This is a genomic window from Akkermansia sp. 54_46 (assembly GCF_001917295.1).
Lineage (GTDB): Bacteria > Verrucomicrobiota > Verrucomicrobiia > Verrucomicrobiales > Akkermansiaceae > Akkermansia > Akkermansia muciniphila.
Genome location: NZ_MNUD01000035.1, coordinates 228,055 through 342,803, shown reverse-complemented (window position 1 = coordinate 342,803; position 114,749 = coordinate 228,055). Strand labels below are relative to the sequence as shown.

Sequence of the window (114,749 nt, the reverse complement as noted above, 5' to 3'; positions counted from 1 at the left end):
GCTAAATTGGGAATGGATTACAAAACCATGAGCGATTTGCAGCAGTTTGCCGTAGTGGTGCGCCATGAGATTGACTATGTGCGTCCGGCCGTTCTGGGAGACACCATTTTGACGACGGGATGGCTTCAATCCGTGGACCGGGCCCGCTTCTGGTGCGATTTTGAAATGAGGCGCGCTTCCAATAATGATCTTCTGGTCAGGGCTCATCAGCAGCTAGCCCTGGTCCAGATGCCGCAGGGGCGTCCTGTGCGTATTCCTGCCGAATGGCGTGCGAGATGGCTGGAATGCATGGAATCCTGATCTTTTTTTGTCCATCTTCCATTTTACGCTTGCCATGAAAGGGGGGGTGGTGTTTACTGCTTGCGCCCTTCCAGCAAGGGTAAGTGCTTGGGTAGCTCAGTTGGTAGAGCAGTAGACTTTTAATCTATTGGTCCCGGGTTCGAGTCCCGGTCCAAGTACCATTCCTTTTTTGAAACCCTGTGGACTCAATAGTTTACAGGGTTTTCTCTTTCTTGTTTCAGATGCAGAAAATGGCCCAAGTGCTATCTGTTTCACTTACAGGTTAATAGCATTATATGGCGGTAACCGTTCTGGTTAAAAAGATGGAAGTAGTTGATTGTAAATAGGCTGGAATATATATATCCCAGGAAATTTTTAAGGGATATGGCGTTGGGCGTAGCAGGCTATTCTGTCCGTACTGCCGTCATGGGAATCCATCCCGGACGGCGCGTTCTATTTCATGAAACAACAGGAAATGGTCCTTTAAATGGTACAACCATGATTTAACGTCGGCCAATTCATGGGCTTCCAGCATGGTGACGGGCGAAATGAACGGATTTTTTTTAACGGCGATTTCGATAAGCCCGATGATTTCATTTCTCTTGCTCAGGACGGGAATGGCCAGATACTGCATGTATTTTTCCTCCGGAGGCTGGTTGCGCTTCCGGAAAAAGCTGCGCTGCACTTCTTCCGGGCTGGAAAGAACCAGGGGGCTGAGGTGGCGTTCCGCGAATAATTGTTCATCCAGCATGGCGGGTGTTTTCGTTACGGGCCGCGGAGGCTGTGCCAGCAGGGAAGGGGTGTCGTTATTGTGTTCTCCCTGTGCGTAGCCTGTAACGTGCAGCAAGGTTTGGTCTTTCCTCCGCTCTGCCTGAATATAAAGCACTTCAAAGACAAGGGAGTTTTTATATTCAGCCAGCGCAGCGGCAATGGTGGAGCACAGGAACAGGCAGGCTCCGTTGAAGCTTTCCGTCGTCCCCCTTGAACCGTCCGTTTTTGCCTCCCGGCAACTTTCTCCATTCAGTTTATTGGCGAAGTTTTCGTATTCTCCGCTCAGGGCGGCGTAAGTTTTTTTGTAAGGAGCCGCACTGCGGTTTTTCAGGGCGCAGGCATGTTCCCTGGTTTCCCGGTTTCTGTTGAGCAGTCTCTGGTATTCCACATGCCATACAATGAAAGCGGCGCCCAGAATGATCAAAAGGACTATTTTCCCCGTATTGGCTCCTTCCATGGGAGTTCCCCCGATGATGGAGATCACGACAACCAGAATAGGCTGGAACAGATTTGCTTTTTTGAGGAAAGAGGGCTCTTTGAACATAAAAAGACGCTGTGCAAGTTTTGTTAAAGGTGTGTTATGAATTGATTATCAAAAATATTCCATATCTGGTGTGACGGCAGTACAGAACGGAGGTAAGGTGCAGAAAGGTTTTTTCTTATGGCATTTTAAATTAAGTTTATTTACAATCAATGAGTTTTTTGCTAATTTAGAAGTATTCTAATACGGTATTTCTTTGAATGATAAGGATTCTTTTATTCCAATAATTGTTAGGAAAAAAGAAGAATTTTCCTTTTGGGAAATGATTTGGTAAACAGCGGTGTTTTGTCTAGTTTTAACCTTATAAAGGAATTATTTTTGATTACAGGGCAAAAAATAGGGCATAGGAAAAATCCGAATGAAGAAGCGGATTTTTATGCAATTCCCCTTCATGGGAAAGGATGGCAAGGAGTGTGAAAATAATGAATGGTTCCCGGAATGCCCGGGAGGCAGGAATGTTGCCGCGGACGGGAATAACTGTTATTCCCTGCTTTTTCTTTCCCGGTGAATCACGTGCCGTTTTCCGTTACTTGAGGAAACGGAAATCAGAATTTTCTTCCGGAAGGGGATTCCCATAGAAACGTTTAGGGCGCGTATGCCCATTTTCCTGCCGTGCCGTGTCATTCGGCATGGTTTTCCGCCGCCCATTTCCTGTACTGCGCGGACAATTGTTCTACAAGCGTCTGGTGCCTGGATGCCAGATTTTTCTGTTCCGTCCTGTCCCTGATGTCGTACACCTGCCAGGGGCCTCGGTTGGGGGCCACCAGCTTGAATTGACTTGTCAGGGCCGCCCGGTTTCTCTGATGTTCCCAGAAGATAGTGCGGGGAGGGCAGGTATTGGGAATGAAGTCCCACACCTTGGACGGAGGAAGTTTCGGAGGATTATTCCAGTAGGTGTTGAGCGGCTTGCTGTCCATATGGGCCGGAATTGGGAGAGCGGCCCACGCAAGGCAGGTTGGGGCGATGTCCTGGAGCAGGAAAGGCGAGTGGTAGCGCGATTCCGGACGTATTTTGGAAGGGTAGCGAATGATGAAGGGGGCGGACAGCCCTCCGTCAAAGGTTTCTATTTTATACTGGCGGTAAGGGGTATTGGACACAGCCGCCCACATGGGGCCGTATCCGTCCTTGCATCCGACTTCTCCCAGCGGGCCTGTGGGGAGGGTAGTCTTCTTGTTTTTATTGTTCTGGGGCATTTCCGCTGTTGCGCCATTGTCTGATAAAAACATGACGATGGTATTGTCACTGAGGCGGTGACGTTCCAGGGACGCGAGAATGCGGCCTATGCCGCGGTCCATGATAACGATTTGGGCGGCGTAGGTGGCCATGCATTCGGCAATATAATCCTTCCGCTTTGCGGAAGTTTTTTCATAGCCTTCTGGATTGAATTTACCGGCCATGCCCAGTTTGGCGGCAGGAGGGACGATTCCCAGCAGCTTTTGTTTTTCCAGTCTTTTGGAAGCAATGGCATGGGGGGATTTGCCGTTGTAGAACGGGAGCATTTTTTCTATTTCCCTCCGGGGGGCCTGGAGGGGTGTATGCGGAGCCGTATAAGCCACGTAAAGGAAGAAGGGCTGCCTGCTTTTGACGGCATCGTCAATATAGGCCAGAGCCGTTTTGGTGATATCGTCCGTCATGTAGAAATCCTCCGGCAGATCCTCCGGACGGAGCAGTTTCCCGTTTTCACCGAAGGGTCTGTCCGGCATGGGCCTGTAGTAATCTGCCGCTCCACCCAGCAAACCGCGGGAACGGTCAAAGCCGCGGTCCCATGGGTAGGATCCCCGAACTTTTCCAAGATGCCATTTCCCGGAAAGATAGGTACGGTATCCCGCTTTTTTCAGAAGTTCCGGCAGGGTGGGGATACCCGGGTTCAGGCGTCCGCGGTAGCCGGGGCGCCCGCTGTCGTCATCCAGGAGCCCTACGTCCACCTTGTGAGGTTCGCCGCCGGTCATGATGGAGGCCCGGGAGGGTGAACAGCGGGAAGCGGTGTAGAGCCGGGTTGCCAGCATCCCCTGTCTGGCCAGGGTATCCAGGGCAGGAGTGGGTATTTCCGAACCGTAGCAGCCCGGGTCGGACCATCCCATGTCATCAGCCAGGATAAGGACGATATTAGGCCTGTCCGCCAGTGAAGGGACAAGGGTAAGCAACCAGAAGGCTATGCTGGACATGATGGAGGAACGCAGGGTAGAGCACATGAAAGGAATATGGAATATCATATATAATAAGCGGAACCGCTATTGATTCTTGCAGCAGGAGGAAAAAACAGGCCGTTCCGGAAAGATCCGTCCTGCGTATGCCTGTTTTTGCCGGAGGCCTTCTCCTGCGGCTGAATGTCTTTTCTGCGTGATGAAGCGGTGCCGGAAGAGGCGGCCTCCCTACCACCATAGGATGGCGCAAAGCAGAATGGCGGCTCCATAGGCCATTCCTCCCAGGCAAAGAGGCGTCCACCAAGCAGGTTTGGAGCATATTTTATTGACCATGTCGCGGTACAGGTAGGGCTTGCCTATCCAGAGAATCGAAAGGAAAATGACGATGTAACACCAGATGGGAATAAGGAGCCTGGTCACTGGCTCCTGAAGGAAGGCGGCACTGAGCAGGGGAGCTGCCACCATCAGGCCGAAGATGCCCAGCGCCCGTGGAAAGAGCAGGTTTTTCACCTGCGTGACCATCAGCACCAGAAAGACGGGGCATGCCAGCTGGAGCAGCCAGCGGATACCTTCAAATTCCGCCAGCCCCACCCGAAAGCGGCTCAGCACGCCCAATCCTTCGGGAGCCACCAGCAGAAAGAACCAGAACAGGCCGCCGGCCAGCAGAATCTGAGCCAGCAGGTGGTTGCGCGGAGACGCCAGCAGAAAAGCCTGCACCTGCTGCCTTTTTACCAGCGCATACAGGTGGACCAGCAACAGAACGGTTCCCAGGATATACCCCGCCACAGACAGTGGTATCATTCCATCGTACGGATGCAGGAAGGGAGCATGCTGGTTCATCTGGACGCTAACCTTAATGATTATCCCGGTTTCGTAAAGGCGAATCAGTGGGAGTAGGAAGAAAATTCCACTGGATTGCCGGCAATGGTCCGGCAGCTTCCCGCCCGCGCCGGGCGGAGAAACAAGGGGTTCAGGAACCTTGGGTGACTTTGTTAAGCGTAGGGTCCTCAACGGGGGATATTTTCCCGTCCGCATAAAGCACCATGATTCCTCCCTGGTGGCGTTCAAGGGCCGGGACTACGATTTCCTCAAAATCCTGTTCCGTGATGACGCTGCGCCCGTCAATCGGGATGCCGTCGCTGATCCAGGGTTTGCCCCGCAGGGCCTGGCCGCGCGCCACATTCATAGGACGCCCCTTCCGGTTGTCCAGCCAGCTGGTGTAGGAAATGGTGTCCGGCCCGGCGGGAAGGTTGGCATCCTCCGCTCCGAGGATTTCCGGACGCTTGTCGTTTTTGCAGCGGAACGTGTCCGGGAGCATGTTGGGTTCCTTGGCGTTCCGGGCGATCAGGTCGGGTTGTTCCGCATTAACGATGGGCGCCAGGGCGTCCCACCAGTTCCGGCATTCCCTGGCGCTCAGGAGGCTGTCTTTCATGCCGCTGGAGGGCAGTTTTCCGCCGTTCTGGCCTGCGAATTCCTTGCCCCAGTCGCTAATGCGGCGCAGGTTGTCCGTACAGCGCGTTCTGGCTGCCGTTTCCGTGGCATGGGAATAAATGCTGTAGGAGACGCCTGCCAGCAGGGCAATGATGGCGATGACTACGAGAACTTCAATGAGTGTGAAACCTTTGCTGCGTGGGGTAAGTAAGCGGGTTTTCATGATTTCCCGCCATTATGCACGATTTAGGCTGCTTGAAAAGGCAGAAACTGCGCTCTTGGGTGAAAAGAGCGAGGCCGGTGCTCCGGAGATGAAAAAGGCCGGTCCCGTGAAGGACCGGCCTGTAGAAAGGGTGGAGCCGGATTCCACTTATTTGGCGGAAGTTACCAGAGCAGCGAAGGATTCCGGCTTCAGGGAAGCGCCGCCAACCAGAGCCCCGTCAATGTCCGGCTGGGCCATGAGTTCCTCCACGTTTTCCGGTTTTACGGAGCCGCCGTACTGGATGCGCACCTTGGCGGCGGCGTCTGCTCCGAAGACGTCGGAAATAACCTTGCGGATAAAGGAATGGGCTTCCTGGGCTTCCTTGGAAGTTGCGGTCAGGCCGGTGCCAATGGCCCAGACGGGTTCATAGGCGATGACCAGGTTGGATACCTCCTCCGGGGTGAGATCCTTGAGGCCGCCCTTGAGCTGGATTTCCAGCACGGGTTCCAAAATGCCCCCCAGGCGTTCGTCCTTCGTTTCTCCGATGCAGAAAATGGGGGTGATGCCTGCGGCGATGGCCTTCTTGATTTTGGAGTTGATAATGGCATCCGTTTCTCCGAAATATTGGCGGCGTTCGCTGTGGCCGAGCACCACATACTTGAGGTTCAGTTCATTCAGCATGCTGGTGGAGATTTCACCGGTATAAGCTCCGTTGTCGTACTGGGAGACGTTCTGGGCTCCGGCGGTGATGCAGGAGCAACCGCCCAGAGCGTTCTGCACGGAGGGAATGGTGGTGAAGGGAGGGATGATGACCACGTCACACGCGACGTCTTTCCCCTTAATGAGGTTTTTGAAGCTTTCGATGAACTGGGCGCCTTCGGCGGGGCCGATGTTCATCTTCCAGTTGGCGGCAATGATGGGTTTGCGGGACATAATGGAATGATATTAATCAGGAACACGCATTGTTGACAAATTGAAGCTGAGGTCAAGCACAGATCAAAAGGGCCGCATACGCGCCGTCCGATTTTTCCTCGTGGGGAAGGATAAGTTTTTCTTCTTTCAGCGTCCATTCCGGATGGTTCTGCAAAAAGTCCCTGACCAGCAGTCCGTCTTCCTCCGCGTCAATGGAACAGGTGGAATAAACCAGTCTGCCGCCCGGTTTGACGGCGCGGGAGGCATTTTCCAGGATGGTCTTCTGGAGTGCGGCCAGGCGACGGATTTCCTCCGGAGTCAGGCGCCAGCGCACGTCCACGCGGCGTTGGATGACTCCGGTGTTGGAACAGGGAACGTCCAGAAGCACGGCGTCAAAGCGGCCCTTCCATTCCGTGCGGCAGGGAAGGGACCAGTCCGCCTGCGCCGTCCTGACGAAGGGGGATCCCTGCCTGTCCAGGTTTTCCTTCAGGATGGGCAGCCGGTGTTTGTGGAGATCCGTGGCGGTCAGGCGGGCTTTGCCTCCGGTAGCGGCGATGATGGCTGCGGATTTGCCGCCGGGGGCGGCGCAGGCGTCCAGAATCTCCTCTCCGGGCTGGGGGGCTAGCAAATCAATGGAATAACGGGTGGAAGGGTCCGCCACGTAAAGGGAGCCTGTTTTAATTTCCTCCAGCGGCAGAAGGCCTTCCACGGAGAACCAGCCGGGCGCGCGGTCCAGCGGTGCGAGGGAGGCCGGAATATTTTTCATGGGTATCAAAGGATTGGCGCGCACATACAGGCGCGGTGTGGTATTGTTCCAGCGGAGCAGGTCGCGGGTCATTTGCGGCCCCATTTGTTCCGTCCATCTCTGTACCAGCCATGCGGGGGTGGAATAATGAATGGAAAGCGGAAGTTTTTCCCGGTCCTCCAGAATGGTTTTCTCCCGCCGCAAAGCGTTGCGCAGGATAGCGTTTACCAGTCCTCTCAGGCGTACGGACGCGAGATTCACGGTTTCATACACAGCGGCGTGGTCCGCCATGCCCAGCAGGAAAAGCTGGCTCAACCCCAGTTGGAGAATAAGACGCGCTTCCACGTCCAGCTTGCCTTTCCGGAGGGTTCCGATGACGTGGTCAAGCCAGGTCTGGTTGCGCAATACGCTGAAGACCAAAGCCTGCACCAGATGCCTGTCTGCCGGTGGAAGCGCAGCTCGTGAACATTCCCGGTCCACGAGGGTTTCCGCAAAGGAGCGGCCTGCATGCCAGCTCCTCAGGCAATTCAGTGCTGTCTGGCGGGGGGAGGGGGGATTGTTCTTCACCGGGGAACTCTACATGCGGAACGTTCAGGTTTCAACCTGCAAAAACGCCCGGCGGAAAAAGGGGGACGCCGGATCGGTTCCGGTTTTCACCTGTCTTTTCTGGGGCTGCCCACTTCCTTCCTGTAAATGGCCCGGAGTTTTTCCAGCTGGTCTTTCCTTGTTCCCGCAAGATTATTCCTTTCTTCAGGATCCCTGCCTATGTGAAAGAGGAACGGTTTATTTTGTTTTTGCGTAAGCTTCCAGCCGTCTCCCGTGATGACGGTGTGATCCACGACTACATAATCGCGCTGCCTGGAGGAGTTGCCGGACAGTATATCCATATAGGAAACGGCATCTTTGCCTTCCGGCATGCGGATCCCCGCAAGATCGGCGAAAGAGGCCATATGGTCGTAATTGGCCACCAGGCTGTGGCAGACCTTTCCATGGGGCAGCGTGCCGGGCCAGGAAATGATAAGGGGAACGCGGATGCCCCCTTCATGGCTGGTCCATTTCAGGCCGGCCAGATTGGCCATGGCGTTGTTTGGCCCAACGCGGCCGCGGCTGCCGCGGAAAACATCCAGCAGTTCCCCGGTGCCGTCTAGGACGCCTCCGTGGCAGTCGGGCCCGCGGCCGCGGCCTTTATCCGTACGGTAGTAAAGTTCATGCCCGTTGTCGGAACTGAAAATGATAATGGTGCGCTTGTCCAGGCCCAGCTTGCGCACCTGGTCCACGATGGCTCCGACCTGCCTGTCCAGCTTGTCCACCATGGAAGCGTATTCTTCTGCCGCTCCGGAGCATTCCCTGTTGGTTCCGCTGGCATTGCCATAGGCCTGGCGGATGGCAGGGGAGCCCGCGTACGTGTTTTCTTCCGGAGGAATATCTACCGGGCCGTGGGGAAGGTTGGTGGAAAAAAAGATAAACATGGGCCTGTTCCGGTTTTCCTCCATGAAACGAAGGGTTTCCGCCAGCATCACGTCCGGAGCGTAGGTGACTTTGCCTTCCCTGTTGCCTCTTCGTTTTTCTGTGGCTCCCGGACTGTAGTCTTCCGGAGTTTTGCCTCCGTCGGCATGGGTGTTGCCTTTCAGGGGGAGGCGTTCGCCGTCTTTCCAGAGGAAGGAGGGATAAAAGCCATGGGCCCTCTGATGGTCCATGTACCCTACATAGCGGTCCCAGCCGTGTCTTTTCAATTCTCCGTGCCATGTGGTGAATCCCCATTCCAGCTTGCCGAACTGTCCCGTGACGTATCCGGCCTTTTTCAGCAATTCCGGGAGGAACACTTCTCCCTCGGCGGCCTTGATGCGTACTGCCCGTGCCGCTTTCTCTTCCAGTTGCTCATTGGACCAGCCTTCCCGTTCCGCCGTGATGACCAGGGCTCCCGCTGTCTGGGTGTAGGAATGGGAGTGGCTGTCGTGCACGCCCATAAGCAGGGAAGCGCGCGCCGGGCAGCAATATTGGCTGCTGTAGCACCGGGTGAACATGATGCCCTGGCTGGCCAGGCGGTCGATATTGGGTGTTTTCACGATTTCCTGGCCATAGCAGCCCAGCATGCCCATGCCCAGGTCATCCGCATAAATAAAAATGATATTGGGTTTGAAGGCCGCGGCGGATGCCAAAAACGGAGAGAGCGAAAATGCAGCCGCCAGAAATGCGTGTGAAAGAAATCCCATAACGGTCACTACGCAGGAAAAGAAAAGGTTATTGCAAAGAAAAAACCGTCCGGAATACCTTTTCCGGACGGTTTGATAAAGAGTGGTACCGTTACGGGCGCTTAATTGCCGTAGGGTTTGTTGACACGGCTGAATTGCTTCAGGCGCAATCCGTTGAGGTGGATGAACCCTTCCGCGTCGTTCTGGTTGTACAGTTCCTCGTGGCCGCCTTCCATCGTGGCGATTTCTTCGGAATACAGGGACTGCGGGGAACGGCGTCCGGCGTACATGACGTTGCCCTTGTAAAGCTTCAGGCGTACTTCCCCGTTGACGGTTTCCTGGGATTTGGTTACCAGGGCCTGGATGGCCTCGCGTTCCGGTGCAAACCAGAAGCCGTTGTAAACCAGCGTAGCGTATTCCGGGATGAGGGAGTCGCGCACCTTTTGCACTTCCCGGTCAATTGTAATTGTTTCAATATCGCGGTGGGCCGCCAGCAGGATGGTGCCGCCGGGAGTTTCATAAATGCCGCGGCTCTTCATGCCCACAAAGCGGTTTTCTACGATATCCACGCGGCCGATGCCATGCTTGCCGCCCAGGGCGTTCAGCACGTACATGACGCCCAGGGGGCTGAGCAGGGTATACCCGTCGCGTTCTCCTTTCGGGGTGACGCCCAGTTCTTTCAGCAGAACGTCGAGACCATCGTACTGGATGCCGATGACATTGCCCTTTTCATACAGGAGCTGGATGTATTCGGCCTGGTCCGGAGCGTCTTCCGGGGAAACGGAAAGCTTGTACATTTCACGGTCGGCGGGGGTGGTGCCGTCGTACCAGGTATCTTCCAGCATCCCGGCTTCAAAGGAAATGTGAAGCAGGTTGCGGTCCATGGAATAAGGCTTTTTCAGAGACTGCCGGATCGGGATGCCGTGGGATTCCGCGTAGGCGATCATTTCCGTGCGGCCCGGGAACTGCTGGCGGAATTCGGGATCGCGCCACGGGGCGATGACCTTGATGTTCGGGGCCAGGGCATTGACGGCCAGTTCAAAGCGTACCTGGTCGTTCCCCTTGCCGGTGGCGCCGTGGGCGATGGCGTCCGCGCCTTCCCGGATGGCCAGATCCACCATGTCTTTGGAAATGCAGGGGCGGGCGATGGAGGTTCCCAGCAGGTAGCGGCCTTCGTAAAGGGCATTGGCCTGCATCATCGGGAAGATGTAGTTGGTGGCGAAGTCTTCCTTGAGGTCGCCGATGAAGCACTTGGAGGCGCCCGTCGCCAGGGCTTTGGCTTCCAGTCCGTCCAGTTCTTCCGCCTGGCCTACGTCTGCGCAGTAGGCGATGATTTCGGCATTATATTTTTCCTTGAGCCACTTCAGAAGAACGGAGGTGTCAAGGCCGCCAGAGTATGCAACTACGATTTTCATGTACGTCAATGATTAGTGTGCGGCGGCATGATGCCCCATTCCCCCCCCGGAGGAAAGGACAAAATCATGTTTCGCCGCGGGCTTTTTCCCGGAACCGCCGGAGACTGCTTTGATGAAACGGTTCCAAGCGGAGATGAACCGGCCTTACCGGGGAAAGCAACGCTCATTTCTTCCACAGCTTTTTCCGGAATTTACTCGGGATTTTTACTGGAACCCATTGGAAAACGGCACTCCGTACAAAATGCTGAAAATGTCGGCCCTTTCCGGTTTCCGTTCATGAATCCGGCAATCTTCGGCCATCATCCGGAACAGGAGTGAAACAGCCGCTTTCCTATATAAAGATAGCCATATCTTGCGTTCTTTTTGCATACTCTCACGGAAATTCCCAGCTGAAGCCTGTCCGGTGAACGGTTCCGCCGCCAGTCTGCGTAAATGGTGCAGTTCCCGGTCCTGTCCTCCCTGATGATGAATTTGATTGCGCAATGGATCTGAAACAGGCGGTGCGTGTAGGCAGAACTCCCCATGTCTTTTTTCTTCAATATTTACTGCAGGGACGGAGATAAGGGCCGTTTTTTACGACGGAGCTTCCCTGCCCGATCGCCGTTTTCATGCCGGAATATTTCTAGAAAAATTTTCAGAAAATGTCCTCCGAGCCCTGGGAGCGGGGTATTTTGCATGAACTTCTTTCAAATATGTTTCCTGGGGTGTTGGAGATAATGGTTAGGAAGAGTTAAATAAATTAGCTTCTTCCATCCTGTTGCGAATGTTCCGGATGCCTCCTCACGCGATATGTTTGTGAAAGAAACAGGTATTCAATTCCATGCGCAAAGACCGCCGGAAAGGTCGGATGACATTGAAAACGGCTTGAATTTGATAAAATCGAAAAAAAGCGCTTGATTTTTCATCCCCGTCCCTCTACTTATTCCGCCGAACTTATGGCTAAGAAGAGCTGGATCGCAAGAGACAAGAAAAAGGCTGAAACCGTCAAGCGCTATGCAGAACTGCGTGCGCAATTGAAGGCTGAGAAGGATTATATCGGTTTAACCATGCTGCCCCGCAATGCAAGCCCGACCCGTACGGTCAACCGCTGCCTTGTTTCCGGCCGCCGCCGTGCATTTATCCGCCGTTTCAAGCTTTCCCGTATTTCCTTCCGTGAACTGGCCAATGCCGGCATGATTCCCGGTGTGACCAAGTCCAGCTGGTAAGGACAGGAAAAGGTTGCAGCCTTATAAAGATTTTGACGCTAGGCTGATTTTTATTTAGCCTAGCGTTTTGCTATGCCCATATACGAGTATATTTCTGAAAACCCTGACGACCCCGGACAGTCCTGTCCGGTGTGCCGCCGCGGTTTTGAGTTGAGGCGTCCCGTGGACCGTGCTCCGCTTGAAAAATGCCTGGTGTGCAAGCATCCCGTGCGTAAGGTCATCAGCCGCATTAATGTGCCGGAGGTGACCAAGCCTCTTTCCGTTTCAGACGCCAAGGCTGCCGGATTCACCGTGCTGGAGCGCCGGGACAAGGGCGTTTATGAAAAACTGTGATGACAAAGTGCCGGGCAATATCTCTGCCTTCTTCTCCGAATATATTATTTGAATCAGAATGAATGATCCGGATCCTCTGAGTATTCTTGCGGCCTTCGGGGCCGCTGAAGCGCCCGGTGCAGGCCCGGCGCTGGGTGGGATGATGCTGGCAGTTGCCGGCTTTATCCTTTTTTTGTTGTTGAATGCGTTTTTTGCGGCAGGCGAGTTCGCCTTGATGAAGGTTCGTGAAAGCCAGCTGCACGCCGGGGAAGGTGTTCCGGCCCGAACCCGGAAAAAACTGGCCCGGGCGCGGAAGGCTGCCAAGCATCCTGATCTTTATTTGGCCGCCTGCCAGGCGGGCATTACGCTTTCTTCCCTGGCGTTGGGATTCCTGGGAACGTTTTTTGTATCGGAACTGACAGCTCCCTTTCTGGTCTCCCTGGGATTGGGAGGCATGGTTTCCGTTTACGGAATCGCTCTGGCCGTTACATTTATTTTCTTTGCCTGCTGCCAGGTGGTATTTGGGGAGTTTATCCCCAAGGCTATGGCGATGCGCCAGCCGGACAAGGCCGCCCTGGCGACGGTTCCCCTGCTGTATTTCTTTTATACGGTGTTCAGATATACGGGTATTCTTGGCCTGACGGGCGGAATGGCGCGGTTTGTGCTGAAATACCTGCTGGGCATAGACCCCCGTTCCACGGCGTGCACAGTGCACAGCACGGATGAATTGATGTATCTGGTGGAAGAAAGCGAACGTTCCCGCGAGCTGACGAAGCAGGAGGCTGAAATTTCCAAAAATGCCCTTGAACTGAACGATATGTGCGTCAAGGACGTAATGACCCCGCGCTCTGAAGTGGATGTGATGGATTTGACGGCTCCCTTTGAGGAAAACTGGGAGCTTGCCCGGAAATCCCGCCACACCCGGTTTCCGCTGGTGGAGGGAGACCACCTGGATGAAGTGAAAGGCTGGGTGCATGTCAAAGATCTGCTCAAACTGGTAGGACGGGAAAATCCGGATCTGAGGAGCGTGCGGCGTGAATTGCGCGTGGTGCCGGATACGATGCCCCTGGACAGCCTTCTCACGTTCTTTCTGAAAGAACATGCCCACTTTGCCCTGGTAGTGGATGAATTCGGTGATTCTATCGGCCTGGTATTCCTGGATGATGTGCTGGAACAGATTGTGGGGGATGACATTCAGGACGAGTTTGACCAGGAGGAAATGCGGGAGTTTGTGAAAACCGGCAAGGATACATATGCCGTCAATGGGGCTATTACCCTGTTTGACCTGGCAGATTACCTGCCTGAAATGGATTTGGATTGTCCGGGCGTTACTACGCTGGGCGGTTACGTAATCAGCCGGATGGGTTATATTCCGGAAGAAGGGGAGGAATTGCGGATTGGCCGCTACCGGGCTGTGGTGACGGGGTCTGACGGCAGGAGAATCACGCAGATTCTGCTGGCCCGCCTTCCGGAGGAACAGGAGGAGGAATAGCGCCATGAAGGAAAAACCGCATCCGGATATGAGTTTTGAGATGGAGGCCCGGGCCTCCGGTTTTCTTTGCGTGGCTGGAGTGGATGAGGCCGGGCGCGGGCCGTTGGCCGGTCCCGTGGTAGCCGGCGCCGTTATTTTGCCTGTTCTGGCGGAGGAGTTAACCGGTTTGAACGATTCCAAGCAGTTGACCGCAGCAAAAAGGGAACGCCTGTTTCTGGCTCTTTTGGAGTGTGAACAGGCGGTGTGTTCCGTAGGAGTGGCTTCCGTGGAAGAAATAGACCGGTTCAACATTTTGAGGGCCACTCATCTGGCGATGGCGCGTGCGGTGGAAGGTCTGGCCCTGCGTGCAGATTTCTGCCTGGTGGATGGATTGCCTGTCAAGGGGCTTCCTGTGCCGCACCGCGCCATTGTAAAGGGGGACGGCAGGAGCCTTTCCATAGCCGCCGCCAGCGTTCTGGCCAAGGTGACGAGGGACCGCATGATGATGGAAGCGGACGCCTCCTACCCGCAGTATGGTTTTGCAAAACACAAAGGATATGGCACAAAAGCCCACATGGAAGCTCTGCGGCGGCATGGGCCCTGTCCGCTCCATCGCCGCTCGTTTGCGCCGGTTTCACAAATGGAACTGTCCATCCCTGAGCAGGGGTAAGCGGGATACGGCATGGCTGGGAATGTACGGGGAACTGGCTGCGGCCTCCTTCCTGCGTGCGGAAGGGTGCGTTATCCTGAGGAGAAACTGGCGTCCCGTCAGAGGCGGAGAGCTGGACATTGTGTGCCGGGAAGGGGAGTGTCTGGTTTTTGTGGAGGTGAAAACCCGTACGGGGAATGGTTATGGAGGTGCCCGCCGCGCTGTGAATGCCCGTAAAAGGGCGCTGATACGCCGGGGAGCGGCGGAATGGCTTCGCCTGCTTCCGGAACCGGTGAATTCCCGTTACGATGTTGTGGAAGTCCTGTACAGGGAAGGGATGCCTCCGGAATTCAGGCATATCCGCGGAGCATTCGGGGCGAAGGATTTGCCCGCTTCATGAAAAGACGGCAGGGAAAGGCGGGAAGGAAACGCGGCGGATACGGAGCTCAGGTCGCGAAGCCCTGCCGCAGCGGACGGGACAATCTCTTTAGCCCCGCATTTCCCCATGCGGATGCAGATGTTTTTCTATTATAATATAGCGGGAGTGGAAACTCAGTCCGCCCGGAGAGCCAGAATGGCCTCCATGAAATCCTGGGGAATATCCATGCGGGCAAGTTCGTCTTGGAGAAGGACGCCATTGGCTCCTGCGTCCAGCATGCGGCGCGCGTCTTCCACGGTGCAGATGCCCCCTGCGGACAGGACAGTGACAGAGGCGGGTATTTCTTCAATGAGTTTCTCCGTGACTGCAGGATTGGCTTGGAGAGTGTGCGGGTCTGCATTGTTGATGCAGATGAATTCCGCTTCCAGGTCCATGACGGTTTCAAGCTCCTTCAGGGTATGGACCTCCATCATCACGTCCAATCCCAGCCCGGAAGCCATGCGGTACAGCTCCGACAAATCCTTTGCCGGCAGGGCGGCCGTCACCAGATTGACGGCATCCGCCCCCGAGACGATGGCCTGGCAGATCATGGCGGGATGAATGAACACGTCGCGCGCCATGACGGGAATGGAACTGATTCTGGAAACAGTGGAAACCATGTCCCATGACCCGCCGTATACTTCCGGTTCCACAGCGATGGAAATGCCCTGCGCTCCGCCCTGGAGGAACATGCCGTACATGTGCCGGATATCCTGGGCTGCTTCCCGGAGGCGGAGGGCGGGATGTACCCTGGATATCTCCGGAATTACGGAGAGGCGGGTTTCCCCAAGGTCCGCCGCGGTGCGGAATCCCGCGTAATCATTCCGCTGGATGGCGGAGGCCCGTAATTTTCCTTCCAGAGGAAGAAGTTTTTTCAAATCGGCGCGTTTGCGCTCCAGAATACTGTTTAAATAATCCATATATTACTTTTTGGGCAGGAAGTAGGAACGTTGTTTTTCGGAGATGGGCAGACCTGCCTGTTCCATGACACACAGCATATCCTCCCAAACCTTTCGCTTTTCTGAAATATCTTCCGTGCGGAGAAGATAACTGGGATTATAAGTAACGCGCACGGGCGTGTTGAAAGCTGTGTGGAAGGTGCCTCTCAGGGCGGAAAGAGGCGTCTCTCCTGACTGGAGGATGCCTCGGGCGGAGATTGCTCCCAGGGCTACCACTACTTTCGGGCGCACCAGCATAATTTCCTCCCGGAGAATGGGCAGGGAAATTTCTATCTCCCGGTCTGTAGGCGGGCGGTTATTGGTAAGCTGCCGGGGGAGGGCCGGGCGGTATTTGACCAGATGGGTCAGATAAATATCGGAACGGGAAAGCCCCATGGCTTTCAGCATGGCGTCCAGCTTTTGTCCGGAAGGCCCGGCCAGGGGAACCCCCTGTTTTTCTTCATACAGGCCGGGGGCGTCCGTTACCATCATGATGTCCGCCTTGGGATTGCCGGAGGAAAACACGGGCGTTTCCCTCAAGGAATCCATGTTCCGGAGCGGCGGCCAGTTAACGACCAGCTCCCGCAGGGAGGACAGTTTTTCTTCCTCCGTTTCACCTTCCAGATCAAAGGAAATATGGCGGGGTACCGGAGCATCCTCCTCCGTTCTGTGCGGCTGTACTCCGTTGAGGATATCCCGGAGTTCATTGCCGAAGGATGCTTCATCCACGGAATCTGGAGGCGTCTGCTCCGGGGTGGGCTGTTTCGGCCGTGTTTCATTTGCGGCAGGCTTGGCGGAAACGGAAGCGGGGAGGGGGCTTCCGGATATCCGGCGCGCGTCCATGACCCATTTTCTCAGGACCATTCTGGCTTCCTCCGTGACGGTGGTTTTCTCCACGCCCCGGGATAGCAGGGCGCGCAGATAATCCAGCGTGAGGTGTTGGGGAAGGCCGGCGGACATGTTCGTTCCGGAGTGTAATCTATTTCCGGATGGATGCAACAGTCCATTCGGTATGTGCCTGTCTGCCGGGTGAAACGCCGGGGACTCTTATGGAGGGCCGCCCGGAAGGGAAGGGGAAAGAAGAAAATTCCATAAGAGCTCCCTTCCCGCGTTAGATGCCGTTAAACGGAGGGGAAAGTTTTTTTCCCGGCTGGATACGCTTTTCTGGTATGAGCGTTATCCAGAATTTAGAAGACAGCGGCAAGGGGAAGGTTTTTTTCAACCGGGCTGGAGCGTCTTTTCCCGTGGCCGTTTTTGCTGCGGGAATATTACCTGATAACATCCGTCCTTTCCCGCTCTCCCTTACAAAGGAAGCTTCTCCGGTCTTTTCTTGACCCCTTCATTCTGCTGTATGGGAAGGCTGTGAAAATGCAGATATGGCAAGGGGGCGATTAGGATTCGCGTGGAACCTTGAACGGCAGAGGGAAATCCGTTCAACGGGAGACGCGTTTTTCTTGCTCATGACGCCTTTGCGGAGTACAGCCCCTGACACTTTTTTCAGGGAATATTTTTGAGGGATTGTGTATTTTTCATGCGTGTAAATTTTTTATTATAAATGAAATATGATAAAAATAAAAAAGTGTGTCGTGTTATGATAGAAAAAAGTATTTCGGGAAGTATATTATTTGTCATGATATGACAAAAATGCGGCATGTTTTATATATTGTTTATTTTTAGTAATTTATCTTAATAGGTTTTCCTTGTTTGGGAGGGGGTGGGCGGAAAAAAAGGATTGCCAAGGCAGGGATTATTTCGTACCCAAGAGCCGCCGTTGCCGATTTTCCGGCTTTCGCACATGGCCTGAAGGTTTTGCCGGAGTGACTGCCATGTGTATGGCGCCTAACCTCGTACCGCATGAATTTAAGAATAATTGCCACCCTGTCTTGTGCCGTCGCGGCCATGTTTGTCAGCAGCTGTTCGACAAACGGCGCTGTAACCGGCATGGGGAAATCCAGTAGTGACGCTCTTGTTTTGGCCCGTGTAGGTGAAACTGCCCAGGGATTCGTCCAGCCCCTGGCGCCCAGTCGTTCGGCAGCGCCTTCTTCCAAACTTCCCAAGTTGGGGCGCGACAAGCACAAGATGCCGTTTTATCATCCCGCCCAGCGTACCCGCGTAGTGCGCACCACGGCTTATACCCATTCCGAGCGCGACCATTTGGCCTACGGTCCCCGGAATGCCGTCGGTACGGCGCTGAAATACACGTCTTCCGTCCGCAGCGCCGCTGCAGACTGGTCCGTTTATCCTTTGGGGACTACTTTCCGCATCAAGGGCCAGCCCTACCTTTACGTTGTTGATGATTACGGAAGCGCCCTGGTCGGCACCGGAACCATTGATATTTACCAGCCCAACAAAAAGCTGATGAAGGAATGGGGCCGCCGTTATGTGGAACTGACTATCGTCCGCTGGGGAGATCCCGCCAACAGTCTGGAGGTGCTCGGCAGCCGTCGCGGCTACAGGCACTGCCGCGCCATGTATGCGGCCCTGCAGCACCGCGTTTCCAAGGGGTTTTATGCCAAGGCCGACTGACCCATGTTTTCCATCCCGGCGCCGCCATCGCTGCATGGCGGCGCTTTTTTATTTTCCGCCGTGCGGGCGGAGTGGTAATCTGGCGGCATGAATACGGAAAAACGGGCTTCCATTGTCCAGGAGGAACTCATGTCCCTGTACGGGGCTCCTCCCATTCCCCTGGTGCACCGCGACGCTTACACGCTGCTGGTGGCGGTTCTCTTGTCTGCCCAGTGTACGGACAAGCGGGTGAATCTGGTGACCCCTGCTCTGTTTGCCCTGGCCTCCACCCCGGAGGAAATGGCCCGGCAGGATGTGGAAGCGGTCCGGGAAATTGTGAGGCCCTGCGGCCTCTCGGAAAGGAAGGCATCCGCCATCGTGAACCTCAGCCGCATCCTGGTGGAAAAATATGAGGGAAAGGTTCCTTGCGACTTTGCTGCTCTGGAGTCTCTTCCGGGGGTGGGGCATAAAACGGCTTCCGTCGTCATGGTTCAGGCCTTTGGCGTTCCCGCCTTTCCGGTGGATACCCACATTTTCCGCCTTTCACGGCTGTGGGGGCTGAGCACGGGAAAAACGGTGGAAACCGTGGAACGCGATTTGAAAAGCCTTTTCCCTGAAAAATCATGGGGAGATCTTCATCTGCGTATTGTCTTGTACGGCCGTGAATATTGTCCTGCGCGGGGATGCGGGGGGCGCTGCCCCATCTGCAGCCGGCTGGCCCGGGAGAGCGGCTGCGAAGGCGTCTGAATTTTTTACAGGGTCTAAAATGATGCTTGCAAGTCTGAATTTGCATGCTTTAATACACCAGTATCTTTTCGAACAACCATATAACTTAAATTATGAAGAACCTTTTTAGACTGGGTTTCCGTTTCGTTGCATTTGCTTCCGTCCTGATGGCTGCGTTTTCTACATCCGCTTTCGCTCAGGAAGCCGCCGAAGCCGTTGCCCCGCAGGAACAGACCATGCTTGACAAATGGATCATCGCCGGTGGTTGGACCATGATTCCGATTATGCTGGTGGAAGCTTTCATCATTTTCCTGGTGATTTACAACATGGTAGCCCTGAAAAAGGAAAAATTCTGCCCGGAAGATCTCAAGGTCACTCTGTTGCAGCTGATGGCCGAATGCCGCATCCGGTCCGCCATTGAAGTTGCGGCCGGCAGTCCCACCTATTTGGGCCGTCTGGTTGCCTACGCCCTGCCGAATGTGGACGCTACCCGTCCGGAAGACCTCGGCAAAGATGCTATTGAAGACGCCGTGGCCGACTTTACGGCCAATGAAAGCCGTTCCGTGTTCAAATGGATCAACATGCTGGCCCTTTGCGCGCAGATTTCTCCCATGCTCGGCCTGTTCGGGACGGTGCAGGGGATGGTGGGCGCGTTCGGGACGCTGGCTACCGCCGGCCAGGCGGACCCCACCCAGCTGGCCGGTGACATTTCCGTGGCTCTTCTGACAACGTTCTGGGGATTGATCAACGCCATTATCGCCACTCCGTTCTTCTTCTTCCAGAAGGGCATTGCCAACGCCCAGATTGCCGAATGTGTGGGCACTGTGCAGGAAATGGTGAACACCTCCATCAACGTGGTGAATGCCGAAGCCCAGCTTGCCCGCATCCCCGAAGGCCTGGCCTGATTGCCGGAACAGGCGGTCCGGCCCAGAAGCGTCCGCTCAGTCGGAACCGGGCCGGAGAACCTCAACAAAATGTAGCTTATGGGTAAGAAAAAAGCTAATGTAGCGCCTGAAGAAGAAAATGGGGAAATGGATATGTCCCCCATGATCGACATGGTTTTCCTCCTGTTGATTTTCTTTGTGGTGAACGCTACGGCCATTACCGTTAAAAAGGATAAGAACATCCAGATGCCTACGGCCAGCAGTTCCGGTGAAGTGAAATCCGCCAACGGCTGCATTGTGGTGAATGTTTATGGGGAAGGCGCGGGCAAGCGGCCGCCTGGCGTAGATCCCAGCGTTCTCTGGTCCTCCGACGTAGGCACCCCGCTCAATTCCTCCGACGAACTCAAGGAATATATCAAGAACCTTGTGGAACGCTTCAAGGACAGGCAGGATTTTGAAACGCGCCTTTATCTGCGCGGCGACCAGCAGGCCCTCTTCAAAGGGTCCCGGGAGGTAATCCGCGTGGCTGCGGAATGCGGTGTCATCAAAGTGATTTTTGCCGTTCTGCCTGCCAAGAATTCCTCTCCTGCAACCAAGGCTGAATAACATTACGCGCTATGGCAAGACATAAAAAACTAGAGGCAGTCGAGGATGAAGATCCCAAGCTGGATATTTCTTCCCTTATCGACGTATGTTTCCTTCTGTTGATTTACTTCATTGTGGCGACTTCCCTGATTCAGGAACGCAAGCTGGATATGTCCATGCCGGGCCAAGCCATGGGCGAAAACGCCTCCCAGATTGAGCCGGCGCTGATCCGCATCATCAAGGACGGTACCATTTACTGGGGTAAGGACAACAGCCTGATGATCGACAATGACATGAACAACCACAACCTGGCGACGCTCGTGCAGCAGCTGGAAGCCAAAAAACAGGAGGCCAGCGCTGTAGGCACCAAGCCGGTAGTGCAGTTGTGGGTGGAAGGGGATGTTCCCCACCAGCGCGTTATTGACGTCATGAACGCGTTGACGGAGGCCGGGATTACAACGGTGGCTCTGACCGACCTTAAGAACGACTAAAAATAAATTACCCTTATTTTTTTCATTGACTCTCAGCTTCCGCTCCCCAAGAGGAGCGGAAGCTTTTTGTTATTGACGGGAGAAACGGACGCCCGCATACGGCAGCATTTTGCGGCAAGGAGGGGAAGCCCTGTGGAGAAATCCGGAGCCGGACCATGCCCTTTTTATTGTACGGTAAATGTTCTGGTTGGGATATGCGGTTTTGGCTGGAGCAATACTCCTTTCATAGCCCGGTTCTGAATCCGTTTTTCCCTTTTGTGAAACCGCAGGTGGCGGGCGGATAGCCGTGAATTCTGTCCGGGAACGGAGCTTCAGGAGAAATGTTGCCGTTTTTTTCCAGTATTGCATTCCGTGTCTGGCTGGGAGGAGGAGAGGCAGTCAGGAGATTCGGATTCAGGAGAGTATTGGAAGGGCTGGCTTCAGAAAACCAGTTCATTCACGGGAGAGATGGAAAGAGTATATTGGAAGGAGGGTGCAGCAGAGCAGAGAGAAAGGCGGCTCGAAGCCTTTATCTTATTTGTGCAGTAACAGGAAAATCCTTGTTGATGATTTTCGGGAAGTGATGTTGTTATTAGGAAGTACGGGGAGGAAGTGTATTTTCCCGTACCTCCCGTGGGGAAGAATAGCTGTTTTTTCATGATATTTCCTTTCAACTCGCGAATGGGATTTCATGTTGAAAAAGGAGAACTGAGAGGGGAGGGGTAGCTGTTGCCGGGGAGAAGGCCGGTATGGCTGCGGATGCCGGAAAAATGGAATTCCGGTTGGGCGGACGATATGTTTGCGCCATGTTAAATATGCCTCTGGCATCTTGACAGACGGGATTCGAGGCTCCTTAAGGGCATGATGGAGCAGTAGGCTGTATTCCACCGAAAAACTTTTGAAGGCGGAAAGCGTGCATTCCTTTGGCCGCAGAGTGTGTAGCAGGGTATTGAAAAAGCAGTATTTTCCCGGCCGGGCGGCGCCGACCTGTTCCAACTCCCGATAAACGCGGGATGGAAGAACTTTCTTGCAAGGATGACTAAAAAGATAAAACTTTCTTCTTTAGAGTTTGACACATCTTGTTAAAATGACGCAATCCATTACAGATAGGTGTATTCCGTGTATTTGCACGGATATTGCGCCTGTTTTATTATCTCTTCTGTTTCAACGAATTTTAAACACATGATCAAATCAAACTATACTACTGCACTGGCTGCAGGCCTGGTTTCCGTGCTGAGTATCGGGGCGGTTCTTCCATCCGGCGCCCAGCATGGCCCGCGCGATTACCAGCGCACGGCCCTGACGGCCATTAAGGAAGGGAAGTGGCAGGAGGCCCTGGATGCCGTGGATCGCTGCATCCGCGTTTATGAACCCCGTATCAAGATGCTGGGGCTGGATGACGGCTTCGGCTGGTTCTATTACCAGAAGGGCGTCTGTCTGGCCCAGCTGAAGAATTACAAGGAAGCTGTGGAAGCGTTCAAGGCTTGTTACACCAAGTTCCCGAGCGCTAAAAACCAGCTCGTGAAAATGGCCCTGTTCCGGGAAGGGGAAAACTACTGCCGTCTTGGGGATTTTGCCAAGGGCGCGGAGCTGCTGGAAAAATTCTTGAAAGAATACCGCAGCGATCCTGTCGCCAGAAACGTCAATGCCGGTGAAGTGCAGGGGCTTCTGGCCCAATGCTATTTCAAGATGTCCCCGCCTGCTTTTGAAAAAGGAATGGAAAACCTTACCTCTTGCGTTACGTCACGCTACAAGGGCCGCCGCATTACGGATGCCGTTATTACCAATGGCTTCCTGGCGATGGTGGATGCCGCTATTAAGACCGGCAAATGCAGTGAGACGGTGAAGTTTGTGGAAAACTACCCTTCCGTGATGAATATCAGTCCCACGCGTGTGGCTTTGTACACTCCGCGGCTGGTGAGCTACGTTGCGGAAGTGCTGGAGAAATCCCGTTCCCTGCTTCAGGATGGAAAACAGAAAGAGTCTGAAGATTATGCTTCCCTGGCGATGGTGCTGATGGGCCTTCTTCCCGATCAGTCCGGAGTAATGGCGGATGCCAATTATTCCCTGGATCGTCTGGGCCGTGCCAACGGGGCCGTGCCTGGCGTGACGGATTTTTCCCATACGCTGGACAGAGCGAAGGTGACAGCCCTGATCGACCAGTTCAACAAGATGAAGGAGGAAGGAAAGGTCATGGACGCTTTTACGTTCAGCTTCATGGGCAACCAGGCCTTGGTGCATGGTTCCCAAAGGGTTGCCCGCGCCGCCTACCAGCTTATCAATGAATCCTACCCGGATGCTCCGGGCAGGGAGGATAACCTGTATTATCTGGCAATGACCACCTGGCAGCTGGGAGAAGCGGACAAGGGAGGCGAGCTTGTGGCGCAGCACCTGAAGGAATTCCCCAATTCCAAGTATGCTCCCATGCTTAATACGCTGTCTTTGGAAGGGCTTCTGAAGGAAAAGAAATTCGATCTCTGCGTTCAGCAGGCGGACAAGGTCATGGAGCTGCATAAGGATGACCCCACCCATAAGTTCTATGAACTGGCCCTGTACTGCAAAGGAGCCTCCCTGTTCAACCTGGGGGCTGCCGACGCCTCCCGTTATAAGGAAGCGGTGCCGGTGCTGGAACGCTTCGTGAAGGAATACCGTGACAGCACTTATCTGAAAACGGCCATGTACCTTCTTGGTGAAACCTACACGAACCTGGGCAATACGGATGAAGCCATCCGGTCCTTTACCAATTACATTGCCCGTTTCCCGGACAAAGGTGAGGCCAATATGGCCGCCGTATTGTATGACCGGGCCTTCAACTACCTAAACCGCAAGAACCCCGGAGACGAAGAACTCGCCGCGAAAGATGCGAAGGAAATTGTGGACAATTTCAAAGACCACCGCCTGTTCCCGTATGCCAACAATCTGCTGGCTAATCTGTATGCCGGCAGCAAGGAACATGAGCAGGAAGCGGAAGGCTATTTCCTGGCCGCTCTGGAGTCCGCCAAGAAGCTGGGCGACAAGCGTCCCGCTGCGGAGGCCGTGTACAACCTGTTTATTAACGCTACCAAGAAGCCTCTTCCGGTAGAACCGAAGGAAGCCGTGGAAACGGCCAGGACGGCGCGCCGGGACGAGGTCAAGAAATGGTATGACGAGTACTGGAAAGACAGCGACCAGCCCGGCAGCCGCTACAGCCTCCAGCTGGCCGCCGCCGCCATGGAATTCTTCAAGGATGACAAGGAGATGTTTGACCCGGCATCCGTCAAGATGCAGGAAATTATTGTGAGGGAAGGCAAGAAGGACGATCCCAAGATGACCGTTCTTCTGGAAGAAGCCGTCAATTCCTATACCAAGACGTACATGGCCGGCAATCAGGCCCTGGGCCGCAATCTGGATGCCAATGCCATGCGCAACCACTTCTACCGGTTCCCCGGCGTGGACAATGATAAAGACAAGACGCTGAGCGCCATGCTTCGCATGGCCGTTATTGCCCAAACTCAGGAACGGTATGAAAAGGCTCCTGTGGAGACGGACGAACAGCGTGCCGAGAAAGCCGCCTTGGAAGGTCTGGTCAAGCAGCTCTTCGTGGAGCTGAAGCGCGACTTCAAACCTTCCGATCTGCCCCCGTACACGCTTGTGAAGCTTGGCATGCACCTGGCCGGCACTTCCCAGCCTGAAGAAAGCATCGCTTACTTTGATGAAATCCTGGACCCGTCGGAACCTGATCCGGTGCGTAAGAAGGCTCGCATCAACGGCATGTCCAAGTACCGCAAGAATGCGGTCTTCGGGAAAGCCGTAGCTCTGGGGCGCAGCAAGGATAACGCCAAGGTGGACACCGCCATCAAGATGATGAGGGATGAACTGAGCAAGGAAGAATCCAGCTCCAACCCGGACCGCAAAGCCATGGAAGACGCCCAGTACAATCTGGTCAAGTTCACTTCCGCCCGCCAGGACTGGCCGGCCGTCATTGCCGCTGCCGACAAGTACCGCGAAAACAAGACCTATAAGAAGAATCTGCCGGAAGTCCTCTATTTGCAGGGTGAAGCCTACCTGAAGCAGAATGAACTGGACAAGGCGTTGATTAACTTCATGAACATCACGGGTACGTACAAGGGACTCGTGAAGTGGTCCGCCCCCGCCGTGCTGGCGCAGATGGATACGCTGTGGAAGAGGAATACGATGTCCCAGGGTGCGGGCAAGCAGCCTTCCGACAGGTACGTTGCTTGGAAGGCCGGCAGCCAGTACGTGCAGTTGCTGGATACTCCCGCCAACCGCAAGAAGATGACGGCGGAGGACAGCGCCCTGGTCAATGAGGTGAAGGATAAGACGGCTAAGTTCGGTTCCGATCCTGCCGTCAGCCAGGAACGGGCGGACATTGCCGCCTATGAAGCAGCCGTACGCGCCGCCAAGGGCCAGAAATAATAACAAGAGGTTTAGTAATCAATCATATGAAAGCACTTTCAGTAATAATGGTATTGGCCGGACTGTCCTCCCTGGTTCCGTCCATGGCCCAGAATGCCCAGAATCCCCAGCGCCTGCGCGCCAGAGTTGCCGCACCGACCATCAAGAATGGCCGTCCGACGGATATCTACATTCTTTCCGCCAATGGACCCACGGTCCAGTTTGTGGAGAGCAGGGAATCCCAGGAAGTCCTTCAGCAGATGGACAGCGCCTTCAAGACGCTGTATATTTTTGAAACGGCCGACTTTGTGGATGCCAAGGTGGCTATGGAAAACCGGAAGTACCAGGAAGCCCGCAACAAATTCCACGCTCTGGTGAATAAGTATGCCTCAACGCTTTCCATCAAGGACAGCCTGTCCGCCCGGGCGGCCGTCTATGAACTGGAGTGCGCCATGCGCATGATGGATTGGGCCGGAGTCAAAGGGTTGGCGGCCAAGTTTCCCGTCAGAGGGGCCAATCTGTCCCCTTCCGCCCAGAATGACCTGGAGGTGGCAAAAATCATGGCCTTGATTCCGGATAAGGACTGGAACGGCGTGAAAAGCCGTGCCGGTTCTTTCCTGGCAACCAAAAAGAATGCCACCCGCCTCCAGCAGGCGCGGATGAAATATGCCCTGGGTGCGGCCGCCATGGTGGCCCAGGATTGGAACAAGGCTCTGGATTATTTTGCGGAAGCTCTGGTTTTGCTGCATGGTTCCGATGAAGAACTGGCGTCTGCCTGCGTGGCCCGCTCCCTGGATGCCTACCTGTGCATGCCGGATGTTGTCAAATTCTTTGAGAATCCCGTCGTCTCATCTGCCGTGGAATCCAGGAAGAATAATCCCGAAGCTGTGATTCCGGATTCACGGATGAAGTCCCGTCCCGCTCCTGTTAAGGAAGCGGCCGCCCTGTACCGTTTGCATGAACTGATGTTCCCGGACAGGAAGCTGCCGGCCAAGTATGACGGTTTTGCGGTTTCCTACAAGCATCCGGCCGCTGTTGCTCCCGCCAAGGCTCCTGACCAGGCTCCCGCACAGCCGCAGAAAAAGCAGTGATAAAGCTTCGCGGCAGGTTGTTCGCCGGCCGATATTTCTTTAATAAGGGACGCCTCCCCGTAAGGGGGAGGCGTCCCTTATGTTGCCTTCTTCTTGTTTCTGCAGGCAGAAGCCTCTCCCGGTGTATCCGGAAAGGAAACAGCGTCGTAGCAAAGGAGAACATGAATAGCTCATCAGATTGGGACGTGCGTCTCCCTGAAGGCTTGAAATGGATTTCTTCAGTCCCGTTTCCTGAATTGACAGGAAGATGTATCAAAGATCCTGGAACGTCCGGAAAAACGGTATTAAGCCGCTGTAGGCCGGGAACAGGGAACTAAGCGGTACAGCAGGACGGAGGGAGGGGAAACAGCCGGCATCTCAGTTGCAGCATTAAAAATGCTTGTGGCTTCGTGACGGCATTCGCGGGAGTTCGGAGGGAAAAGCTGTTCGACCGGGGGAAGACCGCCGGAGGCGGGCGTGGAGAAGGGAGTTACTGCAGAACGGGAGCTTTTTTTACTTCTTCCATCCATTTCCTATACAGTTCCGGAGAAATTTCGGAAGGCTTGATTTCCGAACGTTCGCCCCAGAAAACAGCCGTGTGGAGGATGGGAATGCCGGAGGCCTCCAGATGACGGTCAATCGCCGCCTTGTGTTCCAAAACGGCATCTTTTTCCAATCCGTGCACCACACCCATGATTTGCGCTCCTCCAAAAACATCTCCGCCCGTTCTCCAATAACAATGGGTCATGCAGATGTGGCGCCCGCATTCCGCTCCTGCCCGGATTTCCATGCCGGAGGGAACCGTCCAATGGAACAGTCCGTTGTATTTGGTAACAGGGCCGTCGTCCGTTTTGGCTCTCACATGTTCCAGAAAAGTGGCGAAACGGCCGATGACCTGCTTCCGATCCAGTTCTTCTGCCGTGCGGCAGTATTCTTCCGTTCCCAGCCCTTCCCGTGCGGCACGGAGGGACCAGGGATCTTCCACCATTTCCTCAGGCCTGAGCTGTTCCTTGACGGAGAGGAGCACCTTCCATTCCAGTTCGGAGAGAGAAACGGTTTTCGTTTCCTGCATGGGAGCCGGTTCCGGGGTTTTTTCTCCGGGCCTGAGTCCCCTGCGGCGCATGTGTCCCACTCCCAGCGCAAAGACGCCGCGCGCCGGCAGCAGAACATAGCCGTCCGCTCCGATATGGCGTTTCAGGATGCCGCAGTGTTCTTCCGGCGTACCGCATCCCACGGGCACCTTGACCGTGGTCCAGAGCCTGTAGTTGGCGCCGGGGTTGGCCGCATCCGTATTGCGGAGCACCACATGGCCCGTAAAAGGGTCCTGCTCCTTCATCCAGTCAAAAGCGGCATCCAGTTTTTCCTCCGGCAGGGACCAGGCCACCAGGGCTCCCTGGGCCAGCTTGGTCGCCAGCAGCGTCTGGCGCACGCGGCGCACTACTCCGGCCTCCATCATGGCTTTCAGCCGCTGGATAACTACCGGAACAGGATGTCCGCATTGTTCGGAAATGGCGTGGAAGGGCAGGCGGCGGAACCCTTTGATGCGGTCTTCCGCCACCAGCAGAATGTCCGTGTTGACGGGGTCGTTGGGGGAAGTGGGGATATTGTTCATGGCGGCGTAAAAAAGGCCGGGCGAGGGTATCGCCCGGCCCGGAAAGCCGGATTTGATTTTCAGGCTATTGCCCGGACTGGTAGAGGGGCTTGTTGTCGTACCGGGCGTCGTAAATGGCGAAGGATTCGCGGTGCTGGTTGTGGTCGCCCCGGAAGATCAGCCTTCCGCTGTGCTGGCGTTCCAGTTCCATGAGCAGACTGGCGTCTTCATTCTTGAAGCGGGAGAGCACTTCCGAGTTGACGACGATGACCATGTCCCCGATGGTGTCCCGGTATTTCTGAATGCAGGCGTAAATTTGCCGCTGGATTTCCACGCTCATGGTCATCACGGATTTGACGCGTCCCCTGCCTCCGCAGTACGGGCACGGATCATGAACGGATTCCCGGAGGCTCTCGTTGAGCCGCTGGCGCGTCATTTCCATCAGGCCGATGGGGGTGATCTGCAGTACCTGGGTTTTTGCCTTGTCCCGTTTCAGGCGGTCCTTCATGGCCTTATAAACGGCCTGCTGGTCCTTCCTGTGGCGCATGTCGATAAAGTCCACCACTACCAGACCGCCGATGTTGCGCAGACGGAGCTGGCGCGCGATTTCATAGGCGGCTTCCAGATTGGTATCCAGAATGGTCTTGTCCAGGTCCTTGGTGCCCTTGTTACGCCCGGTGTTGACGTCAATGGCGATCAGCGCCTCCGTTTCGTCAATCACCAGGTAACCTCCGCAGGGCAGGAGCACCTGGCGCTGGAAAGCTTCATTGATTTGTTTTTCAATTCCCAGTTCTTCAAAGATGGGCGTGCGTACGGGGAAGTGCTGTATGTGGCGCTTGGCGCGTCGGGAGATTTTACCGGCAATGGCGCGCATGTGTTCCGTGGTTTCCGCGTTGTCGCAGATGATGTTGTCCACGGTGTCCGTGAGGAAATCCCGTGCCGTGCGTTCAATCAGGTCCGGTTCCTTGTACACGCAGACAGGGGCCGGGTTGGCCTCCTTTTTTTCTTCCACGCTGTACCATTGTTCCAGCAGCATGGCAAGGTCACGGACAAAGTGGCGGTAGCGCTGGCCCTGGGCCACCGTGCGCATGATGATGCCCATTCCGTCCGGAACATTCAGTTTCTGCATGATCTGGCGCAGGCGCAGGCGCTCTTTGGGGTCTTCAATTTTACGGGAGATGCCGAACTGATCCGTAAAGGGCATCAGGACCAGATAACGGCCCGCCAGGGAGACGTTCGTCGTGACGCGGGGACCCTTGGTGCCAATGGGCCCCTTGGTGACCTGCACCATGATTTCAGAGCCGATGGGGTAGATGTCCGGGATGTCTTTGGACGTGATTTTACGCTGCTGTTTTTTCGGACGTCCTTCACGTTCAATTTCTTCTAGGCTGGAGTCCAGTGCGGCGGGAAGAGCGTCCCAGAAATGCAGAAAGGCGTTTTTTTCCTGGCCGATGTCCACGAACATGGCTTTGAGGCCAGGCTCAATGTTTTTGACGCGGCCTTTAAAGATGCCGCCTACGATGTTGTCTTCGCCTTCGCGCTCGATGGTGTATTCTTCCAATACGCCGTTTTCCAGAAGGGCCACGCGGCGTTCGAGCTTTTCGGCATTAATGATGATAGTGGAGCCTTCCATGGGATCACAGGATCCAAAGCCGAAGGCCCGTTTGATTTTTTTAAGCATTTTTGTAAACACGGGGTGAGAATAAGCTAGGGTGTGCTATTGCCCGTAATGTTCCCGGTGGACCGTCTCCCGTCAGGAGAGGCTGGAGTGGAAGCTGTAGAGATGGCCGGAAAGGAATCATGCAGGCAGTTGCGTTGATGTGATGCGGCAGTACGGCAGACGCAAAGCCGGAGCGCTTGCTCCGGAGATTCCGCCTTTAGTCTTCTGCATCAGTAACATTGGTGAAGAAGTCCAGTTCCTGGAGGGCTTTCCCGGTACCTTCCGCAACGGCGCTCAGAGGGTCTTCCGCGATGTGGATGGGCAGGCCTGTCTGTTCGTGCAGGAGCTGGTCCAGCCCGCGCAGCAGGGCTCCTCCTCCAGCCAGAACGATCCCCCGGTCCACAAGGTCGGCAGCCAGTTCAGGGGGGCAACGTTCCAAAGTCGTCCGCACGGCGTCAACAATCGTGTTGAGTTGTTCCGTGAGCGCTTCACGCACTTCTTCTGATCGAATCGTCACTGTCTTGGGCAGGCCCGCGACCAGGTCACGGCCCTTGACCTCGATAGAGAGTTCCTGAGGCAGGGGATAGGCGGAGCCGATGCGGATTTTGATGTCCTCGGCGGTGCGTTCCCCGACCATGAGATTGTAAGTTCTCCTCATGTAGGAGATGATGGCGTCGTCCAGTTCATCCCCGGCGCAACGGACGGAACGGCTGTAAACGATACCGGAAAGGGAAATAAGCGCTACTTCCGTGGTGCCGCCGCCAATGTCCACGATCATGTTGCCCGCGGCTTCCTGAACCGGGAGGCCTACGCCGATGGCGGCGGCCATGGGTTCTTCAATCAGATGTACGCGGCGGGCTCCGGCCGCTTCCGCGGATTCCTTGACGGCCCTGCGTTCCACTTCCGTAATGCCGGAGGGAATGGCAATGAGCACGCGCGGCTTGATCAGGTAATACCTGGCCGTGGCTTTTTTAATAAAGTAGCGGAGCATTTCCTCCGTGATGTAGAAGTCGGCGATGACGCCGTCCTTCAACGGCCGGATGGCCGTGACGGAACCGGGGGTGCGGCCCAGCATGCGCTTGGCTTCGTCTCCCACGGCCAGAACCTTGTCCCCCTTGACGGCGACGACCGAAGGCTCGCGCAGAACGATGCCCTGATCCTTGACATTGACCAGGGTGTTGGCGGTTCCCAAGTCAATGCCAATATCATAGGAGAAAAGTTTGACAATTTTCTGAAAGAAAGATGACATAAAAAACTAGTGGATAAAGGCGTAGCCCTGAAACAGCCGGTGGAGGAACGCCTTGCTTTTTCCTTTTCACGGGACTGAAAGCCTGGCACTCGGACCGGGGCTGCGGGATGATCCCGTACAGGGCAAATCGACTATGAAAAAACATACCTTCCAGGTCAAGCGGAAGATGCCGGATGACATATGTATTTGTATTATCTGCAAGGATGTATTATATGAATGAAAGGTGGCGCCGGGGGGCTCCGTATATCAAAATCGCATTCCCCTATTCCATTATGAAAGTCACTACTATCCGAATAACGGCGGCATGCCTGGCCGGCTCTTTTTCTCTTTATGCCGATACGGTTTCCGACCAGGAAGAGGCCGTCTCATCTACGGGAACCTATTCCGTGGCTGGCGCTCTTCGCCTGCCGGAAAACGTAACGAAGAGGGATGTCTACGGCATGAATGTGGGCTGGAAGCTGTTCAAGGGTGGAAAGGCGCCGGAGGAAGCGGCCGGCCCGGATGTCGACGATTCCTCCTGGGAGTCCGTCAATCTTCCCAACGGCATTGAGCTTCTTCCGGAAGAGGCCAGCGGCTGTTCCAACTACCAGGGGCCGGTATGGTACCGGAAAACATTCATTCCTCCCGCCCGGCTGGAGGGGAGGAGGAACACCCTGTATTTTGAGGGCATCATGGGAAAGAGCGAGGTTTGGGTAAATGGAGAGAAGGCCGCGGAGCATTTCGGCGGATATCTTCCCGTGATCGTTAATCTGGACAAGTGGCTGAAACCGGGAGAAAAGAACGTCATCGCCGTGAAGGCTGACAATTCCAACGACGTTTCCTATCCCCCCGGCAAATCTCAGGAGGGCCTGGATTTTTCCTATTTCGGCGGCATTTACCGGGATGTGTACCTCATTTCCACCGGCCCCGTGTATATTACGGATCCGAACGAGGCCAATACCGTAGCCGGCGGGGGCGTTTTTTTCCGGACGGAATCTCTTGATCCCTTCACCCGCAAGGGCAAAGTGGGCGTGAAGGTTCAGGTGGCCAACCAGACGGACAAGGAACAGAAGGTGCGCGTGCAGGCGGTGATGACAGACCCCAAGGGGGTGGATCCTGCCGGGGAGACGGTTCCGCTGGTCATTCCTCCCCGTTCCACAGGAGAAGTGGATATTCCTCTTGTGCTTTCCAACGTGAAACCGTGGTCTCCGGACAATCCCGATTTGTACACGTTGAGCGTGGAAGTGTGGGACGCCGCCGGAGGGGATCAGGCCAAAGATTCGGCCCATCTGCTGGACAACCGTTCCATGAGGGTAGGCGTCCGGACGGTGGAAATGACGGAAAAGGGATTGGTGCTCAATGGGTCTCTGTTTTCTGAAAAACTGATTGGCGGTAACAGGCACCAGGATTTTGCCCGGCTTGGGAATGCGGTGCCCAACAACCTGCAATGGCAGGATGCCGTGAAATTGAGGAAGGCAGGCATGCGCGTAATCCGGAGCGCCCATTATCCGCAGGATCCGGCCTTTATGGACGCCTGCGACCGCCTGGGCCTTTTCGTCATCGTCGCCACACCGGGCTGGCAATTCTGGGGCAGCGGCCCTTTTGCAGACCGGGTGTATGACGATATCCGCCAGATGGTGCGCCGGGACAGGAACCATCCCTCCGTGATGATGTGGGAGCCTATTTTGAATGAAACTCACTACCCGGCGGATTTTGCCAAAAAGGCCCGCGACCTGGTGCATGAAGAATACCCGTACAAAGGGTGTTATACTGCTTGCGACGCGGTGTCTCAGGGCAACCAGCATTATGAGGTTCTGTATGCCCACCCGGCTACGGGGGACAAACACTGGTCTATCAAGGAGCGGAAGAACAACAAACCTTACTTCACCCGCGAATTCGGTGATAACGTGGATACCTGGTCCGCCCACAATTCCACCTCCCGCGTGGCCCGGCACTGGGGAGAAGCTCCCATGATGGTGCAGGCTCTTCATTATCTCAAAACCTCGTTCCCATACACCACGTACGATACGCTGAACGCCGCTCCGGCCTACCATTTCGGCGGCTGTCTGTGGCATCCCTTCGACCATCAGCGCGGCTACCATCCGGATCCCTTCTACGGAGGCATTATGGATGCTTTCCGGCAGCCCAAGACTTCCTATTTCGCGTTTATGTCCCAGCGTCCCCGGAAGACGCACAATAGGCTGGGTTCCGGCCCTATGGTGCACATTGCCAACGAATGCACTCCCTTTTCTCCGGAAGACGTGACGGTGTTTTCCAATTGTGATTCCGTTCGCCTGAGTGTCAACGGAGGGCCTCCGGTGGAAAAGAAGGTGGCATCCTGTCCCGGCGGCCTCAAGCACGTTCCCGTCGTGTTCCCGAAAGCCTGGGATTTCATGGAAAACAAGAAGCTTGCCTCGTCAGGCAAGGAGGGGGCGGTGAAATTGGTGGCGGAAGGCCTGATAGGCGGCAAGGTGGTGACCAGGCATGAAGTCCGCCCGGCCCGGAGAGCGGAAAAAATCCGTTTGACTCTGGATCGGGAAGATGGAGTGGATTTTTACGCCAACGGTTCCGACGTGTTTGCCGTGGTGGCGGAGGTTACGGATGGCCGCGGAACGGTGAAGCGACTGAATGATGAGGAGATTGTTTTTTCCGTGGAAGGTCCCGCCGAACTTCTGACAGATTCCCCGGACGGTACGCTGACCCAGTCCGTTAAATGGGGGTCCGCTCCGGCTCTGGTGCGTCTGGGAACCAGGCCCGGCACGGTGACGGTGAGGGCTTCCGTGAAGCATCCCGGTTCCCAAAAGCCTGTTTCCGGCATTATAAAGTTTGACACGAAGGCTTCCGGGTTGAAAATGCTCTTTACGGAAGACGCCGCAGACTGCGAAAAGAAAGCTGCCGGTACGCCGTCTTCCTCCGCGGCTCCTGCCTCCGAACGGGAGAAGTCCCTTCAGATGGAGCTGGAAAAGGTGCGCCATGAACTGAACAGTTTGCGCAATGAAAAAGTGAGCGCCCAGCAGACTCACTTTGAATAAACGGAATATGCCAATGATGCTAAGGGAAAAAATTATCCGTTTCTGCCTGCTCCTGCTGCGGCTGGGGATGGGGGGCTTTTTCCTTTTTGTTGCGGTGCGCAAGCTGCTTCATCTGGACCAGCTTCAGGAGACGATCGACCGTTTCTCCATTTTCCCGGAGGCCTGGGGGCATCCCCTGGCCTGCTTGGGAGTGTCGTGTGAGATTGCGGTGGGTTTGGGACTCCTGTTCCGCAGAACCTGCGCCGGGGCAGCGCTGCTGGGCAGCGCGCTGACATTCACATTCGTGGCGTTATTCGTCCAGGGCTGGGCCAGGGGGCTTTCCCTCTCCTGCAACTGCATCGGCGTGGAGAGGGCGGTAACCAGTTATCCCTTTGAAGTGGCCTGGAGGCTGGTCCTCTTTTTCCTCATGCTGATTCTCCTGTGGGATTCCTGCCGGAAGGGAAAAACGTATTTTAATGTGACCCGGCTGGATTTTAGTGAAATGTGACCGGAAGGAAAGACTCCTGCCGTTTTCCGGTTCGGGATAATTTCCGGGAAAATGTTCCGGGAGAGGAGGCCGGGAACCATCGAGCGGGTAGTGACGGCGGCCATGGTAATACCGAATGAAGCCGCAGGACGCCTGCAAGGCCAATGGTTACGCCCTGCTCCATATAAGGGGGCTTCCATGCAGCCGCATGGAAGCAGGCCGGGGAAATGGCCGTTTTTGCGCGCCTTTCCCCGGCAGGACGGTTCATGTCCTTATGTTGTCAACGATGCCGCCGTATACTCCGTATTAAAGCCTGTGGCCGAAAGAGTCTTCCGGCGTCAGGGATTTGACCAGTTCCAGCAGCAGCTTGATTGTATTTTCCACATCTGTCAGAGAGGCCGTTTCCACCGGGGAATGCATATAGCGCAGGGGGACGGACACCAGCGCGGAGGCTACGCCGTCGCGGGAGATGTAGATACTGTCCGTATCCGTTCCGGTGCGGCGTCCGGCGGCTTCATGCTGGAGCGGTATTTTGTTCTTGTCCGCCACGATTTCCAGACGGGCCACCAGGTTGGGATGGTTGGCCGTGCCGTGGATGACCGCAGGGCCGCCGCCAAGCCTGATATCGCCAAATTTGCCCTTGTCCAGTCCGGGCGAGTCCGTGGCATGAGTCACGTCAATGCAGATGGCCGCGTCCGGGCGCAGGCGGTGGGTAATCATTCCCGCGCCAATGCAGCCCACTTCTTCCTGCACGGCGTTGACGAGCACCACGTTCCAGGCGACGGGCTTTTTCAGCTTGCACAGCTTGCGGGCTATTTCCGACAGGATGAAGCCGCTCAGACGGTTGTCCAGAGCCCGGCATACCAGCTTGTTTTCATTCATCAGCATGGGGCCGTCGCAGTAAACGCCCACATGTCCCACGCGCAGGCCGAGTTCCGCTACTTCCTTGTCGGAGGAGGCGCCTACGTCAACGTAAATTTCCCAAATCTTGGGTTCCTTTTCTCCGGGTTCCCGCAAGTGGATGGCCGTGTTTCCGGTTACTCCCATCACTTCTCCCTGGGAACCCAGGAAGCGCACGCGGCGCCCCCGCGCGATGGCCGTATCCGTGCCGCCTACGCGTTCCACATACAGGAAGCCGTCCTTGGTGATATGACGGATCATGAAGCCGATTTCATCCGCGTGGGCTTCAATCATCAATGTGGGGGCTTCTTCCGCGTCCGCGTGGAAGACGGCCCAGGTATTTCCGTAAGTGTCGCACTGGACGTATTCCGTATATTTGCGCAGTTCGTCCGCCCAGATGCGCTGAGCGTCTATTTCAAAGCCGGAAGGGCTGGGGGTTTCCAGAAGTTCCGTTAAGAATTCAAGGCTGTCGTCGCTGATCTTCATGGCTTTTGTATAGCACCGTTCCGGCATGCGCTCAACAGGAAAGCACGGCTCCTGCAGTGGAGCTCTTTTTGAGGGCGGGGAATAAAAAGCCCCGACTGCGCAGGAAGCAGACGGGGCCTGGAAAAAGTTTTTTTGACCGGGGGCTAGGACTGTTTGTCCGGGGAAAGCCCCGCCAGGACGTCCTGCTTGTCCATGATATAACCGGTGTCCGGATCGTGGTATTGAGTGGAGTAAACGGATGTTCTGGCGCTTCCGTACGGGTCCGTTTCCTTCGCGACGGGGAGGCGGTTGACCAGGGCAGGGAAGCACTGCTCCACCAGTTCAAAGGCAGTGACGGGTTCCGGCACCAGATTCACGGAAAAGATGCCGCATTCCCAGGCTTTTTCCACGTCCCTGACCAGGCGGTGCATGGGATAAAGCTGATGGCGCTCCAGCAGAGCCACGTCCAGCTCTTCCGTTCCCTCCGGAACCTCCGCCAGCAGATCCGCCACACTCATGCCGGCTCCCGTTCCGGTGACTTCCGGAAGGTAAACGTTCAGCACGCGGCCGAACCGGAGGTTGATGAAGTCTTTCAGCTCCACCAGAGCCGCCAGCCATTCGTCTTCCGGTTCACGGAGCAAGGGAGAAAGTTCATTTCCCGTTTCCGGCTGGGTATCAATGCTGGTGATGTAGGTCACCCGTTCCGCCTTCACCTCATGCAGGAGATCAATCAGGGTTTTAACCTGAGCCAGAAAGGGAGCCGTATTCCGCCGAATAGCCGTGCTCCCTTCCCGGAGGGAGGGGCAGATAATGACGGCCTGCCCGAATTCCTTGCCGCGCAGCAGGGACAGGTTGGTTTCATCAATCAGGTAGTCAAAGTACCGTTTTGAGGACCAGAAAACGCCGAGGGCACAGGAAGAACCGATGAGAGCCGTATCTGTCATGGAATGAATGCGGGGGAGCGGTTGATGGGGAATGAACCTTTATTTCAGGGCGTCAAAAGCGGATTTGAAGAGGAAGTACCCCCAGCCCCAGTCTTCATTGCCGGCCCAGTCCTTGTCATAGTGGTGGCGGGGCAGCAGAAAGCGTTCCGGATGGGGCATCAGACCCATGGCGCGCCCGGTGGAATCCTGGAGGCCGGCGATGCTGCATTCACAGCCGTCGCGGTTGTCTACGTACTGGAGAGCCACATTTCCGGCAGCCAGGTATTTTTCCGCATCTCCGGGGCGGGTGACCAGGCGCCCTTCCGCATGGGCGGAGGGCAGTTCGAATTCATCCGGCAGGCCTTGAAGGAAGGGAGAGTTTTTGGCTACTTTCACCAGTTTGGCCCAGACGCATTCAAAACGTTCCTTTTTATTGTCAATCAGGCTGGAGTCAGGAAGAATGCCCAGTTTGGTGAGAATCTGGAACCCGTTGCAGATGCCCAGGAGCATGCCTCCTCCGGCATGATGCCGCTGCAGGGCATCCCCCAGGAAGCGTTCCGTTTCCAGCTGGGCCAGGCGGCCGCTGGTGACGTAGTCCCCGTAGCTGAACCCGCCGCCCAGGACGACAAGCTGGGATTTTGCGACGTGTTCCGGCGTAGCCGTGGCGATGGGCTGGATCTGGGTGGAGAACCCTGCCGCGCGCAGGGCGCGTTCCGTTTCCACGTCGCAGTTGGTGCCGGGGTATTTCAATAAAAGTGCGTGAGGCATATTGGTAGAAATGAATCGTTGGTTTGGTAAGATGCCGGTTTCAGGGGATCAATAATAGGGGGTAAGTCCGTCCTTCCAGAGCTTTTTGAGGTTGGCTATGTCGCAATCCAGCACCTTTTCCCCGCCGCAGCAGGTGGCCGTGAGGCGCTTTTCTTCCGTAACGCCGCCGATGCAGGCGCAGGGGAAGCCGTCCATAGCCGTTTCAAAATCCGCGGCGAATTCCGGATCCACCTCCACAAGGATACGGCCCGTGCTTTCGCTGAACAGAGGCACTGCCGGGGATTTCCAGCCATTGGCAGTCGGTACCTTCGTGAGATCCAGCCGAACGCCACCCTTGCCGGAAAAGGCCATTTCTGCAGCCGTGACGGCCAGGCCGCCTTCGGAAACGTCATGGGCGGAGAGCACCAGACCGGAAGTCAGGGCGCTGTAGTAGGCTTTGTACAGCTCCATGTTCGCGGCGCAGTCCGTCTGGGGAACCTTGCCGTCTTCCACACCGTGGGTGCGGGCGAAGACGGAGCCTCCCATCTCATCTTCCGTATGGCCGATGAGGTACAGCAGGCTATTGTTCCGCCTCAGGGAAGAACCGATGACGTGGTCCGGGTTTTCCACCACGCCGAAGCCGGAACAGAGGAAAGTGACAGGCACGTTGATGGGGCCGTTTTCCGTTTCAAAATAGTTGTAGAAGGAGTCCTTGCCGGAAATGAAGGGGGCATTGTACGCGTCCGCCGCCTTGGCGATGGCCTTCACGCATTCCACCAGGCGTCCGAGTTCCGCCGGATCTTCCGGATTCCCCATGCAGAAGTTGTCCAGAAGGCCGATTTTGTCCGGATTGGAGCCTACCAGGATGAGTTGGCGCACGCATTCGTCCACGGTACCGGTACCCATGGCGTAGGGATCCGTTTTACCCCATTCCGGAAGAATGGCGCAAGCCATGGCCATGCATTTGTCCGAGCCGTCGATGTCCACCACGGAGCCGTCCTGCGGAGCGTCCGCCTGCGCGCCCGCCAGGGGCTTCAGGATGGTGTTGCCCTGCACCTCATGGTCGTACTCGCGGATGATGGGTTCCCGGGAAACGATGGCGAAGTCTCCCATCACGGTTTCCAGGGATTTGTTCAGGTCCTTGTCCGGGAGGAGCTGGCCCGTGAGCGCCTTGCCGGGGGTGAATACGGATTTCAGCTTCTTGATGGGGGCGTCATGCAGCTTGGAGTTGTCCAGGCAGCAGACGAGTTCCCCCTTGTGCCAGACCTTCAGGATTCCCGTGTCGTCGGAATGGCCCAGGACGGTCAGTTCCGTCTGGAAGGTGTCTGCCAGCTTCCGGAGTTCCGGAAGGTCTTTTTCCTCCACGGCCATGACCATGCGTTCCTGGGATTCCGACAGGAAGATTTCCCAGGAGATGAGTCCGGGTTCCTTGAGAGGGGCGTTGTCCAGGAAAATTTCACCGCCTGTGACGGAGAGCATTTCTCCGGCGGCGGAAGAGAAGCCGCCGGCGCCGCAGTCCGTAATGAAGACGATGAGGCCGCGTTCACGCGCTTCCAGAATGAAGTCCAGCGTTTTCTTCTCTTCAATCGGGTTGCCGATTTGCACGGCGGTGAAGTCTTCCTCATGGGAGGCTTCATCCAGAGCGGCGGAGGAGAACGTGGCTCCCTTGAGACCGTCCCGACCCGTGCGCCCGCCAATGACGATTACCTTGAGGCCGGGGCGCATTTCCTTCAGGATGTCGCCGCGCGGAATTACGCCGGCGGTGCCGCAGAAGACTAGGGGGTTGTAAATGTACGTGGGGTCAAACTGGATGGCGCCGTTGACGGTGGGAATGCCCATGCGGTTGCCGTAGTCGCGCACGCCGCGCACCACGCCGCGCATGATGCCCAGGGGGTGGATGACGTCCGGGGCGGTGATGTCTGCCGGATTCGTGTCCGGAGCGCCGAAGCAGAAGACGTCCAGGGAGGCGATGGGCTTGGCTCCCTTGCCTGCGCCCAGGATGTCGCGGATAACGCCGCCCAGCCCGGTGTTGGCCCCGGCGTACGGTTCAATGGCGGAGGGGTGGTTGTGCGTTTCCGCCTTCAGGCAGACGGCCAGGTTGTCATCCAGGGCGATGAAGCCGGCATTGTCGTCAAACGCGCTGAGCACGAAGCCCGGCTTGCGTTCCATGATCTTCTCGGAAGGCTTTTTGATGTAGGTTTTGAACAGGCTGTTTACCGTCTCCGGCGCGCCTCCGTTGACGCTGTGGCGGATGGAGGCGGAAAAGATGCGGTGCTTGCAGTGTTCCGACCACGTCTGGGCGATTACTTCCAGTTCCACGTCAGTGGGGTCGCGGTCGATTTCCCGGAAAATCTGCTGGACGACTTCCATGTCTTCACGGGACAGGGAAAGCTTCTGCTTTTTGCTGAGTTCAAGCAGTTCGTCGCTGCTCAGGTTCCTCACGGGAACGGTTCGGTAGGTTTTGGCGGACATGTGGATGGAAAAGAAAAAGGGTTAGGCGATGGTCCAGTTGTGAATGGCGGGGTTGCAGACGTCCTTGGCAAAGCGCGCCGCCAGGGTTTCCTTGTCTCCCTGGCCGAAGACGTACACGCGCTGGGTGATTTTCAGGCCGTCCATAGTAAAGCCCATATTCCGGCGCCCGCGGTAGTTTTGCAGGATGGCTTCTTTTTCCAGATCCAGGGCGCCGGCTTTCATGCCGTAGTCAATCGTGAACAGGGCGCCTTCCAGGATGGGCGCGTTCTGTTCCGTGCATTCCTGGGAAATGGGGTCCACCAGTACACTCAGGAGGTATTCGCGGGCTTTTTGTCCGTCCCCGGTGATTTCTACGGTGTAAACGCGGCTGCGGCGGAAAGTGAGGCCGGCGTTCAGGGGGGTATAGAGCAGGGCGTCCGCACTGGCGGCGGCCTGGAACCGGTTGATAACTTCAAAGTGGAGGGTCATATTGCTCAAGAGTGTGGTAAAATGAAAAATGGGGGCCGGCGGAAAGACCGGCTCCCATGGGAGGGGGGAAAGAGGCTCAAGCCTTGTTCTGGAGCCGGGAAAGGACTTCTTCGTAGGCTTCCATCACGTTGCCGAGGTCCTGGCGGAAGCGGTCCTTGTCCATCTTCTCGCCGGTCTTGATGTCCCACAGGCGGCAGGTATCCGGAGAAATTTCGTCTGCCAGCACGATTTGGGAGGGATCTTCCGCCAAGCGGCCGAACTCAATTTTGAAGTCCACCAGAGTAAGTCCGGCCTGTTTGAAAAAGTCAATCAGCACATCATTCACGATGCGGGCCTGATTTTTCAGGAAGGCGCATTCCTCTTCCGTAGCGGCGTTCATTTCACGGGCGTAGTCGTCATTAATGAAGGGGTCGCCCAGGCTGTCATCCTTGTAGGAGAATTCCACAATCGGCTTCTTGAAAGGGGTTCCTTCCTTGACGCCCATGCGGCGGCTGAAGGAGCCGGCGGCGATGTTGCGCACGATCACTTCCAGAGGAAGGATGGAAACCTTTTTTACGTCAATGTTGATGTCGTCCACGTCCGCAACCAGGTGGGTTTTCACGCCCTTGCTTTCCAGCATGCGGTAGATGACCAGGGTGATGGCCTTGTTCATCCTGCCCTTGTTTTCAAACTGGGCCTTCTTGGCTCCGTTTCCGGCAGTGGCGTCGTCCTTGTATTCCATGCGGAGGACGTTGGGATTATCAGTCGTATAAAGGCGTTTGGCCTTCCCTTCGTAAATAGGTTCCATGATACGTGTTGCGCAGGGGTTGAATGCGTGCGGAGATGTTACGCCAGACGCTCCGCACGGTCAAGCCGCAACTGGATGAAGGAGGGGAGGGAAAAAGAAGCGAAACCCGAATGCGAAGTCGGAGCATGACGCAGACGGCCGCAGTCTCCGGGGCAACCTTGAAAAGCCGCACGGAGGGAGTCCGGACGGAAGAGGGAAATTAGTCTTGATACCGGTAGGGGGGGGCGTATCATGTGCTTTAGTATGCACGCCGACTTGGAGAAATTATTGTCTCTGGGGAAAATTACCCCCTCTCTCGCCGAAAAACTTGATCGCATCGCACCTGGCCGTTACTGCTTCCATGCTTCCTGGGGCGCCGGAAAAGTCATTTCCTGGAATCTCCCCGCCAAAAAGCTGGTCATTGATTTTGAGGAAAATCCGGAACACGAAGTTGCCCTGGAATTCGCTCCCAGAATTTTGGAGTTCATCAGTGACGACCATTTCCTGGCCAAGCGGTATGAAGATACCGAATCCCTGATCAACCTGTCCGTGGATGACCCGGTGGAACTGGTGCGCGTTACCTTGCAGGGCTACGGTAATTCCCTTACTCCGGAGAAGCTGGAAGCCGCGCTGAAAGGCACCGTAATTGCGGCGGACAAGTGGAAAAACTGGTGGGACAAGGTGCGCGCCATGCTCCGTTCCAATGTCCAGTTCATGATGCCCACCCGCAAGGGCGAACGCATCACGCTTCGCGCGAATATCCTTTCCCGCGCGCAGGCGGCTCTGGAAGATTACAATAAGGCCGCCGACCTGAAAGCCAAGGTGCGCGTGCTGGACGGCATCAAAATGGAAGCGGTCATGGCAGAGCCGGATGCCGTCAATGCCCTGATTCGTGCCGTGGATGCTGATGTGCGCAACGGCGGCAGCCTGGCTCTCCAGCAGGTGCTGGAGCTGGCCGTGCTCAGGGATGACCTGATTGCCTCCCTTAAAAATACGGAGGCGGCCAAGGAAGCTTATCCCCTTCGTTCCATCGTGGAAGCCAATATCGGCGATGTGGGCCGCTTCGCGGAAGTGCTCAATTCCATGCCTGCCGTGCGGCAGAAGCGCGTGTATGCCACGCTGCCCGCCATCTTTGGGGAGGATTGGCCGCAGAAGGCGCTGGAGCTTTTTGATGCAGGCGGCGCCCGCGCCGTGGGGGAAATCGCCAAATTCCTGATAGAAGAAGGGCAGGACAAGGTGCTGGTCAAGCATTTGAAGCATGAATTGCTGCGCCAGACCCTTCCGGCGGAGTCCCTCATCTGGATATGCCGCCAGCGGCATGACGCTTCCAAGCCTCTTTTTGGCCTCCCTGTGGGCATTGCGATGCTTTCCCTGATTGAACAGGACCACATGGACGGCGGCCCCAATCGCATGCTGCGCCTGAAGAACCTGTTCATGGAGGATAAGAGCATCATCCAGGAAATGATCAAGGGGCAGGATGTGGCGGAAGTCCGCCAGTTTGCCAAGATGCTGTACAACACCTCCGCTTTCTCCGAACAGGACCGCGGCGCGCTGATGGCCCGCATCATCAGCGTATTCCCAGACCTGCACGCCATTGTGCTGGACGCCCTGGTGGACAACTCCGACAAACCGGAACCGATTTTCGTTTCCTGGGAAAGCCTGGAGGCCCGCAAGAAGGAGCTGGAAGAACTGGTAAACGTGAAAATTCCGGAAAACCTGCATAACAAGAAGATTTCCCGTGCGGAGGGGGATCTCCGCGAAAACGGCGGCTACCAGGATGCCAAGGAAGTGGAGAAGGTGCTCAACCGCCGCCGGGCGGAACTGGAACATGCGCTGGCCCTGGCCCGCGGCACGGACTTTGCCGTGACGGATACCTCCCGCGCCGCCATGGGAACGAAGGTGACTCTTCAGCCGTTGAATGGCGGGGAGCCCGTGGTGTACACCATTCTGGGCGCGTGGGACACAAATCCGGAAAAGCATATCGTCTCCTATCTTTCCCAGGTCGGCAAGGAGCTGACGGGCAAAAGTGTAGGGGACCAGGTGAAGATTGTCCCGATGGACGGCGACAAGAAAAAGGTGTATACCATTACGAAGATTGAAGCCGCGTTCTAAAGGAGCCGCTTCCCTTGTCGCCAAGGTCTTTAAAACCGCCCCTTTTTTCGGAAAGGGGCGGTTTTTCATTGTTGATGGGCCGGAACCTCGTTATTTTGCGGGTTTAGGGTTCATCGCATCGTCGATAGAGGCGGCGCTTGATCATGGCCGCCCCGCATATTTATCGGCGCCATGAAGGAAACCTGAAATTATCCGTTCCGGCAGCTGAGATGAAAACGGGCTGCTTGCAACCGGGGCTTTTGCGGCCTGAGTCCCATCCGGGTCCGGTTCGGACAATGGAGCTGATGTGCGGAGGTCTTGTATTTAGAGAAATCCGGACGGGAAACGAACGGAATTTTCACAGGAAAGGATATAGTTCCTGCGTTACGGATACTGGTGTTTCGTGAAAACGGCCTTGCCTTTTTCCTGGCAACCGGGGAGACATGAAAAAGGGGCTGTTCCGGCGGATGCGGAACAGCCCTTGGAAAGAGATGAAGGGGAAAATTCCCTGTTTATCTGGCAAGCACTTTGTGAACGGCGGCAACGACGTTGTCCACATTCATGCCGAGTTCTTCCAGCACCTGTGTTCCGGGAGCGGAGAAGCCGAAACGGTTGATGCCCACGGCTTCCCCCTGGCAGCCCAGATATTTCCACCAGAGGTCCGTGACTCCGGCTTCTACGGAAACTCTCCTCATGCAGGAGGAGGGAAGCACGCTTTCCCGGTATTCGGCAGGCTGCGCGTCAAAGCGGCAGAAGCTTGGCATGGAGACGACCCGGATTCCTTCCCCTATTTTTTCCGCCGCTTTCAGAGCCAGTTCCAGTTCGGAACCGCTGGCAAGAATAATGGCTTTCAAGGCTCCCTGTTCTTTCCGGGCGATGTAGGCGCCTTTCAGCACGCCTTCCCGGCGCGTTTCAACGGGGATTCCGTTCAGCGTAGCCACTTTCTGACGGGTCAGGATGAGGGCGGTAGGGCCGTCGGCACGCTGCATGGCGGCCATCCAGGCTCCTGCGGTTTCTTCCGGGTCCGCCGGGCGGATGACATCCAGGTTCGGAATGACACGGAGGCCTGAAATTGTTTCCACCGGCTGGTGGGTGGGGCCGTCTTCTCCCACGGCTACGGAGTCATGCGTCAGAATATAGGTGACGGGGAGTCCGCTGAGGGCGGCTACACGGATGGAGGCGCGCATGTAGTCTACGAAGACGCAGAAAGTGGCGGCGCTTACGCGGAACAGGCCGTCGTAGGCAATGCCGTTGCAGATGGCGGCCATGGCGTGTTCGCGGATGCCGAACCAGAAGTTGCGCCCTTCCGGGGTTTCCGCAGAGAAGTCTCCTGCGCCGGAAAGGTAGTTTTTATTGGAGCTGTAAAGGTCTGCGCTGGTGGTCAGGAAGCAGGGATTCGCTTTAGCGATAGCGTTGATGGCAACGGCTCCGGCCGAACGGGTAGCATCGCCATAGTCCTGCGGGAAGGGCGGGATTGCCTTGTCCGAGTCTGCCGGATTGACGCCGCAGGAGCAGGCGTTGATGCCTGCGTCCAGTTCCTCTGCCAGTTCCGGATAAGCCCGGCGCCATTGTTCGTACATGGCGTTCCAGGCATTGAAATCTTTTTCCCGTTGGGCTTTCAGGTCTGCGAAAGCGGTACGGACGTCTTCGGAGACGTAATAACGTTCTCCGGCAGGAATTTCCCAGTTGGCGTGCGCTTCTTCCTGAAGCTTGGCCCCGCCTTCCCCATGGCCTTTTGTGGTGCCTTCAATGCCGGGAATGCCCTTGCCGATGACCGTTTTGGCAATGATGAGCTGGGGTTTCCCGTTTTTGGCGTTTTTGGCGGCTTCAACCGCTGACTTAATGGCCTTGATGTCGTGCCCGTCAATCTGGCGCACATCCCAGCCCAGGGCTTCGTATACGGCGCGCGGATCCGTAAGCTGGGTACGTTCCGCGGGAGCGTCCAGCGTGATGTCGTTGGAATCGTAAATGAGAATAAGGTTATCCAGCTTGAGCACGGCGGCCAGGGCGAGGGATTCCCGGGCGACGCCTTCCTGCAGGCAGCCGTCTCCCGTGAGGCAGAAGACGTGCTGGGTGAAGATATCCATGCCGGGCCTGTTGAACCGGGCAGCCGCGCGCCTGGCGGAGAGGGCGAAGCCTACGGCGTTCGCAATACCCTGGCCCAGCGGTCCCGTGGTGCATTCTACGCCTTCCGTATCCCGGAATTCGGGGTGGCCGGGCGTGATGGAACCTTTGTGACGGAAGTTTTTGATATCTTCAATGCCGATGTTGAATCCTGACAGGTGGAGCCAGCCGTAAAGAAACATGGAGCCGTGGCCGGCGGAGAGAATGAAGCGGTCACGGTTGAGCCAGCGGGGCTGTGAAGGGCAGATGTTGAGCAAATCGCCGAACAGGACGGCCCCGATTTCGGCGCACCCCAGCGGCAGGCCCAGGTGGCCGGATGCACAGTCGTGAACGGCATCCATGGCGAGTCCCCGCGCCTGGTTGGCGGCTTTTTGGAGAAGGTCAAGATTCATGCCCGGGCAATATGAGCGGATCAGCTTCATATTGGAAGCCTAAAATGCGTCTCCGGCGCCAGTTCCGGACCGGGGAAAAGCATTGAAGATGGAAGCGCCGCGCATGCCGCTCCCGGTTTTGCGGCACGCTCACCGGAATGTATGGCGCTTTAGGGAATAAAGCCGGGGGAAACATGTCGGACGGCATGCTCCAGTCCTTTTCTCCGGTGTTGTCCGCCCCTGGTTTTCATGGATGTCCAGATATTGGCCGGGATGGCGGATTTCATCCGCGCCGGAGCCGGTCAGTCGGAGGGAATGATCCTTTTTATCTTTATGGAAGAAGAAGGGGGAATTCCTTCCGTTTTTGCGTCCGGCGCTTTCACGGGTTAGCGCGGAAAAGACGCGTTTTCCGCTTTTTGCGGAAAAAGGGATTGTTGTATCATAAGCGGCGGAAATACATGAAAATCGTAATTAAAGTAGGTACGGGCGTGTTGACCCGAGAGAATGGGACGTTGGACGGTTCTTCCATCGTGCATCTGGTGAGCGCCCTGGCGGGGCTGATGCAGCAGGGCCATCAGGTGGTTCTGGTCAGCTCCGGCGCTGTAGGGGCCGGCGTGTCCGTCCTGGGTCTTCCGTCCTATCCTCAGGAACTGTCCTTGAAACAGGCGTGCGCGGCCGTGGGGCAGACGCGGCTGATGCAGGCGTATGAGAATCTTTTCAACCACTTTAACGTGGATGTGGCCCAGCTCCTGCTGACAGCGGAGGATTTGAAACTCCGCCGCCGCAACGTGCAGGCCACGGTGTTGCGCCTGTTTGAGCACGGAGGCATTATCCCGATTGTCAATGAAAATGATACCGTATCCGTGGAGGAGTTGAAGTTTGGGGACAACGATATCCTGTCCGTGCATATCGCGCGTCTGGTGGAGGCTGACGCTCTGTTTATCCTGACGAGCGTGGACGGCCTGTATCCCCCCGGAGGAAGGCGGGAGGCCATCATTTCCCGGGTGGAGGACGTGGATGCCGTGCTGGCGTTCGCGGAGGAGGACCAGGGGCGCTTTTCCATGGGCGGCATGAGCGCCAAGCTTCAGGCTATCCGGGAGGCCGTGAATGCGGGGACGGGCGTTTACATGCTGCATGGCCGCCATCCGGAACGCATCGCGCTGCTGCTGGAGGGGAAAGCGGAAGGAATCGGAACATATTTTGTACCGAAGGGATGAAGTTATGAAAATGAAGAATCCTCTTGAACCGGCGGGACGGACCGCTCTGGAGGCCTCACGGGAGTTGCTTGCCCTGGAGCCGGAAGAGAAGGCTCTGGCCCTGCGCCTGATGGCCGCAGGCGTTCGGAGCGCTGCGGAAAAGATTGTCCGGGAGAACGGCCTTGATATGGAAGAGGCCCGGAAAGGCGGCCGCAATGCCGCGTTTCTGGACAGGCTGCTTCTGACGCCGGAGCGTGTGGAGCACATGGCCCGCGGCATGGAACAGGTGGCGGCTCTCCCTGATCCCGTGGGCGAATGCATCCGGGAATGGACGCGCCCCAACGGGTTGCATATCCGCCAGGTGCGCGTTCCCTTGGGGGTCATCGGTTTTATTTACGAGAGCCGCGGCACCGTCACCTGCGATGCCGCCGCCCTGTGCCTGAAGTCCGGGAATGCCGTTATTCTGCGCGGCGGAAGCGAGTCTCTGCGGACCAACCGGGCGCTGGCGGAGGTTCTGCGCGCCGCGCTGAAGGAGTCCGCCGTTTCCGCGGACGCCGTGCAGCTTCTGGATTCCGGCAGCCGTGATGAGGTGCGGCAGTTGTGCGGGCTGGATTCTTTCCTGAACGTGATTATTCCCAGGGGGGGAAAGGGACTGATCCGCGCCGTGACGGAGTACGCCAGGGTTCCCGTGCTGAAGCATCTGGACGGCGTTTGCCATGTGTATGTGGATGCGGCGGCGGATTTAGAGATGGCCGTGAACGTGCTGGATGACGCCAAAACGCAGAGGCCCGGCGTATGCAATGCGGCGGAAACCCTGCTGGTGGACGCTGCCGCGGCAGAACGGTTCCTGCCGATGGCGGCGGAACGCATGCGCCTGCGCGGCGTGGAATGCCGCGTGTGTGAGCGAAGCCGCCCGTTTTTTGGTCCGGAAGCCATTCCGGCGGAAGAAGAGGATTGGTCCACGGAATATGAAGACCTGATTCTTTCCGTGAAAGTGGTGGACGGCGTCCGTGATGCCGTGGAGCACATTAACCATTACGGCTCCCACCACAGTGATTCCATCATTACGGAGGATGAACGGGCGCGCGATTATTTTATGAACCGGGTGGACAGCGCGTGCGTTTACCATAATTGTTCCACGCGGTTCAGCGACGGGGAGGAATTCGGCTTCGGGGCGGAAATAGGCATCGGTACGGACAAATTTCATGCCCGGGGGCCAATGGCTTTGCGGGAACTTACTTCCTACAAGTATGTTATTGAAGGAGACGGGCAGATGAAGGACCCGTCCCGAGTTCCGCGGAAAGGCCGTGCCTGAGCAGGAGGCCCGCCGTAAACAAGAAAGCACCGCGGCATGGCCGCGATGCTTCCGTTGATATATACTCCTGAAGAAGTCGGTCAGAAGGTCAGCCTGTAGCCGATGCTTCCGTTGAAGCTGTTGGCGCGGCTGCGAAAGTCCGCATTGACGTCTGCAAAGACGGAGCCGGTATAACCCACCGGAATGGTGATTCCGGCTCCGACCTGCACGCCGGTGGCTCCTTCCCTGGCTCCGTTTACGCGGAACCCTGCGCCGGGTATGCCGGCGGGCGCCAGGACGGCTGCGGTGTCCCGGTCGCCCAGAAGCTGGACAACCTGCACCCGCAGTTCACCCAGGGAGGCGCGGCCCGTCAGGTTGGCGGACAGTTCTCCGCGGAGCCTTGCGCCCAGTCCCACGGTTCCGAAGGTGGAGTCCATGTCATCCACGTTCATGCCCAGGCCGCCGGATTCCGTAAAGCCGTCCATCCGGCTCCTGTACACGGAGGCATTCACTAGAGGCTGGAGCGCGGAAGTGTTGTTCTCATTCAGGTACAGGTCATACGTGCCTTCATAGAAGGCGCCGTAGCTGCTGCCGCTGGTGCTGCCGTGCATGGTGTACATGCCGGCTCCGGGGATTCCCGCGGTGCGGTCCAGGGAAGCGTCGTTCCATCCGCAGGTGAGGATGATGTTGTGCGCCCAGCGGCCCGACTGGATGCGGAAGAACAGATTGCCGTAATAGGAGTCCAGGTCTCCGTTCGCCATGTAGGCGTCCAGGTCGCCGTAGCTGGCGGAGAAGGCCGCCCCCCATACGAAGCTGTCGCTGCACGTTACGTCAAAGCCGAAGGTGCCGCCCCAGGTGCTGAGCTTATAGCCTGATTCGTCCGTCCGGTCATCCAGCCTGCGGTAGCCGCCTTCCCCTTCAATCCAGGCGTTGAAGCCGGGCAGGTCATCGTGAATGTACTGCGGGGAGACTCCCATCTGGGAGAGGCGGTTGCGCAGGTGAAGCACCTGGTCCCGGAGGGCTCCCTTCTGGGCGGAATGCAGGGCGGTAATGCCGCTGCCCGCATAGGAGGAAAGGGCTGACCGGATAGCTTCCGCATTCCCCATGGCCTGGGCGTTGCCCATGGCGTTAAGGAATTCCATCATGTCCGGAGTGATGTTTTCCGGTGAGGAGGTGACGGCCCACAGACTGTCCGCCGCGCCCTGCTGGTTGCCCGTGGAGGCGAAGTCTTTCAGCGGGCTGTCTCCCTGCTTGGTGAAGTGGACCTGGAACAGCTTGCCGTCGTCGGAGAGTTTCTTGCTGATGTCATAGACAAGGTTGGCGAAGCCGGCATAGGTCAGGTTCACCATGTCCTCCGTCCAGGTTTCCCCGTCCGACGTGACCAGTCCGTTTTCCGCATAGAAGGCGTTAACGGTGAATTCCGGCAGGATGGCCCAGTCTCCGGCGGCGCCCAGGCCGTAAATGTTGACGTTAATGGATGGATCCGTTCCGTTGATGCGGATGGAGCCGTTTTCCGCCTTCAAGGCGGCCCAGGCGTTGTCCGCGCTATTGGTCAGCGTTTCCGTATTGACGGTGAGATCCAGGGAAGCTCCGGAGGCCAGAGTGGCCGCCACGCCGCCGTTGTTGCCGGTCAACACGAGCTGAACGGCCCTCTGGTTGGGATTACCGCCCAGGTACAGTTTGCCGTTGGAGGCGATGGAAAGTGAGTTGGCCGTGGTATTATTCATCAGGGAGAGGTCTGCCGTGGCGTCCAGGTCAGAGGCGTCCCGGGTGTTGCTGCCGATGAAAATATCCCTGTAGGTCATGAGGCCGTTTGCTGCCAGATCCTTGTCTCCCAGAACGAGATGACCGCCGGTCCGGGTATGGCTGACGTCCACGCCTGCGTTGCCGGAGGAAAGGATGATCTGCGTGCCTTCGCCCCGGTGGGTAATGGCTCCCGTGCCGGTGATATCCCCTTTGAAGGAGTAGGTTTTCCCGTCGTTGGAGGCCAGTTCCAGACGTCCGTCAGCCCCCAGGTGGAGCGCGCCGTTCTCCTGCTCCTGGTGGAGCCCTTCCAGTGCGATCGCGGAGCCGTCCTGCAGACGCAGGCTGCCGCCCCCCAGATGGAGCAGCACGTCTTCGCCCAGATTATTGTCCGTACCCAGAATCAGGTTGCAGTTGTCCAGTTTCAGGGTGCCGGAGCCGGTGACGCTTGCGTGGAGCGTCAGGTCTGAAAGAGTGTCCCTGGCGATGGAGAGCAGGGCGCCCCCGTTCAGGGTGATGGAGCCGGAGCCCGCCAGATCCCCGGCGGCCAGGGAGGCAGCGTTCAGCGTCAGCGCGGCATCCTGTTCCACGTTCAGGGCGCCGGAGATGATGGAACTTTCCTTCGTGTTCTGGAGCGCGAGTTCTCCCTGTTGCACGTCCAGAGCGGAGGCGGTTACCCTGCCGTCAACGGTCAGCCTCTGTTCCCCGTCCTTGACGAGCTGCGCCGCTCCTTCAATGGAACCCGCGTAAGCGGTGTTGCCCGGTTTGTCCGGATCTGCGGAGGTTTCATTCAGAAGCGTGATGATCACGTCGCTGTCCGTCCCCGTATTCACGACGGCATCGGCTTCCGTGCCGGCCAGGTAGCGGATGGTGGTTGTTTTGTTTTCCGGCGCGGTGGCCGCGGACAGGTCAATGTTCAGCGTTCCGTTGTTGGTGACGCTGGGAGTTGCCGCCAGAGTGTTGGCGGAGGTGACGTTTTTGGAAGCTCCCTTGTCAATGACCATGGCGTCCAGCAACTGGCCGAAGGAGATGATTACCTGGCCGCCTTCCGTCCGGGTAATGTCCCACGCCATGCCGTTGTATTCGCTCAGCGTAATGTGGTTGGTATCCGCGTGCAGGGCGGCGTTGGTGACGTGGAAAGAGTAGTCCCCCGGAGCGGCGAGGAGCGCCACGGCATCCGCCGTCAGCGTCAGGGTCAGGTTGCCCAGCGTCAAGCTGGCATTGTCCGCGTCATTGAACTGGATGATTCCCGTGCCGTCCGCGCCCATGTTGGCGGCGGAAAGCCTCAATTGCGTGTCGGAACCGGACAGGTCTGCATGGCCCGTCAGACCGGAAATGATTCCTGTACCGCTGCCCATGTTAATGGAGCTCAGCTTGCTGCCGTCCAGTCCGCCCAGGTTGACGTTCCCGGTGATGCCGGAGACGGAAACGCTCCCGGCTCCCAGTCCCGCCGTATTGGAGAGCGCCCCCGCGGAGAGGGATATTTTCCCGGAGACGGCCTGCCCGGCCAGGTCCAGCGTTCCTCCTTCCACCTGATAGGTCCCGGTTCCGGTGTCTGCGGATTTGAGGGTCAGGTTGTGCGAGGTGCGGATTGTGCCGTTGTTAGTGATGTCCAGCGTGGCGTCCTGGTCCCGGTTGAACCGGAGGGTGGAACCTGCGTTCACGGACAGGGAGGTGACGGTATTTCCCAGGGATTTGTCCAGCGAGAGATCCGAATTCCCGGTAATTTGTACTTTGTCAAAATTCTGGAGCGTTCCCAGGAAGCTGGCGGCGTAGTTGTCAAAGACGAGCTTCTTCTCCCCGTTCACCGTCCCGGCTCCCTTGCCGTCGATGATGCCGGCGTATTTGTCGAACTGATGTTCGGTTCCGGCTCCGGTAGTGGCGGCGATATCTTTCAGGGTGATCGTGGTGCCTCCGTTGATGGTGCCGCTGGTTTTATTGCCTCCGCACAGAAGTGTCCACGTCCAGTTATCCCCGTCAGCCTTGCCCAGAATGGCGTCCGTGCCCGTGACGGTCAGGCTGGTTCCCCGGGAAATGGTGCCGTCCGTCTTGTTCCCGGCGTAAATTTCATTCATGAACGTTCCGCCATTGATGAAAAGGGAGGCGGAGCCGGAGATGGTTTTATTTCCCGTGTAAAAGCCGCCGAAAATGCGGTGGGAGAATACGCCGTCATTGAACACCATGGTGATGTCCCCGTTCACGGCGGAGGCATAGGATCCCGCCACGGAGGTGCGGTCCGCTTCTCCGGTGGTGAAGGAAGTATCGTAAACCCCGGTGGATGAGGAGAATTCCAGGTAAATGTCCCCGTGAACGGTTCCGGCGTTCACAACGCCGAATACCGTGGATTTGCCGATGGCCCCTTCCGCCAGGCGCAGGTGGATGTCACCGTACAGGTCTCCCGTTGTATGGCCGCCTATCCAGCCGTTGGCGCTGCTGGTTCCCGCTCCCAGCGTCACCCACAGGTCCTGACGGTTACCCGCGCTGCCGTAAGCGCCGTTATTGGCGTAAATGAATTTGGTGCTTCCCGTTCCCGTAATGCTGGCAATGTTGGAATTGGTTGTGTTACGGACATTATACGTGGCATTGGTTCCGGCAGTGGCTACGGCGGTGGCGGCGGTTCCCGCAGTCCATTCAATCATGCCCGGTTTGAGAGTGGAGGGAGACGCGCCATTTGCCAGATAAAGAGATTCTGGGCCAGTGATGCCGGTGGTAGAGGGGGCGTAGGAAAGGGAACCGTCCAAAGCCAGATTGGACAGGATGGCGTCCAGCGTGCCGGAATAGCTGAACGTGAGGCCGGAAGAACTTCCCCCCGCTGCCGTCTGCGCTTCCCCGATGAGAACATCCCCCAGCCAGATGTAATAGCCCGCGTCCAGGCCGTTGGCGCTGTCTCCCGCCACGTAGGCTATGCGGATGGCGTCCGCATTGGCGGACATGTCTTTGGAATAAAGGATGGTGCTGCCCCATTGGATATACGCTTCATTAATGTTCAGCGTTCCGTTTCCCAGATTCAGGGAGAAGTTGTTTGTGGTGTCCCAGCCGTCCGTGGCCCCGTTGCCCAGGCGCAGGGTGAAATCTACCGTGTAGCCCTTGTTCTGTCCCTGGGCGGCTCCCCAGTTATAGGTCAGGGTGCTGCTGCCGGATTTGTTGAAGTTGACTGTATTGTTGGAGATGGAAACATTATTGGCGGTGAAGCCGTTGGCCTCCAGCGTCTGCTGGGTGATGGACGGATTTTGTCCGAAGTTAACCTCCAGCTCATGGGTGGCTTTCCTTTCTTGCCCGGCTGACCGCCCGGCATAGCCCATGCCTTTGGCCAGGTTGCCTGCCATCAGGAGATCGCCTTGGGCATTCGGGTGCAGGCCGTCCGCCGTAGGGTTGTTGAACATGGAGCGAACCCCGTAGAACGGCGTGGAGGAGGCGGCATCGATGATGCCCGCGTTGATGTCGATGACCTTGACGCCATTGGCGGCGTTATTCGTCCCCCATTCCTTCAGGGATTCGTTGTAGGAGGCTACGGCCTGGTGCGTTTCAGCCAGGTTCCCGTTGGAATGTTGCGTCCAGCAGGGAATGGTCATCACTAAAATGCTTGCTTGGCTGTTGGCGGTACGGATGGAAGAGACGATGGAATCCATGTCTCCCAGCAAAAGGGAGGTAACTCCATCCAGACGATAGAACAGTGAATTATTATCGCCGTCGGAAAGGAGATCGTTGGTCCCGGAGAGCAGGAAAAACGTGTCCGGTTTATTGGCTCCGGTAAAAGTCTGTCCTGCATAGGACCCTCCCTTGGTCTTTTCCGTGCTCAGGCCCAGCCAGTTTTTGATGTTGGATCCGTCAAATCGTCCGTAGTTGCTGCCGTTCGCTCTCCCGGCGATTTCATAAGTTCTCGCGGAAGCCGCAGAGGAATGGATATTCTGGAAAATCTTACCACCGTAAGAGGTTCCGGCGGCCACGCCTCCGCTGAAATTACCGGTCATAATGCCTTTTTCAGTATAGCTGACGCCGTTATCCGTGAAAATTTTATGCATGGCCCAGCGCCACGAGCCGCTGTTGACGCCATGGGTGATGGAGTCCCCTATGTACATGACGTTGCCGAGGTTTCCGTCTGAAACGGAGGCGGATGCCACGGTTGTAAACAGGACACTGCACGCAAGCAAAGCAGACCTTAGAGAGAGGGGTAATCTTAAACGCATATCCCATATAGTATGCAGATTGGGAATTCATTATCAACTCAAAATGTTCAAAATAAGCGCATTGAGAATTTCAATGCATTGAGGTTGAAACTATTATATTATGTCCGGTCTTTTCAGAATTTACCTTTCCCGCTGATGTTTGCGGAGTTGCGTATTTAATTCGTTTTCTGCTGTAAGTGACGTATTTCTAATCTGTTATCTATCAGTTGCAAAGGCGCTGGTTCATGTCCAGCGCGGGATTGTCCGGAATGGAATCGTTGACGATAACGGCGGGTACGCCCGCTACCGTGGTATGGGGGGGGACATTTTCCAGAACGACGGAGCTGGCTGCGATTTTGGCGCAGGCGCCAATGGTGACGCGCCCCAGTATTTTAGCCCCCGCGCCGATAAGAACTCCGGATTCCACGATGGGATGGCGGTCCCCTTCTTCCTTGCCCGTGCCGCCCAGCGTGACTTCATGCAGGATGGAGACGTTGTCCCGGATGATGGCGGTTTCCCCTACCACGAAACTGGTGGCGTGGTCCAGCAGGATGCCGCAGCCGATGGTGGCCGCCGGATGGATGTCCACCGCAAATACTTCACTGGCCAGGCTCTGGAACTGAAGGGCCATGATTGTCCGGTCATGCTGCCACAGCCAGTGGGAGATGCGGTACGTGGTGATGGCGTGGAATCCCTTGTAAAAAAGCAGGGGTTCCAGCGGCGTACGGCAGGCGGGATCCCTGTCCACGATGGCGATCAGGTCCTGGGCGATTTGGCTGAGGATGTTCTGGTCTTCCGACAGCGCTTCCCGGATAAGGGGCTCAATCAGCTCCCGCGGCATGTCCCGGCGGGAGAGCTTGCGGGCCAGCCGCGCCGAGATGGAAGTGGCCAGGGAATTGCGGGACAGGCAGACGTCATCCAGAATACCGCGCATGGCGGGTTCTTCCGCCGCTGCGCCGCGGGCGCATTCCTCCACCCATTCCCATACTCCGTTAATGACGCATTCGCAGTTGGTGCACTGCCGGAGTTTTAAGCGTTTATGGCTGGTCATGGCGGAAAGGGTTAACGAGGCAAAAGAAAGCCTTTCCATAAATACCAGAATACGGCGGGTTTGAGAACCGGAAAGTATGTTCTATGCCCTTCCGTGTGCTGTCTGCCTCCGTCAGCCGAAGATGACGTGCACGATGTCCATGCACCAGGCGTCCACGGACCATGGGCCGGGACCGGTCAGCAGCAGCGCCAGGGCGGAGCCGGCATAAAGCAGGTGGAATTCCACGCCTTCCCCGGTTTTTTTGCCGGACCAGTTGGAGAAGTAGCCGTTTTTGACGTGTTTGGTCATGGCTACGGCCATGAGGATGATAACGCTGAGAGCCGCTATTCTGGTGAATACGCCCAGCGCCAGACAGATAGGGGCGAAAAATTCCGTCAGCATGGCCACCTTGGTCAGGAAGGGGGGAATGCCCATTTTTTCCGTGAAGGCCCGGTAGGTGTCCTCCCAGCCCGCGCCCCCAAACCAGCCCAGCACTTTCTGGGTCCCGTGCGGCCACAGGATAAAAGCCAGCGTCAGCCGGAGAACCAGCAGGCCCCATGCCGCTGCAATCATGGTAATGGAATCAATGGTGTCCATGAATTTGAAGTATTGAAGAAAAGACCCTTCTATTTCATGGGGCGTTCATTTCCGGGTACGGAAAAGGCCGGAAAAGGAGGTCATTGCCTCCCCTTCCGGCCCGGGAAATCAGCATGGCAGTCCGTTATCGGGGAATGGAGTGGTAGAGCTGTTCCAGCGCCAGCACGCAGTAGGAGGTCACCAGGACGGGATCCGCCTCCCACCAGCGGTTGTTAGTGTTCACCCAGGAACCGTCGCTCTTCTGGATGGAAATGAGCTTGTTGGCCAGTTCATCCCGCCAGTCCACCTTGCGGCCGTTTTCCAGCGTCAGGGTATCTATTCCCATGGCGCTGAGCGCCTTGGACATAGCCTGATAGTAGTAGTAAAGCCCCTGGACGCCCATGCCGGGGTTTTCGTCCAGGCTGTAGCTGTTTTCCAGCCACTTGAGGGCCAGCTTGACGCGGGGATCGTTTTTATCCACATTGGCGTAAATAAGGGACTGCATGCCCGCATACGTCATGCTGCCGTAAGCTTTGGGAGGCTCCGCTTTGTCAAAGGCGGCGGCTTTTTTGTCCCTGGCGCTGGAGACGCCGGGACGGTACACGAAGCCGCCGAGCTGGGATTTGTCATTGGAAACCCAGGGTTCCTTGTTTACGGCAGGGTTTTGCTGGCAACGGTTGATGAATTCCGTGGCGGCGTTCCAGTCCAGATCCGGCTGTTCACCGTACTTGCCGTCTTTGGCGAGTTTCTGGGAGTAGTAAATGGCTTCCAGCGCCAGGGAGGTGTTGGAAAGGTCTGCAATGGGAGGAGCCTGCTTGTCGCCATAGCCGATGCCTCCGTTATAAGGGTTGTCCGGGGCAAAGTGGTTCTGCTGCTTGATGAGGTAGGCGCGGCCCTTGAGAATGGCGGGGGCATATTCCTCCTTGTTGGCGGCCAGCAGGGCCATCATGCACACGGCAGTATTGTAGGAGGACATGCCGCGGTTGAAAATGGAGCCGTCTTCCTTCTGGGATTTCAGGATGAAGTCATACCCCTTCCGGATGTATTCCGGGACGGTTTTCCCCTGGTTGGCGGGGTCCCGCATGTAGGCGGTGACCGCCAGGGCTGTCAGGGCAGGGTAGGACGGCTGGGCCCAGTAACCTTCCGGATTTTGTTTGCTTTTCAGGTATTCGTTCCCTTTTTCAATGGCACGCAGGATTTCCTGGCTAATGGAGGCGTATTTGGCGGCTGCCGCTTCTCCGGGAATGGCCGTCAGGGTGGTCTGTCCGAAGGAGGCTGTGCCCAGTGCGGCGGCCAGCGTTAGTGAAAGTACGGATTTGAACATAGGATGCTATTGCTTGGGTTGAACCGGTTTCTGGGAAATGGTGACAGTGACGTTTGTGCCAAGAGGCAGGTTTTTTTTGGGGTTGACGATCCAGCCTGTATCGTTGACGCCGTCATGGAAGTCTCCGATGTAATTGATGGGGGAGGTTCGGCTGGCGAAGATGGAGATTACTTCTCCGCTCAGGCTGGCCTGGTAGGCGCCCTCGTAAAAGAAGGAATTGGTGTAAAGCCAGTCGCTGGGATTCAGTCCCTTCCGCGTTTGTGAGTTCACGACGATGTCGGAAAAATCGCTCTTCTGTTCCCTGCCGTTTTCCGTATAGGTCATGACAATCTGCACGTAGGAGTCTGCGTAGTCCTCCGGCTTGGGTTCCGTGAAGGGAAGCCATTCAAAATTTTCATCCCGCACCGGGAAGAATTTTTCAAAACGGTGGAATTTGAGCAGCGTCATTCCCAGGCTGATGTGCAGGGGATCCGCCTCCGTCACCAGCAGGGATTCATGCAGCTTGCCGTTGGGCATGCAGCAGACGTATTCCAGAATTCCTTCCTTCATGTTGACCTGGGCCTGAAAACTGACGGTGCGCTCTTTATGGTTGACAATCACATGGCCGATTTTGATGCGGTACTCATCCAGGGGTTCGAATTTGGGAACCGTTTTCCCGTCCGGAAGAGGGACTTCCCGCGGGGCTTCCTCCACAGCGGGGACATTGGTATCTTCCTCCGGGCCGGAGATGTCCTGTGCGCAGGAAAAGCCCCAGGTGCAGGCAAGCAGGGCGATGGTAAATTTCAGGAACATGTTTATGGAAATAAGATTGTGGAAACGGAAGCTTCCGTTCAATGAAAAAGGCATCCGTGATTGATTTGTTACTTTTGAATCACGGATGCCTGAAAAGAATGGGAAAGGGAGGGCTTAAACCAGTTTCAGCCTGGCGAGGTCCTGGAGGTCAATGATGCCCACGGGGGCCATTTCCGCGTTGAGCACCACCAGGTCGTCAATATGGCGGTTGCTCACGGCCTTCGCCGCTTCAGCAGCCAGGTCGTCTTCCATGACATAAATGGGATTGCGGGTCATGAATCCGCTGACGGGCTGTTCTCCGATGAGAGGGTTCGCCCCGTATGCCCGGACAAAGTCTCCGTGGGTGAAGATGCCGGCCAGCTTGCGGTCCTCCGTCAGCAGGACGCAGGCGCCGGCATGGGCTGTGGTCATCGCCTTCAGGCAGTCGTTCACGGAGGCGGTTTCCGGAAGCATGGCCATTTCTTCTCCACGGCGCATGATATCGCTCACCCGGGTGAGCAGGGCACGCCCCAGCGAACCGCCGGGGTGGCGTTTGGCGAAGTCCCGCGCGGTGAAGTGGCGCGCTTCCACCAGGGCCATGGCGAGGGCGTCTCCCATGACGAGCATGGCCGTGGTGCTGGAAGTAGGGGCCAGGTTCAGCGGGCAGGCTTCCCGGGAAACGCCTGTGTCCAGAACGATATCCGAGTATTTGGCCAGGGATGAGCCCGTGTTGCCCGTCATGGAAATGATGGGCAATTCAAAACGTTTGATGAAGGGGAGCAGGGTCAGCAGCTCCGAGGTTTCTCCGGAGAAAGACATGGCAATGCAGACATCCCCGTCCTGGACGATGCCCAGATCCCCGTGCAGGGCGTTCAGGGAATCCAGCAAAACGGTGGGCGTTCCCGTAGAGTTCAGGGTAGCGACGATTTTGGCCCCGATGTTGCCGGATTTGCCTACGCCTACAATGACGATCTTGTTGCCGCGGTCCAGAGCCTGGGACATGAGGTCCACAGCCTTGTTGAAATTGTCGTCCAGCCGGGACAGGACGCCGCGCAGTTCTTCAATCTCCATTTCAAAAACGGATTTGGCGCGTGTTAAATGATTCATACCTGCCGGAGATGATGCCAGATGCCGCCGACGCCGTCAATTTTTCATTGCGGCTCCGCACCCCGCGTTAGTCCGGCATCTGCACGCGGGATTAGGCGCCAGAGGGATGGTGGTGAAGCGCATGCGCCGCGTGTCCGCAGAGAGCATGGCGCCCACCAGCGGAGAGGGAATGCCCGCAAGATATTTCAGGGCTTCCATGGCCTGGATGCAACCGATGATGCCCGCATGCGCACCCAGAATGCCTGCGGCGGAGGCGGTGTCTTTTTCCTGCATGGGCGTATCTGCCGGGAAGAGGCAGCGGTAACAGGCGGTTCCCTGATGGGGGGCGAAAACGGCCACCTGCCCGATAAAGCCCTTCACGGCGCCGTACACCAGCGGAATGCGCAGGGTGCAGGCGGCATCCGCCATGGCGAAGCGTGCCGCGTAATTGTCTGAAGCGTCCAGGACCAGGTCGCACCCTTCCAGCAGGGAAACGGCATTTTCCGGCGTAAGGCGCCTGTGGACCGTGTTGATGCGTACGGAGGGGTTCAGGGCGTACAGGCGTCTGGCGGCGCTGGCGGTTTTAGCCGTGCCCGCCGCATCCGTGGCGTGCAGGATTTGCCGCTGGAGGTTGGAAAGACACACCTCGTCCGGGTCAATCAGGGTCAGGCGCCCCACGCCTGCGGCAGCAAGATAAAGGGCCGCCGGGGAGCCAAGCCCCCCGAGGCCCGTCAGGGCGACATGCGCCCGTTTGAGTTTGTATTGGCCCTGTTCTCCCAGTTCCGGAAGGGAAAGATGCCTGGCGTACCGTTCGGTTTCTTCCTGGGTGAGGGTCATTGTCGTCACTGGGATTAACGGCGGGCGGAATTGCCGCTGAATGCATAAAGGAGCAGCGTCCACCCGGAGAAGATCAGTTCCACTGCAATCAGAGTACCTACGAACCAGGCCGTGGATTCAGGCCAGCCGAAGATGACCATGAGGCCCAGGATCAGCGTGATGATCACGTTGAACAGCCGCCACCCGCTGGCGGGCAGGGAACGGGTTTGAAGCCAGATGGCCCCCTGAAATACGGCGGCAATAACCAGGCCCCACCCGATGATGAGCGTGGTGATAGCCAGGGAAATATTGGGGTCCCGGAACAGAAACCAGCCGGCGATGCCGTACAGGATGGCCGTCACCAGGTTCCACCCACGGGAGGAAGGGACGGTGAAGACCTGGATCAGCCGGACGACGGCCAGAACCATCAGCATGATGCCGATTACCCAAATGAAGCTGGCTCCGACGATCCAGGGAGAGGCCAGGGCGATGAAGCCAAGAAATAGCTCGATGACGCCAAGGATACCCATCCACCATGAGTTGCCGGATACCGCGGAGCTGCTGACTTGAGGTTGAGTTGTCATATGGCGGTATGACCGGGCCCGCAACGGAAACGTTGAAGAATGACGATTTTATTTGCCGGCGGCTGCCTTCGGGGAAGAATTCTTCGGCTCCATGGTCTTCAGCAATTCCGGAGTGACGTTAATCAGCACAGGGCCGCTTTTGGGGTGCGCCTGGGGGGGGACGAAGTAGGAAAAAGCCCTGGCGGGCAGGTGGCCCGGGATTTCCGGCATGATGTACACTTCCACGAGTACGGCGCCTTTTTTGCCGTTTGGGCTGTCGGAAAAGTTCAGTGTGAGTGAATTGGTTCCGTCCCTCAGTCCTCCGGAAATGACTTCCGCCAGGCGGGTGTTGTCAAATTCATGCAGGGAAATATTGTTTACGTTCGCCTGGACGGTGCGTCCGGGGCAGTCCACCAGAATTTTTGCGATGTATTTGGGCGGCGGGCAGACAGGCGGCACGGCGGGAATTTTCCCAAGGGGCTGGAACCCGTCCTGCTCCATCAGCACGGAGGCGTCTCCGCGTTTGAGGCGTTCTTTGACGGCGGGCAGGCGGGTGAGGTTGAAAAAGCGCGCCTGGTCATATTTCCATTTGCCGTTTTCATGGGTGAACAGCAGCACCAGGGCGTTCGAATCCGTGGGTTCCTGGCCCAGCCCCAGATCCACCTTGCCGTAGTAGGTGGCTGCGGCCGTGGGGCCGTTTACGACGGAACCTACGTACATCAGCGGAGCGAGCGCGGGGGGAGCCATGGGCTGCCGGAACAGGGAGGCGGGAAAGGGGCGTTTTTCTGAGACGGCCAGATTGCGCACTTTCACCTGGCGGTAGGCGGAGGTTGTGGCTCTCCAGCCGTCATAATTGCCGCGCAGCAGATGCAGACGCCATGTATTGTAAGCCACGTCCAGATCGTCTCTCAGTTTGGCGTCTCCGGGGCGGGGAGCTGCGGAAGCGGGAGAAAGAAGGGCTGCGGCGCAGCAGGCCAGGGAGAAAATGGAACGGAAAGTCATTACACGATTATTTAGACATCAAACTTGCGCGGAGTGCAACACAATTGCATCATGAAGCCGTTCTTATGGAATTGTTCACAGAAGCCGATCATTTGGCGGAAGCCCGGTACAGGAAACTGTTGCGGGAACAGCCCGGCTTTGTGTGGAGGCGGTTTTCAGACGGGGAGGAGCTGATGGCGTACGTCTTTTTTCCCCCCGGCCACCGGGCGGAAGCCGCCGCTCCTTCCGTGCTCTTTTTCCACGGCGGCATGTGGGTGGGCAAGAGCCTGGGGGATTTTGTGCCGTGGGCGCTTCATCTTGCCCAGCAGGGTATTGCAGGCATTATCCCCATGTTCCGCACGTGCGGCGATTATGAAGTGGAGCCGATGGACATTCTGGAAGAGGGCCGGGAAGCCTGGGCCTGGGTGCATGGGAACGCCGCACTGCTGGGGCTGGACCCGGCTCGCATTACTGTGGCGGGAAGTGATGCCGGAGGGCTGATGGCCCTGCATGTGGCCCTTCCTGACCACTCCGCCCGCTGGTCTCTGTTCCGCAAAAAGGCTCCCCTTCCTCCTGGCCCCGCCGCCGTGGCCCTGTTCCGAGGCGTGTGCGACCTGACGGCGCAGTCCGCTTTTAAGCTGGGCGGCATGATGCCTCCGGACCAGAGGGATGCCGTCAACCCCCTGCGGCGCGTGCAGAGGGGGCTTCCTCCCCTGTTTGCGAGTCATGGAGGAAGGGACAGGCTGCTGCCGTGGCGCAACAGCGAAAGGCTGGCGGAGCTGTGGAGAAAAAAGAAGAACCGTTCCCGATTTGAACTTCTGGACGTGGCGGACCACACATTTTACCATTTCAATGTGAATGCCGCCTATTTTGAACAACTGCTCAATAGCTGGAGCGCGTTTATGGTGGAGCAGGGAATTTGGGAATATAACGAAGGAATGGATGCCGGGCTGCTGGGGTGACCTTGGCCTGATATCCGGGAAGGTTCCCGGAAGGCGCTGCATGCGGAAAGGCTGTTTTCTATCTGCCTCCCAGCATGTTTTCCCGGATTTCCCGCATGTCCCGGCGGAAGGCGTCCTGCGTCTGTGGCGTAGGCGGCTGGATATCCCATTCCTTCATTTTTCGTCGCACCTTGAGAAAGAGTTCCTGCTCGTTGGCTCCGTATTTTTTGCAGACGGCGGAGAGAGTCAGCTCCGGCCCCGTGAAGCGGCCTTTGAGAAAGAAAGGCAGATCGTGCTGCCAGGCGCGCCGGAAGTCTTCCGGGCATCCTTCTGTTCTGATGGGGGCGAACAGTTCCCTGACCTGGCTTTCCCGGATGCCCGCAGTATCCATGCAGATGGCGGTTTCCATGTAGGCCAGCGTGAATTCCAGCATGACTCGTTCAATGGACTGTCTGGCTTGGGACAGCTGGGCCGGGGTGAGGCCCATGACCTGGGCGCGCAGGGCGGCCAGGGCTTCCAGGATAGCCTTGGGGTCTCCGCATGTGCGCGGGTCCATGCGTGGAATTTGTTCCCCTTCGTCGTAAAGGGGGATGGGTGGATGCACCCGAGGGTTGATTTTGAACAGTTTGCCCTGGAGCCTTTCCCTGAGGTCTTTCAGGCTGACGCCGTACTTGCGCAGGACGGGAGCCGCATAATTGCGTCCCGGCCTGGCCGTTTGCCGCAGCCATGCTTCCTGAAAGTCCGCGGGGCATTGCTGAAGGCCCGCCGCCAGCATGGCATTCCGGAAATCCTCCGCCTTGGGCGTTTTATTGGCATAGGCGTGGGTCCATTCCATTTCCAGCATCCAGATGGCGGTAAGACCCAGGAATTGTTCTATCGCCTGCCTGGGAGTCTCAGGTTTCGGCGCGGGAATGGCAGTCGGGACCGCGTCGGAGGCCATGGAATGCCGGCAGAGCGGGAGCAACAGGGAGAAAGCAAGGAGGGGATACAGCGGGTTCATGGAAAATGAAGCAGGGAAAAATGAGAGGAAATGTGCGGAATTATTCCGTTGTTACAGTAACGTCCAGGGGGCGGTTGGAGACGGGGAATTGCAATTCATAAAACCCGTTCCCCAGATTTCTGACGGGGGTGTTTCCTACTTTGACCGGGCCTTTTCCCCGCCAGATGACGACCGGCCCGGATTCCTTCACGCGGAAGCGGAGGCTGTCCTCCCTGTACCCGGGAGCGGAATCCAGGGCGCAGGGAGAAAGAAATTTGTCCCTTCTGCCAATGACGGCCCAGCCTTGGACTATAGGGGCCATGATGAACAGGCGGTCCTTGAATCCCGTCAGCTCTACGTCCAGATCCGGCTGTGCCGGAGTCAGCGCGCGGCCTCCCTCTCCGGAATAGGCGGCGATGCCCTCCGGCGGGAGAGAGGCATACGCTTCCGCCGCATTGCCGTTCAGCAGGGCCGCCGCGCTTTTATAATCCTCCAGGGAAATTTTCCCCCGTACCGGTTTCGCCGGGGAAGGATGTTTGAGGTTGTACACCACCACGGCGGCGCTTTGACCGGGCAGAGGGGCGATTACCCGGTACAGGCGGTTCTCGTTCAGAGCATCCGGAAAGACGGAATCCGGAAGGGGCACGGCGGGAGCCAGCGGGCGCAGCAGAAGACCGTCCGACCAGACGAGAGGCATGATGTTTTCCGGATTAAGTTTGTCTGCCGGGTCTGAAAGATAGACAGGGCCGCCTGAGACGGCTTTGGATACGGCCATGAGGCGGGCGCAGGCGGGGTCTGTGGAATGGAACATGTCATGGTCCGGCCACACGGTCTGTCCCAGCCAGAGGGTATTGGCGTAGGACTGGAGGATATGGGATTTGGCCATGGCTTCATCTCCCAGCTTGTAGTCAATGCTGCACCGGGTGACCGCGCTGTAACGCGTGTTTTGAATGTTGACGGTACCCTGCGCCATGCAGTTGACCAGGCTGAGCCCTGTTTTCAGGCAGGCCTGTTCCAGGGCTTCCGAGCACTTGGTATTGTGGCGGACCGGGTTGTCCAGCCCGTCCGCATGCTTCAGGTATTCCGCCTGCACATCAATTTTCACGAAGTCGAATCCGGCGTCTTTGACGGATTGCAGGAAGGGGGTATAAAACGCTCCGGCTCCTCCGGGGCCGTCACCGGGGAGGATTTTCCCTTTGGCGGTACGGACCAGACCGCGGGCAGTCTCGTCATCCAGATGGTGCCTGGGGTGGATGCCGTTCCAGAGGCCGTAATAGCAGTGCCACAGGCCCATCCATTTCAATTTGGGGCTTTTGTGTTTCATCAGGGGCTGCCAGCCCCGGGGGAATTGGTCCTGCCGGGGTTGGAAACTGACCAGCTGAAGCCTTTCCTGGGTCTGGAATCCGTCGTCCACCAGCATCCACCGGACGGGGACGGGGGATGCCTCCAGTTTTTTGGCCGTTTCTTCAAGCAGCTTGGAGGAAATGTTCTTTTTATACTGTTCCCAGCTGCACCAGCCGAGGTACTTGAACGGTTCCGGATAAATTTTCTTTTCCCGGGGCAAGGTTCTGCCCTTGATGAAAGGGAGGGAAAGGGCCTTGTTCCATACGGCGGAACAGGCGCGGTAAATATCCTTGTCCGTGGCGGTGACGGCCAGGACGGCCTGCGGTTTGGCGGGGGAAGTTCCCAGCGAACCGGCTTCCACAAGGAATGTCCCGTCCCTTTCAAGTTTCAGCCACGCGAGGGAATCAGGGGCGGCGACGGGGAGCACGGCCATGAAATTGCCGTCTTTGAGGTGGAACAGGGCGAACATGGCATGGTCCCCCGGTTTGGCGGTGCTGGGATTCGGTCTGCTGTCCAGCAGGTTGCCGGGGGATGTCCGTCCGAACCAGGGAAGAACCCGGTTCCCGTCTCCGGGCCAGCGGCCGCGATCCGCTGAAAACCAGCAGAAGGTCTGGTAGGGCGGGAGCGGAAGCCGATACGCCTTTTTGCCCGATATGGGAGGAATGGCGGATGTCCGGGGTTGGGCGGCGCTGGTCCAAGCGCTCAGGGCCGCCAAAGCAAGGACCGGGAACATGATTGCTTTCATGGAATGATCACAGGGTTGGAAAATGGGGCAGGGGAACCCGGGGGAATTGTGGAAGGAACGTGCTTTGCCTCTTTCGGAAAAGATGGCAGAGCTTTTCCCTGAAACGAGCAAAAAATGATGTTTCCGCTTTATTTCTCTTTTCAGGGCGTTGAGGGAAAGAAATAACGTCGGCCGGCCGTCTCACAGGGGAACTTCGTTTTTTCAGAGAACACCGGCCGCCCTGGCCGGGAGTTCCGCCGCCCGGTTACTTGGCCGCTTTTGGGGCGAGGGAAGTGCGGCGCCTGTCAAGGAAGTACAAGACGAGCCATTGCAGCACCAGCAGGGACACAGCCAGGAAGACGGGTTGGAAAGGTGTGAAAAAATCTGCTATACCGCTGAAGACGCGTCGGTTAAGTGCATGAATGTTGAGAAGAGAGTTAATGAGGTAGGCGGCCAGGGCATTGATGCCGATAACGCGGAGGGGAAACGCCCATAGGGCCCATTTCCCTTTGTTCCACACATCGACGGCCAGATGAAACAGGGAAAGGAGCGTCAGGGAGATGCCGGCGGCGGCCAGGACGAAGGTGCCTGTCCACATGCTTTTAATGATGGGGTAGAGGCCGTCCAGCATCCTGGCGGCGCAGAAAAGGAGAAGGCCTGCCCCTGCCATTGCTGCGCAGAGGTGCACGGGAGAGAGCCGGCTTTCCTTCAAAAATTTCCCTGCCAGCCATCCTCCCAGACACAGGACGGAAGCGGAAACGACGCAGAGCGGGCCTTCCGGGTCAAAAACTCCCCCATGCAGACGACCGGCGAGCCAGTGCCTGTCCACCCATGAGTTGACGGAGCCGTCCGGCGTGAAGTTGCCGCAGGTGAACTGGAGCAGGGTAATGAGGGCCAGGATGAACCCCGCCGCAGAGGCAACCGCTCCCGTCCGGCGGCACAGCAGGATGCAGGTTCCCGCAATGGCGCAGGAAAAACCAATCAGCCCCAGAACGGAGGCATAACGCATGCTTTCCGTCCAGGTAAGCGTTCCATTGACCAGTAGCCCCAGAAAAGCCAGGACGAGAGCCCGTTTCCAGAGATGGAGAAGCCCGGGGACGGAGGAAGCGTTTCCGCTGGTGTATTTCCCCAGGGAAAAGGACATGGAAACGCCGGAAATGAAGACGAAAACGGGGAATACCAGGTCGTACAGGTGCAATCCTTCCCAGCGGGCATGCGTCATCTGGCGTGCGGCTTCCTGAAGAAAAGCGCTTTCCGGATTTCTGGAAGCCAGGAGCAGAACCAGGGCGTCCAGGCCCAGGATAATGAGCATGTCCAGCCCGCGCAGGGCGTCCAGGGAGTGCAGGCGGGGAGAACGGGAGGGGGGGGGAAGAGGAATAGGCCATTTAAAAGCATCATACGGAAAAAAAAGGAGTTTCTATCAGGATTCCTCCAAACATGAAGGAACGGAGGGGAATCGTGCTTGATTTCCACGGGGGAAGAAGGTAAAGCAGGCCGCATGCCGCACACCCTTCCCGCTTTTCTTTTTTTTCTGTGTGTCTCCCTGTTTTTGTCCGCTTGCTCCTCTACCCCCAGGACGCCTCACGGAAAGCCGTTGATGAAAGACGGCAGGTATGCGTCTTCCTATGAAGCTTTTGTCGCGGACCCCCAGTACCGCTTCACGCGCGATATCTGGTATCATGACGAACGCATCCAGCAGGCGCGGACGCGGAACAGCAGAATCGTCATTCATCTGAATGATCAGCGGGGCGTGTTGTGGGTTGACGGCAAGCCGGCCATGAACTTTCCCGTTTGCACGGGCAAATCCGCCCATGAAACGCCGCGCGGCAAGTTTTCCATCATCCAAAAAGATGCGGATTACCGTTCCCGGTCTTACGGCAGCGTGTTTGACGCAAGCGGCCTGTGCGTGAATTCGGACGCTACCTCTTCTTCCCGCGTGCCGCCCGGCGGTAAATTCATCGGCGCCAAAATGCCGCTGTGGATGCGCATTCATGGCGGGATAGGGCTGCATGTGGGCACCGTGTACCGGGATGCCAACTCCCATGGGTGCATCCGGGTTCCGGTAGAGGCATGCCGCATCCTGTTTGACAAATGCGGCCTGGGAACAGCCGTCATCGTTCAGGAATAAGCGTGAGCGCGAATAATCGTTGATTCCTTGCGGTATATTTGCCACACTCCTGCAAACTGATGAAAATAAAGGTTCTGATACGTTCCCTGGTATTGTTGGCCGGGTTGGCCGCGTGGACGGCGGATACGGCCTGGGGCCAGGCTTCCACGCGCCGTTCGTCTTCTCGGGGGGGAGCGGCTGCTGGCCGGGCTGCGGTGGAGCAGCGCGGAGAGGATGACGCTGTGGAAACGGTTGACCTGGGAGACAGGAAAAAGGATTCCGATACGGCCTCCGGAGAACGGGAAGGCGTGGCCGCCGCTCCGGAGATGCCCGGGGAAACGGAAAAGGAACAGAATGGCTTGGATTCCCTGTCCCTGATTCCTTCCCTCGGCGGGGGACGGCTGGACGCCGCGCGGGAAGCGCACACCAGCACGCGCCCTTCCGCCAGGACCATGGCTTTGCTGATTCCCGCGCCGCGCGGCCCCATCCTGGACCGCAACGGGGAACCGCTGACCGTGACGTCCGTAGCCTATCAGCTGGCTTTGCGGTTTGAAATTTTTGAAAACCCCGACCGTTCCCGCGTAGTGGAATTCGGGCGCAACTGCTTGGAACAGGCCAAAAAAATTGCCGGAAAGGCGTGGTCTTTTTCCGACGAACAGCTCTGGAAACATTATGAGCACCGCCGCTGGCTGCCTCTTCCGCTCACGAACGTCATTCGTGCGGAGGAAGCGGAAAAGCTGAAGGATAAAGTGAAAAGCGTGCGCGGCCTTCAGCTGTTGCCCATTTACATCCGTTCCTATCCGGAGAAGGAAATCGCCGGCCATATCATCGGCTATGTGGGATCCAAGGGAAAACTGCCAACCGGCCCCATTAACCACATGGACCCGCTGTGGGAGCAGGTGGAAGGCCGTGCGGGGCTGGAAAAGGAATTCAATAAAAATCTGACCGGAACGCCCGGCGTATGGCGTTTGATGTTTGATGAAGACGGCAATAAAATTCTGGATGAACTGCAAATACGCCCCAAGCCCGGCGGAGCTGTCGTCACCACCCTCAACCTGAAATGGCAGAAGGATGCGGAACGCATCCTTTCCCGCGGCAAGAGGCGCGGCGCCATGGTGGTGCTGGATTGCGTGACGGGTGAAGTTCTGGTGATGGCGTCCACGCCGTCCTATGACCCGAACATGTTCATTCCAAACATATCCCAGAAGGATTACGACGCCCTGCGCAACGATCCTGCCGGTCCTCTGGGCGCCCGTGCTTTCCAGGGCCGTTATCCTCCCGCTTCCACATTTAAAGTCCTGACGGTAGCCAGTGCCTTGAGGAACAACAAAATCACGGAAAATACGCTCGTTTACTGCCCGGCTTCCGTGACGATCGGCAACCACGTTTTCAAAAACTGGAGCAAGACTCCCCTGGGGGATATCAACTGTGTCCGCGCCCTGGCGATGTCCAACAATCCGTTCATGTACCAGATGGGCCTGAAGCTGGGTGCGGAAGCCCTGATGGATACGGCCCGCGCCTTCGGTCTGGGAGAACGGACCGGCCTGCCCATTCCGGACGATCCCGGCCTGGTGCCGACCAGTGATTATATGATTCGCAATTACAAGCGCGATTTCATGTCCGGGGATGCCGCCAATTTGTCCATCGGCCAGGGGACGCTGCTGGTTACGCCCCTCCAGGTGGCGCACATGATGTCCGGCGTGGCAAACGGGTATCTGCCCAGACTCCAGCTCATCAAGCAAATTCAGGACGGCAACGCCAATGTCGTTTACGCGCCCAAGCCCCAGGAAGTTCAGCGCCCGCTGCCTGCTTATGAGCGTGCTCTGTCCAGCGTGCGCAAGGGGATGAGGGAAGTGGTTGAAGCCGGTACGGGGGGGCGTGCGCGCCTGTCCTATTCCAGTATCGCCGGCAAATCAGGAACGGCCCAATGGGGGCCGGAACGGGAAGACAAGCGTCTGGCGTGGTTTGCCGGTTTCATGCCCTGCGACAATCCGCGCTTTGCCTATGTGGTGCTGTATGAAGGCCGCGCCCACGAACGGCTGGGCGGGGGAGCCGCCGCCGCTCCCATCGTCAAGGAGTTTTTCGAAACGGAGAAAAAAGACATCAAGGCTATTATTGACCCGCCCAAGGACGACATTCCGGTGGCGGAACCGGTGGAGGAAACCCCGGAAACGGCCGCGGCCGCTCTTCGGGAACGGAGCGGGGCCCCTGCCGTCGTGCCGGACAACCTGCCCCCCGGGTTGTATGATCCGGAAGGGATGGAGCCGATCAAGGCTGATGAAATCCCTGCCGATCTGGATGACTCTTCCGATGCGGAAATCAAGGCAACCCCGGTGGGCGGCTCCTCAGGGCATGCCGGGCCGTCGGCGCCCCCGTTGTCGGAGGAGCCTTCTGCGGCCCCCCTCACGCCGCGCCGGGGAGACTCCGATTACATTCCCGGGTTGCCCCAGCAGATTCCCCGCCATCTCAACCGCTCCACTCCCGTAAACGCTCCCGCGCCGCAGTCTCCCCTGCCGGAGGATGATATTCCCATGGCGGAACCCCTTTAATCCGTTTTTCAGGGAAATCCGGAGCGTTTTTGCGGTTCCCGGAAAATCCCGGGAAGATGCGGAAAGGGGCGGCGCGGAAAGGTTCTCCATGCGTCAACGCCCTGCGCGCCCTGAGTGGCGTTAATGCTTTGCATTGTGCTTGCGTCTCGCGGGAAAACGCCTGTATAATGAAGACGGTGCGCTGATGAGACTGTTGCCGCAAGGAGCGGCGTTCCTGTCAGATGACATCATGACCCCACGTTTAAAGATAATGAAAAAGCATTATTTCTACTCCATACCCTGTTTGGCGCTGACCTGCGCTCTTGCCGCCTGCTCTGACGATGATAAATCATCTTCCGCCAAGGCCGGCCAGGATACGGCCGGCCTGACTTCCGCCGCTTCGCCTGATCCTTTGACTTCCGTTGCTTCCGATCTGGTGGCAAAGCGTGCCGAACGCCTCGGAATAGCCGCCCTCTTTCCCAAGGATATGGGGGTGGTAGCGGGGGTTTACGATATCCCCGGCATCATGAAGAGCGTTCAGAATTTGAACATGGTTAAAACCTGGAGTTCCTGTTCATCCGGGGAGGTGGCCGATGAATCCATAGCCATTCCGGGAGAAGACGCTCCCGAACCCGTGCAGCGGAAATGTTCTTTCAGCAGTCCTGTCATTGACGCGATGATCGGCTTGGGCCCCGAATGGGCTCCGTGGCTGGATAGCGCGCAGTCCTCTTTTACCAGGATGGGCCTGAACCAGATGAAGGAAATTTTATCCGTTTACAGGCTTTTCCAGGGAGTAAAGAATGGAAGCGGGGATGACGATGGCGCGGAAGCGGAGGCCATGGGCGGCCAGGGGGTCGAGATGATTGCGCAGTGGGCTGAGCTGATGGATTTACGCCCTTCCCAGGCTGCGACGGCGCCCGTGATGATTGCCGCCAAACTGACGCCGGAAGCCCTGGCCCAGGCCAAAGCTTTCCTGAAGGACGCCAATCTTCAGGAGGATATGGAGCTGCATGGAATGGTTTCCCTGTACGAAAAGACCTACAATGGCCTGGCCTGCAAGGTGGCGGAAGTGGACTGCAAAAAGGTGCGCGCGAAGCTGGAAGAGCTTCTGGAGGAGGCAAAGGGGCAGATGGACATTTCCCAGGAAAATATGGACCGCCTCAAGGCGGCGCTCGTTCGTCTGGATGAATCCAGGCTGTATGTAGCCGTCTCTTTTGTGGAGGATACCCTGGTAGGCTTTATAACCACCAATCCTGAAAAACAGGTCCGCATAGCCTCTTCCCCCCAGGACTCCGTGCTGTCTCGTCCTGATTTTTCCATGGCCGATGCCCGGTCCCAGTATCCGGCCTACGGTCTGCTCTTCGCAGACAAAGCCTCCGTCAAAGGGGTTATTAACATGGATCTGGCCTATTACAAGGGCATGTTCACCGGGTTGAAGGACGTGATGCAGGCAATAGGCGCCGATTGGAAGATTGCCGATCCGGCTCCTTCCATGACGGCTCTGGATTCCATCAGGGGCAGCATGCTTGGCATGTATGAAGAGCTGGCCCGGAAGGCCACGTCCGTTTCCTACTATTCATGGCAGGATCAGGGGGTGCATGTGGAAGCATGCACATATCCGCTTGAATTTTACAAGCTGGACGCCCCCTCCGCCATGAGCGGCGTGCGTCCGGGCGCGTCCACAGTGTTGTATTCCTCCTGCACGGTCAATCCGCAGATGATGGATATGGGTTGTTCCCTGTGCAGTAACCTTGCCCAGATTGTATGGGACTACGGCAATGCCTATATTTCCAACCCGAAGCATGATGTGAGCGATCAGGTGCGCATGGCCGCCCCTATGATCCAGATGGCCAGGCCTACCATTGAAGAGCTCTGGAAGGCTTATAAGACTGCTCTTTCCGGCCTTACGGGTTCAGGCGTATTCATGATGGACATGCAGGGCGCTCCCAATCCCATGCTCAAGAATGTGCCGGCGCCGCGCTTCTCCGCTGCGTATGAAGTGAACAACCGCGCCGCTCTGGGCGAGGCCTGGCAGAAAGTGACTCATGCCGCCAAAACCGTCGTCACCCTGCTCAGCCAGGGTAAAATGGCGGAGCTTCCCGCTCCCCAGTCTTCTGTGGACGGGAATATCACTACCTACGATTACCAATGCCCTCTGGGCGCCGATCTGAACCCGGTAGTAAGCGTTTCCGACACCCGCTGGGCAATCAGCATGCCGAAGGCTTTCGGCCTGGAAGTCCTCAGGGAATCCGTGAAATCTCCGGCGCAGGGAGCCCCTCTCGAATTTCAGCTTAACCTGGTTCCGGTCCGTGACGCCCTGAAGAGCGCGGCGGAGGACAGCAAGAAGCTCCGGAAGACTGTGGAAACCCTGGATGTAATCACTTCCGATGTTACGGGAGTGCATGCCACGGGGCGCAAGGCCGCGGACGGCAGGGATGTGTACCACATCCATATTATTCCCGCCGCCAAGTAACGGCCTTCCTCCGCCCAGTTTTTCCTGCAGGCTTCCGGGAGTTTATTCCGGAAGCCTTTTTTGTTGATGGAGAAAAGGTTGTGTTCATGACGCAACGGTCATCCAGGTAGGCTTTAAAATTATGTACAAATGTATACAATTTGCGTACGCGCCAAGTTTTGGGCTTGCCAAAAGAAAGAGGGAAGTACATAATCAAAACCGTCAAATAAAGGGAATGGATTCCCTCTTCCAGTATTTACAGGAGTTGGCACAAGTAATGGTGAGAGAAAGACAATGAGCAGATTTTTCCAGTTCCTGTGGTTGGCGGCGTTGACCATGTTCGGCGTTATGGGCGGCAGCGCCTGTGCGGCGGAAGCAGGAGCGGAGCACGGATTGGAACAGGCTGCTCCCCATTTGTTTTCCATTCCGCTGCCCGGAGGCATTGAGCTCCCGGTGTCCAACTCAATGCTGATGCTGTTTCTGGCGGTTCTTCTGATAGGGGTGGTCGTATGGTCCGCCACCCGTTCCATGCGCATCCTGCCTTCCCGTTTGCAGAATGCGGTGGAATACTTTTTTGAGACTCTGTACAACTTTGTGAAGTCCCTTCTGGGGCCGCGCCTGACACGCAAGTACTTCTGGTACTTCGGGACCATTTTCACCATTATTCTGGTCAGCAATTACATGGGGCTTCTTCCCGGGGTGGGAACCGTCACTTACCATGGGGTGCCGCTGTTCCGCGGCGCGAATGCGGACATGAACGTGACGATGTTCCTGGGTATTTTTTATGCGCTGATGTGGCTTTACTGGTCTATCCGGGAGCAGGGACTGAAAGGCTTCTTTATGCATCTGTTCGGCCCCAAGGGAAGGCTGCCGGGGTTCATGGGATTCGTGCTGGTGTTCATCTTCATCTTTGTGGGGCTGGTGGACGTCCTGAGCATCACGATCCGCCCCATTGCGCTGGCAGCCCGTCTTTACGGCAATATTTACGCCGGGGAGACGATTATTGACACTATGGCTCACATGTTCGGGCCCGTGCTCAGCGCCCTGTGCGTACTGCCGTTTCTGGCGATTGAACTGCTTGTGGGGTTCATTCAGGCTCTGGTTTTCCTGCTCCTGACGGCGATTTTCCTGAAACTTCAGGTAGGGGACGATGACGCCCACGGCCATACCTCCAAAAATGAGGAAAAGGAACTTCCCGTTCCGGACAGCCCGCCTCCCGGAAAAGCCTCATAAACCGTACCGCCAACTTTCCGTTCCGGACCATGGGCGACCTGTGGGGGAACGTTCAACAAAAAACATAAACCATACCAATAACATGATCGATCCTATCGCAATGACCTCCCTGGCCGAATTGTCCGGCAACGTAGGTTTCGGCCTCGTCACCATCGGCGCCGGCCTCGGCATTGGCCTCATCGGCTCGAAAGCCGCGGAAGCCACCGGGCGCAACCCCGGAGCCTCCTCCCCCATTATGGTGATTGCCATCACGCTGGCGGCCCTGATTGAAGGCGTGGCCCTGATCTCCATTTTTGTGAAATAAAACGGAAGTTCCGTTCCCGGAGGGAGCTTTTCCGCTCCGGGGCGGCGCGCCCGTCCCCTGCCGGTCCGGAAAATTTCCGGCATGTTCAAACCGCTCATCTTATGCTGAATCTCATAGCTGACCAAGCCTGGAATCCTTTTGCTCCCTTCGGGGTAACGAGTTGGGAGCCTTTTGTTGCCAACCTGATCGCTTTCATTCTGATGGTGGCGATCCTGCGGTATCTGGCGTTCAAGCCCATCCAGAACGTTCTGGAAAAAAGACGCCGGCGGATTGAAGAAGGAGAGGAAATGCGTGAGGAAAGCGAGCGGCAGCTGGCTTCCGTCAAGGAACAGACGCATGAAATGCTGGTGGAAGCAGGGGAAAAGGGGCAGGAGAAAATAGACGCCGCCAAGGCTGCCGCCGCCCGCCTGTTGGAAGAACAGGAAGCGGAAGCCTCCCGGAAGGCTGAGGAAATCATAAAAAAAGCCCGGCAGCTTGCGGAACTGGAACAGCAGAAAGAGCGTGAAGCGTTAAAAGAACAATTTGGCCAGCTGGTGGCCCTGGCTGCGGCCCAGGTTACCGGAAAAATGCTGACGGAAGAAGACCAGCGGAGAATCAACCGGGAAGCGATCGACAGCCTGGATTCCTGAAACGTTTATGAAGATCGGAAAGGACACGCAAAATGCCGCCCGCAGGCTGTTCCGGCTCTGTATGGACGGGAATGCCGTGGCGGAGGACCGCGTGCGTCTGATCGCCCGGAAAATTGCGGAACGCAAGCCCCGCAATTATGCCGCTCTGCTGAAAGCTTTTTCCGGCATGGTGGAATATGCGGTGAAAAGCCGTACAGCCACTATTCAAAGCGCCGTGCCCCTCACGGAAGAGGAACGTTCCCTGATTCAGGCCAAACTGGAGGCCAGATATGGCGGCGCCCTCTACTACCGCTGGGAGGTGGAACCGTCTCTGTTGGCGGGTGTCCGTATCCAGGTAGGGGACGACGTGAAGGACGGTTCCGTGCGTTCCAGAATCGACCGCCTGGCTGCGATGGCCCGCACCCTTTCCAATTAACCAACGAATTTTTCCCATGAGCAACATACTTCAAGAACTCGAAGCAGAAATAAAAAAAGCCACGGCTTCCGTCAGTCAGGAAAACGTGGGCGTCATTCGTTCCGTGGGGGACGGCGTCGCCAAGATTGAAGGATTGAGCGGCGTCATGCTCAATGAAATGATAGAGTTCCCCGGCGGGGTGATGGGGCTGGCGATGAACCTGGAAGAACATGAGGTTGGCGCCGTGATTCTGGGGGATGATTCCAAGTTGAAGGAAGGGGACACGGTCAAGTGTTCCGGACGCCTTCTTTCCGTGCCCGTGGGCCGCTCCCTGCTGGGCCGGGTGGTGAACACGCTGGGAGAACCTATTGACGGCAAAGGGCCGATTGAGGCGGAAGCGTATTACCCGGTGGAAAAAATCGCCTCCGGCATCATCTCCCGCCAGTCCGTTTCCGTGCCCGTCCAGACGGGCATCCTTCCCATTGACGCCATGATTCCCATCGGCCGCGGCCAGCGCGAACTCATCATCGGGGACCGTGCCACCGGGAAGACCGCCATTGCCATGGATACCATGATTGCCCAGGCGGAACAGAACCGTCTGGCGGAGGAAGGCAAGCTTCCGGATCACCAGCCCCTCTACAATATTTACGTGGCTATCGGCCAGAAGCGCGCCAACATCAGCCGCCTGGTGGCGAAACTGGAGGAAACGGGAGCCATGAAATATTCCATCGTCGTGGCGGCTTCCGCCTCCGATCCCGCCGCCATGCTGTACCTGGCGCCCTACGCCGGCTGCGCGATGGGGGAATACTTTATGGACAAGGGGGAAGACGCCCTTATCGTTTATGACGACCTTTCCAAGCATGCCGTGGCCTACCGCCAGATTTCCCTGATTCTGCGCCGTCCCTCCGGCCGCGAGGCGTACCCGGGGGACGTATTCTACCTGCACAGCCGCCTGCTGGAACGCGCCGCGCGCATCAACAAGGAACACGGCGGCGGTTCCCTGACGGCTCTTCCCATTATTGAAACGCAGGCAGGCGACGTTTCCGCCTACATTCCCACGAACGTCATTTCCATCACGGACGGCCAGATATTCCTGGAAACGGACCTGTTTTACCAGGGGGTGCGCCCAGCCATCAACGTGGGCATTTCCGTCTCCCGCGTGGGTTCTTCCGCCCAGACGAAAATTATCAAGAAGCTGGCCGGCTCCATTAAGCTGGATTTGGCCCAATTTACGGAATTGCAGGCGTTCGCCCAGTTCGGGTCTGATCTGGACCCCAGCACGAAGGCCAAGCTGGCCCGCGGCCAGCGCATCGTGGAGCTCTTTAAGCAGAACCAGTATGAGCCCAAATCCCTGGGGCTGGAGGCCGCTGACTTGTATGCCATGCAAAAGGGGTACTTTGACGATGTTCCGGTGGACAGGATCAAGGAATGCCAGAACGCGTGGGAAGCGGTGATGCAGGATCAGCATCCGGATCTGCTGGAAAGCATCCTGAAGGAAAAAGACCTGACGCCGGAAATAGACGCAGGGCTTAAAGCCGCCATCGAATCCTTCAAGCTCAGCTGGAACTAACGATTACGGGAGTACTGACACATGGGCAATCTGAGAGATATCAGACGCCGGATCAAGTCCGTCAAAAACACGTCCCAGATCACCAGGGCGATGCAGATGGTGGCTTCCGCCAAAATGCGCCGCGCCCAGGACCAGGCCGTCAAGGGCCGCCCCTACATCCGCGCCCTGGCGGAAGTGCTCTACCATCTCCAGGATGAAATTGACACCAGCAACAGCCCCCTGATGCAAACCCACGGCGGCGCGGATCTGGTGCTGCTGGTGAATACGGACCGCGGCCTCTGCGGCGGCCTGAACGCCAACCTGATCAAAATGGTCCGGGAACAGGCCCCGGAAAACGCCCATTATATCACCATCGGACGCAAGCTGAATGCGGCGCTCGCCAAATTGAATGAACGGTTGGAGGCCACCTGGAGCCTGACGGATCCCCTTTCTCTGCTGGAACTAAAGCCGGTATTTGATTTCATCGTGCAAAAGTTCAAGGCGGAGGAATATGGGCGCGTCTTCGTGGCTTTCTCCGGTTTTGTGAACACAATGGTTCAGAAGCCTGTCTTTCGCCAGCTTCTTCCCATTGAACCGGAACCCCTGATGAACATGGCGAAGGCCGGGGGCTCTTCCCTGGACGGAGCGGAAGCCCATAAGCAATTCCTGCTGGAACCCAGCCCCGCCGCCCTGTTGGATACCATCCTGCCTCTTTATGTTTTCCACGGACTGGTTCAGATTGTGCTGGAGGCCCGGGCATCCGAACATTCCGCCCGCATGGTCGCCATGAAGGGGGCTACGGAAAACGCCAAAAACATTATCGGCGGCCTCACCCTGGACTACAACAAGGCGCGTCAGACGCAAATTACCAACGAACTTCTGGAAATTACCACGGCCATGCGCGCTATGGAATAACATGGCTCCGCTTTCTTTACCCACCTTTCAAACAGAACATTCTTTCTTCTCCATTTCAACACCAAGTTTTTCCCATGATGAATAACACAGGCATTCTCGTTCAGATCATCGGCGCTGTGGTCGATGCGGACTTCTCCCAGGCAGAAACGCTTCCCTCCCTGCTCAATGCGCTGGAAGTGGACTATGAAGTTGACGGCAGGCGCAAGACCCTGGTTCTGGAAGTCCAGCAGCACATCGGAGACGGCTGGGTCCGCGCCGTGGCCATGAGTTCTACGGACGGTCTGCGGCGGGGGATGCCAGTGCGCGACACGGGGCGCCCTATTGAAGTGCCTGTGGGGCAGTGCGTGCTGGGACGTATTTTCAATGTGCTGGGGGAAGCTGTGGACGAGCGCGGCGAACTCTCCTGCGCCGGCATGAAGAGCATCCACCGCGGCGCTCCGCCGCTGGACGAACAATCCACCAGCACGGAAGTGCTGGAAACGGGCATCAAGGTCATTGACCTTATCTGCCCCTTCCTGAAAGGCGGCAAAATCGGCGCCTTTGGGGGTGCGGGGGTAGGCAAAACCGTGCTCATCATGGAGTTGATTAACAACATTGCCAAGGCGCGCAGCGGCCTCTCCGTCTTTGCCGGGGTAGGGGAACGTACCCGTGAAGGGAACGACCTGTACAATGAAATGATAGAGTCCGGGGTCATCAACCTGGAAAAACCGGAAGAATCCAAGGTGGCGCTGGTGTACGGACAGATGAATGAACCTCCCGGCGCCCGTCTGCGCGTGGCCTTGTCCGCCCTGACGATGGCGGAATACTTCCGTGACGAGGAGCATAAGGACGTGCTGCTGTTCATTGACAATATTTTCCGTTTCTCCCAGGCGGGGTCGGAAGTGTCCGCCCTGCTGGGCCGCACGCCGTCCGCCGTGGGTTACCAGCCGAACCTGGCGGAGGAAATGGCGGATCTTCAGGAACGCATCACTTCCACCAAGCACGGTTCCATCACATCCATGCAGGCCGTGTATGTTCCTGCGGACGACTTGACGGACCCGGCCCCGGCCACAACCTTCGCCCACCTGGACTCCACGGTGGTGCTGGAACGCTCTCTGGCGGCCCAGGGGCTCTTCCCGGCGGTGGAGCCGCTGTCTTCCACATCCAAGGCCCTGGCCCCGGAAATTGTGGGGAATGAGCATTATGAAGTGGCTCGTGGCGTGCAGATGGTGCTGCAGCGCTACAAGGACCTTCAGGATATGATTGCCATTCTGGGCATGGACGAACTTTCGGAAGAAGACAAGCTCATCGTGAGCCGCGCCCGCAAGATTCAGCGCTTCCTGACCCAGCCGTTCCATGTGGCGGAAGTCTTTTCCAGCATTCCCGGCGCCTATGTGCCCGTGGCGGAAACCGTCCGGGGGTTCAAGGAAATCCTGGAAGGCAAGCTGGATATGGTTCCGGAGGACGCCTTCTTCATGCGCGGCGGCATTGATGACGTTCTCAAGGAAGCCAAATAACCCTTTTCCCGCCGTTCCGAACCATGAGCATGGAGTTCAAAGTCATTACCCCGGATGAAGTGGCGGTTACCGCTACTGTAGAGTACGTTTATCTGCCCGGCAGCCTCGGGGAGATGGGCGTGCTGGAACATCATACGGCCCTGATTACCTCCCTGGAACCGGGGGAGCTCCGCTACAAGCCCATGGACGGCCCGGAGGAAAGCATGGTGGTAGGCACCGGCTTTGTGCAGGTCAATGGAAACCAGGTCCTCATGGTAACCGACCTCGCGATCAATTCCTCCCAGATTGATGAAGGCAGCGTGGAGCGGGCCATTCAGGAAGCGCAGGAGGTGCTCAAGACGCGTTCGGAAATGTCCCGCGAGGAACAGGCCCGTTTTGAAGCCAATCTGACCAAGCAGATCATGATGCTTAACTTCAAGCGCAAACACAAATCGTCGGGCCGATGATGGAGGAAGATTGGAACGATACATTTTACGACCTTTTCCGCGAAGCGGTGGGGCGCTACCATGAAGGCCACAGGAATGTGGACGGCTTCTTTACGGATCAGGAAATTATCTTTCTGTCTTCCATCGGTTGCCGCACGCGGGAATTGTTTGATTTTGTAGAAACCTATGCCCGCACGGGAGAACCTTCCCCCACCACGGTTCTGCTGATGGCGGCGGCGCGCCGGGACTTCTTCCTGACTGTCCAGCACGGGCAGTTTTACCAGGGGAAACCTGTGATCGGGTATGATTTGCCGGGGTTCGGCGACGAACTCTGCGGTCTCCCCTACCTTCCGCGCCTGATTGCCAAGGCGCGGGCCAAGCTCGTCGGTTCCATGGGGGATGACATCATTTACTGCTGTGAGAATGACCGCCGTTTCTTCCGGGACCATGGAAACATTCATCCCGCCGACTTTCTGCGGGTAGTCTGGGCAGCCGGAGACAGCGACCCGAAGGTGTACGATTACGTACGCCAGCGCACCTTGAGTGTTTCCTCTGCTGTTCCGGATAATGAGCAGACGTAAAAAATGGAAATGCCCGGAATGGGATGATCGTTGATGCTGGAGAATACCGGAAACGGCTCGTTTCTTTCAGCTTTTGTGGACGTTATTCTTCATAAGGCGCCAGCTCCAGCTGGCCCAGCGTATCGGGGCGGCCTTTCAGGGCCATGCGCTTGAGGTATTTGGCGAAAGAGGGGCGGCGGTGGTATTTGCCGACGATTTCTCCCGTCGTTTTCAGACGCAGGAGATATTTGTACGTGGTGACGCGGATGGCGTCCGGTTTGGCGGAGGCACACGGGACAGCCCCTATTTCCCTGCAAATTTGTTTCCATCGCGGTCCGTGGGTGCGTTCTCCGTGGCGGGTCCATGCCAGGGCGTGGGCGATCTCATGCAGAATCGTGTCACGGATTTCATGAGGGGTCTCCAGGTTGGCGCGGACGAAGTGGATGGAAATCGTAATGCTTTTTTCCAGCAGGCGGCATACGCCCAGCCTTCTTTTGGCCCGGTCCCAGCCGAATTGCCAGTCTGCCAGACCAAGTTCATCCATTTTCAGGCGGGCGTAAGTTTCAATATTCCGGAAGCTGTCGCGTTCGCCGGATTGGTCGTTCCCCATGGTCATGTTGCGGGGAAAGCATAGCATGAAATGCGGGGCAGGGAATATGGAGAAAGGCATCATGACGGAGTTGCCGCAGAGGATGGGTTTTTCCGGAAACAGCCGTTTATTTACGGAGCCTGAGAAAAAGAAAGTCTTTGGAAAGATTGGCGTACATAACGCCGTAGTTGGGATATTGCCATGAGTTCACTTTCCGATACGAGGCCGCAGAGGATTGCGGCCATTGACGCCCTGCGGGGATTTGACATGTTTTTCCTGACCGGGGGCCTGGCTCTGGTTGTGGCCGGCATCAATCTTTTTTACGACCGGAGCCCCGAGTGGCTGGTGAAGCACAGCACGCACGTGGCTTGGGAGGGATTCGCCGCTTGGGATCTGGTGATGCCCCTCTTTTTGTTCATTGTGGGAACGGCCATGCCGTTTTCCTTTTCCAAACGCATCGGCTCGGAACCCTTGTGGAAGATTTACCTGAAGGTTGCCAGGCGGGTAGCGGTGCTTTTTTTGCTGGGCATGGTGGTGCAGGGCAATCTGCTGAGTTTTGAACCGTCCAGGATGTCCCTGTACTGCAATACGCTCCAGGCCATCGCCTCCGGCTACCTGATTGCGGCCATTTGCCTTCTTCATCTGTCCATCCGGTGGCAGGTAGCGGCAACGGGGGGGCTGCTGGCTGTGTACTGGCTGGTCATGAAGTTTGTTTCCTTTTCTGACCCCGCGGTGGGTTCCTGTGCGGCAGGAATGCTTGAACCGGGGAGGAATCTGGCCCTGCTGCTGGATAAATACCTGATGGGAAACTGGCAGGATGGAACGAATTATGCGTGGATTCTGGCGCAGTTCGGTTTTGGCGCCATGACCATGCTCGGTCTGCTGGGCGGCCAGATTCTGAAGCGGGTGCAGGGGCACGGGAAAAAGCTGGCGTGGCTGTTATGTGCGGGCGCGGGCTGCCTGGCGCTGGGATATGCCTGGAGCCTGGATTTTCCGATGATCAAGCGTTTGTTCACCAGTTCCATGGTATTGTGGGCGGCGGGATGGTGCTATTTTCTGCTGGCCCTGTTCTATCTGCTGACGGATGTGCTGAAATTGAACTGGTTGACATTCTTTTTCTCCGTAATCGGGAGCAATGCCATTTTCGTGTACATATGGGTATCTCTGTGCCCCCCTACGGGCAATTTCTCCCGGGTATTGTTTGCCGGGTTTAGCGAGTGCTTCGGGGATGCGGACAGGTTTGTCTTTTACCTGTGCAATTACGCCCTGATTTGGGGCGTGTTGTATTACATGTACAAAAACCGGACCTTCATCAAGGTCTAGGCTTGTTTTCAGCCCTCCGTTCATAGTAGGGTCTCCCCGTGCGGAAGGCGGGGAACGCCTTCCGCACGGGATCGGCATGCCCGCGCCGGGCGTCCGTCATGGGCCGGTCTTTTCTGAAGCCATGGAGATTCCTTTCAACCAACCTCACCAGCACGGTCCCGAATTGGATTATATCCGGGACGCCATCCAGCGCGCCCATTTATGCGGAGACGGCTATTACACGAAAAAATGCCATGAACTGCTTGCGGAACGCACCGGCGCCGGAAAGGTTCTGCTGGTTCATTCCGGAACCGCCGCGCTGGAGATGGCGGCCCTGTTGATCGACTGCCGCCCGGGCGACGAGATTATCATGCCTTCCTATACGTTCGTCTCCACGGCGAACGCGTTTGTGCTGCGCGGCGGCGTTCCCGTATTCGTGGATATCAGGCCGGATACGCAGAATATTGACGAGACGCTGATAGAAGCGGCCATCACGGACCGCACCCGCGCCATTTGCGTGGTTCATTACGCGGGTGTGGCTTGTGAAATGGATGCAATCATGGAAATTGCCGAGAGGCACCGCCTGTATGTGATTGAAGACGCCGCCCAGGGCGTCGGTTCCTGCTACAGAGGGCGTCGGCTCGGCTCTATCGGCCATTTGGGCTGTTACAGTTTCCACGAGACCAAGAATATCATTTCCGGAGAGGGAGGAGCCCTGCTGGTGAATGACCCCTCCCTGATGGAACGCGCGGAGATTATCCGGGAAAAAGGGACCAACCGTGCCAGGTTTTTCCGCGGGCAGGTGGACAAATACACCTGGGTGGACGTAGGTTCCTCCTATCTGCCCGGAGAGATGACCTCCGCTTATTTGTATGCCCAGCTGGAACACGGGCAGGAAATCAACGGGGAAAGGTTGAAGTGGTGGAATATGTACCACCGCGCTCTGGCTCCATTGGAAGAACAGGGGGTGCTGCGGCGTCCGTGCGTTCCGGAGCATTGCACGCATAACGCCCACATGTATTACGTGCTGCTCCGTTCCATGGAGGAGCGCACGCGCTTGATCAACAAGCTGGCGGAGCACGGGATTAAAGCGGTGTTCCACTACATTCCCCTCCATTCCTCCCCTGCCGGGATGAGATTCGGGCGTTCTGCCGGGGCCATGCCTCATACGGACCGTACCAGCGATACGTTGCTGAGGCTTCCTTTGTATTACGATTTGGGGGAAGAAGGCTGCCGGGAGGTGTTGCGGGCCGGCTTCGGGCTGGAGGGAGTTGAATCATGATGAAAATTTGCCTGGTTAACGTGTCTGATGTGGATGAGGCCATGCGCAGCCGCCTGCGCGTGTGGCGCAATTCCGAAAAGGTCAGCCCGTTTTTTTTGTTGGACCAGGTAACTGAGGAGCAGCACCGGGCGTGGCTGGAAAGGAACGTCCGCGGGGAGGATGCCCGCGCCTGCGTGATTTATGCGGACCAGGTTCCGCTGGGTCTGGTTTACCTGCCCTGGTTTGACCGGAATACGCGTTGCGGAGAGATAGGCATTTATCTTTACGACAGGGCATTCAGGGAACTGCGCCCGGCTTCCGCCGCATATGCCGGGATGATGGAGCTGGCCTCAGGGGAGCTGGGCCTGGAACGGCTATATGCCCGGATTCTGGAGGACAATGCGGCTTCCGTGCGTTTTCATGAGCGCATGGGTTTTGTCCGTGTTCCGGAAAAGGACGAGGTGTGCGTGAAAAGCGGGGAAAGGAAACGCGTTCTCATGTATGCAAAAGCGTTATGACTGATCCACAGGTTCAATTGTCCATTGTGGCTACCGTGTATTGTACGGGCGGTTATCTGGCGGAGTTCTGTTCCCGCAGTTTCGCCGCCGCGCTTGAGGCGGGTTATGACCCCTCCCGCACGGAGGTGGTGCTGGTGAATGACGGCTGCCCAAGGGACGGTCTGGAACAGGCGTTGAAGGAACGGGAAAAGGACGGCCGGGTGCGCGTGGTGGATTTATCCCGCAACTTCGGTCATCATCTGGCCATGTACGTGGCCTGCGAAGAAGCCCGGGGAGAGCGCGTATTCTTGATTGACAGTGATTTGGAGGAATCTCCCGAGTGGCTGGTTGATTTTTCCCGTGAGATGGATTCTACCGGGGCGGATGTGGTGTACGGGGTGCAGGAGAAGAGGAAGGGCGGCTTGTTTGAAGCCGTTTCCGGAGAATTGTTCTACACATTGTTTAATTTGCTTTCCGACCAGCAGATTACCAGGAATATGGTTACGGCGCGGCTGATGAGCGCGCGTTTCCTGCGGGAGATGCTGAAATTCCAGGACCGGGAGCCTTTTTTCTTTGGGCTGTGCGTTTCCGCCGGTTTCCGGCAGGTGCCGTGCAGGGTGAAGAAAGCATCCTCTTCTCCAACTACCTACACTTTCCGCAAAAAAATGGCGCTGGCGGTGAATTCCGTGGTTTCCTACAGCGCCAGGCCGTTGGTGTATATTTCCTACTTTGGCCTGGCGGTCACCCTGGTAGCCATGCTGTATGTCGCCTGGGTGGTTGTGCGCCAGCTCCTGTATAATGTAGCCCCTCCCGGCTGGGCCTCTTCCGTGGCCTCCATCTGGCTGGTCGGAGGCTTGATTCTGATGAGCCTGGGCGTTATCGGCATTTACATTTCCAAGATTTACAAGGAAACCAAGCATAGGCCCGCCGTGGTGGTGGCGCGCCGGTATGAGTGAATTGTTCCCGGCTCTTTATTTCTTTCATGATCAACTACCTGATTCTGCACCTGCTGTTTATCGTTTACGCGCTGAATACCGTGCTGGGGCGCATGGCTGCCCCCTACGGCTGGACGGACTGGCGCCGGTTCGCCCTGCTGGCCGGCGTGCTGTTCCTGTTGGGAATTTATGCGGCGGGATGGCAGGTCATGCTGAAAAAATTCAATCTGGGTGTGGCTTATGCCAACCGTGCCGCCGTTGTCATCTGGGGTATCCTGCTGGCATGGCTTTGCCTGGGGGAGGCTCTTTCCTGGACGCTGGCGGCGGGAGCGGCTCTGGTCATCGGGGGGATTATTTTGGTTTCCACGGAGGAGGCGCATGAGTGAAGAATTTTATATTGGGCTGAACCTGTTTTCCGTTTTTCTGGCCTCCTGCACACAGGTGGTTTTGAAAAAGTCTGCCATGAATGACCGGCTGACCGGCCTTGCCTATTTCGTGAATCCGGCCACGATGGCGGCATATTCCGTTTTTTTGGGCTGCTGCCTGCTGACGTTTTACTGCCTGTCCCACCTGCCGATGATTACGGTGAACATGCTGGAATGCTCCGCATATGTGTATATCCTTTTGTTTGACCGGATTTTTTTTGGAAAACCGATCACCATGCGCAAAGTGGGCGGCAACGCGATGATTATCGCGGGCATTATCGTCTGCCTGAACCGTTAAGGAAGAGTTTGCAGCCTTTTAGCCCCTCCGGTTTGTTCATCCGGATCGGCTCTTGACTTTCATTTTCCCCGTTCCTAGTATGCGTCCCCGGACAGGGAAAACAGTCTGGAACGTCAGGGAATTTGCTTATGTTGAAACAGATTTGGAGATGGGTATCGCTTTTTCCTCTGCTCCATCCCGTATGGTTCAACCTGTTGCTTCTGGTTCTGGCCTGGAGCCTTGTGGGCGTGGCTTACCAGTCCAATGACGATCTGGTGATTGCGTCCGTGCTTGACGGATGGGGGGATCCCTCTTATGCGGACGCCCATGTCATTTTCGTCAATCCCCTGTTGACCGGTCTTCTGTTGAAAGTTGCGCCTGTCCTTGGCGGGGTGTCCGTTTGGCCTGTGTTTCTGGCGCTTGCCACGTTGTCCAGCGGAGCGGCCATTTTCACGATGCTGACGGCGCATGCCCGCAAGGCGCGCAGATATGATTTCAATACGCTGGTTCTGCTGCTGGTGTGGCTTCTGATCATGCCGGGCTTTTACGCCGCTCTGCAATTCAGCCATGCCGCCTTTCTGACAGGATTTACAGGTGTGCTGGCGTGTTTGAAGTACGGCTCTTCCTGGAGGGGGTGGTGCGCGGGAGTATTCCTGTGCGTGCTGGGCAGCATGGTCCGGCTGGATGCCGCCCTGGTGTGCGACGCTTTCTGGGGGGCCATCCTGTTGGCAGGCAGCCTGGAAGGGCTCAGGCCGTCCAGGGAAAAGCTGTTTGCCCTCAGTCGTCTCTGGCTGGCTCTGGCCTGTGTGCTCATTTCGTCCTTCAGTCTGAATGAATATAATAAATACGCCCACCGGAATGTGCTGGAGGGATGTGACGTGGCGGCATGGAACCAGGCCCGCGCCCTTCTCTCGGACACGTGTCCCATCAGGCAGGAGAGCGCCTACCAGTGTGAAAAGTACGGCGTGTTCGCCAACGATATCAGGATGGTCCGGATGTTTACCAATTGCGATATGGATGTATTCAACACGGATTATCTGGAAAGGCTTCTGTTGGCGCGGGACGGAGGTGAATTCTGGCCCAGGGCGTGGGCCCGTGGAGAGAAAGCCTTGCATCTGTTTTCATGGGATTCCGTTATGGATCTTCTCCCTTGCTGGATTTTGTTCGGTCTGGCATGCCGCGTTTCTTTCCGGCGCGGGGATTCTCCGGCCCTGGTGTACTGCGTAGGCTCCCTGCTGGTGCTGATTCTGCTGTATATGTCCAGCATAGACCGCCTGTATTTCCGCGTAGTTTATCCAACGTTCCTGATTGCAGGGCTGTGTCTGCTGTGGTCGGATAAATATCGTCCCATCCGCATCAACTGGACGGGGAAGGGAGCTCTTGCGGGCGGCGTGCCCATGTTTTGCGCGTTCTCCGTTTCTTTGTCCCAGGCGTGCGCCGCCGTGTGGGAGGCTAATCTGGAGTCTTTTTCCCCGGATGCCGGGCGCCTGTTATGCGAGCGGGTGGACCGGGAGCCCGATTCCCTGTTTTGCGTCCAGATGTCCGGCGGCACTATTGACGATCTGGCCCCGGGGCAGTCTGTTTTCCGCAAGGCCTGGAGCTGTTCCCGGAAGAACGTTGTCACGCTGGGCGGCTGGAATTTTCCGTTGAAACCCGTACAGCGGAAACTGAAGGAGATGGGGTGGGCGGGGCAGTCCTCCCTGAACCTGTGCAGGGATAATGTGTACATTGTCTGTCTCACGCCGCAAGGGGACGTTTCCGATATGGACAGCAAGTTCATGGGGATGCTCAGCCGCCATATCTGGGAGCAGCACGGCGTTCGCACAGCCTGGCATCTGGATGAGAATATCCAGGGTGTGCGCGTTTACCGCCTGCGCAAGACATGGTTCCAGCCCGGCAGGAAGGAAGCTGCCTCCGTCAAGGAAGTGTGACTCTCCGCAATGTAACATCCCCCGATGCGCGTTACGCAACGGGGGATGAAAGGAGGGAGGTTGGGGCTTGGCGACGATTGTTAAAAGCGCGGGCCGCCCGGCATGCGTCTGTTCATGCGCTCTTCGCGGAGTTTCGCCTGTTCCGCCGGGGTAAGAAGCAGAAATTCCAGGTCGCGGATGGCGCGCTGTTTTTCAGAAGGTTCCTTGATGCTGGAAATCAGGCTTTTCATTTTTTCAAGGGCCGCTACCTGGTCACCGAGTTCAAAGCAGGCTTTTTCCCGATCCCACTGCCTTTTGGTCAGGAAAGTGGCTTTTTCCGCTTCCGCCGTTTTCTTATCGCTGGCGGAGTTGTTTTGAAGCAGAGTCGCTTCCAGGGCGATGCGTTTGTTCCAGAGCTTCCGGAAATTTTCCACATCTTTTTTCTCCTTGTAGGGAACCAGCAGCACGCGGTCAAAGATGGTATTGAGGTCCATCAGGTTGTCCGGCAGGGTTTCCGAACGGTAGTCCCCAATGTTCAGGTAGGTGCGGATGACTTCGCTGGCTCCGCTTACCATGGGAAGCTGTTCGCCTACGTCCTTGGCGTTGGCGGCCACTTCATCCAGCATGGAGAGAACGCTGGAGGAAACGTTGAGTTCACGCTCGTTTTTTTCCGCATCCGCTTTTCTCAGGCAAAGCAGCATCCATTTGCACTGGATTTGAAGGGCCTTTTTAAAACCGGGGGCCACGTTGTTTCCCGTGTTCTGCTTGCGCCAGTTGGAGAAGGCGGTGCTGGGGCTGTCAGGTTTGCTGCTGTTGCCTCCCCTCCCTCCGGAACCCGGCATGCGCATCATGCGGAAGCCGCCCCCGCCTCCCCGGTTCAGCATGCGGGACATCATGCTGGTGGGGTTCAGAAACCGGTCCTTCATGGCATCCACGTAAAGTTTCATGGCGGCGTTTTCCGTGCTGGTGGCCGCGGTAAGGGCGGCCACGGCCTTCTGGATGCGGGAAGAGCTGGTGTTCAGGTAGCCGGCTTTGACTTCCTTAAGCCATTCGGAAGCTTCCTTTCTTGCGGAATCGGTAAGCATTTCCTGAGCCTGGCAGAAGCCGGATCCCAGGAGGAGAAGCACCAGCGCGGAAAGCGCCGGACGTTTGCGGAGCGGGGTGAGGCGTATCATGGCGGTATGAGATTGCAAGGTATCCTTACAAACCCCTGTCCCGAAGAAAAGTTGCATCTTTTCTTCAAAAAAGAACGGTTCGTCTTGTTGTGCCGGATGAACGTTTATCCCAGCACTTTGCGGATGCAGGAAGCGCAGATGGATACGGCTTCCTCCATTTCCTCCGGAGAAATGACGAGGGGGGGATTGAAATACAGGACGTCGCCCAGGGGGCGAAGCAGAAGTCCCTGTTTAAGGGCTTCCCTGTAAATCCGGTACCCCAGCCTCTGCTCGGACGGAAAGCTTTTTTTGGTTTCCCTGTTCTCCACCAGTTCAATGGCGTTCACCAGGCCCAGGCTGCGTATTTCCCCCACGTGGGGATGATCCCCCAGGGCCTCCACGATCATCTGGCGGAAAAGAGGGGCCTTTTCCTGCGCCCGGGGAATAATGTGTTCCTCGTCCAGGACCTTCAGCACGGCGAGAGCTGCGGAGCACCCCAGCGGATTGCCGGAATAGGTATGGCTGTGCATGAATGCTTTTCCTTCCCTGTAGTCCGCATAAAAGGCATCGTAAATTTTCTGCGTGGTGATGGTGATGGACATGGGCATATAGCCGCCCGTGAGCCCTTTGGAGACGCACATGATGTCCGGGGAAACGCCGGCCTGGTCGCAGGCGAACATGCTCCCCGTGCGGCCAAAACCGGTGGCGATTTCATCCGCAATGAGGTGCACGTTGTAGGCGTCGCACAGGGAACGCAGTTTCGCCAGATAAGCGGGAGGATACATCCGCATGCCTGCGGAGCCCTGGAGCAGGGGTTCCACCAGCAGGGCGGCGCATTCGTCCCCATGGCGCGCAAAGGCCTCCTGTGCCGCGTCAATGCATTCCGCCTGGCAGCAGCCGCGTTTGTTCCCCTTGGGGCAGCGGTAGCAATCCGGAGCGGGAATGCGCACGATGTCCAGCAGAAGAGGTTTGTAGAGTTCCGAATAAAGGTCCAGGCCTCCTGCGGAGAGGGCTCCCAGGGTTTCTCCGTGGTAGGCGTCGCTCAGGGACATGAAACGTACTTTCTGACGGTTTCCGGTCTGGTAGTGGTATTGGAAACTCATTTTCATGGCGGATTCGATGGATGCCGAACCGTTATCCGAGAAATTGAATTTGCAGAGCCCCCGCGGAATTTTCTTCATCAGTTCTTCACACAGAGTGATAGCCGGCCTGTGTGAGAAGTTGGCGAAGATGACATGCTCCAGGGAATCAAGCTGTTCCTTGATGGCACGGTTGATTTTGGGGTGGGAATGGCCCAGCAGGTTGCACCACCAGGAGCTGACCACATCCAGATAGCGTTTCCCGTCCACATCATACAGGTTGACGCCTTTTCCGTGGTCGACCACGATAGGAGGCAGCGTTTCGTAATCCTTCATCTGGGAACAGGGATGCCAGATGTATTCCAGATCTTTTTTTGACCAGTCGGAGTGATTCATGGCAAAGGGCGCGAAAATGGGACGGACCTTATTTCATGCGGACTTCATATCCCAGTTCCGCCAGCATGGCCAGGTCTTCCCGGATGGTGACGCCGGCGGTGGTAAGCATATCTCCGGAGATGGCGGCATTCGCTCCGGACATGAAGATTTTCCTGCCGTGGTCCTTCATGGTATTCCTGCCGGCGGCGATGCGGACGAAGCCGTCCGGCATGATGAACCGCACCAGGGCCACGATGCGCAGCTGTTCTTCCTCTCCCAGGGGGGTCATGTCCGCGTACGGCGTTCCGGGGATGGGGGTCAGAAAGTTGACGGGCATGGATTTGATGCCCAGCGCCGCGATGTCCATGTACATGTCTATCCGGTCTTCCATAGTCTCTCCAAGCCCCATAATGCCGCCGCTGCAAACTTCCAGCCCGGCTTCCAGAGCCCATTTGATGGTTTGCAGTTTGTCGTCGTACGTATGGGTGGTGCAGACATTAGGGAAATTGCGGCGGGAAGTTTCCAGATTATTGTGGTAGCGTGAAACGCCTGCGGCTTTCAATTGCTCGCAGTGTTTCTTGGAAATAAGGCCGTGGGAGGCGCAGAGGGAGATGCCGCAATGTTCGGCGATGTGCCGGTAACTGGCGCAGAGCCGGTCCACGTCTTCATCCGTCAGCCTCTTGCCGGAGGTGACGATGGAGTAGCGCAGAATGCCACGTGCGTCATTGTACCTGGCCCCCGCCAGGAGGGCTTCATCACTTAAAAGGGGATATTCCTCCACTGCCGTGGAGTAATGGGCGGACTGGGCGCAGTATTTGCAGTTTTCCGAACATTTGCCGCTGCGGCCGTTGATGATGGTGCAGAGGTCGAAGACATTCCCGCAAAAATGTTCCCGGATGGCGTTGGCCGCCTGGCACAATTCTTCCAGCGGTTCCCGGCTGAGGGCTATCAATTCTTCTCTGGAGCAGGAACCGCCTCCGAGCACCCTGGAAAGGAGGGATGATGTCAAACTCATGCGTGAAAGACTAACCCCGGCTCCGTTCACGTCAAGGTCAGAATGGCGAAGGAGGCGGATCGTGGAACCTTCTTTCCCGTTCTCTTATTCGGCTACCTGTTCCGGGGCCTTGTAACGCAGGGCCTGGAAGCCGGGCGCGGGTTGATATTCCCTGTCCAGAATGGCGATGGCTCTGTTGATAAGGTCACGGTTTTCTGCGGCGATATTATTTTTCTCTGCGGGGTCTTTCACGATATCGTACACTTCCCAGTTGTCCGGTTTTTTACCGGGAAACAGGTTGCGGCGGATGACTTTCTTAGAGTCGAAACGCACGGCTACCTGGCCGCCGTAGCCTCCCCCTGCCCAGACCAGGGGCTTCCTGTCATGCAGAGCGGATTTTTTGCCCAGAAGGACAGGGGAGAGGTCCGTTCCCAGCGGAGAACCTGCATCCGCTCCTGTCAGAGCGCACAGTGTAGGCATCACGTCCGCATGGAAGGCCGGCTGGGTGATGGTTTTTCCCGGGGCTATTTTCCCAGGCCAGCGGATAATGCCGGGGACACGTATACCGCCTTCATAAAGCTGCCCTTTCAAACCTTTGAGATCGGCTACGGAGTTGAAGAACCGGTGGTCCACCCCCCCTGCATCATGCGTGGTGCCGTTGTCGCTGGTAAAAATGACGATGGTATTTTTGTCCAGGCCACAGGCTTTCAGCGTGTCCAGCAGGCGTCCTACGTTGTGGTCCATCTGGGAAATCATGCCTGCATAGGCGGCCCGGGGGCGGGGATGGGGCAGATAGCCCCGGTTGCCGCGGTAGGGGGATTTGTCCCATTCGCGGGGATAGCGGTCAATCCATTCCTGAAGAGGCTGCATGGCCACATGGGGTTCCAGCGGGGCGTAATACAGGAAAAACGGTTGTTTGCCATGGGCCTTTTCCTTCACAAATTCCAGCATTTTATCCGCAATAAGATCGGAACTGTGTTGTTCCGCGCGGTAGGTGTCCGCCAGAACTTCCCCTTTGGGCTGGGAACCGTGTCCGATAGTGGCGGCTGTCAGGGAAGTGTTGAGAACTTCCTTCTTTCCGTCATTCCAGAGGTATGGAGGATAGTAGGTGTGGCAGGCTTTCTGGTCCGTGTAGCCATAGAACCTGTCCACGCCGTGTTTGTCCGGCGCTCCGGTGGAACCGAAATCCCCAATACCCCATTTACCGAACACCGCTGTGGCGTAACCGGCTTTTTTCATGGCTTCCGGTAGAGTGTAGGTTTCCGTTCTGATGGGCCAGTCTCCTTTGAGGTCGCGCCAGTTTTCGCCCGCGTCCACGCGTTTCAAATCCTGTACGTCGCAGTTGCCCGTATGCTTGCCCGTCATCAGCACATTGCGGGAAGGGGAACAAACCGGAGCTCCGGAATAGAAATAAACCCATCGCTGTCCTTCGGAGGCCAGCTTGTCAATGTTCGGGGTTTTAATTTTTTTCTGGCCGTAGCAGCCCACTTCCGCCCAGCCAAGGTCATCCGCATTGATGAGAACCACATTGGGCCGTGCCGCTTCCGCCACGGACAGCATCAGCAGGGAAAAGGCGGTAGAGAGAGTGATATTGTAAAATGTGACCATACGGTAATAATAACGGAGAAACACTCTTCCTTGTTTCAAAAAATAGTTTCGTTTTCCTTACCGGATGCCGGATGAGATGCTCACAGGGTGAGCCTTTCGGATTCCTTTTATTTCGGATTATTTATTTATTCGCGCCGTTCCTGTTTGTCCGGTTCCTTTTTATTTATATTTTTATATGGAATGATGAATCATAAATATTTGTGGCAGCAATTTGCTTGTCGGACAGGTCATAAACCGGCTGCAAGGCTATTTCATATCATTCCGGCCAGATTTTTTGATGTTTTTCTTAAGATGCTTAACTGGGAATTCAGGATGAAAATAATTCTGGGTGAAGCATTTTTCAATGAAATAGTGCTTTCTTGAGAAGGTGGGCGGATTTACAATCCGGAGTCAAGCTGTAACTCTAAGAGAAAAGAACTTGCAACGTCGTTTCTTTACGTATCAGGGCCTCTTACGTAGCACAGAAATTTGCCTGGGCTCACCCTGGTGACGGGAATACGGGAAATTGCTACGATATCCGGGCCTGAAGTAGAATTTTGGCAAACCCTCTTTTATAGAGTTCGTTGCATGTTGAAGCGGAGTCACGTTTCAATAACCGTATAAAGAGCGGCACTTTCCCTGAGAACAAGAGTTTTTTTCTTTTACTGTCCGTAACGGATTGTAAATCCGCTAGAAAAAGGCGTTCCGATTCATTGGTTTAATTTCAGGGCTGAAGGAGAACGATGGATGCCGGTTTTAACAATTCTGTGGAGAAATTCATTCGTTAATTTACAGGAATTTTCTTTGGGGATGCATGAGGAGCCAATGTCAGATTTTTATTATAAATGAATTGTAAAAAAAATAGAAAAATTCCCTTGTGGTGGGGGATAATAATTTGGGCAGTACTTGTACTGCTTTTTTTTGCTCCTGCCGTGTTTGGAGGAAAGGTTTTAGCCCCGGTGGATTGTGTGGAATGCCTGTTCAAACCATTCGCAACTCAGCCAATGGAGGAAGTCCATAACCAATATAACGTAGATGGGGCTTCTCAATATTTACCTTATAGCTGGGCGATGCAGCAGTCCTGGCAAAGTGATGGGTATATGGGATGGAACCCTTATACTCACAATGGGACTTCACTGCCGGAAAATACCATGTTAAGCCCGGGGGATTGGCATCATTGGTTATTTGGTTTTCTTCCTTTCTGGACGGCATGGGATGCGGGAATCTTGCTGCAGTTTTTTATCGCAGGGCTGGGGATGATCATTCTACTGAAATCCAGGGGAATTCCCATTCCGTACGTATTGCTGGGAGCTGTGAGTTTCAGTTTTTATTCCCAGTTTATTATGTGGATATATGACCGGTGGCTTGGCGGAATAATCTGGGCGCCGTTGATTGTCTGGTCCCTGTTGGAAGGGAGAAGGAAAAACAAATGGGTGCATCTTCCCTCTATTCTCTTTATTGCTCTTGGATTCAGAGGAGGCCATTTGCAAGCGTGTCTCTTTGTTTTTCTTCTGGTGCTGTGCGTGTTTCTTGCGGATTGGTGGAAACGGGCAGACCGCTGGTCCTGGAAAGTTTTTCTGAAATCATCATCTTTTTATTTGATCTCCGGATTTTTGGCGGCGTTGCTTTCCTTGGATGTTTTTGTGGACACCCTGCCGCGCATGGAAGGCTGTAAAAGCTTGCCGTTTGTCTGGGGGCTGGAAAATATTCCTTTTCTGGCCACATCTGTGATGCCGACGCTCTTCGGCATTCCTCAGACAATCAGTATTTCCAAAGTGATTGGCGCTGATTTATTCGATATCAAATTTGGTGGAGGAGTTGTTTTTGTGCTGGCTGTTCTGGCATTGTTTAACCGCCGGGCACCGTTGACCGCCAAGTTTTGTTTTCTTGTCAGTTTAATTGTTTCATGCACACCTCTTTCCACTTTCCTCTATTCACGCTCCACGGTTGTGATGGCTTTTGGAATGAGCTGGCTTGCCGGATGGCAGTTATTTGACCTTAGGCGGCATCCGGTTCTTCCTATCTGGCGCAGACTTGCATGGTGGGGAATTGGGATTTTGTGTATATGGCTTGCCGTATCGGTGGCAGTTCAGTGTTTCCATGAACCATTGCTGTTAAAATTGCATAGCTTTATTGACGGAAACATAACGACTTCTCAGCAAAAATACCGTCATTCCTGGTATTTGCTCAGAAGCGAGCGTCTCCTGGACCAGCTGATGATTTGGGATTGGCGCAATGCCTTATTGATTTTACTGGTCAGCGTAGGGGGCTGGGCCTGTTCCCGCCTGAATATATCCAGCCGTTATCCGAAGTGGTGGGCAGGACTTGTGGTATTATGTACCTTTGGGGAACAAATAGTGTTTTCTTCTTCATGGATTGCCTATTCCGACAAACCGGAAAGCGGCTATCTTTATAAAGAACCGGAATGGATGTCCGAGTTTCGCGGACATGTGGGGGATGGTGCCGTTGTTATCGTCAATCCTCATAATGACTTGGATTTTTTATGTACTAATCATTTATCCACATATGGAATAAGGTTGGCCTCAGGTTATGAAACGGTGCAGCCCAGATATCTGAGACCTTTGTCGGATGGACATTATTATCCGAAAGATTATGCCATGGCCGGCATTTCTCATTTGTTGTGTGATGCCAAAGCCGGAAGGCCGTCTTTTGACGGGTGGAATCTGGTTCAGGAAACGGAAGATTTCTTCTTGCTGGAAAATCCCTTGTACCGTGGACGCTATTTTGTCCGAACCCAGGGGGAAAAGAATCATTTTTCTCCTGTTGTTCTGGATTGGAGAACGAATAATAAGATCCATGTCACCGTGCCGCCAGGAACAAAGGAATTGTCTGTTCTTGAGAGCTATTCCAGGGGATGGAGCGCCCGCACCGGGAAGGGGGAAGAGCTTCCTTTATCCAGTACTGAGCGCTATTCTATTCTTGTTTCTGTTCCGGATTCGGAACAGCAGACGGAAATCCTCCTGCAGTACCATACGCCTTACCGTGAATGGTATTACAGCATGATGGGGGGAACTGCTCTGTTTCTGCTTGTGGCGGCTCTCTTGCAGCGGCGCGTTAATATCAGGACGGAAAAGGAGGGATAGGGGACCGTCTCTCCGTCTTTTTGGGTTTCATGAAATAGCGGTCAGGGCAGGATGATGCTTTCTACCGCGGTACGTATGGTTTCATCGCCGAATTGGTCCAAGACATGTTTCAGAAAGCCCTGGGCAATCATTCTGCGCGCCGTCTGTTCCGGAATGCCCCGTGAAAGCAGGTAGAAAATTTCTTCCGGGGAAATGGAGGAAGTGGCGGAACCGTGCGAACACTGCACTCTGTCCGCCAGGATTTCCAGGCCGGGAATGGAGTTGGCTTCCGCTCTGGGGCTGAGAATGAGATTGCGGTTGCTTTGATAGGCGCTGGTGTCATGCGCGCCTTCCGCCACCAGGATCATGCCGCTGAAAATGCTGCTGGCTTCATCGTCAAGCACATTGGCATAAAGCAGGTTGCTGGAGGCTCCGCGGTAAAGGTGCTTCTGGCAGGTCCTCTGGTCCAGCTCCTTGTTTTCCTTCAGATGGTTGGCGGAAAGCAGGCGGACTCCTGCGCCGTCTCCGTTCAGGATGCAGACCGTCTCCTGTCTGGCCCAGGCTGCGCCGGGATGGCTGACGAGATGTTCCATTTCCGCGGAATCATCCGCCATAATATGGGAAAGCTCCACGGCACGGGAACGGCTGTTAAGTTCCTGAACCAGCGCGTATTTGACAGATGACGCGGAGGAAAGGTGGTATTGCTGGAGCGCTCCGCAGAATTGGCGGCCATGGTCTGCGCTAAGGTGGCGTTCCAGAATGTGCAGGCGGCTTCCGGTTTCCGCAATGAGCAGCGTAGAGGGAAAAACGGCCACGTTATCTCCGGAAATGAAGTGGAGTATTTCCAGAGGGAGAGAGATTTCCCTGTCCGCCATAATAACCAGCCCGTTGTGCTGGAGAGCCATAGTCAATGCCGACAGTTTTTCGGAACCGAGCGTTTCCGTCTCTGTTTCCAAATATTTCCGGGCGGTGTCCGGGCATTGGAGCACAAAGTCTTCCATATCCATGACGGAAAGCCCTTCCGGAAGCTCTTCCGGGATGGATACGGGGAGCCCGTTGGCGTAAACAATGCGGAGGGCCTCCGGCATGGAGGCATGTTCCCTGATGATGGGGGCCAAGGCTTCCGGCGCCACAGGGAGGGCCGCTTCAGCATGTTCCAGGGATTCGTTGCCGGGGGTGCCGAAACGCCAGGATTCCATGCGGCGGGAAGGTTCCGGAAGCCGTTCCGCCTGTTCCAGGGCATGACGGCGCCGGGCTTCAAACCATGCGGGAAGAAAGCCTGCGGAAAATTGTTCTTCGTTAAACAAGTGGTTCATTATTTCCCTCCTTATCCGATGCTGTCTTCCATTTCCAGATCAATGAGCCTGCGCAGCTCCACAGAGTATTCCATGGGGAATTCCTGAACGAGGTCGTTAATGAATCCATTGACGGCCAGAGACATCGCCGCAGCTTTCGGGATGCCCCGCTGCTGCATGTAAAAAAGCATTTCTTCAGAGACCTGGGAGACGGATGCCTCATGCTGCACCGTGCCTCCATCCCCTTTTACCGTGATGGCAGGGTAGGTGTCCGTACGGCTGTTGGCTGCCAGAAGTAGAGCGTCGCATTCCGTGTTGTTCCTGCACCCCTTAAGCCCTTTGCCCATGATTACCTGGCCCCGGTAGCTGGCGCGCCCTTCGCCGATGCTGATGGATTTGGAAACGATGTTGGACGTAGTGTCGTCCGCCGCATGGATCATTTTGGCTCCCGTATCTTGATGCTGGCCCGTGTTTGCCAGAGCGATGGAGATGACTTCCCCCCGCGCGCGCCTGCCTTTGAGCACCACAGCCGGGTATTTCATGGTGAGACCGGAACCAATGTTGCAGTCTATCCAGCGGATTTCCGCATCTTCCATGGCAAGGCCGCGCTTGGTGACCATGTTGAAGACATTGGAGGACCAGTTTTGCACGGTGACGTACTGAATTTTCGCGCCCTTGAGCGCGACCAGTTCCACAACGGCGGAGTGGAGGGTGGAAGTTTCAAACTGGGGTGCCGTGCATCCTTCCATGTACATGAGTTCCGCACCTTCATCCGCAATGATGAGAGTTCGTTCGAACTGCCCGAAATTTTCCGAGTTGATTCGGAAATACGCCTGGAGAGGATGTTTGAGTTTAACCCCTTTGGGTACGTAAATGAAGGAACCTCCGGAAAATACTGCGCTGTTCAGAGCAGAGAATTTGTTGTCTCCCGTGGGAATGACTTTTCCAAACCAGGGGCGGAAGACATCTTCATGGTGTTTCAGGCCTTCCGTGGAGTTGACGAAGATGACGCCCTGGCTGCGGAGTTCCTCCTTCATGTTGGAGTAGGCGGATTCGGAGTCGTACTGGGCTTCCACGCCCGCCAGAAATTGGCGTTCCTGTTCCGGAACGCCCAGGCGTTCGAAGGTGCGCTTTACATCCTCCGGCACGTCGTCCCAGCTTCGTTTGGGCCGTTCTCCGTCGGAGAGGTAGTAGCGGATTTGGGAGAAGTCTATTTTTTTAATATCCGGAGAAGCCCAGTGGGTGGGCATGGGCTTGCTCTCAAAAACGGCAAGCGCGTTTTTGCGGAACTGGCGCACCCATTCCGGGTCTTCCTTGACGTCGCAGATGTAGTCAATGGTGGCCTCCGTCAGGCCGTATCCGGCATCAAATTTATGGCGTTCCGGGAAGGAGAAGTTCCCCTTGCTCCGGTCGAAGTCAAACAGGTTCTGTGTGTTCCCGTTCTCTGACATGTCAGGTGTATCGCTCATGATTGATTGCCGGATTGGCGGCGTTATGCCTTTTCCGCTGTTTCCGCTTCTTTCAGGAACTCGTATCCCCTGCTTTCCAGTTCGTCCACCAGTTCTCCGCCTCCGGTCCGGACAATCCGCCCGTCAGCCAGCACGTGGACCACATCCGGCCTGATGTAGTCCAGCAGGCGTTTGTAGTGGGTGATGACCAGGAAGCTCCGGAAAGGGGAACGCATGGAGTTGACTCCTTCCGAGACAATGCGGAGGGCATCTATGTCCAGGCCGGAATCCGTTTCGTCCAGAATGGCATAGAGGGGATCCAGGAGAAGCATTTGCAGCACTTCATTGCGCTTTTTCTCTCCCCCGGAGAAACCTTCGTTAACGGCGCGTGACGTGAATTTGCGGGCCATGCCGAGCTGGTCCATTTTTGCATAGAGCGTTTTGTAGAAGGTGACCGCATCCAGTTCCTCCCCATGGGGCATGCGGGCCTGCATGGCCGCACGAAGGAAGTTGGCGTTGGAAACGCCGGGAACTTCCATGGGGTACTGGAATGCCAGGAAGAGTCCCGCCCTGCTGCGTTCGTCAATGCTCATGTCCAGCAGGTTCTGTCCGTCCAGCCAGGCTTCTCCCTCCGTTACCTCATAGTCCGGATGTCCGCAAAGAACTTTGGATAAAGTACTTTTCCCGGAGCCGTTGGGCCCCATGATCGCATGCACCTCTCCCTTGGGAATTTCCAGATTGATGCCTTTAAGTATTTCCGTGCCTTGCACGTTGGCGTGCAAATTTTTAATGACCAGACTCATGATGATGAAAGAGAGTTAGCCCTGCGGCGTGGTGATGGAACCCCTCAGGGTGATTTGGGCTTCTTCCACGCACACGTCGTCGGGCAAGTTGATGAATTCCTTCAGTTCCACGCCTTCCTTGATGGTGATGTCGTAAATGCGTCCGGTCCGGGTGTCCTGGAAGTGTCCGTGCTCAACGAGATTGGGACAGAAACGGGAAGAACTGCGTTCAAAGTTGACCTGATTGACCAGGCCGTGGTTCACCAGCGCCTCCAGGCAGTTATAAACGGTGGCCAGGGAGATGCTGGGGAGTTTTTTGCGTACCCGCTGGTAAACTTCATTGGCTGTTGGATGATCCCTTTGTTCCAGAAGAACCTGATAAACTTCCTGCCTTTGCTTGGTAAGCCTCAACCCGGAAATGACCGGCAGGGTAGAGGCAGTGCGGACGGCCTGCTTGGAATCTGTTTTGGGATTCATATCTTATTTTTCATGCTCTGCGTGGATAGTGGGGGAGGGGCTATTGTTTTGCAAGAACAATTCCTGTTATTTATTGGAGCGCGGAGAAGGACAGAAAAAGGGGCGGTCATCCCTGTGGATGGCCGCCCCTGCAGGGAGATAGAGTAATCCGTATTTTAGTTGGCGGCTTCAGATCCTTCCGGAGCCACATTGACGCGGCGGCCTTCGCGGTCAAAGAACACGCGGCCGTCCACCAGGGAGAAGATGGTGTAGTCACGACCCATGCCTACGCCCTTGCCGGGGTGCCACTTGGTGCCGCGCTGGCGGATGATGATGTTGCCCGCGATCACTTCCTGTCCACCGAATTTTTTAACGCCGAGGCGCTTGCTGCGGGAGTCGCGACCGTTCTTGACAGAACCTTGACCTTTCTTGTGAGCCATAAGATAATAAAAATTAAGGGTTGAAATTAGGCGTTGATAGCAGTGATTTCCAGCTTCGTCATGGCGCGGCGGGAACCTTTTTTCTTGTGGAAGCCCTTGCGGCGCTTAAATTTGAAAGCGATGATCTTTTTGCCGCGGAACTGGCTGACCACCTTGGCGGAGACCGTAGCTCCTTCCACCATGGGGGTGCCGACGGTCACTTTTCCGTCATTTTCCACCATAAGCACCTGATCGAAGCTTGCTTCGGCCCCCTCTTCGAGGGTATTGATGCATTCAACGTCGATCACGTCGCCCGTCTGGACGCGGTACTGCTTGCCACCTGTTTTGAAAATTGCGTATGCCATTGCTATCACTGTTAAGGTTCGCCCGCAGATGCGGGAGCCGCAATAAACCATATGACTTTATTTTAGACAAGCAAAATTTCATGAAAAAATGAGCGAATGGCATAAAATTTTTAGAAACGGCCCCGTTTTGACTCATTCCCCGGAGGAAATGAGGGAGCTGGGGAGGCAAATAGGTAAAATTTTAATGCCCGGCGAAATTCTGGGCGTGGTGGGTGAGCTGGGGGCCGGAAAGACGCACCTGACCCAGGGCATTATGGAGGGGCTGGGGAGTTCCGAGGCGGCTGCCAGCCCGACATTTTCCCTGGTGCATGAGCATGCTGACGGACGCCTGCCGGCATGCCATTTTGATTTTTACCGGCTGAAGGATGAGTCCGAGCTGACCGGCATAGGGTGGGAAGAGTATCTGGACGGAGAGACTGTGCTCATTGTCGAATGGGCCAACCTGTTTCCGGAAGCGCTGCCGGAAGAAACCTCATGGCTGCTGCTGGAACATGAAGGAAGCTGCCTGCGCCGCGTGTCTCTGGCTCCTGCGGAATAAAACGGAGATCAGTACCCGATGCTTTGAGAAAACGCTTTATCAAAGCCGGGGCTGAGCCAGATGGTATTATGCATGGCTCCGGGGAATTCCTGGTAACTGACCGGTACGGAGAAACAGTCCCGGAGCCGTTTGGCGTGGTGCGGAGGAATGACTTCATCCGCTCCCGCAGCCAGGATGCTGACAGGGCAGGCGACTTTGGGCGCGGCCAGGTCTGACCGGAAGTGGTCCGGAAGGAGAAGCCTGACGGGCAGGTATGGGAAGAGACCGCGAGCAGTTTCCAGAAGGCTGTCAAAAGGGACCAGCAGCACCAGTTTTTTCACGTGTCTGACGGAGGCTACCTGGGTAGCGACTCCGGAACCGAGGCTTTGCCCGACCAGGATGACGTCGTCCGGCGTTCTTCCGGTTTCCTTCAGCACGGAGTCAAGGATAGCCAGGGAGTCTCCCATGATATCCTGTTCCGTAGGAGAGCCGGTGCTGAGCCCGTACCCGCGGTAATTGACCAGGAGCTTGGCATGGGGAAAACGATCCAGGTAGGGAAGCATCATGGAAATATCCATGGCGTTCCCTCCGTAATATACCAGGAGGGGCTGCCCCTTTTTTTCAATAAGCCATCCGCTGAGTTTGGCCCCATTATGGTGGAAGGTGCGCCGATGCGGTTCCCAGGCGGCACGTTTTTCCAGATACGCGGTTTTGTCCTTGGGTTGGGGCGGCAGGTACACCAGGGAACGGACGGAACACTGGACGCATGCCAGAGCCAGAACCCCGGCAAGCAGAAGTGCGCACGGGATTTTCCATGTTCCCGTTTTCAGTATTCTCAGAAGATTCATGGGACGTTTTTTTCCGTGGTCATGGCTCCGGCTGTCCCGGAACGGAGCAGGGCTGTGCCCCGTTCCTGGCTGCTCCAGCCATTCAGGAAGGCCGTTTTTTCATTCGCGTCCGGGCGGCGTACGTCATTCAGAAGTATTTCCCGGGAGGCCGTTTTGAAATGCAGCTCCGCGGAAGCCGCTCCTTGGCTGTATGTTACTGTAGCCGTTTCCGGAACCCCTCCTGCGATTTCCAAAGTTCCTCTGCCGTCCCCCAGCGAATGGTAAAAAAGAGTCATGCCGGAATGGGGATGCCGGATTTCCCGTTCGGAAACGGGTTCGCTTTCCCCTTCCAGGACAATCGCCGTTCTGCTGCCGTTGGGGAACCATTCCGCCTGGACGTTATCCGTTTCAAGCGTGGCGCCTCCGCGCCCGCAGGCGGAAAGAGCCGGCAGGATGCCGGGCAGTAGGAAGAATGCTGATCGCATGGAGACAGTGTCCCTGAATTCGGTATGGAAGGCAATCTCTCTTTTTCTCTGATGGAAGCTTCTGGACGATCCATATTTTTTCTGATAGAAGGAATACGGGAACAGAGTATAAAAAATATGTTCAGCCGGATGTTTTCATGGAGTTTTGTAGTTGCAGCGTGTTTGGCGGGATTATTCCCGGCACAGTCCCGGGGCGAGGAAGAAGCTGCCCAATCCGGAACCATAGCCGTAAAAGTTCCTGCCTCCAGCCTGCTGATGGCCCGCCAGGAGACGGGAGAAACCCGGCTGGACCGGTCTTTCAGTAATGCGGAGTTGAGCATAGGCGGCAAAAAATATGCCACGGGAATCGGTACGCACGCTACGTCCATGATTCCCCTGCCCGTTCCGGAAAACCCGAAAGTTTTGAGGCTGGAAGGGGCGTGCGGCATTGATGACGGTGCGGATGGAGACGGAAGCGTGGAATTCCGCGTGATGAGCGGGTCCGAGGTTTTATGGAGTTCCGGCGTAATGAGGAGGGGGATGGCCGCGAAGAAGTTTTCCGTTCCGGTGGCGGAAAACGGCATACGGCATCTTTACCTGATGGCCGACCGGGTGGACAATAATTCCTACGACCATGCAAACTGGGTGGATCTGGCCTGGAAGACGGGAGGAAGTGGGCAGGGGAAGACGGGAACTGTGGTGAATGCCTCTGAATTCGGCATGGTTCCCGGCGTCAGAAAAGATCAGGGGCCGGCGCTGCGGGCTGCCGTTTCCGCTCTCCGGAGGCAGGGCGGGGGCGTTTTGAACATCCCCAGGGGCATTTACCATTTTTATCCGGAGGGGGCTTTGAACATGAGTTTCCATATTTCCAACCATGACCAGCCGCTGATTCATCCGGTGTGTGTGCCTCTGGCCGATTTGCGGAATGTCCGCGTGGAGGGCAATGGTTCCCTGTTTCTTTTTCACGGCAAGGTGGTTCCCCTGCTGGTGATGGACAGCGAAAATATCAGCATCAACCGTTTATCCGTGGATTACGAACGGTCCTGGTGCACGGAGGCGCGCGTCGTGAAGACGGATGACCGGTTTACGGAAGTGGAAATAGACAAAAAGGCCTACCCTTACGAAATCCGGAACAACAGGTTCGTTTTCCAGGGGAAAGGCTGGGAAGAAGGGATGGGACACTGCATGGCTTTTGAGAAGGGGACGGGACATATTATCGCCAATACATCGGACATCGGCTGGAACGGGCATGTGGAGCCGCTGGGCGGAAGCCGTCTCCGGCTGGACTGGAACCTCAGGCAGAAGGGAATCAAGCCGGGGGATACGCTGGTGCTGCGGAATTACAACCGTCCCCATCCGGGATGCGTGGTGTACCGGGCGCGGAAAACATCACTGAATGACGTATCTCTGCACCAGAGCTCAGGCATGGCCCTGCTGGTCCAGCGGTCGGAGGACTTTCACATGAAAGGCGGCGGAGTCATGGTCAGGAAAGGCACGGGGCGCGTGCACACCGCCGGAGCGGACGCGACCCATTTTTCCAATACCCGGGGCGGAATCGTGGTGGAGAAAGCCCTGTTCGAAGGGATGATGGATGACGCCATCAATGTCCATTCCACCTGCCTGGGCGTGATGGAAGTAGTGGACAGCCATACCCTGAAGTGCAAATACATGCATCGGCAGGCGGTGGGGTTTGAGGTGTTTCTTCCCGGTGAAAAAATCCGTTTCATCAACGGTCCTACGCTGGAACCCGGCGGAACGGCCACCGTGAAAACGGCAGTGAAAAAGAATTCCGCGGAATTGGTGATTACGGTGGAAGAGCCGCTCCCCTCCTCCGTCAGGGCCGGGGATGCCGTGGAGAATGCGGATTTTTACCCTTCCGTGGTTTTCCGCAACAATATCGTCCGCAACAACCGTGCCAGAGGATCTCTTTTTACAACGCCGGAGAGAGTGCTGGTGGAGGGCAATTTGTTTGACCATTCCTCCGGCTCCGCCATTCTATTGGCAGGGGATGCCCAGGGGTGGTATGAAAGCGGCGCCTGCCATGAAGTGGTGATCCGCAAAAATACATTCATTAACAACCTGACCTCGCGTTACCAGTTTACGAATGCCATTATTTCCATTTACCCGGAAGTCAAGCAGCTGGACAGGCAGAGGGATTACTATCATCGCAATGTGCTGATAGAAAATAATGTTTTCAAGACGTTCGATGTGCCGCTGCTGTTCGCCATTTCCACGGACAACCTCAAGTTCATCAATAATAAGGTCATTTACAATGACGAGTTTAAGGGATGGGGGCAGAAACCTTTCCAATTCAGAAGATGCGCCAATATTCTGATTAAAGATAACAAGGTGCTGCCTCCCCGCACATGGACCCTTGAGGACTGCAAGCTGGAAAATACCCCATCAGATCAGGTCCGCTTTGGTGGATAAGTTTTTTATTTTACGCAATATCCGTATAAACAACATTTTTTTGCGGATTGTATATCCGGTGGCAACATATTTTTCTAAGATAAAAACATCAATAACTTTTCAAAGTTGCAGAGATAAGAAGAAAAAACAAATCTATTTTCATATTTATCTATTGATATTCATATGGATATGTGATTTCTTCCTGTAAAAAAGCAGGCGGCGGATATACAATCCGCTATGTTGCCTTGCACTATGTGCAGGGGACAAAAGAGGGCGCCGGAAGGCAATGACGGGGGCATCAAATATTGGTGGATTTTACCTTTTTTGTCTTTCTTTTTTTCCCTGAATAACCAAAGTTTTTGGATTGATGAATGTTGTACTGCATTGTGCGCCATGCAGCAGGGAATGGAGGGATGTTGGAAGAAGATTTGTGAAATTGGCGGTAGCGATGCTCAAATGGCCTTTTATTACTACCTTTTATTTTTGTGGCATCATCTGACGGGTGCGGAGTCTGAATGGATGCTGAGGTTATTTAATATATTTTGGGTATTTTTATCATCCTGGTTTTTCAGAAAGGAACCAAAGGCGCTGGTGATTCTTTTGATTTCACCGTTTTTTGTTTATTATTCTAACGAGTTGCGGCCCTATATGTTGCAGATAGCGGCCTCTTGCGCTGTCTCCATGTTGTTTTGGCAGGTTAGCCGGGGAGAACCGGTAAAATTCCATGTCTTTTTTGGTTCTCTGTTTTTTTTATGTCTTACAAGCCTGACAGGGGTTGTATGGGCGCTCGGTTTTGCCGCGGCATTCATGGTCATGGCATTCCGGCAGTTTGGAGGGCGGAGGTTTCGGCGAGCCCTGCTCTGGTGGATTTTTCCATTTTCCGGGTTGGGAGCATATTATCTTTACACTCTTTTCTTGGGCGCCCGTGCGGTTTCCATATCTTCCTCCTGGATAGTCAATGCATGCGCTTCCATGTACGAGTTATCGGGATTGGCCGGCATGGGGCCTTCCCGTCTAGAATTGAGGATGTGCATGACTCCTGATGCTTTATGGAATATGAACGGATTGGGGGCAGGGATGATCTCCGGCGCCATTCTTCTGGCCGGTTCTGCCTGCGGCATCATTTTGTGGAATAAGCGGGCTGAGAGGCCCTTGGTTCCTGCTTTGCTGGTGTTGATATTGTTTCCAGGGGCCGTATTCCTTTATGGAACGGAAATGATGGATTTCCGTTTTTCCGGACGGCATTGCGCGCCGTTATTGCCTGTATTGTGTCTGGCCTGGTCCCTGGTGGCGTCATGGGATTGGTCGTTCCCCAGGATTGCCCAAACTATCCTGTTCCTATTAATGATGATTGTTTGGGCGGTGAGCGATATTCGTATTCGTTGCAATGATTTGTATGGCCGTGAAGATTTCCGCTCTGCGGTATCTTATTGCAAATTATTGCAGAGCAGTCATGTTGACATTTTACTTTTATGCAATGGAGCCGGAAAGGAGTTTTATGGATGGATTCCCGGCCCGTTAAAGGACAAATGGTCTGATTATAAGGTGATCGTAGTTTCCCGGCCATCCGATTATGCTGCTTTTCTCCAGTCCATAGAGTCTTCCGGCAAGTATGAACGTTCCGAATTATGCCGGGGGTTTGTCGTCTATCGGCGGGGTGGAATCTCCCAACGAGAGGGGTATTGATGTTTTTGCTGTTGTTTCAACATTTTGAGAAGAGACAGTGTCATTATAGAAATGATGGATATTTCTTCCCGCCTGGTCAAAAGATGCAGGAAATTTATTGAACCGTACCGGGTGACGGACGGCAGGGGATTCAAGTTGTCCCGCTATGATCCCGGCGATCTCGGCAAGCTGGGCAAAGACAGCAAGAAAGAGGCTGTGGATAAGCTGGAAAAGGGCATCGAATTGCTGGAGCAGCTTCAGGAAGTATTGTATGCCAGCGAGTCTCATGCGCTGCTGGTGGTGCTGCAGGCGATGGACAGCGCGGGAAAGGATGGCATTGTGAAGCATGTGATGGGAGGCGTCAATCCGCAAGGGTGCGTAGTCAGCAGCTTCAAGCAGCCTTCCACGCTGGAACGGAGCCATGATTTTCTGTGGAGGTGCGTAGCGCGCCTCCCCAGGCGGGGGATGATTGGCATTTTCAACCGTTCCTATTATGAAGAAGTCCTTAGCGTGCGCGTGCATCCGGAGTTTCTGGCCGGAGAGGGATTTAATCCCTCCCATGCCAAGAGTGCTTTCTGGGAGGAGAGGTTCAGATCCATCAATAACCTGGAACGCCACCTGCTCGCCAACAGGACGAGCATTGTGAAAATATTCCTCAACCTTTCCCCAGAGGAACAGAGAAAGCGCCTTTTGGCACGGCTGGATACTCCGGACAAAAATTGGAAGTTTTCTGAAGGGGATATTCACGAACGCGAATTCTGGGACCAGTACCAGAAAGCGTATGAGGAGATGATACGCCATACTTCTTCCCGGGAGGCTCCATGGTATGTGGTGCCGGCGGACAACAAATGGTATTCCCGGCTCGTCTGCTTGTGCGCCATTGTGGAGGCCCTGGCGGAGATGAGGCTGGAATATCCGAAGGTTTCCGGGGAATTGAAGGAGTTCTTTCCCAAATTCCGGGAGGAACTGGAACGCCCCCTGTCCAGGGGCGGGGATTAGAGCGGCATTCGGAAACGCGGAGAGAAAAACGGCGCGTCAGAGGGAGATTGCCCTCCTTCTGCTGCGCCGGCGCATTCCGTGCCATTGGGGCAGGCTCCGTTTCCGTCAGCGTCTGCGTTCCCAGGATTGCACCTTGCCGTTGATGAAAAGCACGTATCCGGTGTTTACCGGCACATAGGTGACATCATTGTAATAAGGATAATAGGGACGGTAGAAGCCCGGCCCCCAGTAGGGACCGCCCCAGTAGGGGCCGGCCCAGAAAGAGGGGGGAGGGGTGTAAACCGGCTGGAGGGAGGAATAAATCCAGCGGGTGGCGGATTTCCCGTTAAGGTGGCCTTCCGCTACGGCGGAGGGGTCCCCCCAGGCCAGGAAAACGGCCGGCGGAGACATTCCTTCAGCAATTTGTCCGGATTCCACCAGTGTTTTCTGGCTGGGCGGGAGGGAATTGAAAAGGGCCGGGTTTTTCTGGATGCGCGATGCCGGGGTGGACACGCAGGAAGCAAGGCACAGAGCGGCGGACAGGGTAGTGAAAAGTAACTTCCAACTCATGATGTACATACGGATAACACTCACTTTGACTCTTGCCAAGGGTCTTTTGTTGAGTAAAATGTACGAACACGTTATGAAAGCGCTCCGCAATCTGGCTTTAGCTCTGATGGTTCCCGTTCTGGCTTCTTCCCTGTCCGCAGCGGAAAAGCCGGAAATAGTTGACGAATATCTCCCGGTCGGCAAAATGGCGGAAGCCGCCGCCGTCAGCGTTGTGCTTGATGAAAGCCTGCAGCCGTTTATGGAAAAGATAGACGGCGTTTTCGCCTCCCTGCCCGACAAGGACAAAAAGGAGCTTGTCGGCCAGATTGTCCCCGGCCAGCCCGTTCCTTATGATGAGCGCCTGGGCTGGACCAAAGACGAATATGCCAAGTACCTGGAGTGCTGGAAGCTGAAGCAGGTGCAGGAAGTGGCCCCTGTGGCCCTGGGTATTTTCGCCTCGGGGGAACGGAATATCTGGGATTTGGCTGCTGTGGCGCAGCAGGGGCCGCTGCCGATGAGCACGCTGAAGTATGATTCCAGCACCAAGTCATGGATTTCTCCCAACGGAACCCTGACCCTGAAAGGGGACGTGTCCTATGACGAGCTGAATGTATACGGCGCATGGAGCGGCAAGGAATGGACAATGGAAAAGAAAACCATTCTTTCCACCCTGACGGAGACTATCATTGCGGGCAAGACCAAGGACGGCAAGTATGCCTATTTCGTTTACAACATGTCTGAAAAGAACCCGGACAACGTTGCCATTGCCAACCAGTCCATCGTTCTGCGTGTTCCCGTCACCCGCATCGCGGGTGACCCTTTGCTGGAAAAGGCCAAGGCCAAGGCCCGCCAGTAGGGATATGATGTTCCTTTCATTTCCGGTAAGACAACAATGCGTATCATCAGCGGAAAGGCCGGCGGCATAACCCTGTCTGTTCCCAAAGGGGAGGTTCGTCCCACGACAGACCGGGTCAGGGAAGCCGTTTTTTCCATCCTGAACCCGCTGATGGACCAGGCCGACGTGCTGGATTTATTTGCCGGGTCCGGCGCTTTCGGCCTGGAGGCCCTCAGCCGTGGGGCCGGAAACGCCCGCATGGTGGATTTTTCCCGTCTCTCCTGCGCGGCGGCCAGGGCCAATCTCGTCAAGACGGGCTTGGAAGGCGGAACTGTCATCCAGGGAGATGCCGTCCAGTTCGTGAAAAGGGAACTGCTGGCCGGCAGGAAGTACGATATTATTTTTGCAGATCCTCCTTATTGCAAGGGGCCGGCGGACCGCGACTTTATTGTTGAACTGGCGGAGGCCGGAGTTGCCGGACTATTGAAGAGTGGTGGCGTGTTTATTGCGGAAGTGCAGGAGGGCTGGGGTACCGGAAGGGAAGGCGCCGCGGAAATTGACGGCCTGAATCTGGTGGATACCCGCCGGTACGGGAAAAATATGCTGCTGTTCTACCAATTGCCTGAGAAGTAAGATGAAAGCCTTCCTGTTTTCCCTCTGTTACAATATCCTGTATACCGTCGGGTGGTTGGTAACGCTGCCTTCCTATCTGCTTAAGCAGAAGAGGAGAGGCGGATTCGGCACGGGGCTTCTGGAGCGTTTCGGGCTGTACCGGGTCTCCTATAACCGGGAGCCGAAAGGGGTGTTATATGTGCATGCCGTGAGCGTGGGTGAAGTGGTGCTGGCTCTCAAGTTTCTCCGGGCGTGGCTCCGGGAACGCGGAGGTTCCGCCGTGCTGGCCACCAGTACGGCTACGGGGCATGCTACGGCGGTGAGTGCGCAGATTCCCGGCGTGCGCGTGATTTACGCCCCCTTTGACCTTCTGGGTCTGCCGGGGAGGTGTTTTGACCGTTTTGAACCGGAGGCCATTGTCCTGGTGGAGGCTGAGTTGTGGCCGAATTTTGCCCGTGCAGCCAAGGTGCGCGGCATACCCATGGCGATGATTAATGCCCGCATGTCCGCCAGGTCCGAGAGCCGCTACCGCGCATTTAAATGGATTTCAAAGTATTATTTTTCCTTCCTTGACGCGATGGGCGTACAGGACAAGGGGGATGTCCGGAGGTTTGAATCCGTGGGCGTGCGTTCCTCCATCATCCACGTGACGGGAAGCATCAAATTTGACCAGCAAATGGCGGAACGCAGGGAGGCTAATGCGGAGTTTGCCTCCATTTTGGACAAACTGAAACGCGGCAAGCCTGTAGTGCTGGCCGCCAGCACGCATGACGGGGAGGAAGTTCTGATCGCAGAAGCGGCGCGCAAGGCGGGAGGCTTCCCCCTGATCGTGCCCAGGCATGCGGAACGCCGCCATGCCGTGGTGCGGGAACTGGAGGCCCAGGGCTGGCAGTGCGTGCTGCGGACTGATGGCGAGATTCCGGAAACCCTGAAAGATCATGTTTGCTACATCGCGGATACGACAGGGGAATTGAGGGACTGGACCGCTCTGGCGGATGTAGCCGTGATCGGAAAAAGCTTTTTGGCGGACGGTGGACAGAATCCGGCTGAAGCCGTCGCCTGTGGTGTGCCCGTGCTGACGGGGCCTCATATGGAAAATTTCGATGCACTGGTTCAGCTGCTTGAAGGAGTGGACGGAATTGCCAGATGTGATGAAAACCGCTTGGCGGACGTGCTCAAGGAGATGCTGGACAACCCCCTGCTGGCTCATGCCCAGTCTTCCCGCGCCCAGGTGGCGTTGAAGGCCCATTTCGGCGCTACCGCCCGGACCATTCGCATGATCTGCATCATGCTCAAGATTCCTGTTTGATATCGGGGGCTTTTTGCCCCCGGGGTTCCGGCCTGGAATGGGGAGGAAGGGCGAAGACTTCCCCCTGCGGAGCATCAATGATGATGTCAAAATGCTGGAAAGTATCCACGCCGATCTGGTATCGGCCCCCTGTTCCCGTTACGGCGAAGGAAAGGCCGTCCATTTGGAAGTCCGGTCCCATGCGGAGCGTGGAGGGGATACCCAGTTTCATGACAGTACAGTCCCCATTGTGTCCGTTAATGTCGGTCGCCTTGGTGGTGAGCTGATTGCCGTTCGGATCCGCGGGCCACTGTTTCAGCGGGGCCATGGAAAGAGAAGAGCCGGAGTCAAGAGCCAGCGGGAAAGTGTCTCCTCCCCGGGAACAGCGGATGTAAAAAATTCCGGAAGGATCACGTTCCACATCCAGCGGTTTCATGTGTTGGGGGAAGCGGGAGCGTTCCAGAAACTGCAGGGAAGCATTCCTGACGGACAGCAGGAACGGAGAGAACCCCAGGTAGTTGATGCCCAGGATGCCGTCTATCTTCACCTGCATGTCCTTTTGCAGGGGAGTAAGATCCAGGGCAAGGCCGAAGAAGTTTTTAATATGAAGCCCGCCCATGGAGAAGGACCGCATGGCAAATAGCCGTGGTGCGGCACGGACGTTGGAACCGGGGGCGATTTGAACGTCTTCAAGCGGCAGGCCGGGAAAATTCTTTTTGATGAATTTGATGTCAAATGTGGTGTGGGAGGCCGCCGTGTCCACAATAAGATTGCATGGGACTCCATTGACAGTGCATTGCGCTACAAGAAGCTTGCTGTGGGCATCCCTCTCCAGCTTTACGGGCTTCAGGTCAGTAATGGACACGGCGGGACCGCCTTGAGCAGGAACCGGCTGTTCTTCTGCGGATAAGGGAAGCGCCCCCAATGCCAGAAGAGCCAGGAAAGTTCGGATGAGGCTGCGTGAAAATAGCATTCTTCACCATTAGGTGCGTTTTTGCAGTTTGACAAGCCAATTTTGACGGTGAATCAGTCATGGCTACGGTGGTTGGGTTTGTGGCGGCGTTCCAGTTCCACGCGGTCTTCATAATTCCGGGCCTGCACTTTCCGGTCTCTTTTTCCGGCCCGTTCCACGTTCATTTGCCTTTTTTTCTGACGTTTGGCAAGCCGGGCGATTTCATTTTCCAAATTCAGGAAGTTTAAGTACCGCTCCTTGTCCAGCTTCCCCTCGTCCACGGCTTTCCTGATGGCGCAGCCGGAATCTTTACCGTGGCTGCAATCCGCAAATTTGCATTCATGGGCCAGCTCCGTCAAATCCGCAAAGCTTTCACGGAGGGTATGTTCATCAGTCCACATCTGGATTTCCCGTATGCCGGGGTTGTCAATCAGCAAACCTCCATGCTTGAGGAGCACCAGCTCCCGCGCCACTGTCGTATGGCGCCCTTTGCCGGTTACTTCATTGACTTCACCCGTCCAGAGCCATTCATCCCCCAGCAGGGTATTGACCAGGGTGGATTTTCCAACGCCTGAGGAGCCGACGATGCAGATGGTTTTTCCCTTGGAGAGGCATTTGCGGAATTCCGTGATTCCCCTGTTGTGCAGGGCGCTGATGCTGATTATGGCGCATTCCGGGGAGAGCTCCCGCAGAATCTGCATGGCTTTTTCCACTTCCTCCCTGGAAAAAAGATCCGTTTTGTTAAGCAGGATGAGAGGAGATGCTCCGCTGCGGCGGATGAGTGTAAAGTAGCGCTCCATGCGCCTGGGGTTGAAGTCCGTTCCCGGCTCCGTCACTACGGCCACGATATCCACATTGGTTCCCAATACCTGTTCCGCGCTGCTTTTCCCAGGAGCTTTGCGGGAAAAACAGGTCTGGCGCGGGAGAATGGAGCGTATGACGGCTTCGTCTCCCGCTTCTCCCGGATCAATCGCCACCCAGTCTCCAACAGCGGGCAGTTCCGCATCCGTTGCCGCATCATGCCAGAGTTTGCCGCTGACGACGGCGTCCACATCTTCCCCGCCGTCCAGAAGAGCAGTGAAGTTGATTTTTGTTTCCCGGATAAGACGCCCCGGCATCCAGCCTGGTTTGGCAACGGCGTCGAAAGCGCGTTGAAAGTGGTCGTTCCAGCCTAAATCCTGAAGAGTGACGGGCATGAAAATGGAAAATGTAGTTTTGGGAAAGGCCGCCGGCATTTACATGCCGACATCGGATCGTGGGGCAAACCTTCTTCCGGTTCAAGCGTGGAACGGGTCTGCCGTGCGCCATGACGGAGCTTTTCCCTGTGCGAGACGGCATGCGCGCTCAATGATTTGAAAGGCAATTTGCGTTTTAGGCGCTTTTTCCAAAAGCTCCGTCCGGTCCGGGTAAACGAGCAGCACTTCATTTTCAGAGGAGTTAAAACCAATGTCACTGCGGGAAACGTCGTTGGCCACAATCATGTCGCACCGCTTGCGTTCCAGTTTGCCGCGCGCGTAATTTTCCACGTCATGGGTTTCCGCCGCGAAGCCTACCAGAATGCCTCTGAAGCCGAATTCCGCGCGCATGGAGCCAAGAATATCCGCAGTACGTTCCAGTTCCAAAATCATGCGCTCCCCCGTTTTCTTGATTTTGCGGTCCGGAACGGAAACGGGGCGATAATCCGCTACGGCGGCGCTGAGGATGGCGGCGTCGGCGTAGGGAGCCTGGTTTTTGACAGCATCATACATTTCCCGTGCACATTCAACCGGCAGGAAGTCCACGCCGTGCGGGATGTCCAGGGAAGTGGGGCCGGAGATGAGAAGGACGCTGTGGCCTTCGTGAACAGCCGCTTCCGCCAGGCAATACCCCATTTTTCCGGAGGAGTGGTTGGTGAGGTATCTGACGGGGTCAATAGCTTCCCTGGTGGGGCCTGCCGTGATAAGAAAACGCATGAGAGGCATTATGCGGAATCACGGGTAAAAGTGAAGAGTGATCTTGTGCAGCTGCGCATTATGTTCCGGCTTGACTCCTTCCCGCGATTGGGGGAGTTATGAAGGCGTGATTTATTGGGATAATAACGCTACCACACCGCTGGCCCCGGAGGTTTACGAGGCCATGGAGCCGTTTTTAAAAGAACGGTTTTTCAACCCGTCCGCTGGTTACGGCTGTGCCAGACATGTGCGTGAGGCGGTGGAGGAGGCCCGTGCGGCCGTTGCCGCCCTGTTGGGCGCATTTCCTTCGGAAATTGTATTTACTTCCGGCGGAACGGAGGCGTCTAATATGGCTTTCCGCCAGATGGCCGGGGAGCGGGAGGGAGGGATAGGCGTTTTGTCCACGGACCATGACGCCTCCTTGAAGACGGCCCTGGCCCTGGGCAGCGGCTGTGTCTGCCCTGTGGACAGGGAAGGGCGAGCGGTTCCGGAAAAATGGGAGTCCATGTGCGCAGGGGGCGTGTCCGGCGTTTCTTTTGCCTGGGCCAATAATGAGACAGGCGCATTGCAGGATGCGGCGGTTTTGTGTTCCTCCGCCGGGAAACATGGAGTTCCCGTGCATTTGGATATAGTGCAGTGCGCCGGAAAAATTCCCGTGGATTTGCATGGAATGGAAGTGGATTATGCTTCCGTATCCGCACACAAATTCCATGGCCCCAAAGGGATTGGATGTCTGTACAGGAGAGCGGGGGCTCCTTTTTCCCCTTTGCTGTTCGGGGGGGGGCAGGAGTACGGTTTGAGGTCCGGCACGGAGAATGTTCCGGGAATCATTGGTTTTGGTGCGGCGGCGCGGGCGGCATTGAGGCACTTGGAGGAGGACGCCGGACGGCTGTCCCGGATGCGGGATTCTTTTGAGTCTCTCCTGCGGGCACAGGTGGGCGGCGTGACGGTGCATTCCGGCGGAACGGAACGTATTCCCAATACTTCCAATCTGGCGTTTGACGGATGTACGGCGGAAGCGCTGATGCTGTTGCTGGAACCTGCCGGCCTGCTGTGTTCGGCTGGGTCTGCCTGCCATACGCTGCAGCCGATGCCTTCCCACGTGCTGACGGCCATGGGATTGTCTGATGAGGCGGTACGTTCCTCCCTGCGTTTTTCCCTGTCTTTCATGACGACGCAGGAGGAGGTGGAACAGGCTGCCGCCCTGGTGGGCTCCGCCGTTCGGAAGGTGCGCGGCGTTCAGTCTTCGCGTACCGGCCCGGTGCTCGTGTACAGGCCAGAATGGAAGGGCTGAGAGGCTGGGGCGCTTTTACAGAAAGCCGTTTGTGTTCCATGACACCGGAGCTCAGTATCAGCGGCTCCCTCCCTATCAATGCTTTTACAGATGTTTATGAGGCGATTCTATTGCGGCAGAAATATATTGCGGATTTTTTGCTCATTCGCGAATCGACTTAAAATTTAAACGTGACGCCCATATTGACGTTGTGGCGCACTTTGTCCGAAACGTCCGCGGCATAGTCGGCATAGACGCTCCACTGTTCCGTGATGCTGTATCCGATGCCTGCGCCGAATACGCCAGCGTCCCTGTCCATTTTCCAGCCCCTTACCCTTATGAAGGAAGAGCCGAGCATGGCGTTTACTCCGTAGCGGTCGTCGCAAAATTCGTGCGTGTAGAACATTCTGCCCGTAAAGTAGAAGCCGTTTGAAAACGCGTAAGTGCCCTCGATTCCCACAAGCGACTTCACGCTTGTATAGTTTTCTGATTCCGCGCTCATGCGTTCTTCCCCGCTTTTTTCCGT

General features: G+C 56.3%; 97 protein-coding genes and 1 tRNA gene (2 of these 98 only partly in view). 48 read left to right on the top strand and 50 right to left on the bottom strand.

All coding sequences use genetic code 11. From position 1 onward, the window contains the following. Positions 1–300, top strand: the 3' portion of a protein-coding gene (locus tag BHW66_RS10810; RefSeq protein ID WP_031930350.1) for a thioesterase family protein. The gene continues 132 nt to the left of window position 1, outside the view; the window shows 300 of its 432 coding nt (coding positions 133–432); its start codon lies off the left edge, out of view; its stop codon occupies positions 298–300. A gap of 85 nt (positions 301–385) precedes the next feature. Next, positions 386–461, top strand: a tRNA-Lys gene (locus BHW66_RS10805). A 242-nt stretch (positions 462–703) separates the two neighbouring features. Here the strand turns inward: BHW66_RS10805 and BHW66_RS10800 are convergent. The 8 genes from BHW66_RS10800 to BHW66_RS10765 all read right to left on the bottom strand — a co-directional run bounded on the left by BHW66_RS10800 (position 704) and on the right by BHW66_RS10765 (position 10,632). Further along, positions 704–1,594 carry a hypothetical protein gene (locus BHW66_RS10800; protein WP_046436784.1) on the bottom strand — a complete coding sequence of 297 codons (891 nt, stop codon included), beginning with the start codon at positions 1,592–1,594 and terminating at the stop codon, positions 704–706. Positions 1,595–2,211: 617 nt separating this feature from the next. Continuing rightward, positions 2,212–3,804, bottom strand: a complete 1,593-nt coding sequence (locus tag BHW66_RS10795) for a sulfatase-like hydrolase/transferase (protein WP_102758737.1) — start codon at positions 3,802–3,804, stop codon at positions 2,212–2,214. 159 nt (positions 3,805–3,963) lie between these two features. Further along, positions 3,964–4,575 (bottom strand): hypothetical protein, encoded by a 612-nt coding sequence (locus BHW66_RS10790; RefSeq protein WP_012419616.1) that lies wholly within the window; start codon positions 4,573–4,575, stop codon positions 3,964–3,966. A gap of 130 nt (positions 4,576–4,705) precedes the next feature. After that, positions 4,706–5,389, bottom strand: coding sequence for a prepilin-type N-terminal cleavage/methylation domain-containing protein (locus tag BHW66_RS10785; RefSeq protein WP_012419615.1), 684 nt, complete (start codon positions 5,387–5,389; stop codon positions 4,706–4,708). 147 nt (positions 5,390–5,536) lie between these two features. Next, positions 5,537–6,301, bottom strand: a complete 765-nt coding sequence (tpiA, locus tag BHW66_RS10780; RefSeq protein WP_046436777.1) for a triose-phosphate isomerase — start codon at positions 6,299–6,301, stop codon at positions 5,537–5,539. 52 nt (positions 6,302–6,353) lie between these two features. Then, on the bottom strand, positions 6,354–7,592 hold the full coding sequence (locus BHW66_RS10775; protein WP_102758738.1) for a transcription antitermination factor NusB: 1,239 nt from the start codon (positions 7,590–7,592) through the stop codon (positions 6,354–6,356). Between the two features lie 86 nt (positions 7,593–7,678). Next, entirely contained in the window at positions 7,679–9,184 is a 1,506-nt protein-coding gene (locus BHW66_RS10770; protein ID WP_215439392.1) for a sulfatase-like hydrolase/transferase, read from the bottom strand. 155 nt (positions 9,185–9,339) lie between these two features. After that, positions 9,340–10,632, bottom strand: a complete 1,293-nt coding sequence (locus BHW66_RS10765) for an argininosuccinate synthase (protein WP_031930340.1) — start codon at positions 10,630–10,632, stop codon at positions 9,340–9,342. 935 nt (positions 10,633–11,567) lie between these two features. On the opposite strand from BHW66_RS10765, the gene rpsN reads away from it, so the two are divergent. The 5 genes from rpsN to BHW66_RS10740 all read left to right on the top strand — a co-directional run bounded on the left by rpsN (position 11,568) and on the right by BHW66_RS10740 (position 14,669). Then, the gene (gene rpsN / locus BHW66_RS10760; protein WP_012419610.1) at positions 11,568–11,837 is read left to right on the top strand and encodes a 30S ribosomal protein S14; all 270 of its coding nucleotides are present in this window, start codon (positions 11,568–11,570) and stop codon (positions 11,835–11,837) included. A 72-nt stretch (positions 11,838–11,909) separates the two neighbouring features. Next, positions 11,910–12,170 (top strand): FmdB family transcriptional regulator, encoded by a 261-nt coding sequence (locus BHW66_RS10755; RefSeq protein WP_012419609.1) that lies wholly within the window; start codon positions 11,910–11,912, stop codon positions 12,168–12,170. 58 nt (positions 12,171–12,228) lie between these two features. Continuing rightward, positions 12,229–13,641 carry a hemolysin family protein gene (locus tag BHW66_RS10750; protein WP_031930337.1) on the top strand — a complete coding sequence of 471 codons (1,413 nt, stop codon included), beginning with the start codon at positions 12,229–12,231 and terminating at the stop codon, positions 13,639–13,641. A 4-nt stretch (positions 13,642–13,645) separates the two neighbouring features. Beyond that, entirely contained in the window at positions 13,646–14,290 is a 645-nt protein-coding gene (locus tag BHW66_RS10745; protein ID WP_012419607.1) for a ribonuclease HII, read from the top strand. A 22-nt stretch (positions 14,291–14,312) separates the two neighbouring features. Beyond that, entirely contained in the window at positions 14,313–14,669 is a 357-nt protein-coding gene (locus BHW66_RS10740; protein ID WP_012419606.1) for a YraN family protein, read from the top strand. A gap of 152 nt (positions 14,670–14,821) precedes the next feature. Here the strand turns inward: BHW66_RS10740 and BHW66_RS10735 are convergent, their stop codons facing one another. Together BHW66_RS10735 and BHW66_RS10730 are read right to left on the bottom strand one after the other, a co-directional pair. After that, complete coding sequence (locus tag BHW66_RS10735; protein WP_046436771.1) at positions 14,822–15,607, bottom strand: hypothetical protein; 786 nt, start codon at positions 15,605–15,607, stop codon at positions 14,822–14,824. A gap of 3 nt (positions 15,608–15,610) precedes the next feature. Next, positions 15,611–16,585: a uracil-DNA glycosylase gene (locus BHW66_RS10730; protein WP_046436769.1), complete on the bottom strand. Its 975-nt coding sequence runs from the start codon at positions 16,583–16,585 to the stop codon at positions 15,611–15,613. An 894-nt stretch (positions 16,586–17,479) separates the two neighbouring features. Here BHW66_RS10730 and BHW66_RS10725 point away from each other — a divergent pair. The 7 genes from BHW66_RS10725 (at position 17,480) to BHW66_RS10695 (ending at position 26,281) form a co-directional block, all read left to right on the top strand. Then, positions 17,480–18,151, top strand: coding sequence for a 3D domain-containing protein (locus BHW66_RS10725; protein ID WP_012419603.1), 672 nt, complete (start codon positions 17,480–17,482; stop codon positions 18,149–18,151). A gap of 87 nt (positions 18,152–18,238) precedes the next feature. Beyond that, the gene (gene nth / locus BHW66_RS10720) at positions 18,239–18,877 is read left to right on the top strand and encodes an endonuclease III (RefSeq protein WP_102733613.1); all 639 of its coding nucleotides are present in this window, start codon (positions 18,239–18,241) and stop codon (positions 18,875–18,877) included. A gap of 92 nt (positions 18,878–18,969) precedes the next feature. Further along, entirely contained in the window at positions 18,970–19,761 is a 792-nt protein-coding gene (locus BHW66_RS10715) for a MotA/TolQ/ExbB proton channel family protein (protein ID WP_012419601.1), read from the top strand. 78 nt (positions 19,762–19,839) lie between these two features. Next, positions 19,840–20,346 (top strand): biopolymer transporter ExbD, encoded by a 507-nt coding sequence (locus BHW66_RS10710; protein ID WP_102732421.1) that lies wholly within the window; start codon positions 19,840–19,842, stop codon positions 20,344–20,346. Positions 20,347–20,357: 11 nt separating this feature from the next. Then, positions 20,358–20,816, top strand: coding sequence for a biopolymer transporter ExbD (locus tag BHW66_RS10705; protein WP_102733614.1), 459 nt, complete (start codon positions 20,358–20,360; stop codon positions 20,814–20,816). A 1,161-nt stretch (positions 20,817–21,977) separates the two neighbouring features. After that, positions 21,978–25,211: a tetratricopeptide repeat protein gene (locus BHW66_RS10700; protein ID WP_102733616.1), complete on the top strand. Its 3,234-nt coding sequence runs from the start codon at positions 21,978–21,980 to the stop codon at positions 25,209–25,211. A gap of 26 nt (positions 25,212–25,237) precedes the next feature. Continuing rightward, positions 25,238–26,281 carry a hypothetical protein gene (locus BHW66_RS10695; protein WP_286689032.1) on the top strand — a complete coding sequence of 348 codons (1,044 nt, stop codon included), beginning with the start codon at positions 25,238–25,240 and terminating at the stop codon, positions 26,279–26,281. Positions 26,282–26,750: 469 nt separating this feature from the next. Here the strand turns inward: BHW66_RS10695 and BHW66_RS10690 are convergent, their stop codons facing one another. From BHW66_RS10690 to BHW66_RS10680, 3 genes are all read right to left on the bottom strand, one after another. Beyond that, positions 26,751–27,872 (bottom strand): hypothetical protein, encoded by a 1,122-nt coding sequence (locus tag BHW66_RS10690; protein ID WP_022198557.1) that lies wholly within the window; start codon positions 27,870–27,872, stop codon positions 26,751–26,753. Between the two features lie 64 nt (positions 27,873–27,936). Further along, the gene (locus BHW66_RS10685) at positions 27,937–29,484 is read right to left on the bottom strand and encodes an Rne/Rng family ribonuclease (protein WP_012419594.1); all 1,548 of its coding nucleotides are present in this window, start codon (positions 29,482–29,484) and stop codon (positions 27,937–27,939) included. A gap of 244 nt (positions 29,485–29,728) precedes the next feature. Further along, positions 29,729–30,760 (bottom strand): rod shape-determining protein, encoded by a 1,032-nt coding sequence (locus BHW66_RS10680; protein WP_012419593.1) that lies wholly within the window; start codon positions 30,758–30,760, stop codon positions 29,729–29,731. A 212-nt stretch (positions 30,761–30,972) separates the two neighbouring features. Here BHW66_RS10680 and BHW66_RS10675 point away from each other — a divergent pair, with 212 nt between their 5' ends. Beyond that, positions 30,973–33,771: a glycoside hydrolase family 2 TIM barrel-domain containing protein gene (locus BHW66_RS10675; RefSeq protein ID WP_286689031.1), complete on the top strand. Its 2,799-nt coding sequence runs from the start codon at positions 30,973–30,975 to the stop codon at positions 33,769–33,771. A gap of 7 nt (positions 33,772–33,778) precedes the next feature. Continuing rightward, complete coding sequence (locus BHW66_RS10670; RefSeq protein ID WP_146018314.1) at positions 33,779–34,258, top strand: MauE/DoxX family redox-associated membrane protein; 480 nt, start codon at positions 33,779–33,781, stop codon at positions 34,256–34,258. A gap of 285 nt (positions 34,259–34,543) precedes the next feature. Here the strand turns inward: BHW66_RS10670 and BHW66_RS10665 are convergent, their stop codons facing one another. The 6 genes from BHW66_RS10665 to purC form a co-directional block, all read right to left on the bottom strand. Further along, positions 34,544–35,623, bottom strand: a complete 1,080-nt coding sequence (locus BHW66_RS10665; protein ID WP_102733698.1) for a M42 family metallopeptidase — start codon at positions 35,621–35,623, stop codon at positions 34,544–34,546. 143 nt (positions 35,624–35,766) lie between these two features. After that, entirely contained in the window at positions 35,767–36,546 is a 780-nt protein-coding gene (locus BHW66_RS10660) for a hypothetical protein (protein WP_286689030.1), read from the bottom strand. A gap of 39 nt (positions 36,547–36,585) precedes the next feature. Then, positions 36,586–37,293, bottom strand: a complete 708-nt coding sequence (locus BHW66_RS10655) for a phosphoribosylformylglycinamidine synthase subunit PurQ (RefSeq protein ID WP_046436748.1) — start codon at positions 37,291–37,293, stop codon at positions 36,586–36,588. Positions 37,294–37,341: 48 nt separating this feature from the next. Next, positions 37,342–39,744 (bottom strand): phosphoribosylformylglycinamidine synthase subunit PurL, encoded by a 2,403-nt coding sequence (purL, locus tag BHW66_RS10650; protein ID WP_094139247.1) that lies wholly within the window; start codon positions 39,742–39,744, stop codon positions 37,342–37,344. A 21-nt stretch (positions 39,745–39,765) separates the two neighbouring features. After that, the gene (locus BHW66_RS10645) at positions 39,766–40,212 is read right to left on the bottom strand and encodes a hypothetical protein (protein WP_094139248.1); all 447 of its coding nucleotides are present in this window, start codon (positions 40,210–40,212) and stop codon (positions 39,766–39,768) included. Between the two features lie 76 nt (positions 40,213–40,288). Continuing rightward, positions 40,289–40,999, bottom strand: coding sequence for a phosphoribosylaminoimidazolesuccinocarboxamide synthase (purC, locus tag BHW66_RS10640; RefSeq protein WP_102733621.1), 711 nt, complete (start codon positions 40,997–40,999; stop codon positions 40,289–40,291). Between the two features lie 243 nt (positions 41,000–41,242). Here purC and BHW66_RS10635 point away from each other — a divergent pair, with 243 nt between their 5' ends. Further along, positions 41,243–43,090 (top strand): GreA/GreB family elongation factor, encoded by a 1,848-nt coding sequence (locus BHW66_RS10635; RefSeq protein ID WP_012419584.1) that lies wholly within the window; start codon positions 41,243–41,245, stop codon positions 43,088–43,090. Between the two features lie 491 nt (positions 43,091–43,581). On the opposite strand, the gene tkt is transcribed toward BHW66_RS10635, so the two are convergent. After that, positions 43,582–45,585: a transketolase gene (gene tkt, locus BHW66_RS10630; RefSeq protein ID WP_286689029.1), complete on the bottom strand. Its 2,004-nt coding sequence runs from the start codon at positions 45,583–45,585 to the stop codon at positions 43,582–43,584. 437 nt (positions 45,586–46,022) lie between these two features. Here tkt and proB point away from each other — a divergent pair, with 437 nt between their 5' ends. Together proB and BHW66_RS10620 are read left to right on the top strand one after the other, a co-directional pair. Then, positions 46,023–46,781, top strand: coding sequence for a glutamate 5-kinase (gene proB, locus BHW66_RS10625; RefSeq protein ID WP_046436739.1), 759 nt, complete (start codon positions 46,023–46,025; stop codon positions 46,779–46,781). Positions 46,782–46,791: 10 nt separating this feature from the next. Beyond that, entirely contained in the window at positions 46,792–48,075 is a 1,284-nt protein-coding gene (locus tag BHW66_RS10620) for a glutamate-5-semialdehyde dehydrogenase (protein WP_237970269.1), read from the top strand. An 80-nt stretch (positions 48,076–48,155) separates the two neighbouring features. Here BHW66_RS10620 and BHW66_RS10615 read toward each other — a convergent pair whose 3' ends face one another. From BHW66_RS10615 to BHW66_RS10575, 9 genes are all read right to left on the bottom strand, one after another. Further along, entirely contained in the window at positions 48,156–53,918 is a 5,763-nt protein-coding gene (locus tag BHW66_RS10615) for an autotransporter domain-containing protein (protein ID WP_286689028.1), read from the bottom strand. A 268-nt stretch (positions 53,919–54,186) separates the two neighbouring features. After that, positions 54,187–55,014: a serine O-acetyltransferase gene (cysE, locus tag BHW66_RS10610; RefSeq protein ID WP_102732521.1), complete on the bottom strand. Its 828-nt coding sequence runs from the start codon at positions 55,012–55,014 to the stop codon at positions 54,187–54,189. A 111-nt stretch (positions 55,015–55,125) separates the two neighbouring features. Then, a complete protein-coding gene (locus BHW66_RS10605; protein WP_215833837.1) occupies positions 55,126–55,590 on the bottom strand; it encodes a DoxX family protein in 465 nt (154 codons plus the stop codon). 124 nt (positions 55,591–55,714) lie between these two features. Beyond that, complete coding sequence (locus BHW66_RS10600) at positions 55,715–56,893, bottom strand: prenyltransferase/squalene oxidase repeat-containing protein (RefSeq protein WP_022198540.1); 1,179 nt, start codon at positions 56,891–56,893, stop codon at positions 55,715–55,717. Positions 56,894–56,899: 6 nt separating this feature from the next. Further along, a complete protein-coding gene (locus BHW66_RS10595) occupies positions 56,900–57,685 on the bottom strand; it encodes a YdjY domain-containing protein (protein ID WP_146018552.1) in 786 nt (261 codons plus the stop codon). Positions 57,686–57,799: 114 nt separating this feature from the next. Next, positions 57,800–58,771, bottom strand: coding sequence for a KpsF/GutQ family sugar-phosphate isomerase (locus tag BHW66_RS10590; protein ID WP_012419576.1), 972 nt, complete (start codon positions 58,769–58,771; stop codon positions 57,800–57,802). 36 nt (positions 58,772–58,807) lie between these two features. After that, entirely contained in the window at positions 58,808–59,587 is a 780-nt protein-coding gene (locus BHW66_RS10585; RefSeq protein WP_102732408.1) for a HesA/MoeB/ThiF family protein, read from the bottom strand. Between the two features lie 14 nt (positions 59,588–59,601). Then, entirely contained in the window at positions 59,602–60,150 is a 549-nt protein-coding gene (locus tag BHW66_RS10580) for a DUF308 domain-containing protein (RefSeq protein WP_012419574.1), read from the bottom strand. A 48-nt stretch (positions 60,151–60,198) separates the two neighbouring features. Beyond that, complete coding sequence (locus tag BHW66_RS10575; RefSeq protein WP_046436723.1) at positions 60,199–61,131, bottom strand: hypothetical protein; 933 nt, start codon at positions 61,129–61,131, stop codon at positions 60,199–60,201. A 65-nt stretch (positions 61,132–61,196) separates the two neighbouring features. Here BHW66_RS10575 and BHW66_RS10570 point away from each other — a divergent pair, with 65 nt between their 5' ends. After that, positions 61,197–62,072 (top strand): alpha/beta hydrolase, encoded by an 876-nt coding sequence (locus tag BHW66_RS10570; protein WP_161994059.1) that lies wholly within the window; start codon positions 61,197–61,199, stop codon positions 62,070–62,072. Between the two features lie 58 nt (positions 62,073–62,130). Here BHW66_RS10570 and BHW66_RS10565 read toward each other — a convergent pair whose 3' ends face one another. The 3 genes from BHW66_RS10565 to BHW66_RS10555 form a co-directional block, all read right to left on the bottom strand. Then, positions 62,131–63,051 carry a hypothetical protein gene (locus tag BHW66_RS10565; RefSeq protein WP_102732405.1) on the bottom strand — a complete coding sequence of 307 codons (921 nt, stop codon included), beginning with the start codon at positions 63,049–63,051 and terminating at the stop codon, positions 62,131–62,133. A 40-nt stretch (positions 63,052–63,091) separates the two neighbouring features. Continuing rightward, complete coding sequence (locus BHW66_RS10560; protein WP_180971378.1) at positions 63,092–65,107, bottom strand: Sip1-related alpha-galactosidase; 2,016 nt, start codon at positions 65,105–65,107, stop codon at positions 63,092–63,094. A 256-nt stretch (positions 65,108–65,363) separates the two neighbouring features. Beyond that, positions 65,364–66,434 (bottom strand): DUF5009 domain-containing protein, encoded by a 1,071-nt coding sequence (locus BHW66_RS10555; RefSeq protein ID WP_286689033.1) that lies wholly within the window; start codon positions 66,432–66,434, stop codon positions 65,364–65,366. Positions 66,435–66,695: 261 nt separating this feature from the next. Between BHW66_RS10555 and BHW66_RS10550 the strand changes: the two genes are divergently transcribed. The 12 genes from BHW66_RS10550 (at position 66,696) to BHW66_RS10495 (ending at position 79,711) form a co-directional block, all read left to right on the top strand. Beyond that, on the top strand, positions 66,696–67,226 hold the full coding sequence (locus BHW66_RS10550) for a L,D-transpeptidase (RefSeq protein WP_161994061.1): 531 nt from the start codon (positions 66,696–66,698) through the stop codon (positions 67,224–67,226). A 59-nt stretch (positions 67,227–67,285) separates the two neighbouring features. Next, positions 67,286–69,754: a penicillin-binding transpeptidase domain-containing protein gene (locus BHW66_RS10545; protein WP_286689027.1), complete on the top strand. Its 2,469-nt coding sequence runs from the start codon at positions 67,286–67,288 to the stop codon at positions 69,752–69,754. Positions 69,755–70,004: 250 nt separating this feature from the next. Next, complete coding sequence (locus BHW66_RS10540) at positions 70,005–72,206, top strand: hypothetical protein (RefSeq protein WP_046436715.1); 2,202 nt, start codon at positions 70,005–70,007, stop codon at positions 72,204–72,206. Positions 72,207–72,479: 273 nt separating this feature from the next. Beyond that, a complete protein-coding gene (gene atpB, locus BHW66_RS10535; protein WP_022198528.1) occupies positions 72,480–73,418 on the top strand; it encodes a F0F1 ATP synthase subunit A in 939 nt (312 codons plus the stop codon). 82 nt (positions 73,419–73,500) lie between these two features. Continuing rightward, positions 73,501–73,722 (top strand): h+transporting two-sector ATPase C subunit, encoded by a 222-nt coding sequence (locus BHW66_RS10530; protein ID WP_022198527.1) that lies wholly within the window; start codon positions 73,501–73,503, stop codon positions 73,720–73,722. Positions 73,723–73,823: 101 nt separating this feature from the next. Then, on the top strand, positions 73,824–74,351 hold the full coding sequence (locus BHW66_RS10525; RefSeq protein WP_022198526.1) for an ATP synthase F0 subunit B: 528 nt from the start codon (positions 73,824–73,826) through the stop codon (positions 74,349–74,351). 7 nt (positions 74,352–74,358) lie between these two features. Next, entirely contained in the window at positions 74,359–74,766 is a 408-nt protein-coding gene (locus tag BHW66_RS10520; protein WP_046436712.1) for a F0F1 ATP synthase subunit delta, read from the top strand. A 16-nt stretch (positions 74,767–74,782) separates the two neighbouring features. Continuing rightward, complete coding sequence (atpA, locus tag BHW66_RS10515) at positions 74,783–76,315, top strand: F0F1 ATP synthase subunit alpha (RefSeq protein WP_094136915.1); 1,533 nt, start codon at positions 74,783–74,785, stop codon at positions 76,313–76,315. A 21-nt stretch (positions 76,316–76,336) separates the two neighbouring features. Then, entirely contained in the window at positions 76,337–77,209 is an 873-nt protein-coding gene (gene atpG / locus BHW66_RS10510; RefSeq protein WP_094139266.1) for an ATP synthase F1 subunit gamma, read from the top strand. Between the two features lie 77 nt (positions 77,210–77,286). Then, positions 77,287–78,705, top strand: coding sequence for a F0F1 ATP synthase subunit beta (gene atpD / locus BHW66_RS10505; protein WP_343124364.1), 1,419 nt, complete (start codon positions 77,287–77,289; stop codon positions 78,703–78,705). 23 nt (positions 78,706–78,728) lie between these two features. After that, a complete protein-coding gene (gene atpC, locus BHW66_RS10500; protein WP_102733631.1) occupies positions 78,729–79,151 on the top strand; it encodes an ATP synthase F1 subunit epsilon in 423 nt (140 codons plus the stop codon). Then, positions 79,148–79,711, top strand: coding sequence for a DUF5069 domain-containing protein (locus BHW66_RS10495; protein WP_012419557.1), 564 nt, complete (start codon positions 79,148–79,150; stop codon positions 79,709–79,711). The genes atpC and BHW66_RS10495 overlap by 4 nt, the downstream gene beginning before the upstream one ends. A gap of 82 nt (positions 79,712–79,793) precedes the next feature. Here the strand turns inward: BHW66_RS10495 and BHW66_RS10490 are convergent, their stop codons facing one another. Further along, complete coding sequence (locus tag BHW66_RS10490; RefSeq protein WP_022198518.1) at positions 79,794–80,327, bottom strand: SprT-like domain-containing protein; 534 nt, start codon at positions 80,325–80,327, stop codon at positions 79,794–79,796. 153 nt (positions 80,328–80,480) lie between these two features. Here BHW66_RS10490 and BHW66_RS10485 point away from each other — a divergent pair, with 153 nt between their 5' ends. The 7 genes from BHW66_RS10485 (at position 80,481) to BHW66_RS10455 (ending at position 86,907) form a co-directional block, all read left to right on the top strand. Next, complete coding sequence (locus BHW66_RS10485) at positions 80,481–81,602, top strand: DUF5009 domain-containing protein (protein ID WP_153950840.1); 1,122 nt, start codon at positions 80,481–80,483, stop codon at positions 81,600–81,602. Positions 81,603–81,723: 121 nt separating this feature from the next. Continuing rightward, entirely contained in the window at positions 81,724–82,863 is a 1,140-nt protein-coding gene (gene rffA / locus BHW66_RS10480; protein ID WP_286689026.1) for a dTDP-4-amino-4,6-dideoxygalactose transaminase, read from the top strand. Beyond that, positions 82,860–83,360, top strand: a complete 501-nt coding sequence (locus BHW66_RS10475; RefSeq protein WP_046436707.1) for a GNAT family N-acetyltransferase — start codon at positions 82,860–82,862, stop codon at positions 83,358–83,360. Before rffA ends, BHW66_RS10475 begins: the two co-directional genes overlap by 4 nt. Continuing rightward, positions 83,357–84,295 carry a glycosyltransferase family 2 protein gene (locus tag BHW66_RS10470; RefSeq protein WP_102733634.1) on the top strand — a complete coding sequence of 313 codons (939 nt, stop codon included), beginning with the start codon at positions 83,357–83,359 and terminating at the stop codon, positions 84,293–84,295. The genes BHW66_RS10475 and BHW66_RS10470 overlap by 4 nt, the downstream gene beginning before the upstream one ends. A gap of 26 nt (positions 84,296–84,321) precedes the next feature. Beyond that, entirely contained in the window at positions 84,322–84,660 is a 339-nt protein-coding gene (locus tag BHW66_RS10465) for a hypothetical protein (protein WP_022198512.1), read from the top strand. Then, positions 84,653–84,997 (top strand): hypothetical protein, encoded by a 345-nt coding sequence (locus BHW66_RS10460; protein WP_012419550.1) that lies wholly within the window; start codon positions 84,653–84,655, stop codon positions 84,995–84,997. Before BHW66_RS10465 ends, BHW66_RS10460 begins: the two co-directional genes overlap by 8 nt. A gap of 128 nt (positions 84,998–85,125) precedes the next feature. Beyond that, positions 85,126–86,907, top strand: coding sequence for a hypothetical protein (locus BHW66_RS10455; protein WP_102733635.1), 1,782 nt, complete (start codon positions 85,126–85,128; stop codon positions 86,905–86,907). An 80-nt stretch (positions 86,908–86,987) separates the two neighbouring features. Here the strand turns inward: BHW66_RS10455 and BHW66_RS10450 are convergent, their stop codons facing one another. From BHW66_RS10450 to BHW66_RS10435, 4 genes are all read right to left on the bottom strand, one after another. Further along, positions 86,988–88,079 carry a hypothetical protein gene (locus tag BHW66_RS10450; protein WP_286689025.1) on the bottom strand — a complete coding sequence of 364 codons (1,092 nt, stop codon included), beginning with the start codon at positions 88,077–88,079 and terminating at the stop codon, positions 86,988–86,990. Positions 88,080–88,165: 86 nt separating this feature from the next. Beyond that, positions 88,166–89,515: an adenosylmethionine--8-amino-7-oxononanoate transaminase gene (gene bioA / locus BHW66_RS10445; protein WP_031930291.1), complete on the bottom strand. Its 1,350-nt coding sequence runs from the start codon at positions 89,513–89,515 to the stop codon at positions 88,166–88,168. A 28-nt stretch (positions 89,516–89,543) separates the two neighbouring features. Next, positions 89,544–90,509 carry a biotin synthase BioB gene (gene bioB / locus BHW66_RS10440; RefSeq protein WP_012419545.1) on the bottom strand — a complete coding sequence of 322 codons (966 nt, stop codon included), beginning with the start codon at positions 90,507–90,509 and terminating at the stop codon, positions 89,544–89,546. Between the two features lie 84 nt (positions 90,510–90,593). Next, positions 90,594–92,096, bottom strand: a complete 1,503-nt coding sequence (locus BHW66_RS10435) for an arylsulfatase (protein ID WP_012419544.1) — start codon at positions 92,094–92,096, stop codon at positions 90,594–90,596. 824 nt (positions 92,097–92,920) lie between these two features. On the opposite strand from BHW66_RS10435, the gene BHW66_RS10430 reads away from it, so the two are divergent. Next, a complete protein-coding gene (locus BHW66_RS10430) occupies positions 92,921–95,179 on the top strand; it encodes a YfhO family protein (protein WP_146023946.1) in 2,259 nt (752 codons plus the stop codon). 41 nt (positions 95,180–95,220) lie between these two features. On the opposite strand, the gene BHW66_RS10425 is transcribed toward BHW66_RS10430, so the two are convergent. From BHW66_RS10425 to rplU, 6 genes are all read right to left on the bottom strand, one after another. After that, positions 95,221–96,474: a SufD family Fe-S cluster assembly protein gene (locus BHW66_RS10425; RefSeq protein WP_102758751.1), complete on the bottom strand. Its 1,254-nt coding sequence runs from the start codon at positions 96,472–96,474 to the stop codon at positions 95,221–95,223. Between the two features lie 11 nt (positions 96,475–96,485). Further along, positions 96,486–97,922 (bottom strand): Fe-S cluster assembly protein SufB, encoded by a 1,437-nt coding sequence (sufB, locus tag BHW66_RS10420; protein WP_022198501.1) that lies wholly within the window; start codon positions 97,920–97,922, stop codon positions 96,486–96,488. A gap of 23 nt (positions 97,923–97,945) precedes the next feature. After that, entirely contained in the window at positions 97,946–98,704 is a 759-nt protein-coding gene (sufC, locus tag BHW66_RS10415) for a Fe-S cluster assembly ATPase SufC (RefSeq protein ID WP_022198500.1), read from the bottom strand. 15 nt (positions 98,705–98,719) lie between these two features. Continuing rightward, on the bottom strand, positions 98,720–99,160 hold the full coding sequence (locus BHW66_RS10410; protein WP_012419539.1) for a transcriptional repressor: 441 nt from the start codon (positions 99,158–99,160) through the stop codon (positions 98,720–98,722). A 155-nt stretch (positions 99,161–99,315) separates the two neighbouring features. Continuing rightward, positions 99,316–99,579, bottom strand: a complete 264-nt coding sequence (gene rpmA, locus BHW66_RS10405; RefSeq protein ID WP_012419538.1) for a 50S ribosomal protein L27 — start codon at positions 99,577–99,579, stop codon at positions 99,316–99,318. Between the two features lie 26 nt (positions 99,580–99,605). Then, on the bottom strand, positions 99,606–99,923 hold the full coding sequence (gene rplU, locus BHW66_RS10400; RefSeq protein WP_012419537.1) for a 50S ribosomal protein L21: 318 nt from the start codon (positions 99,921–99,923) through the stop codon (positions 99,606–99,608). A 127-nt stretch (positions 99,924–100,050) separates the two neighbouring features. On the opposite strand from rplU, the gene tsaE reads away from it, so the two are divergent. Continuing rightward, positions 100,051–100,461, top strand: coding sequence for a tRNA (adenosine(37)-N6)-threonylcarbamoyltransferase complex ATPase subunit type 1 TsaE (gene tsaE, locus BHW66_RS10395; RefSeq protein ID WP_232051451.1), 411 nt, complete (start codon positions 100,051–100,053; stop codon positions 100,459–100,461). Between the two features lie 8 nt (positions 100,462–100,469). Here tsaE and BHW66_RS10390 read toward each other — a convergent pair whose 3' ends face one another. Then, positions 100,470–101,288 (bottom strand): alpha/beta fold hydrolase, encoded by an 819-nt coding sequence (locus BHW66_RS10390; protein ID WP_012419535.1) that lies wholly within the window; start codon positions 101,286–101,288, stop codon positions 100,470–100,472. Then, complete coding sequence (locus BHW66_RS10385; RefSeq protein ID WP_022198498.1) at positions 101,285–101,752, bottom strand: hypothetical protein; 468 nt, start codon at positions 101,750–101,752, stop codon at positions 101,285–101,287. The genes BHW66_RS10390 and BHW66_RS10385 overlap by 4 nt, the downstream gene beginning before the upstream one ends. Positions 101,753–101,914: 162 nt before the next feature. On the opposite strand from BHW66_RS10385, the gene BHW66_RS10380 reads away from it, so the two are divergent. The 3 genes from BHW66_RS10380 to BHW66_RS10370 all read left to right on the top strand — a co-directional run bounded on the left by BHW66_RS10380 (position 101,915) and on the right by BHW66_RS10370 (position 106,804). After that, positions 101,915–104,161 carry an NPCBM/NEW2 domain-containing protein gene (locus BHW66_RS10380; RefSeq protein WP_253822173.1) on the top strand — a complete coding sequence of 749 codons (2,247 nt, stop codon included), beginning with the start codon at positions 101,915–101,917 and terminating at the stop codon, positions 104,159–104,161. A 216-nt stretch (positions 104,162–104,377) separates the two neighbouring features. Next, a complete protein-coding gene (locus BHW66_RS10375) occupies positions 104,378–105,826 on the top strand; it encodes a hypothetical protein (RefSeq protein ID WP_128154865.1) in 1,449 nt (482 codons plus the stop codon). A gap of 51 nt (positions 105,827–105,877) precedes the next feature. Continuing rightward, the gene (locus BHW66_RS10370; RefSeq protein ID WP_102732387.1) at positions 105,878–106,804 is read left to right on the top strand and encodes a polyphosphate kinase 2 family protein; all 927 of its coding nucleotides are present in this window, start codon (positions 105,878–105,880) and stop codon (positions 106,802–106,804) included. Between the two features lie 105 nt (positions 106,805–106,909). Here the strand turns inward: BHW66_RS10370 and BHW66_RS10365 are convergent, their stop codons facing one another. Further along, positions 106,910–107,353, bottom strand: coding sequence for a hypothetical protein (locus BHW66_RS10365; RefSeq protein ID WP_128154867.1), 444 nt, complete (start codon positions 107,351–107,353; stop codon positions 106,910–106,912). 58 nt (positions 107,354–107,411) lie between these two features. Here BHW66_RS10365 and BHW66_RS10360 point away from each other — a divergent pair, with 58 nt between their 5' ends. From BHW66_RS10360 to BHW66_RS10350, 3 genes are read left to right on the top strand one after another with little or no spacing between them, the layout of a single operon-like run. Further along, positions 107,412–108,188 carry a hypothetical protein gene (locus tag BHW66_RS10360; RefSeq protein ID WP_102732385.1) on the top strand — a complete coding sequence of 259 codons (777 nt, stop codon included), beginning with the start codon at positions 107,412–107,414 and terminating at the stop codon, positions 108,186–108,188. A 36-nt stretch (positions 108,189–108,224) separates the two neighbouring features. Beyond that, positions 108,225–108,800: an RsmD family RNA methyltransferase gene (locus BHW66_RS10355; protein WP_128154869.1), complete on the top strand. Its 576-nt coding sequence runs from the start codon at positions 108,225–108,227 to the stop codon at positions 108,798–108,800. Between the two features lies 1 nt (position 108,801). After that, on the top strand, positions 108,802–110,088 hold the full coding sequence (locus tag BHW66_RS10350) for a glycosyltransferase N-terminal domain-containing protein (protein ID WP_102732383.1): 1,287 nt from the start codon (positions 108,802–108,804) through the stop codon (positions 110,086–110,088). On the opposite strand, the gene BHW66_RS10345 is transcribed toward BHW66_RS10350, so the two are convergent. The 3 genes from BHW66_RS10345 to BHW66_RS10335 all read right to left on the bottom strand — a co-directional run bounded on the left by BHW66_RS10345 (position 110,072) and on the right by BHW66_RS10335 (position 112,971). Next, positions 110,072–111,040, bottom strand: a complete 969-nt coding sequence (locus tag BHW66_RS10345) for a retropepsin-like aspartic protease (RefSeq protein WP_102734863.1) — start codon at positions 111,038–111,040, stop codon at positions 110,072–110,074. The two genes, BHW66_RS10350 and BHW66_RS10345, sit on opposite strands and share 17 nt — an antisense overlap. A gap of 53 nt (positions 111,041–111,093) precedes the next feature. Continuing rightward, positions 111,094–112,215, bottom strand: a complete 1,122-nt coding sequence (rsgA, locus tag BHW66_RS10340) for a ribosome small subunit-dependent GTPase A (RefSeq protein ID WP_022198491.1) — start codon at positions 112,213–112,215, stop codon at positions 111,094–111,096. An 81-nt stretch (positions 112,216–112,296) separates the two neighbouring features. Continuing rightward, complete coding sequence (locus tag BHW66_RS10335; RefSeq protein WP_022396473.1) at positions 112,297–112,971, bottom strand: phosphopantothenoylcysteine decarboxylase; 675 nt, start codon at positions 112,969–112,971, stop codon at positions 112,297–112,299. 70 nt (positions 112,972–113,041) lie between these two features. Here BHW66_RS10335 and BHW66_RS10330 point away from each other — a divergent pair, with 70 nt between their 5' ends. After that, positions 113,042–114,244: a cysteine desulfurase family protein gene (locus BHW66_RS10330; protein ID WP_164907684.1), complete on the top strand. Its 1,203-nt coding sequence runs from the start codon at positions 113,042–113,044 to the stop codon at positions 114,242–114,244. A gap of 157 nt (positions 114,245–114,401) precedes the next feature. Here BHW66_RS10330 and BHW66_RS10325 read toward each other — a convergent pair whose 3' ends face one another. Next, positions 114,402–114,749 carry the 3' portion of an autotransporter domain-containing protein gene (locus tag BHW66_RS10325; protein WP_286689024.1) on the bottom strand. Its footprint extends 3,141 nt past the window's final position, so 348 of the gene's 3,489 nt are visible here — the last part of the coding sequence; its start codon lies beyond the right edge, outside the window; it ends in the stop codon at positions 114,402–114,404.

What these genes read in the sequence shown, in the direction of transcription:
- BHW66_RS10800 (WP_046436784.1), bottom strand. Translation starts at nt 1,594, where the DNA reads ATGTTCAAAGAGCCCTCTTTCCTCAAAAAAGCAAATCTGTTCCAGCCT.
- BHW66_RS10795 (WP_102758737.1), bottom strand. Translation starts at nt 3,804, where the DNA reads ATGATATTCCATATTCCTTTCATGTGCTCTACCCTGCGTTCCTCCATC.
- BHW66_RS10790 (WP_012419616.1), bottom strand. Translation starts at nt 4,575, where the DNA reads ATGAACCAGCATGCTCCCTTCCTGCATCCGTACGATGGAATGATACCA.
- BHW66_RS10785 (WP_012419615.1), bottom strand. Translation starts at nt 5,389, where the DNA reads ATGAAAACCCGCTTACTTACCCCACGCAGCAAAGGTTTCACACTCATT.
- tpiA (WP_046436777.1), bottom strand. Translation starts at nt 6,301, where the DNA reads ATGTCCCGCAAACCCATCATTGCCGCCAACTGGAAGATGAACATCGGC.
- BHW66_RS10765 (WP_031930340.1), bottom strand. Translation starts at nt 10,632, where the DNA reads ATGAAAATCGTAGTTGCATACTCTGGCGGCCTTGACACCTCCGTTCTT.
- rpsN (WP_012419610.1), top strand. Translation starts at nt 11,568, where the DNA reads ATGGCTAAGAAGAGCTGGATCGCAAGAGACAAGAAAAAGGCTGAAACC.
- BHW66_RS10755 (WP_012419609.1), top strand. Translation starts at nt 11,910, where the DNA reads ATGCCCATATACGAGTATATTTCTGAAAACCCTGACGACCCCGGACAG.
- BHW66_RS10750 (WP_031930337.1), top strand. Translation starts at nt 12,229, where the DNA reads ATGAATGATCCGGATCCTCTGAGTATTCTTGCGGCCTTCGGGGCCGCT.
- BHW66_RS10745 (WP_012419607.1), top strand. Translation starts at nt 13,646, where the DNA reads ATGAAGGAAAAACCGCATCCGGATATGAGTTTTGAGATGGAGGCCCGG.
- BHW66_RS10740 (WP_012419606.1), top strand. Translation starts at nt 14,313, where the DNA reads ATGTACGGGGAACTGGCTGCGGCCTCCTTCCTGCGTGCGGAAGGGTGC.
- BHW66_RS10735 (WP_046436771.1), bottom strand. Translation starts at nt 15,607, where the DNA reads ATGGATTATTTAAACAGTATTCTGGAGCGCAAACGCGCCGATTTGAAA.
- BHW66_RS10730 (WP_046436769.1), bottom strand. Translation starts at nt 16,585, where the DNA reads ATGTCCGCCGGCCTTCCCCAACACCTCACGCTGGATTATCTGCGCGCC.
- BHW66_RS10725 (WP_012419603.1), top strand. Translation starts at nt 17,480, where the DNA reads ATGAATTTAAGAATAATTGCCACCCTGTCTTGTGCCGTCGCGGCCATG.
- nth (WP_102733613.1), top strand. Translation starts at nt 18,239, where the DNA reads ATGAATACGGAAAAACGGGCTTCCATTGTCCAGGAGGAACTCATGTCC.
- BHW66_RS10715 (WP_012419601.1), top strand. Translation starts at nt 18,970, where the DNA reads ATGAAGAACCTTTTTAGACTGGGTTTCCGTTTCGTTGCATTTGCTTCC.
- BHW66_RS10710 (WP_102732421.1), top strand. Translation starts at nt 19,840, where the DNA reads ATGGGTAAGAAAAAAGCTAATGTAGCGCCTGAAGAAGAAAATGGGGAA.
- BHW66_RS10705 (WP_102733614.1), top strand. Translation starts at nt 20,358, where the DNA reads ATGGCAAGACATAAAAAACTAGAGGCAGTCGAGGATGAAGATCCCAAG.
- BHW66_RS10700 (WP_102733616.1), top strand. Translation starts at nt 21,978, where the DNA reads ATGATCAAATCAAACTATACTACTGCACTGGCTGCAGGCCTGGTTTCC.
- BHW66_RS10695 (WP_286689032.1), top strand. Translation starts at nt 25,238, where the DNA reads ATGAAAGCACTTTCAGTAATAATGGTATTGGCCGGACTGTCCTCCCTG.
- BHW66_RS10690 (WP_022198557.1), bottom strand. Translation starts at nt 27,872, where the DNA reads ATGAACAATATCCCCACTTCCCCCAACGACCCCGTCAACACGGACATT.
- BHW66_RS10685 (WP_012419594.1), bottom strand. Translation starts at nt 29,484, where the DNA reads ATGGAAGGCTCCACTATCATCATTAATGCCGAAAAGCTCGAACGCCGC.
- BHW66_RS10680 (WP_012419593.1), bottom strand. Translation starts at nt 30,760, where the DNA reads ATGTCATCTTTCTTTCAGAAAATTGTCAAACTTTTCTCCTATGATATT.
- BHW66_RS10675 (WP_286689031.1), top strand. Translation starts at nt 30,973, where the DNA reads ATGAATGAAAGGTGGCGCCGGGGGGCTCCGTATATCAAAATCGCATTC.
- BHW66_RS10670 (WP_146018314.1), top strand. Translation starts at nt 33,779, where the DNA reads ATGCCAATGATGCTAAGGGAAAAAATTATCCGTTTCTGCCTGCTCCTG.
- BHW66_RS10665 (WP_102733698.1), bottom strand. Translation starts at nt 35,623, where the DNA reads ATGAAGATCAGCGACGACAGCCTTGAATTCTTAACGGAACTTCTGGAA.
- BHW66_RS10660 (WP_286689030.1), bottom strand. Translation starts at nt 36,546, where the DNA reads ATGACAGATACGGCTCTCATCGGTTCTTCCTGTGCCCTCGGCGTTTTC.
- BHW66_RS10655 (WP_046436748.1), bottom strand. Translation starts at nt 37,293, where the DNA reads ATGCCTCACGCACTTTTATTGAAATACCCCGGCACCAACTGCGACGTG.
- purL (WP_094139247.1), bottom strand. Translation starts at nt 39,744, where the DNA reads ATGTCCGCCAAAACCTACCGAACCGTTCCCGTGAGGAACCTGAGCAGC.
- BHW66_RS10645 (WP_094139248.1), bottom strand. Translation starts at nt 40,212, where the DNA reads ATGACCCTCCACTTTGAAGTTATCAACCGGTTCCAGGCCGCCGCCAGT.
- purC (WP_102733621.1), bottom strand. Translation starts at nt 40,999, where the DNA reads ATGGAACCTATTTACGAAGGGAAGGCCAAACGCCTTTATACGACTGAT.
- BHW66_RS10635 (WP_012419584.1), top strand. Translation starts at nt 41,243, where the DNA reads ATGCACGCCGACTTGGAGAAATTATTGTCTCTGGGGAAAATTACCCCC.
- tkt (WP_286689029.1), bottom strand. Translation starts at nt 45,585, where the DNA reads ATGAATCTTGACCTTCTCCAAAAAGCCGCCAACCAGGCGCGGGGACTC.
- proB (WP_046436739.1), top strand. Translation starts at nt 46,023, where the DNA reads ATGAAAATCGTAATTAAAGTAGGTACGGGCGTGTTGACCCGAGAGAAT.
- BHW66_RS10620 (WP_237970269.1), top strand. Translation starts at nt 46,792, where the DNA reads ATGAAGAATCCTCTTGAACCGGCGGGACGGACCGCTCTGGAGGCCTCA.
- cysE (WP_102732521.1), bottom strand. Translation starts at nt 55,014, where the DNA reads ATGACCAGCCATAAACGCTTAAAACTCCGGCAGTGCACCAACTGCGAA.
- BHW66_RS10605 (WP_215833837.1), bottom strand. Translation starts at nt 55,590, where the DNA reads ATGGACACCATTGATTCCATTACCATGATTGCAGCGGCATGGGGCCTG.
- BHW66_RS10600 (WP_022198540.1), bottom strand. Translation starts at nt 56,893, where the DNA reads ATGTTCAAATCCGTACTTTCACTAACGCTGGCCGCCGCACTGGGCACA.
- BHW66_RS10595 (WP_146018552.1), bottom strand. Translation starts at nt 57,685, where the DNA reads ATGTTCCTGAAATTTACCATCGCCCTGCTTGCCTGCACCTGGGGCTTT.
- BHW66_RS10590 (WP_012419576.1), bottom strand. Translation starts at nt 58,771, where the DNA reads ATGAATCATTTAACACGCGCCAAATCCGTTTTTGAAATGGAGATTGAA.
- BHW66_RS10585 (WP_102732408.1), bottom strand. Translation starts at nt 59,587, where the DNA reads ATGACCCTCACCCAGGAAGAAACCGAACGGTACGCCAGGCATCTTTCC.
- BHW66_RS10580 (WP_012419574.1), bottom strand. Translation starts at nt 60,150, where the DNA reads ATGACAACTCAACCTCAAGTCAGCAGCTCCGCGGTATCCGGCAACTCA.
- BHW66_RS10575 (WP_046436723.1), bottom strand. Translation starts at nt 61,131, where the DNA reads ATGACTTTCCGTTCCATTTTCTCCCTGGCCTGCTGCGCCGCAGCCCTT.
- BHW66_RS10570 (WP_161994059.1), top strand. Translation starts at nt 61,197, where the DNA reads ATGGAATTGTTCACAGAAGCCGATCATTTGGCGGAAGCCCGGTACAGG.
- BHW66_RS10565 (WP_102732405.1), bottom strand. Translation starts at nt 63,051, where the DNA reads ATGAACCCGCTGTATCCCCTCCTTGCTTTCTCCCTGTTGCTCCCGCTC.
- BHW66_RS10560 (WP_180971378.1), bottom strand. Translation starts at nt 65,107, where the DNA reads ATGTTCCCGGTCCTTGCTTTGGCGGCCCTGAGCGCTTGGACCAGCGCC.
- BHW66_RS10550 (WP_161994061.1), top strand. Translation starts at nt 66,696, where the DNA reads ATGAAAGACGGCAGGTATGCGTCTTCCTATGAAGCTTTTGTCGCGGAC.
- BHW66_RS10545 (WP_286689027.1), top strand. Translation starts at nt 67,286, where the DNA reads ATGAAAATAAAGGTTCTGATACGTTCCCTGGTATTGTTGGCCGGGTTG.
- BHW66_RS10540 (WP_046436715.1), top strand. Translation starts at nt 70,005, where the DNA reads ATGAAAAAGCATTATTTCTACTCCATACCCTGTTTGGCGCTGACCTGC.
- atpB (WP_022198528.1), top strand. Translation starts at nt 72,480, where the DNA reads ATGAGCAGATTTTTCCAGTTCCTGTGGTTGGCGGCGTTGACCATGTTC.
- BHW66_RS10530 (WP_022198527.1), top strand. Translation starts at nt 73,501, where the DNA reads ATGATCGATCCTATCGCAATGACCTCCCTGGCCGAATTGTCCGGCAAC.
- BHW66_RS10525 (WP_022198526.1), top strand. Translation starts at nt 73,824, where the DNA reads ATGCTGAATCTCATAGCTGACCAAGCCTGGAATCCTTTTGCTCCCTTC.
- BHW66_RS10520 (WP_046436712.1), top strand. Translation starts at nt 74,359, where the DNA reads ATGAAGATCGGAAAGGACACGCAAAATGCCGCCCGCAGGCTGTTCCGG.
- atpA (WP_094136915.1), top strand. Translation starts at nt 74,783, where the DNA reads ATGAGCAACATACTTCAAGAACTCGAAGCAGAAATAAAAAAAGCCACG.
- atpG (WP_094139266.1), top strand. Translation starts at nt 76,337, where the DNA reads ATGGGCAATCTGAGAGATATCAGACGCCGGATCAAGTCCGTCAAAAAC.
- atpD (WP_343124364.1), top strand. Translation starts at nt 77,287, where the DNA reads ATGAATAACACAGGCATTCTCGTTCAGATCATCGGCGCTGTGGTCGAT.
- atpC (WP_102733631.1), top strand. Translation starts at nt 78,729, where the DNA reads ATGAGCATGGAGTTCAAAGTCATTACCCCGGATGAAGTGGCGGTTACC.
- BHW66_RS10495 (WP_012419557.1), top strand. Translation starts at nt 79,148, where the DNA reads ATGATGGAGGAAGATTGGAACGATACATTTTACGACCTTTTCCGCGAA.
- BHW66_RS10490 (WP_022198518.1), bottom strand. Translation starts at nt 80,327, where the DNA reads ATGCTATGCTTTCCCCGCAACATGACCATGGGGAACGACCAATCCGGC.
- BHW66_RS10485 (WP_153950840.1), top strand. Translation starts at nt 80,481, where the DNA reads ATGAGTTCACTTTCCGATACGAGGCCGCAGAGGATTGCGGCCATTGAC.
- rffA (WP_286689026.1), top strand. Translation starts at nt 81,724, where the DNA reads ATGGAGATTCCTTTCAACCAACCTCACCAGCACGGTCCCGAATTGGAT.
- BHW66_RS10475 (WP_046436707.1), top strand. Translation starts at nt 82,860, where the DNA reads ATGATGAAAATTTGCCTGGTTAACGTGTCTGATGTGGATGAGGCCATG.
- BHW66_RS10470 (WP_102733634.1), top strand. Translation starts at nt 83,357, where the DNA reads ATGACTGATCCACAGGTTCAATTGTCCATTGTGGCTACCGTGTATTGT.
- BHW66_RS10465 (WP_022198512.1), top strand. Translation starts at nt 84,322, where the DNA reads ATGATCAACTACCTGATTCTGCACCTGCTGTTTATCGTTTACGCGCTG.
- BHW66_RS10460 (WP_012419550.1), top strand. Translation starts at nt 84,653, where the DNA reads ATGAGTGAAGAATTTTATATTGGGCTGAACCTGTTTTCCGTTTTTCTG.
- BHW66_RS10455 (WP_102733635.1), top strand. Translation starts at nt 85,126, where the DNA reads ATGTTGAAACAGATTTGGAGATGGGTATCGCTTTTTCCTCTGCTCCAT.
- bioA (WP_031930291.1), bottom strand. Translation starts at nt 89,515, where the DNA reads ATGAATCACTCCGACTGGTCAAAAAAAGATCTGGAATACATCTGGCAT.
- bioB (WP_012419545.1), bottom strand. Translation starts at nt 90,509, where the DNA reads ATGAGTTTGACATCATCCCTCCTTTCCAGGGTGCTCGGAGGCGGTTCC.
- BHW66_RS10435 (WP_012419544.1), bottom strand. Translation starts at nt 92,096, where the DNA reads ATGGTCACATTTTACAATATCACTCTCTCTACCGCCTTTTCCCTGCTG.
- BHW66_RS10430 (WP_146023946.1), top strand. Translation starts at nt 92,921, where the DNA reads ATGAATTGTAAAAAAAATAGAAAAATTCCCTTGTGGTGGGGGATAATA.
- BHW66_RS10425 (WP_102758751.1), bottom strand. Translation starts at nt 96,474, where the DNA reads ATGAACCACTTGTTTAACGAAGAACAATTTTCCGCAGGCTTTCTTCCC.
- sufB (WP_022198501.1), bottom strand. Translation starts at nt 97,922, where the DNA reads ATGAGCGATACACCTGACATGTCAGAGAACGGGAACACACAGAACCTG.
- sufC (WP_022198500.1), bottom strand. Translation starts at nt 98,704, where the DNA reads ATGAGTCTGGTCATTAAAAATTTGCACGCCAACGTGCAAGGCACGGAA.
- BHW66_RS10410 (WP_012419539.1), bottom strand. Translation starts at nt 99,160, where the DNA reads ATGAATCCCAAAACAGATTCCAAGCAGGCCGTCCGCACTGCCTCTACC.
- rpmA (WP_012419538.1), bottom strand. Translation starts at nt 99,579, where the DNA reads ATGGCTCACAAGAAAGGTCAAGGTTCTGTCAAGAACGGTCGCGACTCC.
- rplU (WP_012419537.1), bottom strand. Translation starts at nt 99,923, where the DNA reads ATGGCATACGCAATTTTCAAAACAGGTGGCAAGCAGTACCGCGTCCAG.
- BHW66_RS10390 (WP_012419535.1), bottom strand. Translation starts at nt 101,288, where the DNA reads ATGAATCTTCTGAGAATACTGAAAACGGGAACATGGAAAATCCCGTGC.
- BHW66_RS10385 (WP_022198498.1), bottom strand. Translation starts at nt 101,752, where the DNA reads ATGCGATCAGCATTCTTCCTACTGCCCGGCATCCTGCCGGCTCTTTCC.
- BHW66_RS10375 (WP_128154865.1), top strand. Translation starts at nt 104,378, where the DNA reads ATGTTGCCTTGCACTATGTGCAGGGGACAAAAGAGGGCGCCGGAAGGC.
- BHW66_RS10370 (WP_102732387.1), top strand. Translation starts at nt 105,878, where the DNA reads ATGATGGATATTTCTTCCCGCCTGGTCAAAAGATGCAGGAAATTTATT.
- BHW66_RS10365 (WP_128154867.1), bottom strand. Translation starts at nt 107,353, where the DNA reads ATGAGTTGGAAGTTACTTTTCACTACCCTGTCCGCCGCTCTGTGCCTT.
- BHW66_RS10360 (WP_102732385.1), top strand. Translation starts at nt 107,412, where the DNA reads ATGTACGAACACGTTATGAAAGCGCTCCGCAATCTGGCTTTAGCTCTG.
- BHW66_RS10355 (WP_128154869.1), top strand. Translation starts at nt 108,225, where the DNA reads ATGCGTATCATCAGCGGAAAGGCCGGCGGCATAACCCTGTCTGTTCCC.
- BHW66_RS10350 (WP_102732383.1), top strand. Translation starts at nt 108,802, where the DNA reads ATGAAAGCCTTCCTGTTTTCCCTCTGTTACAATATCCTGTATACCGTC.
- BHW66_RS10345 (WP_102734863.1), bottom strand. Translation starts at nt 111,040, where the DNA reads ATGCTATTTTCACGCAGCCTCATCCGAACTTTCCTGGCTCTTCTGGCA.
- rsgA (WP_022198491.1), bottom strand. Translation starts at nt 112,215, where the DNA reads ATGCCCGTCACTCTTCAGGATTTAGGCTGGAACGACCACTTTCAACGC.
- BHW66_RS10335 (WP_022396473.1), bottom strand. Translation starts at nt 112,971, where the DNA reads ATGCGTTTTCTTATCACGGCAGGCCCCACCAGGGAAGCTATTGACCCC.